Here is a 113,105-nt window from a genome sequence, read left to right on the forward strand (position 1 = left end):
GTTACCTGGAGGAAGAGGGCGCCAACGTGGATTCCAACACAGAGACCTTTGTCGCCTTGCGCGTCGATATCGACAACTGGCGCTGGGCCGGGGTGCCTTTCTATCTGCGCAGCGGTAAACGTATGCCGTTCAAGAGTTCTGAAATTGTCATCTATTTCAAGAATCCACCCCATAACCTGTATCGTTCAAGCCATCGTAATCTGCCGCCCAATAAGCTGACCATTCGTCTGCAACCACATGAAGGGGTGGAGATCCAGATGATGAACAAGGTGCCCGGGCTTGAGCAGAAACAGCGATTGCAAACCACCAAGCTGGATTTGAGCTTCTCCGACACCTTCAAGAACGAACGTATCGCCGATGCTTATGAACGTTTGTTGCTCGAAGCTATGCTGGGTAATCAGGCATTGTTTGTGCGCCGCGACGAAGTGGAGCAGGCTTGGACCTGGGTAGATGGCATTATTCAATCCTGGGAGATGAGCAACGAAAAGCCCAAGCCTTATCCTGCCGGCACCTGGGGGCCTGTGGCCTCAGTGGCCTTGATCACCAAAGACGGCCGCTCCTGGGATGAATAAGGAGACAGCATGATTAAAGAAACCGTATTCAAATCGTTCGATAACCCAACTGCGTTGGAAGCTCAGTTGGCCGAGCGTATTGCCGGCGCGCTGCAAAACGCGATAGATAGCCGCGGCAAGGCTAGCCTGGTGGTTTCCGGTGGTTCGACGCCACTGAAACTGTTTGCCGAGCTCAGCCACAAGATGATCGACTGGAGTGATGTTTACATTACGCTCGCCGACGAGCGCTGGGTGGATGCCGAAGACAAGGACTCCAACGAGCGCCTGGTGCGCGAGCATCTACTGCAAAATCGCGCCGCCAGCGCCAAGTTTCGTGGCCTGAAGAATATGTTTGCCAGCCCGGAAGCGGGTTTGAGTATGGCCACAGAGCAGTTGGCCAACTTCCCGCGGCCTTTTGATGTGGTCGTGCTGGGAATGGGCAATGATGGTCATACCTGCTCCTGGTTTCCCTGCGCCCCCGAAGCGCAACTGACCGAGGCGCTGGAAACCGATGCACTGCTGTGCGCCGTGCATCCGGGCAATGCGCCTCACGCCAGGATCAGCCTTAGCCGTAAAGCCGTGCTCGGCAGCCGCCAGATCTATCTGCATCTGGTCGGTGAAACCAAACTTTCCGTATATCACCAAGCTCTCGAGAGTGACGATCCCAGGGAAATGCCGATCCGCGCCGTGTTGGCGCAGCGCAAGACCCCGGTCGATGTGTTCTGGAGCGCTTAAGGAGGCAAGATGCACCCAAGAGTTCAAGCCGTAACAGACAGGATTATTGCCCGCAGCCAAGAGCACAGGGGCAAGTACCTGGCGGCATTGGCCGAAGCCAGGGCCAAGGGCGTGCACCGCAGCAGCTTGAGCTGCGGCAATCTGGCCCATGGGTTTGCCGCTTGTCAGCCGGCCGATAAAGACAGCCTGCGCCAGCTGACCAAGGCTAACATAGGCATAGTAACAGCATTCAATGACATGCTTTCGGCGCACCAACCCTATGAACACTATCCTGAATTGCTGAAACAGGCCTGCAATGAAGTGGGCAGTGTTGCTCAGGTGGCAGGCGGTGTACCGGCCATGTGTGACGGTGTTACCCAGGGCCAACCCGGAATGGAGCTCAGCCTGTTGAGCCGTGAAGTGATTGCCATGGCTACCGCTGTTGGCCTGTCCCACAATATGTTTGATGGTGCCTTACTGCTGGGTATTTGTGACAAGATAGTCCCTGGGCTACTGATTGGCGCCCTGAGTTTTGGTCATCTGCCCATGCTGTTTGTGCCGGCGGGACCGATGAAGTCCGGGATCCCCAACAAGGAAAAAGCCCGTATTCGCCAACAGTTTGCTGAAGGCAAGGTCGATAGAGCCGCCTTGCTCGAAGCCGAGTCCAAGTCCTATCACAGCGCGGGAACCTGTACCTTCTACGGTACGGCCAACAGCAACCAGTTGATGCTGGAAGTCATGGGGCTGCAGTTACCCGGCTCCTCATTTGTTAATCCGGACGACCCTTTGCGTGAGGCGCTCAATAAAGCGGCCGCCAAACAGGTGTGCCGTCTGACCGAACTTGGCAACCAATATAGCCCCATAGGCGAGCTGGTGTGTGAAAAGTCGATAGTCAACGGCATAGTGGCTCTGCTGGCCACCGGCGGTTCGACCAATCTCACCATGCACATAGTGGCGGCGGCCCGTGCGGCCGGCATCATAGTCAACTGGGACGATTTCTCCGAACTGTCGGATGTAGTGCCGCTGCTGGCCAGGGTTTATCCCAACGGCCATGCCGACATCAACCATTTTCATGCTGCCGGTGGGATGGCTTATCTGGTGCGGCAGTTGCTGGATGCCGGTTTACTGCATCAAGACGTCAACACAGTGGCCGGCTTTGGTCTTGAGCGTTACACCAAGGAGCCCAAGTTGCTCAATGGCGAGCTCAGCTGGGTGGATGGCCCGACCGAAAGTCTGGACAGCGAAGTGCTGACTTCAGCGGCCAAGCCATTTCAGAGCAACGGTGGTCTTAAGCTGCTCAAGGGCAATCTGGGCCGGGCGGTTATCAAGGTTTCTGCGGTGCAGGAGCAACACAGAGTGGTGGAAGCACCTGCTGTGGTTATCGACGATCAGAACCAACTCAATGAGCTCTTTACCAGTGGTCAACTGGATAAGGACTGTGTGGTGGTGGTCAAGGGGCAAGGCCCCAAGGCCAACGGCATGCCTGAGCTGCATAAGCTGACGCCTATTCTCGGGACTTTGCAGGACAGGGGCTTTAAAGTTGCCCTGGTGACCGATGGCCGTATGTCAGGAGCCTCAGGCAAGGTGCCCGCAGCCATTCACCTGACGCCGGAAGCGCTCGATGGCGGTATGATAGCCAAGGTGCACAGCGGTGATTCGGTGCGGGTCGATGCCGAAAAGGGCGAACTCAGTCTGCTGGTCGATGAGCAGCAACTGGCCGCAAGAAGTGCCGATAAAGTGGAATTGAGAAGTGTGCGTTACGGCATGGGCCGTGAGCTGTTCAGTGCGCTGCGCGCCAATCTCAGCAGCCCTGAAACCGGTGCTCGCAGTACCAGTGCCATAGATGACTATTACTAATCATTAAGGAATAAAGTACATGCTTGAGAATAACTGGTCCTTGCAACCTCAGGACATATTTAAACTGAGCCCGATCATTCCGGTAATGGTTATCAACAAGATTGAACATGCGGTGCCCCTGGCCAAGGCCCTGGTTGCCGGTGGCATTCGGGTACTGGAAGTGACGCTGCGTACCGATTGTGCCCTCGAGGCCATAGGGCGGATAGCTGCCGAGGTACCGGAAGCCTTGGTCGGTGCCGGCACCATACTGAATGAAGCGCAATTGGCGCAGGCGGCAGAGGCCGGCGCTCAGTTTGCCATCACCCCGGGGGCGACTGTGGAACTGCTTAAAGCGGGTAAAGCCGGTAAGATCCCGCTTATTCCGGGGGTGGCCAGTATCTCCGAAGTCATGGTGGGACTGGGTCTGGGCTATACCCACTTCAAGTTCTTCCCGGCAGAGGCTTCAGGCGGGGTCAATGCGCTCAAGGCTTTCAGTGGTCCACTGGCCGATGTCCGTTTCTGCCCAACCGGCGGGATCACCCCGAGCAGCTACAAAGACTACCTGGCGCTGGGGAATGTCGATTGTATCGGTGGCAGCTGGATTGCCCCGGTGGAAGCGATGGAGCAAGGTGACTGGGCCAGGATCACCAGGCTATGCCAGGAAGCCATCGCGGCGTTGTGAGCATCTGGCAGTGAATGAATAAGGCTACCCGAGGTAGCCTTTTCTTTGCTCCGGTGTTTTTATAGGCAACAAAATCAACAATTTTAGTCCTTTAGGCTGGCTTGCACTGTTATTGGCTTTAGGGTAGCTTGATTTGAAAAGGGTAGGCTATTGGTTTTTATTGGTCATTTCTGTTGCTGCAACGACTGCCGATAAATAAGCCGTATGACTCAGGGAGGAGCCTTTGTGAGACTTGAGCGCATCATCAAGCATTACAACGCCTGTCATTGTCAGGCATGTTCGTTTCAGCCCCAAACCGACCATATCACTGAAGCCAAGATCATTTCTCATTTTGCCGGCAACTGGTTAGCAGTACCAGTTGGACTCTGCATCATGGTTTTACTTGGATTTCAGCCGTTACCCATTAAAATGTCTTGCCCTGTCTGTGGAAACACCTTTTTCGCCAGCGGCTTTCGTCACTAATCGTTTCAGGATCTGATTAAAAGGAGTTTTGTCATGTACGACTCAGCGGTAATTCCTTCATCTGTTTACTCATCTAAAGCCAGCAAACTGAGCGGGCTATGTTCCGGTCTCAGATATATGATGGTTTTGGCTTTTGCCTGGCTCCTTGGTGGTTGCGGCCAGCCCTTGCCGCTGGACAAGGCCGAGTATGCCGGAGAGTGGCAGAGTGCTGACATGTATCTGCTTATTCAGCACGATGGCTCTGTGGAGTATCAGCGTTATGATGGCAACAGCCGCACCTCGATAAGTGGTGGTATCCAGAAGTTTGATGGTAACGACTTTGAAGTGGGGATCGGTTTTATCTCCAGTCGTTTTGAAGTGTCAGAGCCGCCACACAGGGTCGGAAGCGACTGGCAGATGGTGGTTGATGGTGTCCGGTTGACCCGGGTTTCCGATGTGCAGTTTTATTGAGCCTAAGCCCTGTTCAAGTCTAGGTTTAAGTAGAGATGGAAAAGGCGCCAATGGCGCCTTTTTTGTGTCAGTCTTTGTTTTTGTCCTGATGTTTTCCATCAGCCTGGGAGCTCGGGGCTTTATCCGTGTTGCCAGCGGCTTCACCCTTACGCTTTATCTGCTTGTCTTTACTGTGCTGGCCAAATTGCGGCATTTTGAACTTGGCACTGTACTTGAGCACTGCCAGGTTGCTGGCAATAACGCCTATCACCAAAATGATGATCAACCAGACTTCCAAAGATGACATTTCCATCTCTTGCTACCTGCTTCAGTCTACGGCCAGGCGCTGTTCACAGCGGCGGATATCTTCAGGTGTATCTACCTCTGGCGAGTCAAATGCGCTGATGGCGACCTTGATCTTGTGACCATATTCCAGGGCTCGCAGTTGCTCCAGTTTTTCCAGATCTTCCAGTCTGCCCAAAGGCAGCTTGGCAAAGGTTTCGACAAAACGACGGGTGTAGGCATAAACCCCAAGATGCTTATAGACAGGGTAGTCGCTGACATCACGGCCGAATGGGATCCGGGCGCGGGAGAAATAAAGCGCATAGAATTCGTTGTCGAACACCATCTTCACATGCTTGGGATCGTCCAGCTCTTCCTCTTCGGTGATCTGATAGCCGAGGGTGGCCATTTCAAACTCACCGGGATGACGCTGGAACAGACTGATGATCTGCTCTATGGAGATGGGATCGATCAGGGGTTGATCCCCTTGCAGGTTGATCACCAGATCGTCATCCGCCAACCCCAATTGGGTAATGGCATCGTTAATCCTGTCGGTGCCGGAGGCCGCTTCGGCGCCGGTCATCACAACATTGCCGCCAAAGGCCTCTACAGCGTCCTTGATGCGTACATCATCGGTTGCCACATAGATGTTATCCAACCCTTTGGCCAGTCCGGCGCGCTCATAAACGTGCTGGATCATAGGTTTACCGTTAATCGGTGCCAGAGGTTTGCCGGGAAAGCGGCTGGAACCATAGCGTGCAGGGATCAACAGGGTGACTTTCATTCAATTTTCCTAGTATTCAAGAAGAAAGGGCTCATAAAGAGCCCTAATCATAGCAGTCATTTACCGGCTTAGATACGACGGAACAGCTTGGTCAGCATCTCATCGGTGACTTTTTCCTGCCAGCTGTCACCATAGACGTTGGCCCACAGAGGCCCCATGCTCTTGGTGACTTTAACCATGGCGGCAATGGTTTCGTCCGGCAGATCTTTACAGATGTTTTTAGGCAACTGGATGTTGTGCTTCTTCATCATGGCGCGAAACTCTTCAACCCCTTCAGGGTAGAATTCTTCCAGTACGTCGAAGGCGATACAGTTACCAATACCGTGGTGATAACCCAGGATATAAGACAGACCATAAGAAACCGCATGACAGGCACCTACCTGGCTATAGGCGATACTCATACCGCCCATGAAAGAGGCCATCATCAGCTTGTCGTCTTTCTCAGGGTGATCGCCCAGGAAGACTTCACGGCACATATCCATGGACTTCTCGGCGTAGGCGCGTGAGAACTCGTTCAGGAAGGTACCTTGCAGAGACTCAACACAGTGGATATAGCAGTCCATACCTGTGTAGAACCATTGGTCTGTGGGTACGCCGGCAATCAGCTCGGAGTCCATGATGATCTGATCGAATACTGTGTAGTCAGAGTTCAGACCCAGTTTACGCTCAGGGCCACACAGCACCGCAGTACGTGAAGCTTCGGCACCTGTGCCGGAAATGGTAGGGATACCGATATGGTGAATCGCAGGGTTCTTGATCAGATCCCAGCCTTGATACTTGGCAGAACCGCCTGGGTTGGTCAGCATCAAAGATACGGCTTTGGCCAGATCCATGGTGGCGCCGCCGCCAAGACCGACTACGCTCACAGGCAGTTTGCTGTTGAATGCCTGAACCTGTTCAGTAAGGCTGTCAACCTGCTCTGTGGTTGGCTCATCATCGACATTGACCCACAGCAAGAAATCTTGCTCTTTCAAAGGCAAACGGCCTTCCAGTGGCTTGCCCTTGTGAACGTCATCCACTACGAAAACCACGAAATCGTTGGCTTCTTTGCGCTCGGCGGCCAGCACTTCGTCCAGTTGGACAAAAGAACCGCGACCAAAGATCATTTTGGGGACGACTTTAAAATTCTTGAAACTCATAGCAACCAGCTCCCTTTAGGTTATTGGGCAAATGCTTTCTTGATGTTGGCAATGCGCTCGGCAATCTGTTCTTCAGTCCAGGACAGCTTGATCAGCATGGAAATGGTCCGGCTCATGATAGCGTCAGATTTGGGCACAGAAACCTTAGTATAATCCGGACGATCTTCGATTAATGTGATCGGCAGGGCAGCAGGGCTCTTGAGCTGCTGAATGTGATGCCAGTTCTTCAGGTAGTGCCAGTTGTTGACATACCAGTAGAAGCAACCATCTACACCGTTGGCGGAGAGCGCCTTGCTGACTTCCTGAGTGCGCTGCTCGGTTGGCAGCATAAAGCTGAGGAAACCGGCGCTGTCGCCTTCAGGATCCGGAATTTCGCGGAAAGTAACTTCTTCAATATCGGCCATGGCGTCTTTGATAAGCTTTTTGTTGCGACGCTGGATCTCCACTATGGTGTCCAGTTTGCGCAGCTGAGCCAGACCCAGGGCGGCGTTCATCTCGCTGATACGGAAGTTGAGACCCATGATAGGGTGAGACTCGGCGCCGCGGTCATTACCTATATGATCATGGCCGTGGTCAGAGAACATGTGGGCGTGGTTGTAGATGGTTTCATCATTGGTGATCACAGCGCCACCTTCACCACAGGTGATGGTTTTAACCGAGTCGAAAGAGAAACAACCTACAGCACCTATGGTACCCAGTGCCTGACCTTTGTAGCTGCCGCCGATAGCCTGACAGGCATCTTCCAGCAGTACCAGATTGTGTTTTTCACAGATGGCTTTGATTTCGTCCATCTTGGCCATGGAACCGCACATGTGTACCAGGTTTACTGCCTTGGTGCGAGGGGTTATAGCGGCTTCAATTCCTTCTGGTGACAGACACAGAGTCTCATCGATTTCGGCAAATACCGGAATGGCGCCGGCCATGAATACTGCCTCAACAGAAGCGACAAAGGTGAAAGGAGGAACAATCACTTCATCCCCGGCGCCGATACCGGCGGCGGCCAGCGCGGTTTGCAGGGCGGCAGTACCGCTGGAGAGCAGGTGAGCATGCTTGACATTCATCTTGTCACATAAGAGCTGCTCCATATCGCGGGTTTTCCAGCGATCATTACGCATGGCATCAAAGTTGTAACGGAAGGTGAATCCGTTCTCCATGACGTCTGCTACTTCCTGTTTTTCTTCAGGACCAAACAATTCAAAACCGGGCATGGAAGGTGTCTCCTTAGATAGTGTTGTGCTCTGGGAGGGTCACGCCAGAAAATGCCTTATTGCCATAAGGCTGTCACGCGAAATGCGCCGGGTGACCGGATGACTGAGCACCCGTGTTAACTGCAGAATTATAACGGGGTGGCCAACATACTGCGATGCTTTCTTTCGGAAAAAATCCAACTGCGTAAAATTTCACCGATAAAGCAAGGGGCGCTGCTGCGCCCCTTGTCTGTTTGGATCATTCCACCCTTTGATGTCCGCCATCCACTGTGACGTCAAGATCGGTCAAAAGCCCATTGTCTATTCCATATATCCAGCCGTGTATCGACAGATTTTGTCCCTTGTCCCAGGCTTCCTGGACTATGTTGCTGCTGGTGACATTGGCGACCTGCTCAATCACATTGAGCTCACAGAGGCGGTCAAACTTCTGCTTGTCATTGAGGTGTTCAAGCTCCTGATGGTGCAGGCGGTAGATATCCCTGAGATGCCCCAGCCAGTTGTCGATAAGCCCGAGTCTGTCGGTACCCATGGCGGCCCTGACGCCGCCGCAGCCGTAGTGGCCCACCACCATGATATGTTTCACCTTGAGGACATCGACCGCATATTGCAGAACAGACAAACAGTTGAGATCTGTGTGGATCACCATGTTGGCGATATTGCGATGTACAAATACTTCCCCCGGCATCAGATCTATGATCTGGTTAGAGGGTACCCGGCTGTCGGAACAACCTATCCAGAGATATTCGGGGTTTTGCTGTTTGGCCAGTTGCTCGAAAAACTGTGGGTTTTCTGTGCTTATTCTGGCTGCCCAGCGGCGGTTGTTTTCAAAAAGCGGTTTCAGTATTTTCATTCAGGCTCACAAAATAGCTTATGGGAACACCACAGTGTCCGGTTTATTTCCGGCAGTGTATCAGAAAATAAAGCCGCGCTGGTCTATCCATCGCGGCCGGATTTCAGTGATGCTTTTCAAGAAACGTCAGCAGGGCTTGGTTGATAAAATCGCCCTGTTCCAACACAGAAATATGGCCGGCTGCCGGTATCTGCACCATCTCGGCGCCGTCTATGGCATCGACCATCAAAAAGGATTCCAGCACAGTGCGCGCCGTGTCTTCTACTCCTGACATGATTAAACAGGGCAGGGTCAAGTTATCGGCATCTTCCATAGCGTCGCGGCGATTGAAAATCAGTTTGCCCATGGCGACGGTATCAGGGATCCGCTCTGGTGAAATACTTTGCAGGGCGCTGGCGAAATCACTCAGCAGTTGCGGCCGTAGACTTGCTGTGGTTACGGCAAAAAACATAGGTGCTATCTGCTCGGCCATGGGCGCAGGAATTTGCCCCAATTGGCTGATGCCATCCAACATGGCCATATATTTGTTGCGGGTAACTTCGGGCTCAAAGCCGAGGAAGCTGCCCATCATCACCAACGCCTTGACTCTTGCAGGCGCCTTCAGAACCAGCTCGGCCCCCCACATGGCACCGACCGACAAGCCGATGACAGTGAATTCATCGACGCTGAGTTTATCCATCAAGGTCAACATATCAGTGGCGATATCCGCCAGGCTCTCGGTATGCGCTGGAATCGCGCCTGACTGCCCATGGCCCCAGAGATCCGGCACTATGCAGCGGTAGTGCTTCGCCAGTACAGGCAGTTGCTGTTGCCACATGGTGGCGTCCCAAAGGTAGCTGTGGCCGAGTAGCAGCACAGGGCCCTGGCCTATATCCAAATAGCTGAGGGGTTCGCCTCTGAGTTCGATTTGCTGCCGATATTGATTGAAGTCAGTCATTGTTGAAAGGTATCCCGGATTTATTGTTTGGGACACAGGATACCCCAAGTTTGCCGGCTTAGGATCTGAGCGCGAAATCGCATGATGTTTATTTAAACTCGCTTTTTCAAACGTACTTCAAAGGTATTTATTTGAATCCAACCGGATAGGGGGCAACGTGCCTGACATAAGTCTCGACCAGTTCCGGCAAACGCCGAAGCAAACCTTGCTTGAGTGTTACTTCACTATGGTCGAGTATTTGCCGCAGACGATCGCGATCAAACTGCTCGAGAAACCCTTTGGCCTTTGGCAGGAAACTCAAGTGCCAACGCTCCGGGCTGACGCCACTGAGGCCTGCCTGAAAAGGGCGGTAGAAGCCAAAATCCGGGGCGCGTTCGTCCAGCCACAGGTCCAATTTATAGCAAGGGCCCTGGGGTTCATACTCGGCGTTAACCAACTTGAGTTCATGCTTGCTGATTTGGGCGCTGTCGAATAGATCCACGTCCGTCCCCCAGTGGTGGCGAGAGGCGCCAGGCAGCGCCGACCAAAGCAAAATAAGCGCCACTAACTCATCATCACTGAGCGCGCCGATGTCACCCACTGGGAGTGAGTCTTTATTCAGTAGAGTGCGCTTCCCTGAGGCTTTGGCATTCCAAATCGCGAGTTGACGCTCAAAGCTGCGATAACCCGAGCAGATGGCCAGGGCGATGCCATCTTGCTCGGCGGCGGCCTGCATCTCAAGAAAGGCCTTGGCCGTCTCGGCTTCCAGCCAAACTTCAGCGCCTGAACCGCTTTCACTGCCGCTTAGACTAACCAGTGTCCTTTGCGGCTCTGCTTCAGTCTCAAGGCCGTAGAGAAAATCGCCCCTTGCCATCACTTACTCCAACAACAGTTTTTCCAGGATACGCTGATAACACTGGGCCAACAGCTCGAGATCCGCGACTTTAACGCACTCATTAACCTTATGAATGGTGGCATTCACCGGCCCCAGCTCTATTACCTGAGCACCGGTAGGGGCAATAAAGCGCCCATCTGAAGTGCCGCCCGAGGTTTGCGGGTCGGTCTCTGAGCCTGTTACCTCTTTAATCGCTTGGCGGGTCGCTTCAAGCAGTGGGCCATCGCCGGTCAAAAATGGCAGGCCATTAAAGATCCAGCCAAGCTCATAATTCAGTCCATGGGCATCGAGGATATTCTCGACCCGCTTAATCAGCTCTTCGGCGGTGACTTCGGTGGAGTAACGGAAGTTGAACATTACCTTGAGCTCTCCCGGGATCACGTTGGACGCCCCTGTGCCGCCATTGATATTGGCTATTTGAAAACTGGTCGGCGGGAAAAACTCATTGCCTTTGTCCCACTGCATGGCGGCAAGTTCGGCCAACGCCGGCGCAGCCTTGTGCACTGGGTTATCCGCCAGGTGAGGGTAGGCCACATGTCCTTGAATACCCTTGACGACGAGATTGCCGGTGAGGCTGCCGCGGCGGCCATTTTTGACCACATCGCCCAGTTTGAGGGTACTGGATGGCTCACCCACCAAGGCCCAGGTGATCTTTTCATTGCGCGCTTCCAGGGTGTCTATCACCCGGGTGGTGCCGTTGATAAAGGGGCCCTCTTCATCGCTGGTGATCAGAAAAGCGATAGAACCTTGATGGTGCGGATGGGCGGTCACAAAACGCTCGGTGGCCACCACCATGGCCGCCAGCGAGCCTTTCATATCTGCGGCGCCGCGGCCGTGAAGATAGTCGTCGATGACCACTGGCTCGAAGGGCGGAGTATGCCAATTGGCCAAGTCCCCCGGCGGTACCACATCTGTATGGCCGGCAAAACAAAATACCGGTCCTTCAGTACCGCGGCGAGACCAGAGATTGGTGGTATCTTCAAATACCATGGACTCGTTGGCAAAGCCCAGTTTGGCGAGTCGCTCGGCCATCAATGCCTGACAGCCTTCATCCAGAGGGGTAACAGATGCCCTGGAGATCAACTCCTTGGCAAGTTCAAGCACCTGCTGACTCATAGTCCGAACCACGCTTGATAGTCGGCTTCTTTAAAACCGGTCATCACATCTTGACCTCGGGTCAATACAGGGCGTTTGATAAGGGTTGGATTGGCCAGCATCAGGGATATCGCCTTGGCACTATCAATATCCTGCTTATCGGCGTCATCCAGCGCACGGAAACTGGTGGAGCGTTTGTTCAGCACCGCCTCCCAGCCGATGCGCTCGACCCAGGCCTTGAGTGTGTCTTGTGAAAGTTCCTGCTCACGAAAATCTACAAAAGTCACTTGCTGGCCCTTGGCCTCCAACCATTTTCGTGCTTTTTTTACCGTGTCGCAGTTTTTAATCCCATAGAGTCTATCTGTCATGACGAGTCCGTTTCTCTGTATTGCTTATAGTTCGTGATTGTCAGCGAGTATAACAAAGGCAAAACCGATGAAAAGGGCTATCTTGATGGGGCAATTCATACGTCTCGCCGGCGCTTTGTGTGACCAAGGCATAGTGACCCCGGGGTCAGTGGAAGAGGTTTGGCTTTCCACAAAAGAGAAAAACCAACCTGATGTCTGTCACCAATGAGCTGATTAGGCTGTCGTAGAAGCACCACTTGAAGCGGGCAGTTTAGGGTGAGAACCCTTCAGATAAGGAACGTATCTATACAACTTATTCTTTTAAATTTTGCTTTAAATTCAATCAGTTTTGGGTCAATGGTAAACCAGATAAGTTATATCGCCAGTTGTAAACTCGCTACGAATCAGGACATTTCCCATTCTATAGACCAATCGGAAGCTTTCTTATGTTTAACGTATTGCATTTCCTTAACGCTATTAAGCTTATCTATTATTGATTTGTGAAAGAAAACAACAATAGCGCCCAAAGAAGGTTTAAAGGCTAACCTTTTCTCTAACGGTATATTGGATAACTTGCTAAAATCGAAGCCTATACATTCTTCTTCTATATTTATGATGTTGTAACAGTGAAGGTATATATAGTCTTTGTTAATAATTTTAGCGGGAATGAGAGAGGTCTGATATAGTTCCAACCCAGATAAAGTGGAAAGAAAGTCCAAGTCAAATAATATTTCTGTATTGATAGATACATCAAATGGAGCCGCAATGCTTTCAAAACTCTTTAAACTAATGCATTCAAAGTTCACTGGGGTAGATGTTGATATTTTCTTGTTCAGCAACAAGCTAAACTCTCGATCATCTTCCATATTGACAACGAAGTTCACCTTTGAATAGTTATTTGATAAAACATAGTATTCTTCACTGATTGGTGTCATGTTCAAGTCCTAAACTGTCAATTTTACAGATAGTTGGTGGCCAAGTTTTGTACTGGCCATTGTGCTGAGTTTGCAGGTGAGCCCGCAAATTTACGGTATATGGGATTCTAATATGGGGGAGACAGGCTGCAATTCACTCGATAGCTGAAATTGACTAGTCAACTCAGTACGTTATGGAATAATGCATTCAGTTCACCCATGGCCTGTTCACCTTTTTCTGTACTATTTGAGAAAGACTCCAATCGTTTCAGCTCAAGTTCAATAAATTCATTTATCTCTGGTATAGGTGGTGCGAACTCCTTCTCTAAACTTCTCTTCTTTCTTTCAAGTAAGTGTGATATCTGGCTATTTAACTCAGTTCTGTCACTGACTATTTGTCGAAGTTTTTCAAATTCAATAGGCGCCGGATTTTGGTACCTTTCCAGCCACATAATCGAAAGCAATGGCCTCAATACATAGAAGTACTTTTTAATTGGCACCATTTCATCACGGAGATAACCTCGGTAATTCGCCTTAGCCATGCTCCGGTAATGGTATATCCCCTTATCAATAGAATAGACCTTTGAAAGCAGTGCTCGAGCTTCTTGAGCAAATGCACCTCGTTCGATATATACGATGGGGGATTGCAGCCACTCCACAAATGCTGGATTAGATTTAGAAAAAAGTTTCAATGCCTTTCTTAGATCCCAGCCATTGATATCAATTTCATCGACAATGGGATATTCAATAACATCTCTCTTATCTTCCAAGTCAACAGCTAGGTACCAATCTTTAGGATGGACGTATATGAAACGCACATCATAATCACTGTTGGGGGACTCGAATCCCCAAGCTCGACTACCAGATTCAATGGCGTAAAGTACCCGAACCCCGTGTTCTTTTTCAGCCCTTTTTATCCTGGAAAGGATTTCTTCTCTAACAGTTTTGTCAATCATGGTATTTTCTATGTCAATGCTCATATAGTCTGGAGAAAAGTGCTATGTCTAAATCGGCAACGAAGAGGTATAAAAAGCGCGTCCAGCCCCTTGTATGAATCCACTATTTAACACGTTTTGTCACAGGAAAGGCTACGTACCAACATGGCTAACGTTCGGATGCAAAACTTCTTAAGCAATTCAAAACAGCATCAGCTCAAGCGTCCACCTTTGAATTTGTTATGTCTAACATGCTGATTTTTATAGACAATAAATAGCATTTTCGGGTTAATCCATCACTAAAAGGTGAGATAAGCGGAAAGATGATGCAATGTTGAGCCTTCAGGATTGGTTCGAATAAGTCTCATGGCTGCTCTACCATGGCTTGCAGACTTGGTTATCAGTACTGGAAGGGGTAGATGCGCTTTTGTGGCCTTGGAGAAGCTCAAATGCACTCGGACAAATAATGCACTTGAGCGTTATCCGTTTGCCAGCCATCTAAACCTGAACCGTAAATATCACATCTTTGCCGGCGCTGACGCTACCCTGGCGTTTTTCCAGGTACTTAACGTCTTCCATATTAGCCAGCACCACAGGGGTGAGCAGGCTGTTGACCTGATCTTTGAGAAAATCGAGGTCAAACTCCAGTATAGGTTCGCCGGCTTTAACGTCCTGGCCTTCCTGGGCCAGGCGTTTGAAGCCTTTTCCTCTAAGTTCTATGGTACCAACGCCAAAGTGAACAAACAGTTCCAACCCTTGGGGCGACTCTATGCTGAAGGCGTGGTTGGTCTCAAAAATTTTGCCTATAGTGCCGTCAATCGGCGCCAGCATAAATTGGCCTTTGGGCTCTATGGCAATGCCATCGCCGACAATCTTTTCGGCGAAGACCACATCCGGGACTTTTTCAATGGCAACAATATCGCCACTGATAGGGGCATAAACTTTTATGCCGCCTTCTATGTTGGGCTGCCCCGATACCATGCGGCGGATCCGGCTTAAAAATCCCATGGGTTGTTTTGTCCTTTTTGTTTTTGGTTTCCGGATGACTTCTGGTTTCCGGTTAAACAGTCCCTCGACAACGTTCAGGTTGGGGAAGGGGATTTTTGCTTAGCATACTGAATTAACAGCCTTAATGACAGAGGGAGATCAAGGATGTCAATTCAGACAATCGAGTGCAGGCGAGTGCTTTTTTGGCCTGGTCTGCAAATTGACTGAAGTTACCCTCGCACAGCGCCGCTTTGACTTCCAGCACAGAGCCAGGGTTGACCGATAACTCGTCCAGCCCCATGCCCATCAGTATTGGCGCAATGCGCGGATCGCCTGCCAGCTCTCCGCACAAAGACACCCTGATGTCGGCCGCTTTGGCGTCTGCTATTGTCATGGCAATCAGCCTGAGGATCGCCGGTGAAAATGAGGGATAATCCCGGGTTAATTCAGGGTTGGTCCTGTCCGCCGCCATGGCATATTGCGTCAAGTCATTAGTACCTATGCTGATAAAGTCCAGCTTTGGCAGCAGCGTTGGCAGGTTCATAACCGCGGCAGGGGTTTCCACCACTATGCCAAGGGTGATTTCTCCATAGCCTTTCTCGGCCTCGCTGAGCTGCTGTTTGCAGTGCTCCAGCATATCCAGTACGGCGTCCAACTCTTCAACCTGATTAACCATGGGCAGCATCAACCGAACCGGACCATGATTGGCGGCGCGCAATACGGCCCGTAGTTGTGTCTGCAGAATTTCAGGATGTTTAAGGGTGTAGCGCACGCCGCGCATGCCAAGTGCAGGATTGTCTTCTATTGCCTGATCCAGGCAAGGCAGTTCCTTGTCTGCACCTATATCCAGAGTGCGTATGGTGAAGGGCTGGCCGTTGAGCAGCTGCAGGGCATCGCAATAAAGGTTGTACTGAGCCTTTTCATCTGGAATGCAACTGACATCCATCAGCATGAATTCGGTACGAAACAGACCTATTCCTTCTGCGCCGACCTGGGGCAGACGGGAGATCTCATTGAGGTTACCCACGTTGGCCATTAGGCTGATACGTTTGCCGTCCTGGGTCTGGGTCTGCCTGTCCCGGTATTGCTCCAGTGCGCTGCGTCTTGCCTGCTCGCGCTCAAATCTCTGCTTAAGCTCTGTGACTTCGGTTTGCTCCGGGCGAACAAATAAGGCACCTTGGTTGGCATCCAGAATGAGCGGATCGCCGGCATTGATATTGCCTGTTTGATAGTTGCAGGAAAGCAGGGCGGGGATGCCGGCGGCACGGGCCAGGATAGCCGTGTGGCTGGTGAGGCCACCTGTCTTCAGTATGATGCCTTTGATATGTTCAAGGGGCAGCAGGGCAAATTCCGCCGGTGTCAGATCCTGGGCCAACAAGATGGAGTCATGTTTGAGTTTATCCAGGCCATCGGCATCGGCGCCGTTGATACTACTGATAAGTCGTCTGCCGAGGCAACGTACGTCCTGGGCCCGGTTTGCTAGATAAGGGTCTTCCAACGCTTCAAGTTCACTGGCCTGGTGGGCAAAGACCCGCTCTACCGCTGCTGTGGCTGAAAACTGCAGCCCACTGATGGACTCGCGAATTTGTTGAATAAGTTCAGTATCTTCCAGTAGCAGCAGATCGGCTTCCACCAATTGGAAGTTGTCTGAATCTTCGGTCAGTTTATCCAGGCTGGTCTGTAACTGCTGGCACAAGCGCTGCAGTGCCTGGGTGAGCTTATTCAGCTCTTGAGGGATTTTGGCAAGTGGCAGCAGGCGGTAATCCATGCTGTTGTCAAAGGGGTTGTAAACTACCGCTTCTCCGAAGGCGATACCCGATGAGACTGCAATTCCGGCGAGGCGCATCTGTGTTCCTCTCAACTTAAGGTGATCAACAGTTCCGACACCCGTTCAACGGCTTCGCGAGCTTGTTCACCTTCGGCAAATACTCTGACAGACACGCCTTGATAGAGCCCCAGTGTCTGCAACTTGAACAGACTCTTGGCACTGGCTTGTTTGCCCTGGCACTCAACCATCACATCACAATCGTACTGTTTCGCCTCTTTTACCAGCAGTGCGGCAGGGCGGGTATGGATCCCGTGTTTGGCGGTAATAGTGACGGTTTTTTCGTACATAGACTTCTTTGACTCATGTAATTAACTGAATAATATCCGGTAACGGCTGACGTTTTGCAATACTCCGGCGACCAAGCCGTCAATTGCCATATTCAATAACCTGATATTGCTGCTTTCTGAGGGCGCGAATGGCGGTATCCAACTTATCTTTCTTCAGCAGTATATAGTCGGTATCGAAGGTTGAAACAGTAAAAATACTCACATGGGCATCGGCGAGAGTCGCCGAGACTCTGGCCATGATACCCGTCATGGAAAAGCCGAGCGGCCCTAAAAGCTCAAGACAACGCCAGTCTTCTTCCTGCTCCAGGCTATCGAGCTCCAGTTTACAATCGACGACAACCGAGAGTTCCTCGCGGGTTTTGGCGATAAAAAACAGCGGCTGGCTGAGTACCTCGGCCGGAACCTGAGTATCTGAGCTGAAACTGTGGATAGTGAATAGCTGCGGATAGACCGCCAATGTCATGCGCAAAGCCAATACCTCTTTTCTCGCCCGGGCGACCTAATGGCCGCCGCTGCGGTGTCATCCTACCGCCATGGCAAACTCAGTATTAGCTTATCACAATAAGAAAGGGGCAGAATACGTTCTGCCCCTCGAGATGTTAGATCTTGAATTGTCCCAGAGTGCGGCGCATGTTCTGGCTGATCTGCTCAAGCGACATCGCCGCGCTTTGGTTGCTGGCATTGGCTTGCACTGAAACTTGAGTCAGCTCAGAAATGGTGCTGACATTGCGATTGATCTCTTCGGTCACCAAAGATTGCTCTTCGGTAGCGCTGGCAAGTTGGGTATTCATATCGCTTATCTGCGCGACCAGGGAAAGGATTTGATCCATGGCAGAGCCTGCCGCTTCGGCCTGTTTTTGCAGCTCGGAGGATTGGCTCTGTGTTTGGCTGTTACTCTCCATAACGGCGCTGACACCGGATTGAATTTCACTGATCAGCTTGTGTATTTCGTTGGTGGAGTCCTGAGTGCGGTTGGCAAGGGCGCGCACTTCATCGGCCACTACCGCAAAGCCGCGGCCGTGAGTACCTGCGCGGGCGGCTTCGATGGCGGCGTTGAGTGCCAAAAGGTTGGTTTGTTCGGCAATGGTGCGGATAACGTCGAGAATGCCGCCAATTCTGCCTGAAGCCTGACCCAGGGTTTCGGTAAGATTTTCTGCAGCCTGCAGTTCGCGCACCAGCTCCTGGCAGTTTGCCAGTGTTGCATCCATGGTCTCTTTACCGCTGAGGGCTTGTTGTTTGACGCTGGAAGCGGCATCGGCAGCCTGCTGGGTATTGTTGGCCATCTCCTGTGTGGTTGCCAGCATCTGATTCACGGCGGTAGCCACGCTGGCGGTTTCTCTGTGGATGTTATCGGCGCTGTGGTTGGACTCTTTGACTGCAACTGTCAGGTGCTCGGCGTCCTCGCCCAGCGATGCACCAAGTGGCTGCAGTTCGCTGACGGTTCTACCTATCTTCTCTACAAAACTGTTAAAGGCACGGGCGAGTGCAGCCACTTCATCACGGCCTTGACCCTCGAGCCTTTTACTGAGGTCGCCTTCACCTTGGGCAATATCCTCCATTGCGGCGATGGCGGTCTTGAGCGGTGCGGTAATGGATTGATTGAGCACCAGGAAGAAGATGAAAATCGGCGCTGAAATCAACATCATAATGATCAAATAATCGATTGAGACTGACTTCATGGTGGCGTTGACATCGCTGATATATGTGCCGGTCAGCAGGGTCCAGCCCCAATCTTTGTCATATCTGGATTCGGTGAGCTTTTCTTCGCTATTGCCACTGGCCGGGTTGCGGATCTCATAGCTGAGTTTGCCTGTGCCATTGGCCTTGGCTTGTTGTTGTAGCTGGGCCAGCGGATTGCTGCCGTCTTTGATGCGATAACCGGCAATGGCTTGACCCACCAGCGAAGGCTCGGCGCCGTGAGCGATGATCTTGCCCTGATCCGACAACAGAATAAAGTAGCCTTCACGGCCATAACGCATCTGACCGATCAAGGCGGCCGACTCCTGTTGCGCCTCTTCGAGAGTCAGTTTACCCGCCTGTGCCTGAGTGCGATGTGCGGCAACTACAGACAGGGCCGTGTTCAACTGGGCATCATTTTGCAGCCATTTCTGGGTTATCAGATTGTCATACTGTTCTTTGATGGAAAAACTGGCGAAACACAGGGTGCCTATCGCGGCCAGAACCAACATAAGGATAAGGCGCTGAAGAATGGTGAGCTTCCTGAGTAATGCCATTTTGTACTCCTTTGTTATTTCTTATTAGGTAGTTGGCAGCGACTATAACGCGATGGAAAAACCAAGTGAAACCTTTTTACCTTGTGTGTATTGCTTTGTTGATCGCGCTCATTGTTCGCGTTAAATCTTGCCAACAGAGGGGAAAACAGGCCTCATGCCTTCGAGGCTGCATTCTGGATATCGGCTCTAATATCAAAAGCTTAAGATGTGTTGGATCACACATGTCATAAGTAAAGGGCTAATTTGTTGTTTTCACTTTGATTTTTAAACAAAATCGGCTCAGAATTAACCTTATGTCTATTATTGGTCTCTCTTCATGAATACACCTCAAGTCATTAGCTCGGACGATATTTTGCTGAAACTCTGTCACTCTGTGACCCATGTCTTGTCGGCTACCACCGCCAGCACTCTGTCCCACGCAGGTATAGTGCAAAAGATAACCCGTACCCGACTCAAGCCGGACGTTGGGTGTTTCTCTATTTTTGATGGTGGCTTCTCAGGCCTGGTGGTGATCAACTTTTCAGCGGCCGCCGCGTTGGAAATCTATCGCCGCTACATGCTGCATATGGGCATGCCGGAGGAGGAGTTGGCTTTCTCTCATACCTCAGACGAGGTGGGCAATGTGATGGGCGAATTGATGAATCAGATGCTGGGGGACTTTATCGGTAAGGTGTCCAAGGAGCTGCAAACGTCCATCAGTCAGAGCCAGCCAAAGATGTTGACCATCAACAAGGAGCTGACTATCTCTATCGATGCCAACCTGGATGATCCTATAGCCCGCCGGGTGTCGTTCAAGACAGAAAACAACCATATCTTCTATCTTGAGTTTGCCATGGACAAGACAGAGTTTATCCGCCTGGCCGAGTTTGAAACCGATGAAGAGTTTGATCCGGATTTGTTGTTGGCCCGCCACGGCAATCAACAGGCGCAGGGCAAAGCGCCGGAATCGCCCTGGGTTAAGGCCGCCAATGCCGATGATGACACTGACGATCTGTTCAAAGAGCTGGGCATCTGACCATTTTCAGGCGTGATGTTATCAATCCTTTTGTCAGCGGGCGGCGTTAGCTTGTCCGCGGCCCTGCTTTTGAACAGTGCAATAACGACTGCTCTCCACACACTGTAAGGCGCTCAGTCAAGGGCGCTTTCATTCTCGCTTTCCAGGTCAGTATTTCTCTATTAACTTTGTCCCTATAGCTACTCAATCCTTTGAGTTACTTATCATTTAAGCCATCAGGCGAATAGCGGAGCAGCCTGTCTTTGTGGGTGACGTTGCAATCACTAGCACAGACGTGGCACAAGCAGGGCTGCTATTCAGCAACACTGAGCCCTGCCGTTTACGACAATACAACAGATGTTGCACTCAAACTTGCCGCGGTTAACTTCAACCACTTTTATTGTTTTTATGACAGGACATGTCCTGATTGATTTAGTGTATCTATATGAATTGATGGGTTTTTTATAAAAAATTCGACTTGTTAAAAATTGCTGAGTAGATCACGAAGTTGTAATTAGGGGTTAAATTCCGCTTGCCAGCCTCGGACATAGTGTTTATTGTGCAAACAAAAGTTTGTCACAAGAACAAATGTTTGCACAGGAAAGCGCCAATGACAGAACGTGAACTCGAAATTCTGGCCCTTATTAAAGCTGACCCTTTGATACCGCAGCAAAAACTTGCTGATCAGCTGGGCATAACCCGCTCTGCAGTCGCAGGTCATATCATGAACTTGACTCACAAAGGCGTGATCCGTGGCAAGGGGTATATCTTGGCGGAGAATCCCTTTGCGGTCGTGATAGGCGGCGCCAATATGGATATTCTTGGCCGGCCGGCTTCCAAGCTCAGGGTAGGGGATTCCAATCCCGGCAGCGTCAGTTGTTCACCCGGCGGTGTTGGGCGCAACATCGCTGAAAACCTGGCTCGTCTGGGTTCAGATACCCGACTGGTGACGGCGGTAGGCAAAGACGCCTATGGTGAAATGATCACCGCCCAGTGTCGTCAGGCCGGAGTCGATATGGGCAACAGTTTGCAGTTCGAAGACGCGGTGACCTCCACCTATCTTTCGGTACTGGATGGCGACGCCGATATGCATGTAGCCATCAACGACATGGCCATTTTGGAAAGATTGGGCCCTGAAGTGCTCAAGGGGCTGGAAGATATGCTGCGCCGCGCTGAACTGCTGGTGTTGGATACCAACCTTTCCGAAGCCGCTTTATCCTATCTGCTGAGCAACTTCCCTCGAGTTCCGGTATTTATTGACACGGTTTCCTGTGTCAAGGCGATGAAAATCAAGCCTTACCTCAACGCCATCCACACCCTCAAACCCAACCTCAAAGAAGCCGAGCACCTCTCCGGCATCGAAATGCGCAGCAAAGAAGACTTAAGCGCTATCGCTAACTGGTTCCATGACCAGGGCGTCAAGCGGATCTTCCTCAGTATGGGCAGTGAAGGTGTATTTGTCAGCGATGGCGGTGAGTCACAGATGGTGAGCGCCAAGCAGGTGGAAATGGTCAACGCCAATGGCGCCGGAGATGCCTTCCTGGCCGGATTGGCTCACGGTTGGCTCAAGCAGTGGCCATTGCTGGAAACCACAGAATTTGCGATGGCCGCGGCCCGGTTGGCGCTGTCTCATATCGCAACTATCAACCCCAATATGTCTGAAATCTCCGTAAACCGTATTATCAAGGAGTCGTTATGCTGAAGCAGTATCTGGATATTCATCCTGAAGTTCAAGCAGCCCTGGAACAAGGCAAGCCGGTGGTCGCGCTGGAATCGACCATTATTTCCCATGGTATGCCGTATCCGCAGAACGTTGAGACAGCGCTCAAGGTGGAGCAGATCATCCGTGATAACGGCGCTGTACCCGCAACCATCGCCATTCTCAAGGGCCGCCTCAAAGTGGGCATGAGCCAGGAAGAGATCAATTACTTGGGCAAGGCCGGTGAAGCCGTTATCAAAACCAGTCGCCGTGACATTCCCTTTATTGTTGCCAAAGGTGCAGACGGTGCCACCACAGTTGCTTCTACCATGATCCTGGCGGCAATGGCCGGTATTAAGGTGTTTGCTACCGGTGGTATCGGCGGTGTGCACCGCGGCGCTCAGCAAACTTTCGATATCTCTGCCGATTTGCAGGAGCTGGCCAACACAGATGTGGCCGTGGTTTGCGCCGGTGCCAAGTCTATTCTGGATCTGGGCCTGACCCGTGAATATCTGGAAACGCAAGGCGTGCCTGTCGTTGGTTTCCAAACTGATAAACTGCCGGCTTTCTATACCCGCGAGAGTGACTTCGGTGTCGACTATCGCTTGGAGCAGCCGGTAGAAGTGGCTGCCGCCATGAAAGCCAAGTGGGACATGGGGCTCAAGGGCGGTATGGTGATTGCCAACCCAATTCCTCACGAGCATGCTTTGGATAAAGCACTGATCGATGGCGCCATCGCCCGCGCAGTGGCTGAAATGGATGAGAAAGGCATAGGCGGTAAGGCTTCAACACCGTTCCTGTTGGCCAAAGTTGCCGAAATTACCGAAGGTCACAGCCTGACTGCCAACATAGAGCTGGTTTACAACAATGCCAAGCTGGCGGCTGAGATTGCCCGCGAATACGTGGCCCGCTAATCAGCTGTTTTTGAACATAAGCTATCTCAAGAAACCCGACCCTCGTCGGGTTTCTTTTTGGAACTGAGACACGGGAGCCATGGTATAGCGTGACGTCCAGGCTGAGTATCTTCCCTTGTCTTCGGGTTACGTTCAAATTCAGTCATCAAACAGCGCTAAACTGATGTGAATCAATTTCAATAAAAAATCAGTTATCTGTGTGAGATTTGCGGTTTTAACATTTAAAAACATGTGGATAGTGAGCATTTTTAGATCAAATAATTTGATCCCATTGTTTGAAATGCTAGGTAACGAAAGCCTCAGGCTGACTCAGGTATGCTGGTTCCAAACCATTTCAGTTGTGCTTCTTTCCTTGGCTATCCCCTACTACTCTGCAATTGTCCCGGCCCTTAGACTATCCATATAATTCAAAGCCAGCTCAATCGCCATCTCCTCATAGGGCAATAGTTTCCCGCTTTTTTTCAATCCATTGTCTATGCTTATCCTAAATAGCTTGCAGTTGTCGCACGCCATAGTCTTTAAGGTCATTTTACCTTCAAGACTTTGCAATAGCGGCAATAGTGAGGGCTATTCAAAGCAAAAGGGGATGTTCTGCTTCTGGCTCAATGCCCAAGGGATGGCTATGGCTGACTTCAAGGATGATCCGCTCAGTAGTTTCTGCCGGGTTTTGTATTTGTACCAGGCTTATTGGTTATTACCTATTTCCAGGAACAGCGGGAGATGGGCGTGAGTCTGTTCAAACGGCAACTGCTGGCCGCGCTGCTGGCTTGTTTGGCTATGGCCGTAATTTTAATCCTCTACCAAAATGGGCAGCAGGAACGCCATCATTCCAATCAGTTTCAACAGCTCAAGCAGCAAACCTCTGCCACTGAATTGGAACTTGAATTATTGTTGGGGCGCGCCGCCTTAACTGCCCAAAGCCAGGCTGTGCAGTTATCGAGTTACTTAAACCATCCAGAAGCTGAAGAGAAAAAGCTGCCCCAATATCTCGACGAACAACTGCTGCTAACACCGGCCTTTACCCGTTTGGTGCTCCTGTCGGAACAAGGGCAAATATTTGCCCGTACCAGCATAGATAACCAGGGATACGCATTGTCATCCCAAGCGCTTTCAACTCCCATTTTGGCTTCCGCCAATAGGCAAACCGGCCAGGAACATGAAAATGCCCCTCCAGTCCTGAGGCAACTTCAGCGCGAACTGCAGCTACAGGCCGAACCTGTGTTGTCGTTACTGCCTCAGGTGGCACTGCTGGCTCAGGACACGGTATTGGGCAGACAAGTATCCTTCCTTGCCCGGATTTCAGGCGATGGCTTGCGACTCAAAGAGCAGGAAGGCAATGCTCCAGCAGCCAAGGAAGCCGGTAACTATTACTGGCTGGCGACGCTGGATTACAAAGTTTTCGAGTCCCTGCTGGATACTACAGCCATGCGTTTACAAACAGCCGGTTTTACCCGGGTTGAAGTGATGCTTACGGACGCTCAAGGGAAGAGGCTTGCTCAGGTGGGCGAGGAAGCAGGCAACCAACCGGCCAGAGGGTATGAAACGCTAAAAACCTTGCAGTTAAGCCGTGCGGTCAATGCTACGGGTCTTCATGGTCAGGACTGGCAACTGAGTATTGTGGCCACGCCGCCTCCTAGTGCCAATCCAGTGCTTTTGCCCGCCGCGCTGCTGACAACACTATTATTGCTCGCCCTTGTCTGGCTTTATATCGACCTTGTGAGACCGCTGGAAAAGCTGGCAAGAACACTGACTGCCCTTGGGCGCGAACAGGGAATGGAAAGCTTCAATCTTGTCGCTGTTTCATTGTCAGGCATGCGCCGCGAAATTAGCGAACTTCGTGAATATCTGGGTAATCGTTTGCAGCATTGGATGGTGATTGAGCGGCAAAATCAACAGTTGCAATTATGGCAATCCAGTCTTGAACAATTGCCAAGAACGCTTGTTATTACGGAACTGGACGATGTGGGTACCATTATTTATGCCAGTAAAAACCTGGCAGAAATCTGTGATTTTGACTCTGCGGAAACCAGGCTCACGATGGCTGCTGTTCTCGACAGGGCCGACAGCCCCGGCGGTTTTATGTCGCTGCCAAAATGGAGTCGGGGCGCGACTGTGGTACGAATGCCGGGGAGCCATGGCCGTTTTACAAGGGTTTGCAGTTATCCCATTAAGAATGACGCTGGGGAAGTGCGATTTCGCCTATTGGAACTTGAAGCGATAACAGTTACGGGTGCCTTGGCGCCAAGGGTGTCATTGGACTCGGACAGTGGTTGCTTCGTCGACAATATCCCAGGCATCAATGGCGTGGATACCGGCAATAATATAGAGCCTTACTCAGGGCTTTTCCTGTTACTCAAAGACGACCATCATATTCTTGAGGTGAGCCAGGCGTTTGCCGGGCTACTGGGCTATAGCCCTGAGGAATTGCTGCAACTGGGTTTTGGCTCTATCTCTCCGTTTTGGACTCCAGGACAACATTTGCCACAGCTTTTGATCCTCAAGCATCAAGATGGCCGCTTACTGGAGTTTCATCTGCAATGGCGTGCCAGCCATGGCCTGACGCCAAAGCTCTACTGGCTCTGGCCCAGTCCGTTAATCCAGCGGCCAGAGCATCGCACCTTGCAGGCACAGGAGCTGGGTTATAGGGCGGCCTTTTTGCAGGCTTCAGTGGGTTTTGCCCGCATAGGTATGAGTGGCGAGTGGCTTGAGGTCAACGACAAGTTCTGTGACATCTCAGGCTGTGACCGTGAGCAGATAGCGCGTATGGATCCCGAAGTGGCGCTCAATCTCAAGCAGTTTGATGGATGGCTGCGCTTCAGTGAAAAAATGCTCAACAATGAACTTAAGTTTCACGGCGATGAAAAACGCTATTTGCGCCTTGATGACAGTGTCCTTTGGTTGAATGTTTCCGTGTGCCTCATCCGCGACAGCCACGAGCAGCCCAGATATTTTTTAATGGCGTTTGAGGATATCAGTCAGCGCAAGCAGTTTGAAATCGGTCTGATGGAGGCCAAGCAACAAAGGGAGGAGTTGCTTAAGGGGCGGGATCTGGCTTCCGAGGCAGGTGGAATAGGTAACTGGTCCTGGGACATAGAGTCCGGAGAGCTTATCTGGGATAACAGGATGCGCAGCATCTATGGCCTGAATTCAGAGAAACTGACCTTCAGAGATTGGCGTGCCCGGGTACATCCCGAAGATATCGCCGACGCCGAGGCGAATGTCAACGCCTGCATCAATCACAAGGTGCCGTTTCGGGCCGAGTTTCGGGTTATCAATCAGCGCACCGGGGCGACCCATTGGGTTAAGGCTGCCGGTGACACCATACGTCGCAACGGTGTGGCGGTGAAACTCTTCGGTATTAATCAGGACATTAGCGATGAAAAAGCGCTGCAGCAGTCACTGGCGAGAGAGAGCGCCGAAGCTAATCAGGCGAGCCAGGCCAAGTCCCGCTTTCTGGCGGTGATGAGCCATGAGATCCGCACTCCCATGAATGGTGTCGTGGGCATGATAGATTTGCTGCGCGATACCGGTCTCAGTGCCGAGCAGCAGCGGATGATAGGCACCATCCGGGATTCGGCTTTCTCGCTGCTGGAGATCATCAACGACATTCTCGACTTCTCCAAGATAGAAGCCGGCAAGATGGAACTGGAGATAGAATCTGTCTCCTTGCTGTCTATTCTGGAGAAGACCATAGAAGTGCTCTGGTTCAATGCCGCCAGCAAGAACGTGTTTCTCAATATTCTGCCGGATCTGAATCTTCCGGTGCTTATCCGCCTGGATCCTGTGCGTATCCGCCAGATAGTGCTCAATTTGGTGGGCAACGCCATCAAGTTTACCCACAGCAATCGCCAGCAGGGACTGGTTATGTTGCGAACTGAGTGTCGTCAAAGCCATGACAACCACAGTGAGATGATCCTCGAGGTGATAGACAATGGGGTTGGAATGACCAAGGCCCAGCTCAGACAATTATTTGAGCCCTTTACCCAAGCAGATTCTTCAACCACCCGTAAATATGGCGGAACGGGACTTGGGCTCAGTATCACCAAGTCTTTTGTCGATTTGATGGGCGGCAAAATAGAGGTGGAAAGCCAACCGGATGTCGGCAGTACCTTCAGGCTCCGTCTTCCCTGTGAAGCGGCCGATGAATACCGGGAAACCGAGCTGCAGCGCTACAGCGAGCTTAATATCAAACTGCTTATCTGTATCGACAACAAACAACATCTGGTGGCCGTGTTGCACCTTGTTGAACAACTCGAACTGGAGTATCAGTGCCTCGATTCCGGGCAACTGGAAGGCAGCCTATTTGAACAAGCCTGCTTGGCAGAATCCGAGCTGCTTATCAGCGACAGTTACCAAGCTTACAAACAGTATCGCAATCGGGGGGAAAAGGGGCTGCCATGTGCCTTGTTATTACTCGATGAAGACTCGATTACCTCTAAGGTTGAAGCGGATATGCGGGTCTGTATGCTTTCTTGTCATCCGCTCAAACCCACGGCTGTGCTTGCGGCTCTGGCGATGCTGAGCGGGCAGAATCCAGCGTTATGGCAAATGTTTGCTCCCGGTGAAACCACGCGGATTGGCCGTAGCGTCTCAGAGACAGATATTGCGACCGACGCCGGTTTTACCATCTTGGTGGCCGAAGATCATCAGACCAACAGAGAAGTGATCTCATTACAGTTGAAGAAGCTGGGCTGCCGTTTTGAATTGGCGGAAGATGGCCTCGAAGCACTGAAGATGTGGCAGAGTGGCGGCTTTAGTGTGCTGCTTACCGATTGCCATATGCCTGGAATGGACGGCTTTGAACTGACAGCCGAAATTCGCCGCCTTGAACAAGAGCAGGACTTGCCTCATACCCTGATCATCGCCGTCACTGCAGATGCCATGTCCGGCGAACTGCAAAATTGCCTGTCGGCTGGCATGGATGATTATCTGGCCAAGCCGGTGGAATTCAAGTCCCTCAAAAGCAAACTACTGGCCTGGCATGGCCAAAATCAGTTCCGCCAGAATGAAATGATCGGCGAGTCTCCCTCGGCTCATACCGAGGCGCCTTTGGATCTCAACAAGTTAGCTGAGATCTTGGGGACAGAGGATGACGAGATAATCCAATCCATAGTGCAGTACTTTCTTACTTCACTTGAGCGGGAACTGCCGCCGCTGTTTGAGGCGCTGGAGAGCCTGGAAGCCCAGGAGCTGAGACGCCGGGCTCACGCGCTCAAGGGCGCCGCCAACTCATCCGGCGCAGTGCGTCTTGGCAAACTGTTTGCCGAGTTGGAGCAACAGGCCGCCGAAGGGCAATTGACATCTTCAACACAATATCGCCAGCAGATTGAGCACGAGGCGGCGTTGGTCAAGCGGGCCATGCCGCAATCACAAGCTACCCAGGCCTGAATGCCTGTATGTCGGGAGAACAAGGATGAGAGACAGCGTAACTAGCCTGATATTGTTTTTTGATGATCAGGATCTGGTCGAGCCCGTGGAAGCCATAGTCAATGTCTACTTCGAGCGGGTTCTCAGAGTGGATATCCGGGTGGAGAACAAGGAACTGGCGAGCCTTTCAAAAGAGAAACATACCCGAATGCTATTGGTCTATTGTTTTCAGGATGTGGCCCATGCCGAGAGTCTGAAGCGCTTTCTTCAGGGCAATGAACACTTCAATGCCCTGAGAACAGTGCCACAGGCGAGTATGTTGTTGTGTGAAAAAAGTTGTCGGGCTCAGGCGTTTGAACTGTGTCGCCGCGAAGCTTTTGACAGTTACGACACCATTCGGCCCATCTATGACAATAATAAAATCATCCTCACCTTATACAAGTTGCTTGAGATCATAGCGCTTAAATCCGAGCTCAAGCGTTTCGATCAACAGGATCTGGATATGCAGTATGAGCTGCAAAACACTGCCGATTGCCTGGAAGGACTCAACGAGTCAGTCAAAGTGGCCAGCAAGCAACAGTCGTCGCTGATCACCAGCATAATGCAAGATGTTGACGGAATACTCAGTTCCATCTCTGAAAGTGCTTTCATGCAGGCTTTCAGGCGGGTATTTCACTCGCTGCCGGATGAAGAGATCAACAAGTTTATTGAGGAGCTGAAACGTTACTCCATCAACCCGCAACTCAATCGCCTCAAGGAAAAGAGCGAGTCATTGTTCAACGAGCTCTCAAACCAGATGCTGCAGCAAAAGGCGGCATTGGAGAAAAAAGACAGCGGCAAGAAGGCTACCATAGTGGTGGCCGACGATCAGGATGTGGTGTTGAAAATCATAGTTACTATCCTGGAACAGCATGGTTATCGGGCTGAGAGGGCCACCAATGGGGTAGAAGTGCTGTTAAAGGCCAAGATCCTCAAGCCGGATCTCATCTTATTGGACATAGACATGCCGATACTTGACGGCATTGAAACCCTCAAAGTCTGCAAGAAAACCCCCATGCTGCAGGAAATCCCGCTGATCATGCTCACCAGCTATGCCGATGTGGATCATTTCCAAAACTCCCTATTGTTGGGCGCAGAGGATTACATTATCAAACCCACCAATGCCGACACCTTGCTGAAGAAAATTCGCAGCGTGCTTAATTGAGCTGGCTTTTTTACCTCGCCCTAGGGGAGCGCTACAGACGGTGCGCAAATACAGCAAACTTTCAGTTAAAAACCGATTAATCCCGCCAAAGCCACTCAAGCCCCTTGCAGAGCTGGGGGCGAACTCCTATGATCCAGCGGTTTTCCATCCCGAGGCCCAAATATGCTTAACTCCCCGCTTAGCGAACATGCCAGTGAGCTGGTCATTGCGATTCTCAATCAGGTACTGACCCAAGGTGCGCCGCTGGATCGCGCCTACTCAAAGCAGTTTGCACCTGAGCGCCTCAAGCCTTGGGAGCAAGCCAGAATTGCTCTGGTCACCGGTGATATTTTGCGCCGTTTAAGTTATTACAGCTTTCTGGCCGATGTTGCAGCGGATCAAATTGAGCGTGAAGGCACGAGACTCATCAACGCCTGGCATATGGCCAATGGCCTTGAGCTGCCGAAAATGCGCTACGCGCTGCAGATGGACAGTGAGCTGCTTGAGCAGCGGATGGCTGAGGCCCAGGCTATGCCTGCGCTGCTCGATGGTTGCCCACAGTGGCTCGAAGCGCTAGGGAGTGAACAACTGGGCGATAACTGGCCGGCCGAGCGCCATGCCTTGACTCAGGCCCCCAAACGTTATCTACGCACCAATTTGCTTAAGTGCAGCCGGGAAGAACTCAAGGCTCGTCTTGCCAAGGAAGGGGTCGAGACTTGTGAAGTCCCCGAGGTTGCCAGCGCTCTTGAAGTGATTTCAGATTCAGCGCTGTTTCGCACCGAATGCTTCAAGTCGGGCTGGTTCGAGCAGCAGGATGCCGGCTCGCAACATGTCGCCGAAGCTCTTGGGGTTGAACCAGGGATGCGGGTCATTGATGCTTGCGCCGGTGCCGGCGGCAAGACGCTGCACCTGGCCGCCAAAATGCAGGGCAAGGGACGACTGCTGGCGATGGATGTTGAGCAGTGGAAGCTGGATAACCTCAAACAGCGGGCTCGCCGCGCCGGCGCCCACAATGTGGAAACCCGGCTGATTGCATCCAGCAAGACCATCAAACGTTTGAAACTCAGCGCCGACAGGGTACTTTTGGATGTGCCTTGCTCAGGGCTTGGGGTGCTGAAACGCAACCCGGACACCAAATGGCGTGATACTCCGGAGCGCTTGCCGGTGCTGATGGAACTGCAGGAGCATATTCTCGGCAGTTACAGCCGCATGGTGAAGGTGGGCGGGATCCTGGTTTACGCCACTTGCTCGATTATGCCGCAGGAAAACGAGCAGCAGGTAGCGCGTTTTCTGAAGCAGCAAAGCCATTTCCGCTTACTCGATGAGGAAACCATCAGCCCGGCCAAAACCGGTTTCGATGGTTTCTATCTGGCAAGAATTGAGCGGATAGCCGAGTAACAATCAGGCCTGTTTGAGTCATATTGACTTAAACAGGCGGTTTCACTCCCGCTTCAAAAAGCATCTCAACAAAAGCATCTCAACAAAAACTGTGCCGCTCACTCTTACCGGTTTGCCAAGTATTGCCGCTTTATTCCCCCTGCAGGGTCAACAGCAGGCGGCGCCGACCGCCATTGTCTCTGTGCTCGCCAAGATAGATCCCTTGCCATGTGCCCAGTGCCAGCTGTCCGGCGCTGACAGGCAGCAGCAAACTGGTGCCAAGCAGGCTGGATTTAATATGGGCCGGCATATCATCGGCGCCCTCATAGGTGTGGCGAAAGTAAGGGGTATCTTCGGCCACTGCGCGATTGAACCAGGCCTCAAAATCCTGCCGCACTGTGGGATCGGCGTTTTCGTTGAGCGTCAGCGAGGCAGAGGTGTGCAGTAGTTGCAGGTGCAACAGGCCGCAACTGACGTAAGGCATATCATCAAGAGCCCTGGCAATATCATCGCTTATTAAATGAAAACCGCGCCGCTTGGCGTTCAAGGTCAGTTGGTGCTGATGCCACGTAGATATTCCTTAATGTGGGTGAGACTGGCCGCCATCTGAAAGCTTGCCATTAAATCACCGCGAATTTAAAAGCCGGGCCTCTGATTTTTAGGTGAGCGCCCGGCGAAACATTCTATCGTCTTTATGGGGGCTCCCCAAGATGCAAGGCGGTACTTACCCAGCGGACAGCCCATCATTAGCTGAAGAGATAGTGGGCGATTCAATTATCAAGTTTGATGATAAAGCCTGCATCGGCGCCATGACCATCTCATTAGTGAGAGTGATGAAAGAGGGGGATTAGAGAGAGTGATTGCAGATAAAACACAGATTGTTTGCTAAAATACCGCCGCGAATTTACCCCTATAGACCCAGGAGAAACACCCCATGGCCAGAGCTTGCGCCAGACACATTTTGGTTAAAACCCGTGAAGAGGCGGAAAAACTCAAGGCCCGTATCGCCAAAGGGGAAGATTTTGGCAAGCTGGCGAAACAATACTCTCAGTGTCCTTCAAAAAAACGCGGCGGCGATCTCGGGGAGTTTGGCCCAGGGCAGATGGTTAAGGCGTTCGATCAAGTGGTGTTCAAAAAGCCGGTGCTCGAAGTGCATGGCCCGGTCAAAACCCAGTTTGGTTTTCATCTGATCCAGACTATTTATCGTAATTGAGCTAAAGCCTGCTGCGGTTTTCTGGCAAAGGCTCGATAGCATTGAGCCGGATCGCCGGCCAAAGTTCTACAGGCCGTGACTTCATCCTCCAGGTCGACAAAGTCTTCCAGCAGCTCCTGCAACTGCATGGGTGTGTGGTAACACATAGGAGTACCCAGCCCTGAGGTGAAACGTTTCGTCATGGGGGCGCAAAACTCACTCAGGTGGAACAAGCCTCCAGGCTTAAGCACGCGTTTAAGCTCCAATATGGCGGCTTTTTGCGCCATTTCAGATGGCATGCAGGTTAAAACGGCGCAGCTCAGCACCACATCGAATGTTTCATCGGCAAAAGGCAATGGAAGTTGTGGCAGCTGAATTAAATCGATGTCCGGGTACAGACTGAGGCCGCGCTTTATCATGGCGGCTGAGGGATCGACCCCCAGCACCTCAGGATAGCCTAACTGTTTCAGCTGCTTGGTTATCCGGCCATAACCGCATCCAAAGTCCAGTATTCTGGCATCGGGTTTTACCAAGTGGCAGAAGCGCTGCACATCGATTTCCAGATTGAAATTGACCTGGTTGGCAACCTTATCCCAAAGCTGCACCGTCATTGCTTATCCTCATCAATAATGGAAACTTTATTGTTGAGGAACAAAGAGTTGGGCACCAGATGTGTCACGCCTTCATCCTTTACCGTGATATAACGCAGGTTGAGATCCACCACTGTCCCCTTGGAGCCGGTAATATCGATTTTATTGCCCAGCTTTATTGGTTTATAGAGCACTATCATAATGCCGGCAATCAGGTTGGATATGGCGTCTTTGAGGGCAAAACCCAGAGCAAAGCCGGTGAGCCCGAGTCCGGCAACCAAGGCGCCAACATCAAAGCCCAACTTGGATAAAGCCAAGACGGCACCAATAAATATCAGTACCACGCGCTGGGAGTTGGAGATCAAGCGAAACGATTCGCTGGCCGCCGAGTCAAAGCGGGCGGCCACTTGTTTCAGGAAACGGTCGATAATCAGGCTGACTACCACAAATGCGGCAAACACCAGGATTGCCTGAATGACATTTTCATTCATTTTCTGCTCCGAATAATAAAGTCTTAGTCGCTGAAATGTTCGGCTTGGCGCACAAAGGCATGCCAAACTCAAAGGCGCCCAAGTTAACCAAAGGTTGAGATAGAGACAAGAGTCAATCAATAAATTTCAGTGGCTTACCTAAATTGCCCAAGGCCGTTTTTGCCTACTCAGGCTGCAAAAGGTTTTGCCGTAGAATAGGGTATTTGCTGCCTGTGTCATTGTATCTGGCGCTCTGGCTGGGTATAAGGGAAGTGACATTCTACAAGGACGATAATCATGAAGGCTGTATCCGAGAACAAACGGGTTTTGCTGCTGTTGCTGTTACCTATAGTTCTCTTGCTGTTGTCATCGGAGTTATTGCTAAGGCCAGTGACCTCAGTAATAGTCAAAAATCAGTTCAAACTCATGGAAGAGTATCTTAGCCAGAGACAGCGTTCCATCAATGACATTATTCTCCATCAAGTACCTGAGTTTCATTTTGATTGTGGCCCGCAAGACGCAAAATTATTGCGGGCACCTGAAAACTATAATCGCTATTTTCGGGTGATGGGGATAAAAACCAAAACCGGCATGGGCTGCAGTTCGCTTGGCTCGGATTTACTATTGCCGGATCTTCCCAGTGACACCCCCATAGGGCAGGGCTTTGGCCTAACCACTACAGGTGCCATGCATGACACCGAGCAGGAACTCTTGGTTTATTTCAGAAGTAATGGCAATACCGCTTACTGGATTTTGGACAGCAGTTGGATCCGTGAAATTATCAATCTTCCCTGCCGCGATTGTTTTTACATAGAGTTTCTGCATCATGCTCCAGGCTCCGAAGGGCTGGTATTTGAGCGCGGCAATCCCTCGGTACCCAAAGAATCCCATGTGCATTTTCTCAGTGTGATGGACACGCAGCATCAGGTGGAGCAAAAACTCTGGTTTGGAAAGAAACTCGATGATTACGCCAGAGAAAAGATCTTTGTTTACGGTTTACCCTTGAGCATTTTGCTCGGAGTGCTGCTGGCCGGGGTTTATTGGCTTTATCTGAGTTACCACAGTTCCCTCAAGAGTATGATTCAAAGGGGAATTGCCCGGCAGGAGTTTATCCCTTTCTATCAACCCATAGTCGATATTAATCAGGGCAAAATTGTCGGTTATGAAGTCCTGGTGCGCTGGAAGAAGGGCAAGGAGTTTATCCCCCCGGCCGCCTTTGTAGAGCATGCCGAAGCCTGTGGCCTGATCATTCCCATTACCGAATCTTTGCTGCAGCAGGTACTGCAACAACTGCCGGAGCTTGAGAGCGGCACTTGGGTAAGTATCAACCTGGTGGCAGAACATCTGGAGCAGGCTCATGTCAGTCGTGTGCTGCAACAGCATAATTGGCCGGAGCCGGACAGACTTAAATTTGAGATCACCGAACGCTTGCCCATTGCCGACATTGACGCCGCCAAGCAGGAAATCGCCAGGCTGACAGAGAGGGGATACAGCTTTAAAATTGATGACTTCGGCACCGGATATGGCGGCTTTAAGTATATTCAAGCCTTGGGGATCGACAGCATCAAGATAGATAAGATGTTTACCGATACCATAGGCACCAATGATCTCAAGCGTGGTGTGCTGGATGCCATTATCGCCTTTGGTATGGAGTCAGAGCTTGAGATGATAGTCGAAGGCGTGGAGACGGCGGAGCAGGTGGAGTACCTCAAAAAGCGCGGTATATTCCTGCTGCAGGGATACTATTTCGCCAGCCCCATGCCGATTGAACAACTGAAAACCGTGAAATCAGACGAAGCTCCCTAATGGCAGAAACCTTAGCGGCAAAAACCTTAGTGAAACCGGCCACTCTTGAACTTGCAAGCGATTATTACCTGAGCAATTTTGAACTCTTGCTGGAGGGTAGCCGCCGCTATCTGGATATTTTGCCAAGCGAGCTTGCCAGGTTACGCGCGGCGTACCTTGCCTGCACCAAGCCTTCGCGGATGTTGCTGGTGCGTCTCTTATCCCGCAAGGGCGAGTGGTTTCGCACCGATAAGCTTAACTACCCGGAAATAGGGGCCCTTGAACCTGCGATAAAGGGGCTTGAGCAAGCGGAGCTCATCAGCACTTCATCATTGCCAAACACTGAAACCTGGCTCAAAGGGGTCACCCTCACAGAGCTGCGCCGGGCGCTTCTCAAACTGCAACAGAGTCGAGCCTCGGAGGGCGAGAATAGTCTTGGGGGGCTGGTCGATATTGTGCTGCATCTAGGTAAAAGCGTAAATGGTGCCTCAAAGGAGACACTGAAACGTACCATGCTGGCGCTCGGGCCCCAAGACTCACAGTTATTGATTGGCGAACTGAACTCTGAGCTGGGCATAGAATGGATTGAGCTTAAATGCCAGCGGCTTCTCGATGGCCTATTGCTGCTCTATTTTGGCAACCGTTATCAGGATCTGAGCCAGTTTGTGCTCAGCGATCTGGGCTTGCAGCGCTTTGAAGTCACTGTGCTGGACAAGGCCCACCGCGCCTATGACAGCCCAGAGCAGCTTAACGTCGCGTTGGCATTTGGCCATATGAGTCAGCAGATAGAAGAGGCGATACTAGCCAAACAGCTGCTGGATATTCCATTGCTGCTTGAACAGCTTAATGCCATTTCAGCGATGCCCGAGGCTAACCCCTTACTCGAGCGGCGCCGGCAAAAACTACTGACTCTGATAGGCCGCGAAGCCGAAAGGCAAGGGCAAACTACTCTTGCCATCAGTGTCTATTCGCAGTGCGAACATTGGCTAGCAAGGGAACGCCTGTGCCGCTGCCTGGAAAAACAGGCTCAGTGGCGGGCTCTGACTCATGCGCTGCTGCACCTTTGCGACCTTGCCGGTAATGAGAGTCAGTGGCAAATCATAGAACGTATTGGCAAACGCCTGCTTAAAAAATTGCCAAATGGCAAAGACAGCAAGTTTGCCTCACCATCAGGCCATAGTGAAGCGCCTGATTCCTTGGCGCTTGATTCTTTGATGTTAAGACTGCAAGCGCTGAATGAAAATGTGCCGGGTAGACTGGGTGCGCCGCCAGCGATAGCTCTGCAACTCACACCCAATGGTGAACGAGTTGAATTGCGTGTCGCTGCGCACTTTGAAGCGCTCGGTTACCGGGCGTTTTTTCTCGAGAATGCCTTGCTTTGTGGCCTCTTTGGACTCGCCTTTTGGGACATTATTTTTGCCCCCGTTAAGGCGGTATTCGATAATCCATTTCAGCGCAGCCCACGGGATATGTTCACCGAGGAGTTTGTTAGTCGGCGTCAAGAGGCCATCACGGCGCGTCTTGATGAAATCGCTCGGGAGCCTGGCGCTGTTATTTGGCGCCATTTTCAGCAAAAGCAAGGACTGGCAAATGATTGGGTTTACTGGGAAAACCTGCCGCAACAGGCGCTGGAACTGACGCTGGCGGCACTTTCCGGCGCCAGGCTCGCTCAGGTATTTGAACGTATGCTTGGCGATCTCAAGCATTACCGCAGTGGCCATCCGGATCTTGTGTTATTTGACGCCGAAGGGCGCATTAGTTGGCTTGAAGTGAAAGGCCCGGGCGATAAGCTGGCCGATCATCAAATATACTGGCTCAACTTCCTCAGTGACTTGGGAGAGGCACGGGTTTGCTATGTCGACTGGGCAACGGCCGGCGAGTGTAAATAAGGTAAATAGCATTAAGGCAAGAATGATTGTTATTTAGTATTGGCCAATAACAGTCAATTAACAGGCAGCCCACTGGCGGCCTGCGCTATGTGGAAACCTTAATTGAAGTTCAGAGTCAGCAAGTCATCGCTCCATTTCGCCCGCGTCGTTCATATCTATGTTTCCATGGCACTGCTGCTGTTGATGCTGTTCTTTGCCTTTACCGGTATTACTCTCAATCATCCGGATTGGTTTATCCGCCAGGGCGGAGAAAGCCTGGCATCGGAAGAAGCCCTGCCGGGATTTTTGTTGCCGGTGAATAGTGAAGACCCGGATTGGCGCGAAGCCACTGCGCATTGGCTCAGTAGCCACTGGGGAGTGGATGGTCAGAGTGCCGAGTTCAGTGAAGATGAAGTGGCGCTGGTGCACAAGGGGCCGGGGCGCTATCAGAGCATTACCCTGGATCTGCTGGACGGGAAAGCCTATGTCGAGCAGATAGATTATGGTCTTATCGCAGTACTCAATGATCTGCATAAGGGGCGTAACAGTGGCACCCTGTGGGTCTGGATGCTGGATCTTTGTTCAATTCTCATCATCCTGTTTTCCCTGACCGGTGCTTTCCTGCTGTTGCCTCAGAGCCGTAGATTGAAAAAATCCTTACTGGCCATGGTCGGTGTCAGCAGTGCCTGTGCCCTTATCTATCTGCTGTTTGTTCCCTGAGTTCAAAGTGACAGACGGCAAAGCATGAACTAGTACCCCCTACCTTTGGTGTGTTGTGAATGGAGAATGTATGAGTGGCAAACCTTTGAAAACCAGATTGTCTCTGTCCTTGGCGGTATTACTGAGTAGCAGCTTAACCCTGGGGCAGGCCCAAGCCGATTCGCTGGAGATTAATCTGACACTGCCGGAAATCACCACGGGCCAATACCACAGGCCTTACACAGCCGTGTGGGTGGAAGATGCCAAAGGGCAGAGCGTGCGAACTTTGAGCCTTTGGGTTATGCAGGAAGGCGAGGGGTACAAGTGGCTGAAAGACATTCGTCGCTGGTGGCGCAAGGCCGGGCGGGATGACATGAACTTTGTCGATGCCATTGCGTCGGCAACACGGCCTGCGGGCAAGTATCCCATCAGCTGGGACCTCAAAGATGACCAAGGGGGCCAGGTTGCCAACGGCAAATATACCTTGCTGGTGGAAGTGGTACGAGAGCACGGTGGCCGGGATTTGGTACGACACAAATTTCAGCTCGACGGCAAGCCTTTCAAAGCTGAAATAGCGCCCACCATAGAAACCGGCACGATTAGCCTTCAATACCTAGTGGAGTAAAAGATGATGAAAACAAGCAAACTCTTGTTGGCCCTGGGGGCCTGTCTGTTGGCACAAACGGCGCAGGCCCATGACAGATTTATACTGCCCAGCCAGTTTAATGTCTCTGCCGATCCCGGCAAAGGTGTGTGGATCACTTCAGATGTCAGCGCCAGTAACGAAGTCTTCCTGTTTGACAAACCTTTTGGCTCTGAAGATGTGCAAATCGTTACTCCGTCCGGCACCAAGGAGCGACCATCCTCGAGCTATCGCGGCAGCCGTAAGTCTGTGTTTGACTATCGCCTGACCGAAGACGGCACCTACAGATTCGAGAAAGAGACCCAGCCAAGATATATGTCGCGCTATAAGCTCAAGGGCCAGCAAGACAGCGTCCGTAGCCGTACTGACAAGCAAACCACCAAGGCGATGATGCCAAAAGGGGCGTACGATCTCGAAGGGGCGCTGTATTTCTCACGGGTCGAGTCCTATGTCACCCTCAACAAGCCAAGTGACAAGGCTTTTGAAGTGAAAGGGGAATACCTGGAACTCAAACCCTTGACCCATCCGGCTGACATAGTCGAGCAGGAACCCACTGAGCTGCAATTCTATTTCCAGGGTAAAGTGATTGCCGGTGTGGAAGTTGCGATTGTGAAGGAAGGCACGCTTTACCGTAACCAGAAACAGGAATTGACGCTGACCTCAGACAAAGAAGGCAAGGTGAGTTTTGAACTGCCCAGCGCCGGCCGCTATATGTTGCATGCATCATTCGAGCAACCTAACGCCGACACTCGTCTTGCGGATAAGACAGTCAGTGAAATTTTCCTCACTTTCGAGGCCGGTCTGCAATAACCTAAATAGTTCGAAGCAGGCACTTTCAAGTCCTATCACCTTGTGAGTGCCTGTCAGCACGGGGAGTTAAGCGCAAGCGTGCGCCGCTTGCCCGGGTTCGCATTTTGCTTGAATGCCAGGTGCAGGCCATTGCTTTTCATCGAATCATCCCCTAGGCTGCCAGCTTTCGATCATCAGGATAAGGAAACAGGGATGGCAGTCAAAACCTTTGTTTATGCTTCTGCGTTGTTAATGGCCAGCACCTGCGCCTATGCCAGTCAAGATGGCATGACCAAGCAAGAGAGCAGGCTTATGGCCGGTGTATGGCAGGGCACTTTGGGAAAGACGCAGATCCGCGCCTGCATTAACGAATATGGCGATTCAGGTAGCTATTATTATTTGAAATACTTGATGCCTATCAGCCTGGAATTCAAAGACAACCATTTCCAGGAGCAAGATGACAGCGGTCGTTGGCGACTCTCTCTTCAAGATGATCAGTTACAGGGCACTTGGTATCTGGCGCAAAGGGATAAAACCTTACCTATCAGCCTCAGCCGAGTCACTGCCGCCGATGGCGCAACAGACTGCAGCAGCGAAGCCTATAATCAGGCCTTGGAAACCCGGCCCCAAATAAAGCGCGGTGCCTGGCAAAGTTTCAACAACGCCTTGGAATTTCGTGAGCTTACCTACGGTGGTGAGATGGGGCTTGAACTTCGGGGCGCGCAAGCCGGGCTGAATAAAATCAATCATTGGCTTAAACAACGCCTTACCAGCGTTGAGTTGCTTGAACTCTATTACGAAACTCGCAGAGACTTTCTCGGGCGCATGGGCACAGCTTTCAGCGACGAAACCGCTGTAGAGCTGAGTTTTGCTAACGACACCTGGCTCAGTGTCAGATTCTACCGTTGGGCCGCAGGGCATGGCGCCAGCGGAATATCGATTAACTATACCAATTTTGATCTTAATACAGGTGAGCGTTTTCACCCTTGGCAATGGTTTTACGATACTGACCCCGATAAGCAGACACATCAGTTGCCATCTGGGCTGCAGGCCAAATGGTTCCCAACTGGTGAACAAGAGGAAGATCCCGAGTTCGATTGTGGTAGTACAGAATATGGTGCAAAGGGCTATTACCACTTAACTCTGGAAACCCAGGATGGGCTGGATGGGCTCAGATTCTGGGAATATCCTCGCGGTAACGGCTGCGAAAATGAATTCTTTTTACCTTTGAGTGACGTGGCGCCTTATCTCAATCAAACTGGTCGCCAGCAACTGGGATTGAAGTAACTGCGTGAGTCAAAGCGTAATTTCTCTGATGTTTTTTCAGGTATTGTTCAGACCAGCTTTTCCATAGGCGGGCAAACTGTGCTGAGGTTTAACGTCGTCACTCACCTTGACTCTCACCATAGGGATAGATAAAAAATAGTAAAGGTTTACGGGTAGGGAAGCCATTTCATCGAAAACAAGGAGAGTGTGATGCAAGGATTAAAGGGATTTTTATTATCTTCTCTGTTGGCATTGCTGGTGGGTTGCAGTTGGGCTGCCTTGGCGGGCATTGTTGGATTACTCCTGTTGCCTTCCATGTTTCCATCCAAGAGTTGGTTGGATCTGACCTATATGGTGGTGGGGACTATTTTAATGCTACAAGCACTGATAGCCGGTTGCTGGGCAGGTTGGCTGAGGGGGAGTGGTGTACTGATTAGGCACACTCTTGCCAAAGATTCGTTCTGGAAAACCAATCTATTTAGTGCCGGAGCGATATTATTGTTGTTCCTGGTGTTGCTTTAGAAGAGGTTAGAATCTCAGCAGCAATAGGTTGGCTTGATAGGATAGCTAGTAAGCACAACCTTTGACTTGATTTTACTGTTACGGCCAAAGAAACCTGAAGGCAGGGTCATTGCCAGACGCAAGTATCGTCCAACTGGGATTCAGGGTCCATGTTGAATTCATAAACCTTATTTTTATTTTTCGGTTTATATTCAAAACGGTAAAAATTTGCCCCTTGAACAACAATGGTATAGTTTCCAGATGTCATTCCATCGACCTTTTCCAGGTATTTATAGGTATATTCGTAGGGTCTCCCTTCGGTGATTTCTATGCCTTCAAGACTCGTTTGCTCAAGCTTGATGACATCTGAGCCATTTTTATACCAAACCAGGGACTCTTTGCTCTCTTCATTGCCAAAGGAAAAAGCCAAGTATATTGGATGGGCTTCATCTTGAGACACGAAGCAATACCAATCAGTGGCATGTGCTTTGGTACAGGGAGTCGATATAAGGAGCATAAAAGGAACTAGCAGCTTCAGACCTTTGGGGAAGCCATTGCACTTGCTCGCTGGAGCTCTATACTTGTTGTTCATGTTGAGTTCGTTTCCAAGATAGATCTAATTGAGCCAAATAGACAATGGCTCTCTGCTTACTGATATGAGCGCTTCTTTGACAATTGTCTAATGAGAAAATATTTGCGCCGCAGCCGGCATGTTCAAATCGATGAATATAGCTTGCATCTGCTCAAAATCTATATCCAGGTTACTGTTTTTTATATCATCAAGAGCTGCAAGGTAGAGGCTTTCATAGTCTTCATCTTCCAGGTAGTTTTCAGAGATATATTCCCAATACTCTTGATCATAAAGAATTGCTATATCAAAATCATCAGTGTAGAAGTATTTAGCTGCAGGAGGAACATTTTCGAAGCACTCTTGATATAACCAATCATGGTCGGACGTTCCTGGTAGCTTGCAATTTACATTCAACATTTCTAGCAGGTACTTTATCAAGTAAATTTGAGTTGCATCTGTGCTGGATTCACCAAAATAATCTGAGTTTATGATCTGATCTAGCGCTTGCTCCAAGATCTCATCAGTTACATTAAAATGCTGAGTGATAAATTCTAGATACTCTTTCTGATTATTTCGGCAGCCCATAAGTAGGAATATGTTGTGATCTAGTGGAAATTTATTCTCAACGAGTTTTTTGAAAACATAAAAACTGTTCTCATACTGTGTTATTGTGAGTATCCCTTCAGGGAAATCAACTTTGAGCTGTTCAGGGGGGAAATGATTCAGGAATACTCCAATGCAGTCTTCCTTTAAATAATGTTCTATATCACTCATCAATAGTTGAAGAAAGATAACCTTCTTTTCTTCATTGTTTTTAAACGGGTAGTTGTTTAGTAAATGCTCAAAGCCAGCTGGTATTTGCGTGGAAATAACATCGTACCACATGTCATCATAGCTATAGCACTTTAATTTATCAGCTTCTTTATTTCTTATAGCGTTAATTAATTGTTCGTTATTCATGGTTTTTATTTATGAGATATGGATAGTGAAATATAGCAGCGTCTTTAACTTGGCAACTATTGGTGGCAATGCTAAATTATTCTAACTTTGGATTTCAATGATACAGTCATCTGTGCTTCTGCAAGCGCCTCGGGGCTCAAGGCTCAAGCTTCATTCGCAGTAGGTACACTGACAACAAGCACAGGCTGTTAATAAGGTGTCCTCAATGTATCTCAATGAGAACACCTTAATTACTTTCAGTGCGGGTAGCTGGGCTGTTAACCGACTTGTGTCAAGAGTCAAATAAAGCCAGAGCTACCTATTACCACACTTCAATTCTAGTTGATATCCCGGCTTCGCCATCAGCTACAATGTCGATACTTTCCGGTATAAAACTATCTGCTTGATAATTCGGTGAGGCCGAGTAGTTACTTATGTTTCCTTGCTGGGCCAGCTCCATGACCTGTTGATCGAACACTTTTTTGCTCAGTGAGGCCGTCTTTGGTAGATAGACCACATTCATTGGATCGTCCTGACCACCAAACTTCAATGGGAAGAGATAGGTTTTTCGTAACATACCTTGAGCTGCGAGCTCTTCTGCCTGTTCTCGATTGTCGATGTCCGAGTAGTTAATGGAAGCGGGATTTAACACCGAAGGTCTGTTAATGACACTGACTTGCTTATCGTTCGATGCAAGGAGTTTGGCTAACAGCTTGTCTCGACCGTTTTTCATTGACCAGGCCATCTCATCGTCAGTAATCACAGTCGCTATCAGTAGTTGGCCTTCACCATTAGGTAATGTGAAGCTACCTGGCAGCGGACTGTGTGCCTGGGTAATAAGTACATTGACGTAATCGCCGTCTCCCACCACAACATCTTCAATAGTTAGGCCGTTGTACTTTTTGACTCTTCCCAAAAGGTCTGCATCGTTAAGCATTTCCGCATTGACGGCCCATTGCAACAAACCTAGTGGCCAATCTGCCTCACCTTGGGTAAGTACTATAATTTCGTATCCATAACCCGGCCGCTCAGGATAGACAGGAACTGTTTCTTTCTTTGTCAGAGTCAGCTCAATGTTACCATCTGTTTGATTAATGTTTTGGGGCAAGTACTGGGTTGGCATATCCGGATTGGTTAAACCAAAAGTGGTGTAAAGCCATAGGTCGTCACCCAATTCGCTGGCTTTAGACTTAAACAAGCCACCACCTGGCCATACACCTGTCATATGACCCAGTTTAAGGATTTCATCTGGGAACAGGCCAAATTTCTTTTCGAATACAGCCGTTCTAGCATCATATACGTTATCCCATAATATCTCTTGGTTTACTTCTGTCACTATATTACTTCCTTTTAATAAATTTGGACTTGATTCGCTATCGAAAATATCAGTCCAAAAAATGTATCTTATTATCTTTTACTATTAGATTTTCAAATGGTTGTTTATATCTAACCTGCCATCTGAATTTGAACATCGATTTTCAATCGATTACTATCCAAAATGGTTCAATCGGGTTGTGGGGGGTGAAGGTTCATCTCTTAGATGCAATACTAAACTTAGCAGAAATATATTGCTTTTTGTTTTCAATGCTCTCGCTTGCGGCCTCATATAGGGCAATCTAAACACAGTATTCCAGATGAAAGTTGCCCTCGTTGTCGGCTAATTCATTGATTTTATCTGCCTCAGAATCTGAAGATTGTAGTATAGCGCTCCGTATCTGCTGTCCTACTATTTGAATAAACTGAACTTACCGGTAAACTCTTTAAGCACTGTCGTATCGCCGAACATACAAATACCAAAGTATTCCAGATCTTGCTCGGATGTCTCAGCCGTTGCTTTTACCTGCTCGGCGGATGTTCCTACTATCATGGTGTTTGTAAAGTCAGTGAATGGGATATTTCGTTGCAGGAGTTCTTCACGGACTTTTCTGATCTTGTTCGAATTGTCAGCCTTAAGAACGATAAATGGATAATGGGATATTGATGGATGAATACCTTCTTCCTTATCCCGATATTGCAGAAAACAGAGTCTGTCTAAGTCATTTACTTCAGCGACCAGTCCGGCCGTCATATGACCCAGGGCATTGTACAGGCGCCCCATATCAACTTTCTTATTTAGTACGGCGACAAATCGTTTTGTGTTTTCATCTGGTAGAGAGGTGAAATCTATCATGGAATTTCCTGGTTTTTAAGGGCGGTATCTAGCTTGTTATCCGGAAATGGTTTTAAATATTGGGAAAGGTCATCTGCCTCTGCCTTTATACGAAAATCTGCAAAGTAAACAACCATTGGATGAGGGTCCTTTAGCATTTCATTGACCTTAGCCTTACCTAGTTTACGATGAAGAACACCTATGACACGTAATAGCGGATGTTCAGATTTAATACAATCATGAGCGGATAGGCTCAATGACTCGAAACATATAATTTTGAAGTCATAACTGCTGAACTCACCTGCTTCATATAAACTCCCCATAGTTCTTTCTAAGCCATCTACTGATTTATGTTTCAGGCAATCTGTTGGGGTTAACTCATGAAAATATGCCCCTTGTTCCGACCAAGACTCATAATCAGTAAGACTTATGCCTTGCTTGCCATCAATGACAACCCAACTTCGAGCAATTTCACCTTGTCGTCGATAAGAAGTTGTAAATATTTCAATTCTGCCTTTGATGGATTCAGCAAAATTTTCTTCAACTCGCTTTTTAAGTTTAGACCATTGCATAATTTCTACTTTTGGCAGTTGAAAGGTGTATACGCGCTTTAAATATATTGCTTGCTAATTCAGTAAATAACGGTTTTAAGGTGTCGACTATATACTCAAAACTTTCCTTAATAGCAATAAATATAATGATTCCCTATGAAAGCAAGTGTCGGTTGCCGTGTTTCTCACGGATGAGTTAAGCCAGAGCCCCGCTGTTTGTTGTGTATTGGTCAAGTTAAATTGGCCAACACAGGATGAGTTTAATCGCGTAGATTAAGGGAGTCGTGTCTGCGCTTAAAATAATTATCCGCCATAAAGTATCCGCCATAGCTACCGCACGGGCACGAAACTGACTTCGTCCCTGAATTTGCCTGAAGGCGAAATGATGCCAGCCATCCCTGTATTGGCTGTTTTTATAACTAATTGAATTATCGTTAGAATAACCAAGTTGGCTTGGCGAAACAAGCCGCAAGCGCAGCCATGGTTTAGAAATGAGACTCTAAAGGCTTTTACTGACGGTAAGACAGTAATGGGGGAAGGAGTGATGAAAAGGCCAAAGATATATGGCCAAAGGCATTACCGAACGCGATAGCCTTTGGCCTTAAGTTTTACAGCGTGTAGCTCAACACAGATAGTGGTGCCGCTTTGTCTGGGCAGGCTTAATCTGTGATTAACTCGAGTTGCATCAATAGCATATCTTCACCGTCTATGACCCGGGTATCCTGGCTGTGGCAGTGAGGGCAGATGACGGTACGTTCCTCTGGGGTACTTTGCTGCTGGCACTGATTGCAGGAGAGCGTCAGCGGCGCTATGTCGATATCGAGCACGGCATCGTGGCAGACGCTGTGCTCACGAAAGGTGTTGAAGGCGGTGCGAACCAACTCAGGCTCGACGCCACTCATGGCGCCTATCTTGATGGCGACCCGGGCAATGCCCTTGGCGCCGTGCTCGGCGGCGAGTTGCTGGCACTGCTCCATCAGGGCGCTGACGATAGAATACTCGTGCATCAACAGATCCTCGGCAACAGCTCGCCCTGTGGCAGATCCAAATAACGGCGACTGCCCCAGGCCGATTCAAGCACCACTTTACCAGGATGTTGTTCGCCTACTTCGCCTATGATGCAGGCCTGGTCGCAATGACCGAAGCGGCGCATGATTTCGACCGCGCCTTCGGCGAGTTCGCGGGGCAGGGCGATGACAAAGCTGCCTTCGTTGGCGAGATCCCAGGGCTCAAAACCGTAGAGTTCACAGACGCCGCGTACCTCATCACAGACGGGAATGGCGGTTTCTCTGAGGGTAATGCCCTTACTCGAGGCCTTGGCCCACTCGTTGAGCACGGCCGACAAGCCGCCGCGGGTGGCGTCACGCATGGCGTGGATCTCCAGATTGGCGGCGATCAGTTGCTCCACCACATTCCAGAGCACGGCGCAGTCGGAGCTGAGTTCAGACTCCAGCTCCAGCCCTTCACGGGCACTCAGGATGGCGGCGCCGTGACGCCCTATGTCCCGCGAAAGCAAGATGGCATCGCCACTTTTGAGCGCATGAGCCGAAATGCCCGGCTTGAGAATGCGGCCTACCCCCGAGGTATTGATGAAAATGCCGTCGGCGCAGCCTTTGGGCACTACCTTGGTATCGCCGCAGACGATGCGGGCTCCGCATTGAGACAGGGCATCGGCCATGCTGGCGACTATCTGTTTCAGGCGGCTGATTTCAAAGCCTTCTTCTATGATAAAACCGCAGCTTAAATATTGCGGCTCGGCGCCCATCATAGCTAAGTCGTTGACTGTGCCAGCAATGGCCAGCTTGCCGATGTCGCCGCCTTTGAAGAACAGTGGCGCCACGGTAAATGAGTCTGTGGTAAAGGCGCAATCGCCGCCAAGATGCAAACAGGCGGCGTCTTCTTCGCGTCTGAGAATGGGGTTGTCGAAGGCATCGAAAAACAGCTTGTTGATCAGCTCAGCCATTTCCCGGCCACCGCCGCCATGGCTCAGTTGTACTCGTTTATCGGACATCAGTTTACTCCGGCATATCTGTAATAGGCATTGCAGGCGCCTTCAGAGCTGACCATGCAACTGCCGAGCGGTGTTTGCGGGGTGCAGCCGCGGCCAAATACTTTGCAATCCTTGGGATTGGCCATGCCGCGCAGAATATCGCCGCATTGGCAGGCTTTGTGATCGTCTATCTGTTTCACCGGCAAGCGCTCGGCAAAGCGGCGTTCGGCATCCCTGTGACTGTATTCGGGTTTCAGCATCAGTGCCGAGTCGGCAATGGGGCCAAGGCCGCGCCAACGAAAACTGGGGCGTACCTTAAAGAACTGCTCTACCTTTTGCTGCGCCAATAGATTGCCCTGTTCGCTGACGGCGCGTTGATACTGGTTTTCCAGTTCACAGCGGCCGCTGACTTTCTGTTTGACCAGCGCGAGAATGGATTGCATGACATCCACCGGCTCGAAGCCCGAGACCACCACAGGGGTGTGATAACGTTCCACCGCCGGACGATAGATGCGGGCGCCGCTGATAACGCTGACGTGGGCCGGGCCGATAAAGGCGTTGACCTTGGTCTCGGGGTGGCTCATTACCGCATCTATTGCCGGTGGTACCAGCACATGGTTGATATGAAACAAGAGGTTACTAAGGCCCTTGGCTTCGGCTTGCTCCAGCAGTATCGCCGTCATCGGCGTGGAGGTTTCAAAGCCGATGGCAAAATAGACTATGGTCTTGTCCGGGTTTTCTGCGGCGATTTTCAGCGCATCGAGCGGGGCATAGACGGCGCGGATATCATGGCCTTCGGCGCGCACAGAGGCGAGTGAACCCTTGGAGCCGGGAACCCGGATCATATCGCCCAGGGTCACCAAGATCACATCATCGAGGCGGGCGAGGGCGGCGGCCTGATCTATCCGCTCCTTGGGCATGACACATACCGGGCAACCCGGGCCATGAATGAAATGGATATTTTCCGGCAGCAGCTGCAGCAGGCCATATTTCATTATGGTGTGGGTGTGGCCGCCGCAGACCTCCATGATATTGAGTGGCTCGGCCAGCTTGGGAGCCAGTGCGGTGATTTCCTCGGCCAGATTACGGATCGTGGCCGGGCAGCGAAAGCCGTCGTACAGTTGCCTGAGTTCAAGCTCTGCCATCTTCCGCCTCCAGTTTGGCCGCTATCTCACGGTACAGCGCCAGGCTCTCGGCGGCAGATTCGGCATCTATCTTGTTCATCACAAAGCCGATATGGATAAGCACATAGTCACCAATGGCAAGCGGTTCATCCAACAGATGACAGCTCACAGTGCGTTTAACCCCCAGAGTTTCCACGGTAACGCTCTGGCTTTCGGGGTGCAGCTCCACTACCTGGGATGGGATAGACAAACACATCAGCAGGCCTCCGAAGTGCGCTCGGCAAAGGCGGCGAGCTGCTTATCCAGCCACAGGGCGACCCGGGTCAAACTGGCGGGATCTTTGGTAGAGACTTCCAATACCTCGGCCTTGGGGTTGAGTTTACTCACCTGGGCGCGGGCCTCGGCGACATCAAAGTCAAAGTAGGGCAGCAGATCGCACTTGGTCAGCAGCACCAGATCGGCGCGGTGGAACATCACAGGATATTTTTCAATCTTGTCGTCGCCCTCGGGGATGGAAACCAGCACAATATTCATGTGGGTGCCCACATCATAACTGGCCGGGCACACCAGGTTGCCGACGTTCTCGACAAAGCAGATATCCATGTTGTCGAGCGCTTGCTGGTGCAGGGCACCGTGCACCATAAAGGCATCCAGGTGGCAGGCGCTGCCGGTTTGGATCTGAATCGCTTCTATGCCCTTGGCCTTGAGGCGGTCGGCATCCCGCGAGGTTTCCAGATCGCCCTCAATGACGCAGTATTTTTTGTCTGTATAGGCACCAAAATGCTCCAGCAGGCTGGTTTTGCCACTGCCGGGGCTACTCATGATATTGAAGGCCATCACCTTGTGGGATTCGAAGTGTTCACGGTTGTGCTGAGCTTCGATGTCGTTTTTGTCGAGGATCTTGTGGATCACCGACAGTGTCTTGCTGTCGTTCAGCTGTGGGTTGGTGTGTGCTGTGCCTTGGCTGTGAGAATGGCTGTGAGAGTGCTCATGGGAATGGCCATGAGAGTGACTGTGACCGTGCTTGTGATCGTGTCCGTGAGAATGACCATGCTCGTGAGAATGATGCCCGCCGTTGCCCCTGGGCAGTGAACATCCGCAATCTTTACACATAATGAACTCCCTTTGGTTCCTTAATCTGAGCATGCGCCGCTTTGGCGGCAGATGCCTTGATATCAATCAGTAATTTCAACGTTCGACCAAGCTCTGTGTGAGCCCGGGTTGATGTAATCCATACCAGAGCTGCCCGAGGGCGATACCGCCATCATTGACCGGCACCAGGCCGGGTTTCAAGCGGTGAAATTCAAGCCGGGCGAGTTCCCGGTGGCAGTATTCACTGAGAAGCCTACTTTGAAACACGCCGCCGCTCAGTACCAGCGGCAGCTCGTCTATTCCTTCGGCCTTGAGCCAGTTACGGGCCTTGAGCGCCGCGGTAATAATCCCTTTGCCTATGGCCTGAATAAAGGCCAGCGCCAGCAGTTCACTGTCCGGCTCGGTGCGCCAGGCTAGCAGCAGCGCCGAAAATAACGGCGCGCTTTGCCACTGCCCAAGCACCAGTTCGGCGCGAGTGTTAGTCGGCTCGAGCTCATGTTCAAGCTTCAGCTCTAAGCCAAGCTTCTCAACCCTTTGCTGTTTCCCGGCGGCAATGGCCCTGCGGGCAAGGGTTTCCAGGATAATCCCGGCTTGGCCTTCATATTGGCTGAGTCTCAAGTTCGCCAGCAGCGCGGCGGCGGCATCGAATAAACGGCCGATGGAATGGCTCTTGGGACCTATGCCACTGTTGGCGAGCTTGCCAAGGTTTGTCAGCTTGGCTGCAGGCTCGGCGGCAAAGACCGCCAATTGCTGCAACTCTTCAATGCCATGGTTTTGCAACAGCAGGCTATAGAGCAGGCGCCAAGGCTCGCGAATGGCCTGCTCGCCACCGAGCAGTGTCATCGGGCTCAGGGTTGCCAGGCGCTGAAAGCCCTGACAGTCGGCCAGTAGCAGTTCGCCGCCCCAGAGCTGGTTGTCATCTCCAAGCCCTGTGCCATCAAAGCTGAAGCCCAGCACCTTGCCGCTGTAATCATTGGCTGCCATCACCGCCAGCAGATGGGCGAAGTGATGCTGCACCTCAAGCTGCCGACCCCCTTGACGCTCGGCCCAGCGGCTGGACGCATAGTCGGGGTGTTTATCGCGGATGATGGCCTCGGGCTCAAAGTGGTACAGGCGATGGAAATTCTGCAAAGTGCGCTCAAAATAGCCCTCGGCCTCAACACTGAAAAGATCGCCGATATGGGGGCTGAGATAGAGCTGATTACCGATATTGAGCGCCAGGGTGTTTTTCTGTTGTGGGCCCACGGCCAATAGCGACGGCAGCTTGTTGGAGCAGTTGTCTTCTGTACTCCTATTCGCCAAGCTTTTGCTTACTATGTTCATGCTCGCCAAGCTCTTGCTTGGCAGGCTCAGCGGTGCATAACCGCGGGCGAGACGCAGTACTTGCAGTTCATCATCCAGCATCTGCACCACAGAGTCGTCACAGCCGTTGATGATGGGGCGGTTATGATCCAATACTGCATCGACCACAGCCAGAGGTGGTTTGCCGAGTTGCTGCAGCACTTCGTCGCCGTCTGTGATAATCGGCTCGCCGGAGCGGTTGGCACTGGTGGCCACCAGCGGCCGCTGCAGGCCGTCGAGCAGCAGGGTATGCAGCGGCGTATAGGGCAGGAACAAACCCAGCCGATCGATATCCGGCGCTATGGCGCTGCTGAGTGCCGGAGCGTCAGCCTGGTGTTGCTTCTTGGCCATAAGCACTATCGGCCGCTCCTGACTACTGAGCAGTTGCCACTCGGCGCTCGAGCCTTCGGCATACTGTTTGGCGAACTCGATTGAGGGCATCATCAGTGCCAGCGGCTTGGCCGGGCGGCACTTGCGGCGCCTAAGTTCAGTGACTGCGTCATGATTACCGGCATCGCAGATCAGATGAAAGCCCCCTAGGCCCTTGATGGCGAGGATTTTGCCCTGTTCGATAAGGGCAATGGTTTGCGCCAGCGCTTGCTCTCTCTTGGCGAGGATTTCGCCGCCTGCGCCACGCAGTGTCAGCTCGGGGCCACATTTGGGGCAACTGACCGGCTGGGCGTGATAGCGCCTGTCCATAGGGTCTTCATAGGCTTGGCGGCAGGCATCACAAAGGGCAAAGCCCGCCATGGCGGTATTGTGTCTGTCGTAGGGCAGGTTGCGGATAATGGTGTATCTGGGGCCGCAGTGGGTGCAGTTGGTGAAGGGGTAACCGAAGTGGCGATTGTTGGGATCGCGAATCTCGGCCAAGCAGGCATCGCAGCTGCTCTTGTCGCTGCCCACAGTGACTATGGCCGCCGCTTGCCCCGCACTGCTGTGCGCTATGGTGAAATCTTGCAAGTCCTGCACTTGGGCATGGCTGACGGTGAGCTCATCAATGCGGCACAGCGGCGGGCGCTCGGTATCGAGCGCGGCTCGAAATCCTGCCAGCGCCATCTCCGGACCTTGCACCAATATGCTGACGCCCTGGCCATCGTTGAGCACATGGCCCGTGAGCTGAAAGCGTTTTGCCAACTGGAAAATCCAGGGGCGAAAACCCACCCCCTGGACTATGCCTTTGATATTGAAGCTTTGGGCAACAAGCGCTGTCATCAGCGCCTCCTTTGCCTGAGCCAAAGTGCGCCGGCGGCGAGCAGGGCGCCATCGAGATCGAGCAGTTGACTGGCCGCCAGCGGGAAGTTTTTGCCGATGCGGATGGCGATTCTCTTGCTCAGAACCGGGTTGGCCATGGCGCTGCCGGCCAGAAACACACAATCTATACCAACGCTGAGATCCAGATGCTCGACCCAGTTGGCCAGATAGTCAGCCAGAGAGTCCTGGGCGGCGAAGCAGAGCTTGGCGGCATCTGTGTCACCGGCGAGGCGGAAACTCATGACAGTGCCCAGCGTTTTGCACCAGTTAAGGCCGCGCACCGCTTCGCCCTTGGCCAAGGGGTAATCGATTCGCGGTGCGTTGGCGCCCTTGTAACTCATGGCGGCGGCGATAAAGGCATCTTTAAGCTCAGTGGCCGACTGACCCTGCTGACCAAGCCCACTGATGATGGCGATAACGGCCCATAGCGCATCCAACCCGGGGAAGGCGGATGGCTGCTGACTGCCAAAATCCAGCAGGCGGTTATAACACTCGGGGAATTGGCTTTTGAATTTTTGCACCACAGTGCGCTGCGGGCTTTGCTCCAGTGCATGCACTATCTCATAGCCACTGGCGGGCAGTTGAGTCAGCTCAAAGAAGCACTCTTGTTTGCCGTCCTTATCCAGATAGCGTATCTGAGATGGATTCGAGCCACTGAAATAGAGCAGTGCGGCTTTTTTTATACCTGAGAATTCGGCCAGCAGCGCGTTGAAGGCGCATTCGGCGCCGTGAACGGTGGCCACTTGCCAGATATTCGCGTCATTCTCCGTGGCCGCTCTCAATACAATTTGCGGCTCTTTTGGAATGCCCAGGCTTTGAACGGTCGCCACTGATTTGCCGAACCTTGCCTCATCGTGCAGGGTTTCCGGCAAGGCATGGCCTGAGCTTGCCTTACTCAGCCGCGCCTGGTGAGCATAGAGCGGCAGATAGTGACCGGCTATCCAGCATAGCTCCACACGGGATGGCTGGGATAACTCGACCGCAAACAGATAATCGCAGCCCTTGATACGCAAATACTCGCAGATGATCAGCAGCAGTCTGCTATCGGCAAACGCCACTGAGTACAAGGGTTGTGTGAGCCTGGGGTGCTGCGAGCAGGGTCTTAATTGCAGCGCAGGTTTTTCCATCGAAGAAAGCGCCAGCACTTCGGCATCGGTCAGCAGGAAGTGGGCGTTGAGGCTATTGGGATTGCAGCAGATAAGTGTTTGGCCGCTGGGTATGCCCTGAGGCATATCATCTTGTTTGCGACTCAGTTTTAGGCGCCGATTGCCGCTGTCGGTGAGCGTGAGCGATTTGCCCTCAAGCAGTTGCTCGGCCATGGCGCGGATATCGCTTGGTTGCAGGGCGCAGAGTTCCGGCTCAGCCAATACCGCCTCTTCGCCAAGGCAGTGGGGGCAGGGCAAACGGATATTGGCAAAATCAGGGTGTTGGTTATCGCCCAAACGAGGCTGGCAGTACTGACAAAACGCCAGGCTCGGCCGAGCGGCTACATTGGGAAGAACGTCGGCTAAAGCCAGTGGCGTGGCGGCGCCGAGTCTTTCCTCTGCCAGTAAAATACGTGAGTCCAGCAAGCTGGTGCTCAAGAGAAAATCACCCGCAATTTCATCGGCGAGCTGCTCAAGCTCACTCTGGCTCCCCTCGGCTTCGAGAATATATCGCCAGAGGATCCTGGGCGCCTGATGATTCTGCTCCAGGGCGGCAGCAGTGCTTTGCTTGGCCGCGGATTTCAACGGCAACAGGGCGACAGTGATATTCAGCTTATCGTAATTAAGATATTGGTTACATAAATACCCATACCAAGGCTGCTGCGAGGCGCAGTCAAATTCGAATCTAACGAGTTTCATGGGATGTTTCCGGCAGTTTGTCTTCTTCATCGACCTTTGCTGCTACAGATAGCTTTGGGCGATAGGAGTGGGGAATAAGGGCTTCTATGTCAGTGTTACCGGTTTTTTGGCATTGCCAGCCAAGGTGCTGCAGATAGTTGATAAGCGTGGTTTCCATCAAGGGCACGGCGGCGGCAATTTGCGGTGTGAGCCCAAGGGTCATGGGTTCAATCACGGTTGGGGTGATCCCAAGCACCATGGTGTGGGGCCTGTCGCCAAGCATCTCCATCATGATCAGGGTTTGCAGCATTTCCACTTCGTGGGCGCTGCCTTGCCAGTCGATTTCAGGCGGAGCCTTATCGAAGTCGAAGAAATAGACTTCGCCGGGTTTGGCGCCTGCTGCATTGACTGTATCGACCAAGAGCAAAGCGTCGTACTTGGCGATGATAGGGGTAAGCCCCTGTGCCAGGGTACCGCCGTCGAGGAGATCGAGCTGATCGCTTGGGTGAGTAAATTGATAGTTTTCATTGAGGTAATTGACAAAATGTACGCCGATACCTTCATCGGCGTACAGGACATTGCCAATACCCAGCAGCAATATCTTCATCTGACCTCTAGTGCTTGTCCGGGTGATAGTCATAACCTGAGACGATAGAGTCCACTGAGTTATGTTTGAAGCGGATACCTGTCCAGACTGCCATATAAACGTGGATAACCACGAAGATGACAAAGGCCCAGGTCAGATAATGGTGCCAGATCCTGACCATGGCCAGGCCACCCATCTGCGCCGTGATCCAGCCGGAGATATCCCACAGCCAGCCGCCCATACCTTGATGGTAGACGTTGGCATAGAGTACCAGCCCGGTAATACAGATCACCGCAGCCATTACAGACACAGCCAGATAGGTCATAAATTGCAGTGGGCCATAGACACCGGCCTTGTTCAGCTTACCCATCCACAGATAGGACTTGAGCTGAACTATCCAACTCTTCACGCTCATCACATCCCGAAACGAGCGCCGCTCAATATCGCTCTTGCTGAAGAAGAACAGATAAGCGCGGGCCAGGGTAATGGCACAGAGGATAAAGCCGAAGATCAGGTGGGCAAAGCGGATCCAGCCTTGCACCAACACATCACTGGACTCAGGCGCTACCAGAAACGGCCAGGCGATATAAAAGCCTGTCATCACAAGTACCAAAATCGCCAGCGCTCTGAGCCAGTGAAATATCCGGATCGCGGCGCTGAATACTATCTCCTGTTTATAGGAAACACTCGATGTAGCCATGACGCTTCCTCCTTAGCGGGCATTGGGATCGATACGGAATTCGCCCAAGGATTGCCCCTTGTAATCCATCACGTGTACGGCGCAGGCCATACAGGGATCGAAAGAGTGAATAATGCGGATCACTTCCAGCGGCTTGGCGGGATCTTCAAGTTTCAAGCCTATCAGTGATGCCTCATAAGGCCCCATCTGTCCCTTGGCATCCACAGGCCCTGCGTTCCAGGTGGTGGGCACCACGGCCTGATAGTTTTCCACCAGTCCCCCCTTGATGCGGATCCAGTGACTGAGCATACCGCGGGGCGCTTCAATCATGGCATGGCCGACATACTCTTTGTTGCTGTCGAGCTCAGGCTTGATATAAGTGCTGTCGTCACTCTGGATATTGGTCAGCAGGGCGTCGAAGGTGCGCAATCCCTCTTTGGCCACAATCGAGGTTTGCAACATACGCGCCGCGGTGCGGCCAAGGGTGGTGAACAGGGCTTCAATCGGCAAGCCGGTACGTTGCAGCAAACCATTGACGGCATCGACTACCACTTGATTACCTCTGGCATAGTTCACCAGCAGGCAGGCGAGTGGGCCCACTTCCACAGGTTCACCTTGGTAACGGGGGGATTTCACCCAGCTGTATTTGTTGTCACCATCCAGGGTCGGCAGTTTGCCGTAAACCGTGTCGCGCTCTACAAAGCCGGTGTAATCCGGAATTGTGGTGCCATCGTAAGGGTGTTGCGGCTTGTCGGCCTTGTACCAGGCGTGGGTGACATCTTCAGCAATCAGATCCGGGTTGATATCGGTGACACCGGCCAGGTCGCCCTTGAGGATAACCCCTTGTTCAAACAGATACTCACCATCGGCTGTGACAAAGTCATTGGTAGCCATAAAGCTCTTGATGTTAACGCCGCCCAGTACCGAGGCTTCGCCGCCGAAGGCTTCGGCCGCCATCACGATATCGGCCTTGTAACCACGCTCGATAAAGTCAGCCACAATGGCATGTTTTTGTTTCCACTCCTGTAATCTTGCCGGGCTCAGCATGTCACGCACCGAGGTAACACCGCCGACCACCAGAGACTGAGGGTGAGGCTGCTTGCCGCCGAAAATCGCCATCATCTCTGCCGCAACCCGCTGTACTTCCAGTGCCTTGAGATAGTGCGACAGGGCAATCAGGTTCTGCTCTGGGGTGAATTTATAGGTACCGTTACCCCAATAAGCGTTGGCGAAAGGCCCAAGTTTGCCGGTTTCGACAAAGCCTTTGACTCTCTCCTGAACGGCCCTGAGTTCACCTTCACCGGCGGCAATCGGCTTGTCTGTGTACTTGAGTGCTACTTGAGCCGCCTTGGCGGGATCGGCACTGAGAGCGGAAACCACATCCACCCAGTCCAGACCATGCAGATGATAGAAATGCACTATATGGTCGTGCATAAACAGTGAAGTGTGCATCAAGGAGCGCAGATAGCGGGCGTTGAGCGGAATTTTCATCCCGAGGGCATTTTCCACCGCTTCGGTGCCGCAGCGATAATGGGAATAGGTACACACACCGCAGATCCGCTGCACGATAAGGCCCACATCCATAGGCGTACGGCCCTTGAGGATCACCTCAATACCGCGCCACAGGGTGGAGGAAGACCAGGCTTTTTGCACCACATTGTTTTCATCGACTTCCACCTCAACACGCAGGTGGCCTTCGATACGGGTAATGGGATCTATGACTACACGTTGGTTCATTGATTAATCCTCCTTCGAACCGGCAAACAGACTGGCAACCGCATGGGCGCCGATACCCACCACAGTGGCACCGAGAATGACAGCGCCTATGGTATCGGCGGTGGCATCCAGGCCATGCAGCAGTTGTCTGCCAAGAGGTTTTTCAAAGTCAGCCATGTCATCCCAGAAGTTGGGCTCGGAGCAGCCCATGCAGCCATGACCGGCCAGCACAGGCCAACTGGTATGGTGATTGAAGCGCTCGGTCGGGCAGTTGTTGTAGGTGTAAGGGCCCTTACAGCCTACCTTGTAGAGGCAATAGCCCTCTTTGGCACCGGTATCGCCGAATTCCTCGACAAATTCACCGGCGTCGAAACGGCCACGGCGCTCGCAATTGTCGTGCACCCTGGCACCATAGGCCCACTTGGGCCGATTGAACATGTCCAGGGCAGGGAGCTTGCCAAACATGATGAAGTACATCAGGGTGCCGACAATATTCTTTTCACTCGGTGGGCAGCCACCCAGGTTGATGACCGTCTTGTTGACCACTTCATGGACGCCCTTGGCACCGGTTGGGTTGGGCGCTGCCGCCTGAACCCCGCCGAAGGAGGCACAGGTACCCACAGAAATTATCGCGGCAGCGCCTTCGGCGGCGTGCTTGATGATTTCAAGCCCGGTGTGGCCCTTACAGCCGACCGTTAAGAAGGCGCCGTTGTTGGCCGTTGGCACAGCCCCTTCAACCGCCAGCAGGTAGTTGCCTTTGTAGGCTTCAAGGGCGTGCTCCAGATTCTCTTCTGCTTGCCAGCCGGCGGCAGCCATCAGGGTCTCGTGGTATTCCAGCGAGATATGATCGAAGATCAACGAATCCAGATTCGGCGTGTCGGCACGCACCAGAGATTCGGAGCAACCTGTGCACTCGGCCAGGTGCAACCAAATCAGAGGTACCCGATCGGCCAGTTCGGCAGCTTCGGCCACCAGGTTGGAGAAGGGCAAGGGCAACGCCAGCATGGCGGTAACCGATGCACTCCACTTCATAAAGTCACGGCGGGTCAGGCCGTGATCCAGCATACGTTCCTGTAAAGATTTGTCCTGGCGGGCGGGCAGCTGACGCAATTTCTCCAGCCGTTGCCGTCCTTGCTCGTAAAGGGCTGCATGTGTGTCCATGGTTGAACCTTTTATTTATAAGAATGTAATAGCTTTTAACTCACACAAATCACGCCTATGAGTGTAGGTCGCAACTGACTCATTAAAGTTGATATGCATCAAGATTTCTGTCTGGGTGTGATTTTTGATATGTTTACTTTTTCATTACATGATCGGGATCAAAATGGCTATTGTTAATAGTGGACAAATTGTCCAACTATCTCTTTTTGGGCATTTAAGATTTGCTGATTGGCAAACTTAAAATCCTTATCTATCCGTTTTATGGCTGTTTTTTTAAAGTAGCAGCCACAGACTGCAAGTTTACGTCGAGGAACCAACTGATGAAGGCCAAAAAATTGTCGCAACTGTCATTTGTGATACTCATGTTGCTTATTTGTGGTTTGGGACAGGCGGAAACGCTGCAGTCCCCATTGGCGCTGGCGTTAAGCCGTGATGATGGAACTCAAGTCAGCCTCAATGACTACAAGGGTAAGGTGATTTATTTGGACTTCTGGGCCTCGTGGTGTGCGCCATGTCGCAAATCGTTCCCCTGGATGCAGCAGATGCATCACAAATACCGAGAGACGGACCTCGCCATAATCGCGGTGAATCTGGACACTGACTCCCAATTAGGTAGAGAGTTTCTCCAGCAACTGGATGCCGACTTTGATGTGCTTTATGACCCTGAAGGGCGACTGGCGCGCAGACTGGATTTACAGGGGATGCCCTCAAGTTTTCTATTTGACCGGGATGGAAAACTGCTCGGTAGCCATGTTGGTTTTTTCACCGAGCGACAAAGCCAGTATGAGGCTGAACTCAAGCGTGCGTTAAAGGAGTAACAGATGCGTAGGATGCGTTTATTGGGCTTATCGCTTATTGCCACTCTTGGGTTGACAGCTTGTGCTCAACTCGGGGTTGAACCTTGGGAGAGGGATCAGTTGGCGAGAGAGGATATGTCGCTGGCACACGAAAGGCTGGACTTGGCGCTGGACGATCATATCTACTTCAGTAAAGAGGGAGCCAGTGGCGGCCGCGCATTCGCCGGAGGAGGCTGCGGATGCAATTGAAGCGGCAAAATGGTGAAACCAATATTGCCGCAGCGCTGACACTGGCCAGCAGCTCACTGCTTGCCAGTGGTGCGGCGTATGCCGCAGACAATAACCTCAGCTTCCCGGATAAAAGTGCTGACAAGGCTACCGATTGGCAGTTGGAAGCCGCGTTGATGTTTTACGGCGAGCAGGACAGGGTGACGACTCTTGAAGGGGTACTGCTGGCCAAAGGCGAATTTGATGATAGCAGCGGCCTGGATATCAAATTGGTGTTCGACAGCCTGAGCGGCGCATCAGCCACGGGCGCCGTAATGCAGCAACAGAGCCAAACTCTGACCCGGCCTTCCGGTAACGGCGAATATCAGATAGCCGCCGGTGAGCAGGTGTTGGATGACAGCTTTGATGATAAGCGGCTGCAACTGAGTGCCGATTGGTACAAGCTCTTCGAAAATAGCTGGCAGCTGGCCGGCGGCGTTTATGGCTCACGGGAATATGATTACACTTCGCTCGGCGTCAATGGCGCCCTGGAGCATAGCTTCAACAAGAACAACAGTACCGCTTCCCTGGCGTTGGCTTATGGCCTGGATACCATAGATCCGGTCGGCGGCCGACCTTTGCCGCTTGCAACCATGGCAAGAAGAGTGGACTACGACTCGGAAACGGCCTTCAGACAAGCCTTTGAGGCCAGTAGAGAAGGCGGATCGGATCATAAGCAAACCCTGGATCTGCTGCTGGGTTTTACCCAGGTGCTCAACCGTCGCTGGCTACTGCAGGGCAACTATGGTTTTTCCCTGGTTAAGGGGTACCAGACTGACCCCTACAAGGTGCTGAGCCTGGTGGACAATCTGGGTGTCACCCAGAGTTACCTTTATGAATCCAGGCCGGACTCACGGCAAAAGCAGAGCCTGTTTTTGCTGCTCAAGGGAGCGCTCGATAGGGGCGTGCTGGACCTTTCCTGGCGCTACACTTTTGATGATTGGCAGCTGGATTCCCACACGCTGGAAAGTCACTTCAGGCATTATTTTTCTGATGGCTTCTATGGTCAATTGCATCTGCGCTATTACCGCCAGAGTGCGGCATCCTTTTATCGGCCCTTGTTGCTCCGGAATGAGGGCTCAATCCCCGGCTATTCAGCTGAATTCGCCAGCGCAGACCACCGCCTTGGTGAGCTGCAAGCCTATACGGTCGGAGTTAAGCTTGGGCATAAGCTCGGCGAGGGTCGCGAGCTCAGCTACCGCCTGGAATATTATCAGCAGCAGAGTGAAAACAACGGCACCTTATTGCCCGGTGAGCTTGGCAATATGCAGCTGTTTCCAAGACTCAGGGCGGTGATTGCCCAGCTCAGCTACCGCTTTTAATCAACAGAAAGTGGAGGGAAGCAGCCTTTGACCAAGAGCCACACCTCAGCGCCAGAGATGAGCCTTAGCCGTACCGACTTTGGTTTCCGTGGCCGTTTTCGCGCCATGGCCAGCCCCTGCGAGCTATTGATTGCAAGCGGTGACGAGCGTTTGGCGCTCAGCCTCACTCAAGCCGCTATCAAGGAATGCCAAAGGCTTGAGCAGAAGTACAGCCGTTTTTTAGCGGGCAACTGGCTATGGCGGCTCAATCATTCAGCCGGAGCGCCTTTTATGCTGGACCGCGAGGCGACGGCGTTGCTGCAGTTTGCCAAACGCTGCTGGCAACTGAGTGAGGGCTTATTTGATATCACCGCCGGCCCCCTGCTCGCGCTCTGGTGTTTTGAAAAGGGAAATAGGTCAGAAACTTTGTTGCCGAGCTCGACTGATATCAAAAATGCCTTGTCCCGGGTGGGCTTTCAACACCTCAAGTTCAGTCCCCATTTTGATGACAAGGTCGAAGACAAAAGCGTCCAAGAAATAACAGAGCCGCCCTGGGTTATGCTGCCAGAGGCCATGGCGTTGGACTTCGGCGGCCTGGTAAAAGAATATGCCGCCGATAGGGTTGCCGGGCTGTGTATGACCAGGGCCGCAACCACCGAGGTGCTGGTCAATCTCGGTGGCGATATCGCCGTCAGTGGTAACAGATGTTGGCAGGTGGGGATTGAAGACCCTGCCAATCTTGACCGGGCAGCGGAGCTGATATCGCTCAACATGGGCGCATTGGCCACCAGTGGTGACAGTCGCCGCTTTATTGAACATCAGGGGCGCCGCTATGGTCATATCCTGGATCCCCGCAGCGGTTACCCTGTGCAGGGCGCGCCCCGTAGTGTGACGGTTCAGGCCGCGAGCTGCATCACGGCAGGCATGTTGGCGACCCTTGCCATGTTAAAGGGCGCGGCGGCAGAAGATTTTCTCAAGGCGCAGCAACTGGAGTACAGCGTCATCAGATAACCGCTTAAATGAGGCGCGATTGCCGAAATCAGCAGCCTCCTCTTTGACTATTTGTAACTATGCTGCCATTTGGGCTTTTTCGGGCCGCTTGATTCTTGCCTTCAGCTTGACAGAGGCGCGCCGCTGCTGCGAAATAGGGGCAACCTAAACCGGATGTTATACCCATGAGAATATTGCTGATAGAAGACAATGAGTTGTTGGCTCAGGGGATATTGCTTAGCCTTGCCAAGTTGGATATGCAGGTGGATCACGTCACCAGTATCAAACAAGCCGAGGCGGCTGTGATTAATGAAACCTTCAGTGCCATAGTACTGGATTTGGGCTTGCCTGATGGCAATGGCCGCCAACTACTGACCCAATGGCGCCGCCGTGGCATAGATACCCCGACCATAGTGTTGACCGCCAACACCGACTTTGATACCAAGCTTGCCTGCTTGGATCTCGGCGCCGATGACTATCTGGCCAAACCCTTCGATGTGCGGGAGCTGGTGGCCAGAATCAAGGCGATTGTCAGGCGGCAACATGGTCTGAATCAAAACCGTTTGGAAGTGGGGGCACTGGTTATCGATATGGATGCTCATCAGGTGCTGTTTCGCGGCCATCATATCCAGGTGTCGCGGCGCGAATATCAATTACTGCTTGAACTGGCCCAGTCCAGTGGCAGGGTGCTCAGCCGCAATCAGCTTGAGCAGCTGACCTATGGTTGGGACGAGGTCGGCAGTAATTCCATCGAGGTGCATATTCATCACCTGCGTAAAAAAACCGCCAATGAGCTTATCAAGACAGTGCGCGGCATAGGCTATACCTTGGTGGCAGTAGAATGAGCCGGGTATCCCTGCGTCTGGTGATGATGGCATTGATGCTGCTTGGCATCTGCCTTTCGGTAGGCATCAGCAGTTACCTCAACACCCAGGACTCTCGCCGCCAAATAGAAGAGCTGTTCGATGCCCAGATGCTGCAAAGTGCCAAGATGCTGGAGATGTTCTATGGTGCCCAGGGGCGGGATCATCGCCTGGATATGTTGGAAAACCCACTGATCCTGAGTGTAAACCCGGGCAAGGTTAATACCTTTACCGAGCAGGCCGATGCCACCGAGCTGAGTTATGAGCTGAAACTCGCCTATCAGATGTGGACCCCGGCCAAACAACTGATGGCAAGGTCGGATAACAGCGACATTGAGCCCATGGCGCCATTCGAGCGCGGTTACCACAAGCGTTATTACCAGGGTGAGCTTTGGCATCTGCTCAGTTATTTCTCCGATGATCTGGGCGTATGGATCATTACCGGCCAAAGAGACGATGTACGCGGTGAGCTGGTGGAGCAGATCATGGGCAACAGTTTTATCGGCCCGGCGTTGGTGGTGCCGGCAGTGGCGTTGCTGATGGTGTTTCTCTCCTATTGGTTGCTGCAACCGCTGGAGAGCCTGGCGGCCAGGCTCAAACTCCGAAGCCCTGCGGATATGCGGCCGCTGGCGTTGCAACTGCCCAAAGAGTTGGTACCTGTGCAGGACGCGCTCAATACCTATATCACCCGTATCAGCGATAATCTGGCGCGGGAGCGGCGTTTCAGCGCCGATGCGGCGCATGAACTCAAAACCCCGTTGGCGGTTATTAAACTGCACCGTCAGGGCTGGCAACAGGCCAAGACCGAGGCCGAGCAGCAGCTGCACCTCAATGCCATAGACACAGGCATTGGTCAGATGACCCATATGGTAGAGCAGTTGCTGTTGCTGTCTCGGGTGGAATCCCTGTCCGAGCTGGAAGTGGCGCAAACGCCGGTGGCGGTAATGGTGCAGGAAGTGCTGGATCAACTGCTGCCGCTGATTGCCGATTACAGTTGGCAGCTGGAATTGCCGGAAGAGGTGAGTGTCAGTGTCGATCCCTTCTATATGAAACTGGTGCTGAAAAACCTGCTGGAAAATGCCTGTAAGTATTCGGGCAAAGATCAGCCAATCAAAGTCAGTTGCTGGCAAGAGGGGCGCCAAGAGAGCAAACAAGTGGTTATCCAGGTGCTGGACTCAGGACCAGGCCTGCCATTGAAGCAGTGTCGGCAGTTGACTGAGCGCTTTTTCCGGATTGCCGATGAGTCAGTTCCCGGCGCCGGTCTTGGCCTGTCTATCAGTGCTCAAATTGTCGAGTTGCATAAGGGTAAGTTGAGTATTCAACCGGGCATCGAACGTGGCTTGGATGTGCGGATCATTTTGCCTGGCTAAGAGTTAGTCGAGCAAAAATAAGTAATAAGCCGAGCAGAAAGAAAAAGCCGCAGCCTCCAACGGGGCTGCGGCTCGCTTTTAAAGAAGGCAACACATCAGAACAGATAACGGTAGATTAGCTGCGCCGTACGCGGTGCGCCCAGAGTGGGGATAGGGTACTCGGCCTTGTGCCCATGTTTGAAAATAGCGCTGGTGTTGTCCTCATCAAACAGGTTATCTATCCGCAGTGTTAACTGCTGGTTTTGGCTGGCGGTCAACCACCAGTCGGCGCCTATGCCTGTCAGCAGATAGTCGCCGGCCTTGAGGCCATAATCGGTAAACTCGCCGACATAACGTCCCTGCAGATAAAGATTCAGTGAATCAGTGGCATCCCAACTGAGGCGGGCAAAGCCCATGTATTGCGGGATCCGCTCTATCTGCTGATCCTTGCCGCGCTCGCGGGCACGGTTATAACTGCCGGATAACTCAAGTTGCCAGCCCTGTGCCGGGTTCATGATGTATTGAATATCCACCCCCTGACCCCGAACCTTGCCATCCAGGTTGGCGTACTGCCAGACATTGGTGGCGATTTCCCGTTTATCCACCAGGTTGTCGGTTTCGCGCCAGTAAGCCTCGACACTGAAAGTAAAGTCGCCTTGATAGACCAAGGTCAGATTGGTGTTGATACTCTCTTCACTCTCAAGTTCAGGGTTGCCCAGAGTACCGACCTTGGCCCAGAGCTCAGATGAAGTGGGTTGCCGAAAACCATTGCCCACGGCGGCTTTCAGTTGCCAATTTTGTCCAAGCTCTTGTTCAAGTCCCAGTGAAGCCACCCATTTATCTTCATTGTTGGCCAGGCGGTTATACCTGAGCCCCAACGCCAGCACTGTGCCGGGCAGGGCGGAAAAATGCGGCTTGTATTGCAAAAAGGCGGCCTTGGTATCGTCGGTGGGCGCTTGCAGCTCCATCACTTCATCGGCGCCATAATAGCTTTGCCACTCGATGCCGCCGAGCCAGCTGTCCCCCGAATCTGCCTGATAACGACCGCTGACCTTGGCGCCCTTGTCGGTAAAGCCCCAGTAGGCATCCCGGTAGGGGATAGTCATGCTGCCATCCGGCTCCAGAGTGATTTCAGAGTAATAGGAGTCCCAGTTTTGATAGTGAAGCCGGGTCTCCAGGCTCAGCTTATCAGTTGCCTGATATTGCCAACCGAGCCAGGCCAGTGTCTGTTTGCGCTCGTTCTCCGAGACGATGGCACTGTAGGCCAAAGGCCGCTCCAGCACGCCATTATTGTATTGGCCGAACAGGGTGATTTTGTGCTGGGCAGAAGGTTGCCAATTGAGCTTGCCGCCTATATTCATCATGCGATAACCCCGGTCTTTATCCTCTGCGGCTACCGGCGAGTACTCGTCATCTTCCCAGAATGCGTAACCGTCCGATTGACTGGAGCTGCCGCTGAGGCTGTAGCTTAGAGTATCGCTGCCGCCACTGACATAAGCGCCGAGATCATAGCTGGTGAGGGTATCGGCGCTCAAGTTGACTTCGCCACCTTGCTCGCCATGACTGTCGCGGGTGATGATGTTGACCACTCCGGCGATGGCATCCGAGCCGTAGATCAAACCCTGAGCGCCTTTGATCACCTCAATACGTTCTATCATCATGGGGTTAATGCTGTCGGTATAGGTGGAGCCATAGAGGCGGTTATTGAGGCGGTTGCCGTCCAATAGCCAGAGTATATCCACAGGGCGACTGCCCTGAAGCGAGTAGTCGGTATCGGTGTGGCGGCCATTGCGACCGTTGGCAAAGAGCCCTGGCACAAACTGGTTGAGGATTTCGTTGATGTCCACCGCACCGGCCGACACTATCATGTCGCGGCTGATAACCGTCAGACTCTGGCCTGTATGGCTGAGGGCCAACACAGAATCATCCTGATAGCGGGTGCCGTTGACGGCGATGATCTCCATGGCTTCATCGGCCTGGCCAACCGGCACCAGCAGTGTATTGGCGGCAATAATACCAAAGGGCAACCAAGGCAGTGCCCGCTTAAAAGAGTAACTTATAAACATCTCAATAGTCCCTAAAAAGACTGAGTGAAGATTTGGCAACAGTTAACAGGGTTAACTTTCCATTGCCGCGCATTCAAAAAGGTGTGATTTGTATGAGTGCGCTAAGTTACATCACTTATTAATACGGCGATGATTATAGAAACTCAGCCAAGGGATTTGTTGAGGCAGATCAAATTCTCAATAATGAGTATGAAAAATTTTATATTCGTAATACTCAGACCTTGCCGTCAGCGTTGCAAGATTCGGTTGCAAGTTGCTGCCATGTCAGGCTTATGGTTTAACGGCTGGAAAGGGTTGGGTTTTCAGTGTCGCTGACGTTTCTGCCGGGCATGAAGTTTTGCCCGGCGTTAGGGAAAAGTGTCTGGAGAGGGTCCAAGAGCTGAAACTAGATGATACCCGCGCGGCTCAAACGGGCAAGGTTAACGCCTTTCAGGGCGGCGATTTGGTTGACCAGTTTATTCACCTCAGAGGCTTGCCCTTTGAGGATAATGGTTTCCAAACATCTGTGGTGATCTATATGGACATGGGTGCTGCAGAGCACATGCACCAGATGGTGGTGTTGGATCTCAATCAGTTTTTCAGTCAGGCCTCTTTGGTGATGGTCAAACACCAGAGTCAGTACGCCGACAACGTCTTCCACGCTGTTGTTCCACTGCTTATCGACTATCCTGTCGCGAAACAGATCGCGGATATACTCGGAGCGGGATTGATAGCCACGCTCGCGGCTGTCAGTTTCTATCTCTTCAAATAACGACTGGGGGAGGGAAACGGTAAAGCGTTGGGTTTCATCTGTCATGGCTGTCTCTTTGAAAAACACCTTTAATCAATAGAGCTTACACAAGCTTTGCCACAAAATGTCTTTTTCCTTCTCGGCGGGTGTGATCTGAAGCAAACTTTTTGCTTTTGGCGTTTTTTTATGCTGTTGCACCGGGGGGAATGGGAGTAGTGTTACGAAAAAATTATTCGTAATATTTGGCCGGATCCAGACCGTAATCTCCAGATCCTGATAGCCAAAAGCCCATGGTACCCGGAGTTGAAGTTGCACATAACCCGCACAGTCACCGGCTGTCTTGAATGTGAGCAAACCTTCTTGATAAAGAGACTCTAATAAAAAGGTACTTTTGAGCAAGGTCATCGCAGCTTATCCAACTTACGGTCGTGCAAATTCGGCTTGGGCCGTGTCCAGGCTGCCAGCCTTAACCTTTGTTACACCTATATGATTGAGTAACAACAAGCCGGTTTTACCGGGTTGGGTGATAACAACAAACCAAGGCTCCAGCCAATCAACAAGCGTCACTGGCAGGGTTTCACCATTTTCGGGGAGTCTCAGGTGTTGTTTTCATCTCTTTCAAGCAATTCCCAACGCGAGCAAGGCAAGCCTCCTCTATGGCACGGGCAGCCATTCTCAAAGCCTGGTCGTTTACTTGGTTTGGGCGCTTTATTGTGCACTTCGCTGCTTGCTGTATTGCCTTCCTCTGTAGATGCTTCCAATAGCCCAAAGCCTTTGGTTATGGTGCTGGGCGCCGAGCCCGATGGTGGCTTTGACCCCATCCTTGGCTGGGGGCGTTACAATAATCCGCTTATTCAATCTGCCTTGCTGCGCCGCGCCGGCGGTGGTGAGTTTATCGGCGATCTCGCCAGTGATTGGACCCTGAGCCCGGACAGGCTCAAATGGACAGTGACGCTGAGGCCCAATCTGGTGTTCAGTGACGGCAGTCCGCTTAATGCAGAGGATGTCGCCTTTACCTTTGAGCTCGCCAGAAAAGGGGCCGGCATGCAGGACTTGTCCAATCTTGCCTGGGTGGAGCAAAAGTCTGAACTGCAAGTCGAATTCACCCTCAAGCAGGCAGATATTGGCTTTATCGATACCTTGGCAGAGTTGGCGATAGTGCCAAGCGACAGTTACGGCCCGGATTATGGTCAGCATCCCATAGGCTCGGGGCCCTATAAAATGCGCCGCTGGGATAAGGGGCAGCAGCTGATCCTGGAAGCCAACCCCAGATATCAGAGTGCCGATCCCGACAACCCGTTGCTGAAAAAGCCCTTTTTCGACAAATTGGTCATCGTCTTTGCCGACGAAGACAGCCGCTTTGCCATGCTCAGAACCGGGCAGTTGCAACTCTCGGCACTGGCACCCAGATATGCCGATGCCCTGATGGAGCAGGGCAATTATCGCCTGTGGTCACAAACCAGCGTCGATAACCGCGGCATTGCCTGGCCGATGCGAGCAGAAGATAACCCTGTCACCAGTGAATTGGCGGTGCGCCAAGCCTTCGATATGGTGATCGACCGCCAGCAACTTGTCGATGGCTTGCTGGGAGGGTATGCAAGACCTGCCTGGTCAATCGCCGATGACTTGCCATGGGGCAGCGCGGTTCCAGGTTGGGCCGACTGGGATTTGAAGCAGCGTTTACTCAAAGCGTCTGAACTCTTGGCCAATGCCGGTTGGTTACCGGGAGCAGACGGCATTCGCGAAAAGAATGGGCGACGGCTGACATTCCCGCTCTACTATCTGGCCGGTGACAGCATTCGCGAGCAGTTGGCGCTGGCCAGTGCCCAGATGGCCAGAATGGCCGGGTTCGAGGTGGAGCCCAAGGCGGACAGCTGGGAAAACATCTATCGAGTGATGCATCAGGCGCCGGTACTCTTTGGCTTTGGTAGCCTTTCTGCCAATGAGATGGCGCTTATCTACGACAGTCGCAATGCCGGCAAAGGCTATTTCAATTCAGGCTACTATCAAAATCCGCTGGTGGATAAGGCGCTGGAAAAGGCTCGCGAGGCAGATTCTGTTGATAGCGCAATTGCATTCTGGCAGCAGGCGCAGCAGCAGATAAGCCGGGATGTGCCCTGGAGCTGGTTGGTGAATCTGCAGCATCTGTATGCCGCCAATCCGTGTTTGTACCTGGGGCAGCCCTTGGTTGAGCCCCATGGCCATGGCTGGCCGATCACCAATAATATCAACCAGTGGCGCTGGCAATGTCCGTGAAATCACCAGCGTCAGCCTGCAAGCCGATAGCGCCTCAAAAGTGGTCGTCAGTCTGCTGGCGTAGCGCCTTGCTGCGTTCAATACGGCTTGCGCTGCTGTTACTGTTTGCTTGTTTGTTGGCGTTTGTGCTCTTGTCATTATCGCCTCTCGATCCCTTAATCCACTACCTTGGCGGTAACCTGCTGGCGGTATCCGATGCCCAGCGCACCCAGATGATCCGCGAGCTGGGGTTGGACACCGGACTCTGGCAGCAGATCACCAGCTACTTTTCCGCGCTGCTGAGTGGCGATATGGGCCAGAGCCTGGTGTTTCGCCAGAGCGTTTCTGAGGTGATTGCCGAGCGCTTGCCGCTGTCCCTGCTGTTGATGGCGCTTTCCTGGGGATTGGCTCTGCTGCTCGGTTATGGCTTGGGGCTGCTGTGTGCAATCACCGAAGGGAGTCTCTGCGATCGCTGGCTGAGACGCTTTGCCTGGCTGCTTTCGAGCATTCCGTCATTTTGGTTGGCGATGATAATGATAAGCCTGTTCTCTGTCACTCTGGCTTGGACACCCGTGTGCTGCGCCGCGCCGCTTGGGCTGAGCTTTACCGAGCAGAGCCTTGGCAGCATGTTGTTGCATCTTGCTTTGCCGTTGACTGTCCTGACGCTGAGCCAGCTATCGCCCTTGGTGCTGCACACCCGGGAAAAGGTACTGGATCTTTACCACAGCGAATATGTGGGATATGCCCAAAGTCACGGTAAAGGTCGTCTTGCTATATTCAAGAAGCATATCTTTGCCAATAGTTTGAAACCTGCGATAGTGCTGCACTTTGCCTCTTTTGCCGAGCTTTTCGGCGGCTCTATTCTCGCCGAAACCGTGTTCAACTTCCCCGGACTGGGTAGCGCCTTGGTCAAGGCCGGACTCGGCAACGATGCGCCCTTGCTGATGGGGATTACCCTGTTTTCGGCGCTGTTTGTGTTTTGCGGTAACCTGGCCGCCGAGCTTATCAGCGCCAGATTGCAGCGCGGCAGGCTCAGTGGGGGTTCGACTCATGCTGCTGGGGTGCAGGCATGATGGGCGGATTAACGCTTTGCTTGAAAAGCCTTCTGGTCAAGGATGGCCGCCGCGGAGTTGTCATTTGGTTTTGGCCGGTGTGCGGACTTCTGTTGCTGACGACACTATGCCTGCTATTTGGCAATCATGCCAGTGAGCTTAACCTGCTGGCCAAGAGTCAGGGGCCATCCTGGGCTCATCCCATGGGAACGGATTGGCTTGGGCGTGATATGGCCGAGCGCAGCGGCGCGGCCATGCTCAAAAGTCTGTGGATAGGCGCGCTGGCGGTATTGCTCAGCAGCTCGCTGGCACTGCTGCTGGCCTTGCTGGCGCAAACCGGATCCAGATGGCGCCAGGCTGTATTGCTCAGCTGCGATCTCTGTATGTCGCTGCCACATCTGTTGCTGCTTATCTTACTGGCGCTGGCCTTCGGCGGCCAGGAATATGGGGTGATTGCGGCTCTGGCTTTGAGCCACTGGCCGAGACTGACACGTTTACTCTTGCTGGAAATGGATGAAATCCTGGCTCAGCCCTATGTCAGTCTGGCGCTGGGTTTCGGCGGCTCCAGGTTCAGCACCCGCATGCGCCACTTATGGCCTCACATTATGCCACAGTGGCTGATTGGCGGGCTCAACTTGTTTCCGCATGCCTTGCTCCATGTCGCGGCGCTGAGCTTTCTTGGCTTTGGCCTCGACAGCAACGCGCCCTCCATGGGCGAACTGCTGGCTGAGGCCAATCGCTATCTGTTGCTTGGCCAATGGTGGCTGGCGCTGTTCCCCGGGCTCTTGCTGCTGAGCTTTATTCTGCTGCTGTCTAAGCTTGCCGAAAATCTGATCCAGTTTGCCAGAGACGGTATGGCCGCGCCTAAGTTGCCGGGCACCAATGCCCTGGAGTCTAAAAGCGATTTATTTTCCTCAAACTATGTTAAACCAGCCGCCGCTATTCATACCCAAGTGACAGATTTAACCCTGAAGGATAGCAATGGCAGAACCTTGCTGGATGGCCTCAATATTGAGGTGGTTCCAGGACAGGTTACCGCAGTGCTGGGGGAGAGCGGTGCCGGTAAGAGCTTGCTGGCGCTGGCTATCATGGGCAGTTTGCCAAAGGGGATAGTCATGCAATGTGCTGGCTTGATGCGGCCACAGAAGACGGCGCTTTGCGCTCAAAGCACCCAGGTGCTGGACGCCAACATTAAGATAAGCGAATTGCTCGACTGGTACTGTGATGATGCCATGCGTCCTTATCGACAGGCTCTGTACGGTGAGCTGGGTATCACAGCTGAGATCCTGGCGGCTTATCCTCCCATGCTCTCCGGCGGTATGGCCCGGCGGGTGTTGCTGGCGCAGGCCCTGCTGCAGGCGCCGGATCTACTGCTGGCCGATGAGCCTTGTTGCGGCCTGGATGAGCTTGCTGCCACCGAGCTTTACGCCTTGCTCAATGACGTTGCCAGTGGCGCCTTGCAGCTACGACTGGGTTTAGACGCCGGCCCCAAGGCGGTGCTGGTTATCAGTCATAACCTCAGGGCCGTGCTGGCCTTGGATGCCGGGCTGTATCTGCTGCGCCGCGGCCGGCTCGCCGAGGTGACGGATAGTGCCAGTCTGCGGGTGAGTCTTGCCGGGCATAAGTTGGGAGATAAGTGTGAGCGCGAAGGCTGCTACAGCCAAACCTTGCTGGCGGCATTGCCGGAAAACTGGCCTGCCGGCAGCTGTCGCTTGGCTGATGCTGAATCTACTGGCGAGCCCAAGAGTCAACTCAATAGCCAACTCTATAACCAAGCTGCTAGTCAAGCCGCTAGTCAACAAAAGTCTCATGGTGACAGCCTTGAGAGTTTCAGAAACTCGCCTTGTCGGAGGCGCGCATGAGTCTAAATTCTTTGCAAACAAAACCGGCTCAATCCGGCTCTGCTTTGGAGCTTGAAAGCGCACCTTTGCCTTCTGCATCCTTATCGCCGCTGCTTTCACTCAGTGATGGCTTGGCTTACCGGGGCAGTAAGGTGATTGAGCTGCCTGAGATAGCCATTAATCGCGCCGAAATTCTCGGGATCTGGGGTGACAGTGGCTGCGGCAAGTCTACCATGGCGGCGATACTCACAGGCTTGATGCCGCTTGCGGCGGGAAAGCTTGAATGCTGTCGGCAGCTCAGGCAGGTTCGCGGTCGCCCTTCACCCATTCAGTGGGTTATCCAGCAGCCGGAGCAGGCGTTCAACCCCAGATTGACCCTGGCGCAATCCTTGAATGAGAGTTGGCAGGGGCGTGATTATGCTCATCTCTTGCCCATGCTCGGCGTGGCCGAGTCTGAACTCAGACGCTGGTTGGCATCTCGCCCCGGCGGCCTTTCCGGCGGTGAGCTGCAAAGGCTCAATATTTTAAGGGCACTGGTGCCGGAAACCAGGCTGCTTATCTGTGATGAAATCACGGCCCAGCTCGATATGGTGAGTCAGCAAAGGCTTTGGCAGCAACTATTGCAGATAGCCCATGATAGGCAATTGACCTTGCTGGTGATCTCTCACGACAAACCTTTGCTCGGCGCGGTTTGCGACAGAGTGCAGCCCTTTAAGCCGGCGTAAAAATCTGTAGCTAAACCGATATTCAGCCAATAAAAAACGCGCCCTGAAGCGCGTTTTTTGGATAAGAACTCGTTAGAAGTTGGCGCTTCTTGGGGCGCGAGGGAAGGGGATCACATCGCGGATGTTGGAAACACCGGTAACGTAAGACACCAGACGCTCGAAGCCCAGACCGAAACCTGAGTGAGGCACAGTGCCATAACGGCGCAGATCTCTATACCACCAGTAGTCTTCCTTGTTGAGGTCCATCTCGGCCAGGCGCATATCCAGTACATCCAGACGCTCTTCACGCTGGGAACCACCGATAATTTCACCTATGCCGGGAGCCAATACGTCCATCGCCGCCACTGTCTTGCCATCTTCGTTGAGGCGCATGTAGAAGGCCTTGATATCTTTTGGATAGTTCTTCACTACCACAGGAGCCTTGAAGTGCTCTTCGGCCAGATAACGCTCGTGTTCGGATTGCAGATCTATGCCCCACTCGACATCATACTCAAACTGCTTGCCGCAGTTTTTGAGGATCTCAACGGCATCTGTGTAATCCACCTGGGCAAAGTCACTGCTAACAAAGTTCTCCAGACGCTCAATCACGCCTTTATCGACGCGCTGGGCAAAGAACTGCAGGTCGTCCATCCGCTCTTCCAGCACCGCCTTGAACGCGTACTTGAGCATGGCTTCGGCCAGACCGGCAATGTCGTTCAGATCGGCAAAGGCCACTTCCGGCTCAACCATCCAGAACTCGGCCAGGTGACGGCTGGTGTTGGAGTTTTCGGCGCGGAAAGTAGGGCCAAAGGTGTAAATCTTCGATAGGGCACAGGCGTAGGTTTCGCCGTTGAGCTGGCCGGATACGGTCAGAAACGCCTCTTTGCCGAAGAAGTCTTCGTCATAGTTCACCTTGCCATCGGCAGTGCGTGGCAGGTTTTCCATGTCCAGCGTCGATACCCGGAACATTTCACCGGCGCCTTCACAGTCTGAGGCGGTGATCAGTGGGGTAGAGACCCAGATAAAGCCATTTTCGTGATAGAAACGGTGAATCGCCTGTGACAGGCAGTTACGTACCCGGGCAACTGCGCCAATGATGTTGGTACGTGGACGCAGATGCGCCAGTTCCCTCAGGTGTTCAACCGAGTGACGCTTGGCGGCCATAGGGTAGGTATCAGGATCTTCAACCCAGCCAGTGACTTCCACTTGGGTCACTTGCAGTTCAAAGTCCTGGCCTGAGCCTGGGCTTTCAACCACTTCACCTGTGACAATCACGGAGCAGCCGGCAGTGAGCTTCAGCACTTCGTCATTGTAATTGGGTAAGCTATTTGGCACCACGCCCTGGATAGGATCGAAACAGGAACCATCATAGACGGCAAGAAACGAGATGCCGGCCTTGGAATCACGACGGGTTCTAACCCAGCCACGTACAGTGACCTGTGAACCGACCGCATGCTCACCTTTAAATACAGATGCGACAGATGCAATGCTCATTATTGCTTAGTTCTCCAATGAAACGTTTTATGCTTCAACTCGGCCCCGAAAATAGTTCGAGAGCAGAAATCAGGCAAATCCCTGACTATATTGATGACACAGGAAAAAATTTGGAGGTTTATATTACCTTGCTGGTGGCTTTTCTCAAGCTGAAAAAGGTATTCTGGGGGTAATATCCCCTTCAGACGGAAGGAGTTCGGATGAAGAAGGTGAAAATCTTTCAATATTTGTTGGCAAGCCTATCGATTATAGGCTGGTCACTGGCAATTTATGCCCTGCTGGTATTTGATAAGGCGAGGCCGGACAGGGCCGTAGGTTACTTCTTCAGCAAAGGGGCGCCGGTGCGTTTGTACTGGGACCCTCAGCAAACCATGCTATTGGAATACATCATCTGGGCTTGCGCCGCCATCAGTTTCCTCAGTCTGGCTTTTAACTGGTATGTGGCCCATCACAGCCGTTTGGGTTACTGGTTCAATATTCCACTGTTATTGCTCTCATCCACCGCCGCCGGCTTGTATCTGCGTTTCTTTATCTAAGCCTTCATGTTGTGCTGTCAGCGCAGTTGCCGACAGAGCATATCGATAATCGCCGCGGTGGCGCCCCAGATAAAGTGCCTGCGATAGGGAATAAAGGTGACTGGATAGAAGTGGCCGCGGCGCTCGAACATTGCCGTGTGACGATTTTCCTCTTCGAGTAAAAACGCCAGCGGCACCCGAAACAGCTCCTGCACTTCGCCCGGGTCAATTTTGGCCTCAAAGGGCGATTTTACCCAGCCAAGTACAGGGGTGATCTCAAAGCCGGTAAAGGTGGGGTGATTGGGAAGTTGACCTATGATTTCGACATTGTCCGGTGCCAAACCTATCTCTTCTTCGGCCTCTCTGAGGGCGGTCATGATAAGGTTCTGATCTTCGGCTTCCGGTTTGCCGCCTGGAAAGCTCACCTGACCGGGATGAGCCTTAAGATGCTTCGGCCTCTGGGTCAGGATAAGCTCCGGTCCTTGTAAACCCGGCTCCAACGCGATAAGTACCGCCGCGGCTCTGAGTTTGGCCGGGGTCAAAGGGCTAGAATGGTATCGACTCAGGGCTCTGAGTTGAAAACGGGTTAACAGCTCGTCTTTATCCATAGCGTCCTTGAAGTCGATTGAACTAATCAATAACCCAAGCCATTATTGTCCTGTCTTCGCAAAGCACTCTCAACCAGCTTGAATGCAGGTATCAGGCTAAGGCGAGTCTGGCTCCGGGGCTAATAGCGGCAGTATTCGACTCACTTTATCATAGGTTTCCTGGTATTCGGCATCCACGTCTGAGTCGGCCACTATGCCGCCGCCAGCCCAGCAATAGAGCTGCCCGGAATCGGCAACCAGGGTTCGAATGGTGATGCTGCTGTCCATTTTGCCATCCTGACTCAGATACCCGATGGCGCCGCAGTAGAGTGAGCGGCGACTGGGTTCCAGCTCTTCGATAATTTCCATGGCGCGGATCTTGGGCGCGCCCGTGATAGAGCCGCCGGGGAAGGCGGCCCGCAGCAAGTCTGTGGCCTGATAACCCGGTGCCAGTACGGCGGTTACTGTGCTGACCAGATGGTGCACCGCCGGAAAGCTTTCTATGGCAAACAGATGCGGCACGGCCACACTGCCGGGGCTGGCAACCTTACCAATATCGTTGCGCAGCAGATCCACTATCATCAGGTTTTCGGCTCTGTCTTTTTCCGACCCCGCCAGCTGTTTGGCAAGTTCCCTGTCTTGCTGCTCATCGGCACTTCGGGGCAGGGTGCCCTTGATGGGCTTGGTTTCAATATGGCGATTGGAACCCAGGGCAATAAAACGCTCGGGTGAGATGGACAGGATACAGTTGTGCTCCAGGCGAATAAAGGCAGAAAAGGGCGCGCCGTTGGCTTGTCTGAGCTTACGATAGGCTTGCCACTCATCACCTTGATAGTCGGCCTGGAATCTTTGGGTCAGATTGATCTGATAACAATCGCCGCTGTGAAGATATTGCTGCACTTTGGCAAACTTGTCGCCATATTGCTCGCGGCTGAGCTGCGAGCGCCACTCACCGCTGAGTCGGAACGCTTTCTGGTCAAGGTGCTTATTGGGGCTGTTTGTGACTTTGGACGTCAGCCACGACAGGGTTGCTGTCAGCGCCTTTTCGCCGCGGTAGTGCACCAATTGCCAGCACTCTAATTGCTTATCGCGAATAAGAGCCCAGTCATAAAGACCGACATTCATCTCCGGCAGAGCGATATCGGCTGCGGCCAGTTTTGGCAGTTTTTCAAGTCTGCGGCCAAGATCGTAGCTGAAGGCGCCCACCGCGCCGCCGCTGAAAGGCAGATTGACCTGCATGGCATTGGGAAAATACTGTTGCAGCAGTTGTTGCAGCAAGGCAAAAGGATCGTCACTTGAGCATCGTACGCCGCTCGCCTCAGAGATTTGGGTGGTTTCAGCCATGGTCACCAGTCTGGCTATTGGCTCGGCAACTATGATGTCGTATCTGGCGTCATTGTGCTGGGCATCGGCCGAATCCAGCAGCATGGCCCAAGGCTCACCGCTGAAGTGGGAAAACAGCTCTAAGGTTGAGAGTTGCCAGTCAAGAACGCGAATGGCGGGAGGGCAAATAGCCTGCTGGTACATCGAACGACCCTATCTGAAAATGTGATGTAGCCCAAAAAGGAACGAAAGAGTATCATAACGGCCACAAAAAACTAATAAAACCACCCCTGGCCCTTGGTGAAAACGCGTTGTATCACGGCTTTGCTGTCGTTTTGAGCATTTTTGTGTCGCAAAACCGACAAGCGGAGCCTGAAATTCAAGGCTTTGGCTTGAATCTCTGTTGAGCGTTGATCCTGAGCTGAAGGGGCGGATCCTTAGGCTAATGGAGCGCCAAACATGTCTGTAATCAAGCAAGCTGACTTTATCGACAGCATCAGTGATGCCCTACAATATATCTCCTATTACCATCCCAAAGATTTTATCGACGCCATGGCCGCCGCCTATGAGCGTGAGCAGAGCCAGGCTGCCAAGGATGCAATTGCCCAGATTTTGATCAACTCGCGTATGTCTGCCGAAGGACACAGACCCCTGTGTCAGGATACCGGCATTGTGACCTGTTATGTCTATCTGGGGATGGGCGTGCAGTGGGACAAGACTGATATGACAGTGCAGCAGATGGTGGATGAAGGCGTGCGCCGCGCTTATACCAATCCTGATAACCCGCTGCGTGCCTCAATAGTGGCCGACCCGGCTGGCAGCCGCAAGAATACCCGCGATAACACACCTTCCGTGGTGCATATTCAGATGGTTCCCGGCGATCATATCGAAGTGGCCATTGCCGCCAAGGGCGGCGGCAGTGAAAACAAGGCCAAGATGGTGATGCTCAATCCATCTGACGATATCGCCGCCTGGGTTGAGAAGACACTGCCAACCATGGGCGCCGGCTGGTGTCCTCCGGGTATGCTGGGAATAGGTATTGGCGGCACCGCCGAGAAAGCCGCTGTGCTTGCCAAGGAAGCCTTGATGGAGAGCGTGGATATTCACGAGTTGATGGAACGCGGCGCCGAAACCACGGAAGAGAAGCTGCGTTTGGATATCTTCGAGCGCGCCAACAACTTAGGCATTGGTGCCCAGGGCCTGGGCGGTTTGACTACTGTACTGGACGTTAAAATCAAGACAGCGCCAACCCACGCTGCCTCCAAGCCTGTGGTGATGATCCCCAACTGCGCCGCCACCCGCCATGTGCATTTCCATCTTGATGGCAGCGGCCCAGCCGAGTTGACTCCGCCAAGCCTTGATGACTGGCCGGAAATCACCTGGGAAGTGGGTGAGAGCGTGCGCAGGGTCAATCTCGATACCGTTACCCAGGAAGAGATTGAAAGCTGGAACAGCGGCGATACTCTGCTGCTCTCGGGTAAGATGCTCACCGGCCGTGACGCGGCTCACAAACGGATCCAGAGCCTGATTGAAAGCGGTGAAGGCTTGCCAGAAGGAGTTGATTTCACTGGTAAATTCATCTATTACGTCGGTCCAGTCGACCCGGTAGGTGATGAAGTGGTTGGCCCGGCCGGCCCGACAACCGCTACCCGTATGGATAAGTTTACCGATCTTATGCTGGATAAGACGGGTCTGATGGGCATGATAGGCAAGGCCGAACGTGGTCCGGCCACAGTTGAATCTATCCGCAAGCACAAGGCGGTATACTTGATGGCCGTCGGCGGCGCAGCTTATCTGGTGTCCAAGGCGATTAAACAATCTCGCGTGGTGGCGTTTGAAGATCTCGGGATGGAAGCCATCTATGAGTTTGACGTCAAGGATATGCCTGTTACTGTAGCGGTTGACTCCAACGGGGTGAATGCGCACGAAACCGGCCCGGCGATCTGGAAGGTGAATATCCAGAACGCCAAGGCTTAAGCTGAACCTTGAGGGGCCTGTTGGCCCCTTTTGCATTGCAATCAACAACCAATAAGAAGATTTATAATGAAAACCAACCCACTATTGATGGCGCTGCTCGCCGCAGGTCTGGCTCTGCCGGCGCTGGCTGCCGATAAGGCACCTTTTACTGTCCAGGATCTGGTCAAGCTCAACAAACTCCATTCTGCCGCTGTATCCAATGACGGCACCAAGCTTATCTACGGCCTGAAGAAGGTCACCGACGATGGCAGCAGCTCAGATCTTTATCTTTTGGATCTCAGTGACAAGAACGCGGCTCCCAAGCAGCTGACTTCTGCACCAGGTACCGAGCATGATGTGGCCTTCAGCAGCGACGACAAGCAAGTCTATTTTATCGCCGCCCGTGATGGCAGCAGCCAACTGTATCGCTTGCCACTGGATGGTGGTGAAGCCCAGGCCGTATCTGATTTGCCTCTGGGTATCGACGGCTACAAATTATCGGCCGATGGCAAGCAGGTGGTGATGAGCATTCGTGTTTTTCCCGAGTGCGACACCCTGGAATGTTCAAAAGCCAAGTTTGATAAAGAAGCCGAGCGCAAGAGTACAGGTCGTGAATACGATCAGTTGATGGTGCGTCACTGGGACACCTGGTCTGACCATGCCCGTAATCACCTGTTTGTGGCGCAGCTTGAAAACGGCAAGCTGGGTAAGCCGGTGGATGTGACCAAGGGCCTGGATACCGAAACCCCACCCAAGCCATTTTCCGGCATGGAAGAGGTGACATTCAGCCCGGATGGCAAATATATTGTCTACAGTGCCAAGGCACCGAGTAAAGATCAGGCCTGGACCACCAACTACGATCTCTGGCAGGTGCCGGTCACAGGTGGCAAGGCCAAGAATCTCACCGAAGATAACCAGGCCTGGGATGCTCAGCCGGTGTTTTCCGCCGATGGCCGCTACCTGGCCTATCTGGCGATGAAAAAGCCCGGATTCGAGGCCGACAGATACCGCATCATGCTCAGAGACACAGTCACGGGTCAGAGCAAGGAAGTGGCGCCCATGTGGGACAGAAGCCCGGCCTCGCTGAGCTTTGGTAAAGATAACAACACCCTGTATGTGACCGCTCAGGATCTGGGGCAGGTGTCTGTATTTGCCATCAACACCCAGTTTGGTGATGTGCGTGCCATCTATAACGATGGCAGCAACAGCCTGGTGGGTCTGGCGGGCGATCGTTTGATCATCAATCATAAGTCTTTGGTGGAACCGGGCGATCTCTACTCCATCAACATGGAAGGGCAAAACCTGACCCGTTTGACTGAAGTCAACAAGGCCAAGCTGGACAAGGTCAAGTTCGGTGAGTTCGAGCAGTTTAGCTTCAAGGGCTGGAACAACGAAGAGGTGTATGGTTACTGGCTCAAGCCTGCTAACTTCAAGAAAGGCAAGCAGTATCCGGTGGCCTTCTTGGTACACGGCGGCCCACAAGGTTCATTCGGCAACAGTTTCAGCTTCCGCTGGAATCCTCAGCTGTGGGCCGGTGCCGGATATGCTGTGGTGATGGTGGATTTCCACGGCTCTACCGGCTATGGTCAGGCCTTTACCGATTCCATCAGCCTGGATTGGGGCGGTAAGCCTTTGGAAGATTTGCAAAAAGGTCTGGTTGCGGTTGCCAAGCAGCAGAAGTGGATCGATGCCGATAACGCCTGTGCCCTCGGTGGCTCCTACGGCGGTTACATGATGAACTGGATCCAGGGCAACTGGAACGACGGTTTCAAGTGCCTGGTTAACCATGCCGGCTTGTTTGATATGCGCTCCATGTACCATGTGACCGAGGAACTCTGGTTCCCTGAGCATGAGTTTGGCGGCAGCTACGAGCAGGCCAAGGATCTTTATGAGAAGTTCAATCCGGCCAACTATGTTGAGAACTGGAAGACTCCTATGCTGGTGATCCACGGTGAGAAAGACTTCCGGGTACCTTACGGTCAGGGTTTGGCGGCGTTCAGCTATATGCAGCGCAATAATATCCCTTCGGAGTTGCTGATCTATCCGGACGAAAACCACTGGATCCTCAACCCTAATAACCTTGAGCAGTGGTACGCCAAGGTACTGGGCTGGATGGACCGCTGGACCAAATAAAGGCGGCGAGAGCGTTTAGTCAACAAAACCGGCCTGATGGCCGGTTTTTTCATGGCTTGAATAAAGGTGTTTTGCAGCCGAAGAGTCCCACTCGTTAATGGGCTGGCGGTAGGCGTTTTTTGTGGTCGCTGTCTTGCTAATTCTACCTTTGGCGCATTGTATTGCGGTGACATCTGGGTTAGATTGAAACAAGTGTTTAAATCTAACGTTTAAAGAGTCTGCTGATGAATCCCTACCAAGCTCCGTTAACCGATATGCGCTTTTTGCTTGAGCACGTCTTTGATGCCGAACAAACCTGGTCTTCATTGCCTGCGATGGCCGATGCGGTCGATCTCGATACTGCCGCTGCCATCCTCGAAGAAGGCGCCAAACTGTGTCGCGACCTTATCCATCCTATAAACCGCAATGGTGATGAACAAGGAGTAAGTTTCGAGGCTGCCAAGGTGATCACACCCGATGGCTATAAAGAGGCCTATGCCGAGTTTGCCGCCGGTGGTTGGGTAGGGCTGTGCGGCGATCCTGAGCTGGGAGGAATGGGGATGCCGAAAATGCTCGGTGTCATGGTCGATGAAATGGGTTATAGCGCCTGTAACGCTTTTACACTTTACAGCGCACTGACCGCAGGTGCTGCACTGTGTATTCATGCTCACGGCAGTGAGGAGCTCAAGGCCAAATATTTGCCAAAACTCTACTCAGGCGAATGGGCCGGCGCCATGGATATGACAGAGCCTCAGGCAGGTTCGGACCTGCGTAATATCCGCACCCGCGCCGAACCGACCGACAGCGGCAGTTTCCTTATCAGTGGTTCAAAAATTTTCATCACAGGTGGCGATCAGGACTTGACCGAGAACCTGGTTCACCTGGTGCTGGCCAAAATCAGCGGCAGCAAAGGCATCTCGCTGTTCCTGGTACCTAAGTTCAAGGTGGCCGATGACTGCAGTTTGGGCGAAGCCAACGGTGTAACCGTCGGTGCCATAGAGCACAAGATGGGCCTCAAGGGCTCGGCGACTTGTGTGATGAATTTTGATGATGCCGAGGGTTACCTTATCGGCGAGCCCAACCGTGGCCTGGTGTGCATGTTCACCATGATGAATTATGAACGTCTGTCCATAGGTATTCAGGGGCTTGGCAGTGCTCAGGGCGCATATCAAATGGCGGCCGACTATGCCAAAGAGCGCCTCCAGGGCGTTGCTGCCGGCGGCTCACCAACCGGTAGCGATTCCGATCCTATATTGGTACACGGCGACGTGCGCCGCATGCTGCTGAATATCCGCGCCATGACAGAAGCGGGAAGGGCCTTGGCCATGCTCACAGGTAAACAGCTGGATCTGGCCAAGTTTGCCGAAGATGAAGCGGTTAAAGCCAAAGCCAGTCGTTACGTGGGCCTCCTGACTCCTGTCGCCAAGGCGTTTCTGACCGATCGCGGTCTGGACGCCACCATAATGGCGCAGCAGGTATTCGGTGGTCACGGCTATATTCGTGAGACAGGCATAGAACAGTTGGTGCGTGATACCCGTATCGCCCAGATTTATGAGGGCACCAATGGTATTCAGGCCATCGACTTTTTGGGGCGTAAGCTCACAGGTGACCGTCTGGCGACCCTGAATGAATTTATCGCCGATATCAAGGCCGATATGGTGACTTTTGGACAAGTATCAAATGAGCAGAAACAGCGCGTTGAAAGCCTTTTCGACCAGTTTGCCAGTGTGATTGCCGCCATTAACGAGCAAAAAGGCGATAAGCCTGCGCTCATTAACGCCTTGGCGGTTGAAGCCTTGGATGCCTTTGGTTACATACTCTACGGTTACCTGTGGCTGTTGATGGCAGATAAGGCACTTGCTGTAACCGATACGCTCGAGCCGGGCTTTGCCGAGGTCAAGAACCAACTGAAGGAGTTCTACTTTGCCAAGTTGTTGGCCAAAGCCGATTTCCACTTGAGTCAGCTGGTCAGTGGTGATGACAGTGTGATGGCCCTTGCGCCCGAGCTGTTCTGAGAACGCAGAAGTATTCAAGCTGAATCGAAAGAGCCGCGATAAGCGGCTCTTTTCTTATGGCTTTATTGTTGTTTTATGGAGGTAAGAGCTTTGAAGGCGTTTCACTAACGGGCGCTGACATTAAGCTCTGTCTGTGCTTTTTCCTGCGGTGTTGGTTTGGGCTTGTCTTGCTCTTTTGCCGCCAGTTGGCCTTCTGTGCGGCTGTTTGCACGGTAATCTGTCAGCCCCTGCAGCAAAAGTGTGGCAAAGGGCGCGGCTTCAAGCTCCTTACTCTGGGGGCTCAAACCATTTTCCAGTATCACAAACAGGTATCTGGGCACTTGCTTGTCACTGTCATCGGTAACATAACCGGCCAGATTCACCACACCCTGCATACTGCCTGTCTTGGCCCAGACTCTGCCCTTGAGCGGTTTGTTGGCGTAGCGCTTGCGGTACTTCAAGGTGCCGCTGTGGCCGGAAACCGGCAGCTTGTGCATCAACCACTGGTAATCCGGGGTATCGGCAATCAATCGCAGCAACTGCGCCAACTGCCTGGCATTCAGTAGGTTGTAGCGTGACAGCCCAGAGCCGTCTATCAGTTGGGCTCTTTCCAACACTACGCCCTTTTCCGCCAGCACTTCCCTGATGGCCTTGGCACCGGCACTGAAACTGGCGCCATCACCATAATAGTGTTTACCCAGCTGTTTAAGCAGGCTGTCGGCAATCAGGTTGTCAGATTCCAGCAGCATGGTTTCCAAAAGCTCGGGCAGCGCATCCGAGGCATGACTGGCCACCACCCTTGAGCTGGCCGGTAGCTGATTGGAGGTCAGTATCTTGCCTTTGATACTGAGTTTGCCCTTGATAATGCCGGCGACGCTGTCGATGGCATATTGGCCGGGGTCGTTGACCGCCAGCGCCAACGGCAATACCTGGGATCCCGGGAAACAGCCACTGAAATGAAAGTGGTTGCCGGGTAATCGGTCGAGTTGCAGTTCGCAAAAGTCCTGCTTGTGGCCCTTGTCGAAGATGGCGTTGGTGGTCAGTTTGACTGGCAGATAAAACGGCGCGGAAATTTTGGCTTTGTCCGAGGCGAGTGTGGGCTCGAGTTTGCCATGGACACAGTTTTGGTTGATCACATAGCTGGAGACGGGCGCCGCGTAGCAGATCCCCAAATCATCCCATACCCAACCGGGCGCCCTTAGCTGCTCATGGGTTTCTCCTATCAAGATAAGATTGCCCTGCACCTGGCTAATACCGGCTTCGGTGACACGCTTGAACAGCTCAGTCAGATCCCGGCGCGTTAAGGTAGGATCGCCACTGAACAGCAAATAGAGATCGCCTTTAAGCACGCCGCTTTTTGGTGAGCCGGTACTGAGAATACTGGTGTGATAGCGAAACTCTTCTCCCAGCAGCTCGGTGGCTGTTACCGCGGTCAGCAGTTTTTGGGTACTGGCCGGGATCATCAGGGTTTCACTGTTGTGGCTCAGCAGTTGCTCGCCGCTTCGCAAATCTTCTATCCAGACGGCAGTTTGCGATGAGGCCGGGGTAATCAGATTTAAAAGATCATTGAGAGAGGTATTATCGGCCTTCAAAGGGGAAGACAGCGCCATGGCGCTCAATAATAACAGTGGACGTGCCAAGCCCTGCAAGGACAGCTGTGGCATGGAAAAGCCTCCGGTTCCGTGAATGCTTTTGAGAGTATAACCTGCAGGGCCTTAGCTGTCGTCCTTGTCCATCAGCGAATAAAGTTTCAATGTGACTATCAACACCAGACCGATAAACAGTGGCAGTACCAAAGGGCCGAGATAGGTTTTGAAGTGAAACAGGGCCCAGGCCGCGAGCAGGGTGCCAATAAGAGTGAACCAGAATTGTTTGTTCATTGTCGTCCAGTTTGAGTTCAGTAAGTGAGAGGCTCAAGGGCATATTAGTGTATAAGGCTAATGCGCTGATAACAGGGCTGCCATCACAAAAGCGTGATCTGGGTCGGCTTAAGAGTGCAAGCCGCATTATAGAGAGCGCTTTTTGGGTTAAATAGCGCCGAAATCGTGAACCAATAGCGACTGTTGGCGAGAAAAGGCTTGCCCGGGCCGGGACAAGTGGGTAATTTCTATTGCCTTATTCGCCCCGCAGCGGATCTTTGTCGATCTCGCCATACAGGGGAAGGACATTCTTGCCGGGAAACACAGGGAGCGAGTGGATTGCCGGAACATACAGTGACAGGAGGATACCTTGCTGGATAAGCTGGGTGGAATTGCCATAGCGCCGGATGCATTGCACTGGTTGCTGACCCCAAGTAACTTCAAACAGACCTTGATTGAGCGGATCCGTTGCGCCAAAGAGGCTATCTATATTGCGGCACTCTATCTGGAAGACGATGAGGCCGGACGCGAAATACTTGCCGAACTGCTGGCGGCCAAGGCAGCCAGACCCGAACTCGAAATCAAGGTGTTGGTGGATTTTCACCGTGCCCGTCGCGGCCTTATTGGCCATAAGGGCGATGGCGGCAACAACCTGATGTACCGTCAGGTGATGGCGCAAGCGCAGCAGCGCTTCAACATTTATGGTGTGCCGGTGAAATCCCGCGAGTTTATGGGAGTACTGCACCTTAAGGGCTTTATTGTCGATGATGCCGTGATATACAGCGGCGCCAGCCTCAATAATATCTATCTGCAGCAGAAAGACAGATATCGTTTCGATCGCTACCATGTGCTGGAGTCGGCCGAGCTGGCTGCCAGCATGCGAGAGATGATTGACAGTGCGATTTTGAGCGACAAAGCGGTCAGTTGCCTGAGCTGTCCGGAAGAAGAGGAAGTACTGCCGGAAAAAATTGATGTCAGAAGCTTTAAACAGCGACTGTCGGCGGCAACCTATCAATTCAAGGGCGTTGAAGAGGGATTGCGGGTCACGCCGCTTTTGGGCCTTGGACGCAAGCGCAATCCGCTCAACAAGGCGGTACTCGCCATGGTGGAGGAGTCCAAGGAATCGCTTTTTATTTGCACGCCCTATTTTAACCCGCCCTATGCTTTGGTGCGGGTGCTGGTTAAACACCTGCGCAACGGAAAGCGCCTGGATATTCTGGTGGGTGACAAGACGGCCAATGACTTTTATATCCCACCGGAGCAGGATTTTTCCACCATAGGTGCCTTGCCGTATCTCTATGAGCAGTCGCTGCGCAAGTTTGTCAAACGCCAGCAGTGGGCGGTGGATCAGGGGCTACTCAATATCCATCTGTGGAAGCATGACAACAACAGTTATCACCTCAAAGGGGTGAGCATGGATGGTCGCAAACACCTGCTCACCGGCAGCAATCTCAATCCGCGGGCCTGGGCCCTGGATCTGGAAAATGGTTTGCTGCTGCATGATGACAAACAAGAGCTGGCCGAGTCTTTTGTCAAAGAGCAGCAACATCTGCTGCTGCACAGCCAGCGTTTGTATCATTACAGCCAGATAGATACCTTGCAGAGTTACCCCAAGCCGGTAAAGAAAATCATGAACCGCATTCGCAGGCTCAAGGCCGACTTTCTGCTGCGGCGTATTCTCTGATAGCGCTTTCCCCAAGCGCTTGGCCGAATGAGAGCATGATTGCAGAACTTCATTCAGTTATGGTTTAACCTTGGCTTATTCAGTCAAGGTTAAATCCAGCCAAGGTTAAACATAGCCAGAATGAGTGATATCGTCCGCTTATCCCGCATCAATTTCCGTCATCTTCTGGTGCTCAGGCAACTGCTGGAAGAGCAAAGCGTCACCCAGGCGGCCACGCGTCTGTGTTTGAGCCCTTCGGCGGTCAGCAAAATACTCTCCCAGCTCAGGGATTGCCTCGACGATGAGCTCTTCTACCGCCAGGGTAACCAGCTGTTGCCGACAGCAAAGGCCAAACGACTCGGGCCGGTTATCAGCGCCATGCTCAGAGAGATGGACAACCTGTTTACCGAAGAGGGCTTTCGCCCTGAAAGATTTCAAGGGCGGATGAATTTGGCGCTGAGGGAAAGCAGCTTCGAACTGCTTGCGAGCGCTATCGCCAGCGTGCAGCAGCAGGCGCCGGGAATGACACTGGCGGTGCATGCCAAAGAGAGCACGGGGTTTCAATCCCTGTGTGAAGGACGGGTGGACTTGCTGGTTCTGCCTCACGATTTGGGACAGCCGCCAACCGGTCGCAACGAACTGATTTGGGAGCGATTGGCAGAGGACAAGATGTGTTGTCTGATGCGAGCCGAGCACCCGCTGGCAGCAAAAGAGCTGACGCTGGATGCCTATCTGAGCTTCGCCCATGTGGGCATTTTGGATGCCGATCTGCAGCAACCCTTTTTCGAGCAATCATTGGCACAGTTGAGCCGCAGGCGGAATCTGGCGATGGAAGTCGCCGACTTCGGCGCCGCCGCCAGTATCTGTCGTCACTCGGACTTGCTGTTTACCTGCTCGGCGCTGTGGGCTTCAATGGCGGCGCAGGCAAGCGGCATGGTGGTTAAGCCATTGCCCTTTGCCTATGGCAAGGTGGGTTATAGCATGGTGCATCATCAAAGTGGCAGCCGGGATCCGGCGCTGCAATGGCTAAAAGCGACCCTGCTCAGTGGCTTTAAGCAGTCCATCAGCCAAGGTTAACCGGTGGCAGACTGATATTGGCTATGCCGGCACGGCTGAGCGCCTTGGCCAGATCATTAATCTGCTGTTGGCTCGCCTTGGGCCAGCTCAAGGCCTCGCCTTTGACACCATGATGATTGTAACCGTTTAGGCGTAGCCGCATCGGCTCACCCTTCAGCGCTTGCCAGCGTTGCAAGTCCAGCAAAAACGACGCCAGGGCGTCAAAGTGCTTCCAATAATCACTCTTTCCGGGTACTTCCAGTAGCCTGACTTCCGCCAGTTTCCCTGCTTCGGCCAGCAGTTGCAGGCTCTGCTTGACCTTGATGTTGCCACGGCCTGTCAGTCGTCGGTGAGCCGGCTCATCCCAGGCTTTCAGGTCAACCATGGCGCCATCAAGCCAAGGGAGCAGACGTTGCCAACCACTTGCTCCCAGGCTGCCATTGGTATCCAAAAGGCAAGTCAGGTGTTTGAGCTCTGGGCTTTGTTTAATGGCCTTGAACAGGGTACTGACGAAGTTCAGCTGCAAGCTGGCTTCTCCGCCACTCAAGGTGATACCGCGGATAAAGGCTTGCTGCCTTTTAATCAGCGCCAACGCTTTTCCGACTGACAGGCGTTGGGTCTTGGGCTGGCTGCTCGAAGGGCAAACATCGAGACAGGTGTCGCAGCCGATGCAGCTTGTACTATCCCAGGCAAGCCTGAGAGATGCCTTGCTATTGGGAACTGCTTGAGTGTCAGTCGCAGTTGATTTAAGGCTCAAGGCGCCTGCCGGGCAGTGCGCAATACACTCTCGGCAGGCGTCACACAGAGTGATGGTTTCCGGATTATGGCAACCCGGGCAGCGAAAATTGCAACCCTGAAGGAAAAACACCATGCGATTGCCCGGGCCATCTACGGTCGAGAAGGGCAGCACCCTGGCGACTTCGGCACTGGTAACCTCGGAGCCCATAGCCAATGCCGAAGCATCGGTATCGCCGCTACTTAACTCACGGCTATTCGACTCACACCCACTCAGCTTATAGCGATTAAGCTCAGAATGATTGAACGGGTTATCAAACACTCCCGGGGCTGCACTCTTCATAAGTTACGCCCTTACACCGGGGACTTGCCGGCGGCATGGAACTCGGCGCTCACTACCCGCGGTGCCCTTTGGGTCACGGCCGTGGTTTCACTGGCCTCTGTGCCCAGGAAGGTGGTGTTGGTACGTGAGCCTTGTTGCCGGTAACTGGCGATCTGCGACTTTTTCACCATATAACCTGTGATGCGCACCAGATCGGTATCGGCGGTGTTGGCGGTAAATTCACGAAAGCCGGCATCCAGCGCGCCGATACACAGCTCAAGCAGGGCTTCAGGATTGGCCTTGATGGTTTCATCCAGAGTCAGGATCTCGCTGATCCCGGAAGGATAGAAAGCGTGTTGCGGCGCCAGCGCCAACACATGAGTGACAGGATCCGGCTCGTGGCCGTAGGCGATTCTGACGCCCGGAGTGATGCCTTTGTCGATGGAAAGCCCCCCCTGGGCATGAAGTAAGGCGCGGCCATTAAAGCCGAAACTGACTTGGGTCGTGGTCACTCTATCACTGAGCGCGCGGCTAATGGCTAAACCGAGCGCATTGGCCTGCTCACTGTGACCATATTCGCCACTCATACCTGCCAACTGCTGCAGATGATTGACGGCTTCGGCCATGGCATAAACGCCGAACATGGGGGCAAAGCGGGATTCGTCAATGAGGCCTTCTTTTACCAGGAAAGAGTCGAAGAAATGGGACCGGCGGTGTAAAAACTCACAGCGTAGCTCAATCAGTTCATACATAAGGTTGCAGTAATGGGGCAGGGTGCGCTCGAGCATTTCCTCCAGGGTACCGGCTTCTTCGGCGACGGCTTTGAGGTTAAGTCTGACCAGCGTATTGGCCCCGCCTCGGGTGGGGAGCGCGTTATAACAGCTGACAATGCCGAACGTTTGATTTGGCGCCTCACCGGGAGCACAGGCAAAGGTTTGGGCATGTATCGGCCAGTTGCCGATGTGAGGTTTACTGCAGGCAATGATATTGTCTGTCGCCAGTCGCAGCAGCGCTTTGGGGGTGCGCTTGGGGTCATACATAAAGGTTAGATTGGGGGCCACCTGCTTGAGCTCGGCATCAATGCGCAAAATAGTGCGGCAGACACGGTTGTCCTCTGGGCCTATGTTGGCATGCATAAAGGCGTCCGGCAGGGTGCGATCCAACTGGATCCAGAAGCGTTTCAGTTTCTGATACAAGGCGTCATCACTGACGTTCTGGCAGTAAGGCAACAATAAACTATCGAGATAGCCAAGAAACACCGGGATATTGGTGACTGACGGCACATGGTGATACAGCACCATCAGCTTCATCAGGGCATCATCCAGATCTTCGGCCGGTGTCAACTCCAGGTACTCGGAGCCTTGCTCGAGAAAACGTTGGTAATCGGGCAAAACATATCTGGGTTTGAACGGGGCATGACCCTCAAACATATCGCAGATAATGCCTTTATCCATGGCTTGGGTCAGTGCTTCACTGCGAGGCAGATAGGGAATACTGGCATCGGCGGCACCGGCCAGCGCCAGGGTCTTTTGCTTGGGGTCAAGAAGGGGATCGGTAATAAGACTGAGAAATTGATTGTCCATAGTGAGACTCCGCTAAAGGCAAGGCGCTAACCGGCGCAATGGCCGAATTGGCTTTCAAACACAATAATTGAAACGGCTTTTAACCTGAGTCTAAGTAGGGGATTTATTTTCCGGAAGTGAAATGTGCTTGATGATGCTTGTCGAAAATGGAAATCCGCTGCTTTGCATCAAGTATTGCATGGGCAATGGAGAAGCTGGGAGATATCGAGTGAACGCAGACGGATAAAAACGGGCTATGGTCGCTTGAGAAAGACCTCGGCCTTGGCAAGACAGCGTAACTGGCATAAAAAACGCCTGCACTTGGCAGGCGTTTGGCTTTGAACTCGGATTACTTGGCTGTCATCAAGGCAACGGCGTTGTCCAGCATACGGTTGCTGAAACCCCACTCGTTGTCGTACCAGGCCATGACTTTCACCAGACGTCCCTTGACGCGAGTCTGGGTGGCGTCGAAGTTGGACGAGAAGGCGTTGTGGTTGAAGTCGATGGAAACCAGAGGCTCCTTGTTTACCGCCAGCACTTCGTTCATGGGGGAAGTCTTGGCTGCCGCTTCTATGATGGCGTTAACTTCTTCCACTGTGGTGTCGCGGGAAGCGATAAAGGACAGGTCAACCAGAGACACGTTGACAGTCGGAACCCGAACCGCCAGGCCGTCGAATTTGCCCTGAAGCTCAGGTACAACCAAACCAACAGCCGCCGCTGCACCTGTTTTGGTTGGGATCATCGACAGAGCCGCCGCGCGGGCACGACGCATATCGCTGTGATACACATCAGACAGACGCTGGTCATTGGTGTAGGCGTGAATGGTGGTCATCAGGCCGGATTCAATGCCGATGGCATCGTTCAATGGCTTGGCCACAGGCGCCAGACAGTTAGTGGTACAGGAAGCATTGGAGATAACAGTCATCTCTTTGGTGATTTCCTGATTGTTAACCCCGTATACCACAGTGGCATCCACATTCTTGCCGGGAGCTGAGATGATAACCTTCTTGGCGCCGGCATCCAGGTGTGGTTGTACCGCTTCTTTGGAAGTGAAGATACCGGTACATTCGAAGACTACGTCTACCTGCAGCTCAGCCCATGGCAGCTTGGATGGATCGCGCTCCTGGAAGGTTGGGATCTTGTCGCCGTTGACATAAATAGCTTCGTCGTCGTGTTCTACTTTGGCGTTGAAGCGGCCGTGAACAGAGTCATACTTGGTCAGGTGAGCGTTGATGGAAGCGTCTCCGAGATCGTTGATGGCAACGATTTGAATTGGATAGTCTTTCTCGCTCTCGTATAGAGCACGCAGAACATTGCGTCCGATACGGCCATAACCGTTAATTGCTACGCGGATAGTCATCTCATATCCCTCTGGTGAATGTAAAAACAGTAATTAGTAGTAAAATTACAAAAATGACGCGGGTCGTCAAGTTAAATCACGCTGTAACTGGCTATTCCGTTAACAAATTAGGTGTTTTTATTACAGCGATCGCGAAACAATGCTTTTATTGTGCGACCGGCAGGCGTAAATTACAAACTGGCAAGTAATTTGCCGCCCGGAGAATACATCATCAGTTTTGTTTGGCCCCTTCGGTGCTTTTCTCGAGCTTGCTGTCGCTATCAATGGGTTTGCTATCAGCGGCTTGCTTTGTTACCGGCTCAGTCTCAGCTTGTTTCCCATCATCTTTCCCCTCATTGCCTTGCAGGCGTTTTGGCCAATCACTCTCAAGGTAATCACCGCCTTTCAGAGCGTCCGCCAGACTACTTGCCTGTTGATCCAAATGAGTACTCAACTGACTATTGTTGCCTATCATGGCTTTCAGTTGAACCTCATCGACCGGGTTGTCGGTCAAAAGCAGATTGGTTCTCGAGAGCAGATAGGCCTGCTCCATATCCTGCAACTGCCTGGAAGCACTTGCCAGCCCCAACAACCAATCGGGGTCGAAGTTCTCTTTGGTGCTCTTTGCCAACACCTTAAGATAGAGTTGTTTCGCTTTGATGGCATCAAACTTGAGATAATAGCCCGCGAGTCCGGCAAGGATCTCGGGCGAATCTATCTGTTGCTGTTTCTCTGCCTCCAGTAATACCTTGAGTGCTGCATCGTCACCCAAATGTGCCCAGTGATAGAAGGCAATATAGATGTCATTGCTGCCCTTGGTAGAGGCTTGCAGCTCAGACAAGCTTTGCGCGCTCAAACCATAGGCTCTGGCTCTGTCATTGGTGCGTTCAGGATTGAGAATATGCTGTACTCCGGCGGCAAGCCCCACACAGCGATTGTAGTTTTCCAGATTAACGAGCAAGCGATAGACTTGTTCGCCTGAGGGCTCCGGCGTGGTTTTGACCTGATAGCGCTGAATTATCAGGCTGGCCTTTTCCCGTCTGCACCAGCTGTCCTTATGCAAATCGTCACAAAGTTCAGGATTATTCTTACAAATAGTGGCGGGGTTACCGCCATTATCACAGCCACTAACCCCGGCTAAAAGGACAAATGATGTAATTATTACTAGATTACGCGCCAAAATACGCTCCAATTGACTAAATCTGTAATTTAATTAGAGATTTAGCGAAAATCTCCTACTAGCCTGACGCAGCAGTTTTCATTACAATAGCGCCGACCAAAAGGGGCAGGTTTAGCTGTCATAAATATGATTATTGGTCTTTTCTTTTTGTTACTCAAACCTTTCCCGACAATAAAGTGGAAAAGTGAGATAAAGGATCTGTAAATGAGCGCTGATAAACACCTACAAAGTTGGCAAGAACGCTTCGAACTTGCGGAGGCTATGCAGCCCCTGTTGGGCAAGTTGTATCGCAATCAGGGCGTAGAAGTGGTGGTTTATGGTAAACCCCTGCTGATCGCCTCCACCATCGATATTATCAAGGCCCATCGTCTGGTTCGTCGCCATGTGGGCGATAAGCTGCGCCTGCGTGAGAGCTTCCCCTTCGTAGAAGCCCTGAGCAAACTGGATGTCAAACAGTGCAAAGTGGATATAGGTAAACTGGCGGTTAAGTACTGGCGTAACCACACCGACGGTAGCGAAATCGAAGCTTATATGAGCCGCGAGCTGGCCAGTGCCATTGAAAGCAAAGATGAAGTTGAGCCACGTAACGTTGTACTCTACGGTTTTGGCCGCATCGGTCGTCTGCTGGCCCGTTTGTTGATTGAAAAAACCGGCCGCAGCAACAAGCTGCGCCTGCGCGCTATCGTTCTGCGCGGTGGCCGTAAGGGCGATCTGGAAAAGCGTGCCAGTCTGCTGCGCCGTGATTCAGTACACGGACCTTTCAACGGCTCTGTCGAGGTGGATGAAGAGAACAACGCCATCATCGCCAACGGTACTTATATTCAGGTGATTTACGCCAACTCACCCGATGAAGTGGATTACACCAAGTACGGTATTACCGATGCCTTGGTGGTCGACAACACAGGCATCTGGAAAGACGAAGACGGTTTGGGTCTGCACCTCAAGAGCCCAGGTGCGTCCAAGGTTCTGCTGACTGCCCCTGCCAAGGGCAGCATCAAGAACATAGTCTATGGTGTTAACGACAGCGATATTCTGCCGGAAGATGTTATTGTTTCTGCCGCCAGCTGTACCACCAACGCCATTACGCCTGTACTGAAGGCCGTTAATGACAAGTACGGTATCGAAAATGGTCACGTGGAAACCATCCACTCTTATACCAATGACCAGAACCTGATCGACAACTACCACAAAGCAGACCGTCGCGGTCGCAGTGCACCACTGAACATGGTGATCACTGAAACCGGCGCCGCCAAAGCGGTTGCCAAGGCGTTGCCGGTACTTTCCGGTAAGCTGACAGGTAATGCGATTCGGGTGCCAACTCCGAACGTGTCCATGGCCATTATCAGCCTGAACCTGAACGCCGAAACCAGCAAAGAAGATATGAACGCTTATCTGCGTGATATCGCGCTGCACTCTGAGCTGCAAAACCAGGTAGACTTCACCGAGTCTACTGAAATTGTGTCCTGTGACCTGGTGGGCTCACGCTACGCCGGTGTGGTTGATTCTCAAGCCACTATCGCCGACGGCAAGCGCGCCATCCTCTACGTGTGGTACGACAACGAGTTTGGTTACAGCTGTCAGGTGGTTGGCGTGATGCAGAAGATGCTGGGGCTTAACTACCTGTCTCTGCCTCTGTCTGAAGAGTAATTTTGACTCTTGCTATCAAGGCCCGGTCTGAGTATCGGGCCTTGTTGTATTCAAGCATTGTGTAGCTAAGGAAGGTGCTAACAAGTCCCATGCGTGCTCTGCGTCAGCTTACGGGCATGGATGCAAGGCGTGGTTCGCAGCAAATGGCCTTAGTCCTTTGTAAGATTCCCTAAGCCTCAATACGCTCATTTTACTGGAATCCTTATCAAATATTTTGATAAGGGCCTTGATAAGGGTGTTTTACAACGGCTTTTGTGATGGTATTCGGTGGGAGAGGGCGCTGACAAGCTACTGAATCGGATTGTATTTTGATCATGATAATGAAAATTTGACCCGCTTTGAGCAAATTGCCAGCATCCGAGTGATTTTGGCATAAAAATGCCAATTTGCCGATTGACTCCCTGCCTCAAATCGGTAGAATGCCAATCCGCAGTCAGGGGATAACACTCTGGCTTCCGCTTCAATAGCGGAACAGGTATGCGACACTAGCTCAGTTGATAAAACAGAAGGTTGGTACCTTTGTTGATTGTCAACTCGGAAGATGAAGCAAACAAGTGATGCGACATTAGCTCAGTTGGTAGAGCGGTACCTTGCCAAGGTACAGGTCATCGGTTCGAACCCGATATGTCGCTCCAATCCCAGCCTTATGGCTCGGGGCGCGATGGCAGAATGGCTATGCTGCGGATTGCAAATCCGTCGATCTCGGTTCGACTCCGGGTCGCGCCTCCACTCTTTCAGTGACAATGGGTAATATCTCCTTGTTACACAGTTTGCCCGAGTGGTGGAATCGGTAGACACAAGGGATTTAAAATCCCTCGCTGGTAACAGCGTGACGGTTCAAGTCCGTCCTCGGGTACCATTCTAAATGGTGCAAAAAAGGCTCCCTCGAGGAGCCTTTTTTGTGTCCAAACCCAGATGCTTTCTCTTGCTACATTTCCATAGCGTTGCCATTCTGCCGTTTGCTATTTATCTCTGAGTCGTTCCAAAAACGATATAGCCAATGATTTCAAGCATGATGGGACATTTATGTTCCTCGGGTATACACTCGTTTTGTTTGAAATCGATTGGGAGCCAAGAGTTTTGCTGACAAGCCGCCACTATTTGCGCGAAGGACCGGATTATCGTTTCGACGAGCAGGTCAGTTTTCTCGATATCAAGCAACAGTTCGGCTTTGCCAATGTGCGGGTAGGCAAGTGGGTCAGCGCTGAAGAATCGCGGCTGGCTTCCAATCTGATATTTGATTCTCTGGCGGACCTGGCTTTTATACTCAAGTTGCCGCCGGACGCCATTGGACTTAGACAAACCCTGAATCTGGACTTTGGTCTCGGCGGTCAGAAAGGTGTCCAGGCGCACTACGCCCCCCATGAAAGGATATTGGCGCTGGCGAAAAATGCCGGTGCCGGCGCCTTGGCCCATGAGTTTTGGCACGCCTTTGATCACTATATTGCCAAAGCAGCCTTTGGCATTCATTCAAGTGTCGACCAGCTAGCCTGCTGCAACGATTCCGGTTTGGCGTATAGTGTTGGCACTGCTATTGGTTTTGGCAGTGACCTCTATCTTAAAGATGTTGAGCTTAGACCCCATCCACTCAACCGCCATTTGGCATTCCTTTATCAAACCGTGCTTATAAGCCCGGATGGCCTTGAGCCGAGTGACTATGTGCGCCGGGCCATTGCCTTGGATAAACATTATGGCAGGTGCTATTTTTCGCTCCCTACGGAGTTGATGGCCCGGGCCTTTGAAGCCGCTATCGAGTCTTTTACCGATATACGGAACCAATATCTGGTGTCGGGTACGACTTTCTCACAGCTCAATGATTCAGGGGCCTATCCTGATGAGGCTCATAGAAAAGCGATTCTCAACGCGCTGACAAGTTACTTTGGCATGCTCGGTGAAGCGCTTATCCGCCAGAGTCATCGCGAAAGTAACAAGAAGCCAAACGGAAGTTAACTGGCTTATGATAAGCTCGATCGTGCGTCATTTAGCTAATGAGTGACGACAACCTAAGCCCGAAATTCTCAAGTAAAAGGAGATTAACCCTATGCCACAACTATTGATAACCGGTGCCAACCGCGGCATAGGATTGGCGTTGACCCAAGTCTATCTTGCCGCCGGTTGGGACGTATTGGCCTGTTGTCGCGATCCGGAAACGGCCGACGAACTGCTGGATCTGGTCAACGAATTTCAGGGGCTGGAGGTGTTTGCTCTGGATGTGACCGACTATGAGGCGGTGGCTGATCTGGCTGCAGAGCTTGAGGGACGGGGCCTGGATCTGCTGCTCAACAATGCAGGCTATTATGGCCCCAAAGGCTTGCAGTTAGGACAATTGCCTGTGGATGAATGGCGCACAGTGTTTGAAGTAAACAGCATAGCGCCTTGTAAGCTTGCTGAAGCGTTCCTGCCTCATCTTATCCAAGCAAAAGGCATCATAGCCAATATCTCATCCAAGGTCGGTAGTATGGCCGACAACCAGAGTGGTGGTGGTTATCTGTATCGTTCATCCAAGGCCGCGCTCAACTCGATCACCAAGAGTCTTGCCTTAGATTTGGCCGATGTCGGTGTCAAAGCGGTAGCCTTGCATCCCGGTTGGGTGCAAACCAGCATGGGCGGCCCCAATGCGCTTATTGATGTAGATACCTCGGCGGCCGGTATGAAACAACTGCTGGATAACCTCAGCCAGGCACAAAGTGGCGGATTTTATGATTACTGCGGCAACAGTATACCCTGGTAACCAGATCCTTTTTATCTATGGCGCTTATTTTGCGCTTGGCCGGTAATTTGCTGAAAGGCAAGAGGAAAAAGGGCGAGAAGCTAAGCCTGAGTTTAAATAGCTGTTCCAAATAGTAGATCACAGGAAGGGAACTCAGTCCTGTTTGAGCGATCAGATCTATCGCCAAACAAACCCACCACTCGCCCAAGGACTGAGAATGGCTATCTTAGCACCACTATGCCGCGCTGAGCGCAAGCGCATGCAAAAATTGATTCAAAAAACCAACGATAAGCACTTTGCCAGGCGTCTTATTGCGATGTTGATGTTGCATCAAGGGCTGCCGGTTACCCAAGTTCAGCACATCACCGGCGCAGCCCGCTCCAGCATAGGCCGATGGTTGGGCTGGTACACCCAATGTGGCATCGATGGACTGAAATCAGAGAAGCCGGGGCGGCCAACCGTCTTGCCTATTAACCCGATATTGCTCTGCCTGTCACTGCTTATCCAGCTTTGTCCGGAAGACTTTGGTTACCAGCGTAGCCGCTGGAGCAGCGAACTGCTTGCCAAGGTGATTAATGCACAGCTTAAGCTATGCGTCGCCGCATCAACCATTCGCCGCCTGTTACCCGAAGCAGGCATAGTCTGGCGCCGCTCAGCCCCGACGTTGCGCATTAAAGACCCATACAAAGCGGAGAAAATGGCCGCTATAAATCAGGCACTTGAGCAGTGCAGTGCTGAGCACCCGGTATTCTATGAAGATGAAGTAGATATCGACCTCAACCCCAAAATCGGGGCGGACTGGATGCCCAAAGGGCAACAAAAACGCGTGGTCACCCCGGGTAACAACCGCAAGCACTACTTGGCAGGAGCGCTACATACCAAGACAGGAAAAGTGCTTTATGTGAGCAGCGCCAGCAAGGCATCGGAGCTGTTTATTGCGGTGCTGGAAAAGCTCAAACGACATTACCGCAAAGCCAAAACTATCACGCTAATTCTGGATAATTACATCATTCACAAGAGCCGTAAAACCCTGGCTTGGCTCAAGAGCAACCCCAAGTTCAGGTTGTTGTTTCAACCGGTATACTCACCTTGGGTCAACAAGATAGAGCGCTTATGGTTGGCACTACATGAAACGGTAACCCGTAATCACAGTTGCCGAAACATGCGGGAACTTCTTGGCAAGGTATGGCATTTTATGGAAACCGTTTCGCCTTTTCCCGGCAACGGACATGGCATCGCGAAAATGTAGCAGTATTCGGATCAGCTATTTAAAATCATACTTTGGGTTGATAGCTTGCAATTCATCCGGCCCAAAAGTGTTAGTGCTGGGTGGGTTGCTGGTCAAGCAATAGAATAAAATAATTGATTTTATTAGTATAACTGGTTCATTTGTCGATACGGGCCCCCGTTTTGTATCGGTTATACTCTTGGCGGATCTTTCTGCTACTTTAGGCGGGGTAATGTAACGTTGTTGTTACATTTGCAATATCGGTTTCCGGCACAGTGCAACGCTGCAATTTAGATGCTGCTTAAAAAATGTCCTAGGTTAAAACGGCCCTCGAGGCAAAATCATAATAACCAAGGAAATCATTATGCAAAGGAAACATTTCATTGCGATTGCAGTTGCTGCAGCCCTGAGCAGCCCGCTCGTTCTGGCACAGGACTATCAAGCCCAGTTACATGCGGTCAATCCTGCCAAAGCCATCAAAGATCAGTACATAGTGGTGTTCAATACCCCGGCGGTTATCAACCTTAATGACCCGAATGGTGTCAGCGCCTACGCCAGCAGTATGGGCGCAAGGCTCGCCAACGAACACGGCATTGAAGTCAGACAAAACTTTGGCAACAGCCTCAACGGGGTATTGGTCAAGGCCAATGCGGCTCAGATCCAGAGTCTGCTTAAAGATCCCAACATCAAATATGTTGAGCAGGATCAAAGGGTGTCTATTGAACCCATGGTGGAAGCCGCCGGCGATCAAGGCGGAGCTACCTGGGGGCTTGACCGGATAGATCAGCGGGATCTGCCGCTCAACAGTAACTACCATTACGACTATGACGGCTCCGGCGTCACCGCCTTTGTCATAGACACAGGTGTACGTAACACTCACAATGAGTTTGGCGGCCGTGCCAGCAGTGGCTATGACTTTATCGATAACGATAACGACAGCAGTGACTGTAACGGTCATGGTACCCATGTTGCCGGGACTATAGGCGGCAGCACTTACGGAGTTGCCAAGAATGTCAATATTGTTGGGGTCAGGGTACTTAACTGCTCGGGCTCAGGTACCAACTCCGGAGTGATTTCCGGGATCAACTGGGTGAAAAACAACGCCCAAGGGCCTTCGGTTGCCAACATGAGTTTGGGCGGCGGCGCCTCCCAGGCGCTGGATGATGCGGTAAATGCGGCCGTAGCGGCCGGGATAAGCTTTGTTGTGGCAGCAGGCAATGACAACAGTAATGCCTGTAACTATTCACCGGCGCGGGCCGCCAATGCGGTGACTGTGGGTTCTACCACCAGCACCGACAGTCGCTCAAGTTTCTCCAACTACGGCACCTGTCTGGACATCTATGCTCCGGGTTCGTCAATCACCTCTGCCTGGTACAACTCCAACAGCGCAACTAATACCATTAGTGGTACTTCCATGGCATCCCCCCATGTTGCCGGGGTGGCGGCACTTTATCTGGCGGAAAACCCAGCCTTGAGCCCGACTCAGCTGACTAACTTGCTGGTAAGCCGCGCCTCATCCGGCAAAGTGGGCGATGCCAAGACAGGTTCACCCAACAAGCTGCTCTATTCTCTGGCAGGCGATGACGGCGGTTGTGGCAATGATTGTCCATCGGATGATACTCCATTGGATAACGGCGTGGGGATCAGTGTCAGCGGTGTCCAGGGTTCATCCAACTATTTCTATATCGATGTCCCTGCGGGCGCTGCCGACTTGAACATAGATCTGGCTGGCGGCAGTGGTGATGCCGACCTCTATGTCAGCCAAGGTAGCAAACCCACGTTAAACAGCTACCAATGCCGCCCCTACAAGAGTGGCAACAATGAGAGCTGCAGCTTCAGCTCGCCGGCAGAAGGGCGCTGGTACGTGATGCTGCAGGGCTACAGTGCCTACAGCGGCGCCACATTAACGGCAACACACAACGCCGGCGGTGGTTGTGGCAGCGATTGTCTGGAAAATGGCGTGCCGAAGAGCAACTTGAGTGGCAGTGCGGGTTCAGAGCAGCATTTCACTATCCAGGTTCCGGCGGGTGTTAGCCTGAATATTGCTACCAGCGGCGGCAGTGGTGACGCCGATCTTTATGTTCGCGCCGGGGCTGCACCTTCTACGTCTGTGTATGATTGCCGTCCGTACAAGAATGGCAACAGTGAAAGCTGCAGCTTTCAAGTCACCCAGGCGGCGACCTATCATGTGATGATCCGCGGATACTCCGCCTTCTCGGGCATGCAACTCTTGGCAAGCTTCTGACTATAAAAGGATAAAAAGCCGCCTTCAGGCGGCTTTTTTACTGACTCTATGGTACTCATTCACATATAGAGAACATCCACTTAAAAGATCATCCACTTCAGAGACTGGATTTGCATACCAGGATTAATCGCTCGGCAGTGAAGAAGGCCTCCCCAGAGTTCGCGGAAATGCAGCCGAGACACAGGGAATAACCTCAAAACGATAGCCATAAAGCTCGCCGGCGTCGGGCAAGATCTGCAACAGCTCGTAATCATTGAGTTCAACGCCGGTCGCATTGGCAGACATCTGGCAACGACTGCGGCCATCGGCTTCCATGCCAAAAGCGAAGTCGGCCACAAGCTGCCTGACTTTGTGCCTGTAGGCGGCGGTGAAACGGGCGTATACCAAAGCATCATCTTCCGCTTTTGTTGCGTTATTTTCCGTTTCTTGCGCTTGTGATTTCTGTCCTGCTGGAGCCTGGCGTTCAGTATTCAGCTTGTTTGTCTCTTGCTCAGCGCTTAAGACATCTTTTCCTTGGGCGGTGTCCGGGACATGCAAAGGGGGGAGGTTTGCATTTGCTTTATCCTCATTTGGCTTAAACTGACCATTAAAGGAGAAGCTGACGCCCTTGTCATCGACTCTGAAGCGGCTCTCCATGAAACGCTCCATATCGACCAGCAGCATCAGATGATGCAGGATTAAAAACGATAACATGAGCCTGAGAAAGGTTGTGCTCACAGGATAGGCGTACTTGGGCTGCCACTTGAAGCCGATAAGCCCCACCAGCTTGAGCAGCAGCAGTCCTACCAGGTAGATGGGCAGTAACATCTGCAGCAGCAACAGGGCAATACTGCTGGTGATCACCATCCAAACCGGAAGCTCCAGTAACAGGGCGAAGTTATGGGTATAGTTGAAATGCGCTGCCGAGACGCCGGTGACTTCATTGACTATGGCACCGCTACTGGCCAGCGAAAAGTTGGCTATGGTGGCATAAAACAGCAAAATGACCGCCTTGCCTGCCAAAGAGTGCCACAGTTTGTTGAATAACGGCCAGAACTCAATAACCAACGCGCTGACTGTGAGCAGGGTTGTCAACGAAGGGTGTTGTTCATAAAACGGCAGACTGAATAGCGCCAACAGGTAGAGCTTTTGGGCCGTGCTCAGCTTGGCGAGCCGTTGACTTATACCTGTGCGAAACCTCTGAAGAGAGGTTGAGATCTTATGATACGGCTGCAGGATTGCCTGCCGGATGAGTTCGGCTGTTCCCATTGAAACCCGATGAATTATTGATTTGAAATATGAGCTTATTGTCACCAAAAGATAACCTGCTGGCAACATGCTTATCCATTGATATACAAGGGCTGAGTCGGTAAATAGTGGCAGAAGACAATAGGGGAGCAAGCTGCCAGAGCCTGCGGCATCACAATGGATTATGCTCCAGGTGCAGTTCCGCTACAGGAGTCGCGTAGCTTTTGCCACCAATTCACGTGGCGTTTGAGTTCCTTGTCGAGCCGGATATTTAAGCTGTCTTTGTTAGCGGTTTCGGCAAAGAAGTACGCAACACGACTCTCCACCGCGGTTCCCTGATAGAGTTGCTGCAGCAAATCGCCCAAACGGCGTTGAATGTGGCGACTCTGGCTAAGTTGCCGTTGTATTTGCCCGATGAAGTTTTTTACCAATATTCGCTGCAATATCTCCTGACGCTGATTGTTATGGCCTGGGCGGCACAGCAGGCCATCGAGCCGAGGCTCCAACCAATCGTTGAGGCTCGAAAGCCAGAGCAGGCTGACCGCCTGACTGCGCATATTGCGGGCAATAATCCGACTGCGCGCCAATTCAGCCAGTGCCGCATCCAGAGTCTGGGTGTCCAGTGCTTGCCAGGAAAGTTGCCCAACTTGTGCTTTCATTATGTCCGTTTTGAGTTTCACCAGGGCGGCCAGTGCTAATTCTGTTTCGATTAGACCGGCAAGCGGGGATTCGCTGGACAGAGACTCAGTGCCGATAAACAGCAGTTTGTCCAGTGCCCTGTCTTGCAGAAGCATCCAATCGAACCAGTCCAGCGCATCTTGTTGCTTTTGCAATAGGGCTTCTGTCAGCAACTGTTTGGTCTGACTTTCTAGCCTGGCGTCTATAAGACAAATCGGCGCGGCTTGAATAAAGGCAAGCTGATACTTAAGCAGCTCGCTGGGCTCTGCGACTCTGCCAAGGCTGGAGTTATGTGTGGCAATTAACTCCCCGAGCCTGCAATGCATTAAGCCAAGGCTTTCCAGCAGTGGCAGTCTGGCTTCCAAAGCTTCAGGTCTATTTGCTGCATTCAGGTTTTGGTCGACTTCAGGTCGATAGTCCGGAGCGATAAAGTTTTGTGCTGTGACTCTCTCAAGCCTTGCGCTGTAATCTTGCCATAGCGATTCGGTATTATCCCGACATGCGGGTAGGGTGAGCAGTATAAGCACTGCAGCAAGGCTGCGATAGACTGTTGAAGGAAAAGGTGTCATGGCAAGCCTTATTGGGAAAAGGGATTGAGCCGGGCGCAAGTAATGTTCTCATACAGTTACTCGACCATAAGTTTTATAAATTGTGATCCAAGAGGCTAAGCCCTGCCAAGCTGTCGTAACTAATACAACGTAGCGTTACGCAGAGTCGTGCAGAGTTGCGCTTGCTGCTATCAGTTATTTTTGAGAGCCGTTTAACCTTGTATAAAGCCTCGCTGGCTTTTTCACCAAGATCTTTCTGTGCAAATTTGCTACAATGATTGCTCGCTTTTTTATTGACCTTCCCCCGGAAATTTTTTGCCCGGGGATGATCTGCTTACCCAGACACGACTGCATAGCTACCGCCAATCTGCCGCGGCCGGGGAACTTTTCCCTCAGCAAAAGGCTTTTGAGTAAGACGGTACTCTACAGTCTGACCTTCTGTACTTGCTTGCGGCAAGAGGTTAATCAAGAAGGCGAAGCTACTGCCCGGGCTGCCACGGGCAAGGTCGGGCCCGTCAGGACCTTGGATTCATAGTCAGAAGCGACCCATCGGAGGTAAATGCATTATGACAATAGCTGACGTATTGACAGAGAAACACTCACCACTTTATCACACCGAAGACAAGACAGTTGTCTCCCACACCCAGCGGGATGAAGGCGACTGGATCCAACATACTCTGATGCTGGAAAATTGTGATGCGCCTTTTCGCTTCAAACGCCCTAAAAAATACCGTTCATTGAAAGGTTCCCGAGTGTCGGTCGACTATTACCCGCAAACAACCATAGTAGCCGGTTTTGAAATGGAAACCATGAAGGTGGTGCGGATCCGTCGCTGCTGAAAAAAAACTGCTGGAAGTTCTCTACAAATGTTAATATTTGGTGTGTTTCCGGTGGATGTTCTCTGAACCCGGGGCTATAACCCGGGTAGAACCCACCCAAATCATGCCTTGTAAGGATATTCCGGCCACATGAAGCTCGCTGCAACAGCCTACGTTAACTCCTTGCTCCAGCTGTCGTTGACCACCCTCTGCCGACTATTTGTCATTTTACCCCTGTTCCTGCTGACAACGGGCCAAAGCCAGGCCGCTGAAGATACGCACTTGGATACCGCTCAGCAACCCGCAAGAGAACTGGTTATTGCCAACTCCAATTCCTGGAAACCCTTTTCATATTTGAATGATGCCGGTGAACCGGCCGGGATCCTGGTGGATATCTGGCAAGAATATGCCAAGGCCAATAAGGTCGAAGTCCGCTTTATATTGACAGATTGGCAAGGTTCGCTGGATCTGGTTCGCAGTGGTCAGGCCGATATCCACGCCGGGCTGCTTTGGTCTCAGGACAGGGAACATTACCTGGATTATGCTCAGGGTTTGCTGGGGATCGAGAGTCAACTGTTTTTCAGTCAAGGGTTACTCGGTACCGAGCCGGACGGCTACCTGATCAACGGCGGTGAAGTCGGCGTTGTCCGTGGCGGCTATGAAGAGACGTTTGTGCGTCAGAAATACCCGAAGGCCAGCGTGCTGACTTATGCCAGCAACGATCTAATGTTAAAGGCCGCCTTTGCCGGCAGGTTAAAGGCATTTGTTGCCGATCTGCAGGTCGCCAACTTCTATCTCTATACCTCACGCGAGCCGGCGCGTTTTATTCCAGTCCGCCATCTTTACAGTGCCCAAATTCGTCCGGCTGTCAAAGAGGGGCAGAGCGCCTTGCTGGAAGAGATCCGCCAGGGACTGGCCCGGATCCCAGATTCCGAATATCAAAGGATCCTCAATCGCTGGATGTATGTGGAAACTGTCTATCCACGCTATCTGCTGCAAGGCTTGCTTGGGATACTTCTGCTCGGGATCCTGGTGTATGTGTTTATGCTGCGCCGTACCGTGGCGGCGCGCACCGCCGAGCTTGAGGCTGCCAATGCCGAGCTGGCTCACCTGGCGGCTACAGATGGCCTTACCGGTATCGCCAATCGGCGGGCATTTATGGATGCGCTCGAACAAGCCTGTGATGGCCGCGGTTATGACAGTCTGACCTTATTGCTGTTTGATATAGATGATTTCAAGCGGATTAATGACAGTTATGGTCATCATGTGGGTGATGAGGTCATTTGCCAATTGACGCAAATGGTAGTGGCCATCTTGCCGGAGGGAAGCGTATTTGGCCGCATAGGCGGAGAGGAGTTTTGTATTCTGCAACTGGGCATGACAGAAGCCGAGGCCAAGACCCTGGCCACCCGGCTGCTTTTGTCGGTAGACAGAGAGCCATTTGCCACCAAGGCCGGCAAATTGCCCCTCAGTATTAGCATAGGTGCCGTGTATGCCAAGCCCGGTGCCCGGGATGCCCAGTCTGTGCTGGCCGACGCCGACCGCTTGATGTATCAGGTCAAGGCGTCCGGGCGTAACGATCTCCTGTTTAGGCGGATCTGATAGTAATGGCATTCCAGGCTCGTATCCCGAGCCTGGGTTAGTAAACAACTCTCTTTAAGAGTCAGTCAAGTACCATAAGTAGTCTGTACTCATCCAAAGCGTATTGGTCTGTCATGCCGCTGATATAATCCTGCAGCAAACGACACCTGTGGTAAAACTCAGGATACTGATTGGCTTCAATGGCTCTTTTATAGGTGGCCAGGTGCTTGCCAGGCAGCTTATGGAACAGCCGGGTTTCGATAAGAGCTGTCTTGGGCAGGCCTTGTACCAGTTTGCTAAACTCATCTTCGCTCAATGCCAGCAGGGAGCGATAGTTATCCAGTAAGCCGGTGATGATCCTGTATCCCTGCAGCTCAAGTTTCTCCACTTCCCGATGGCAAAATACCTGCTTGATAGCAACTTGCTTGAGGGTTTCTGTAATGGCGTGTTCGTAGCCGCCATCTTCAAGCAGCGACTTGTTCAAGTTGCCGTGGTACACAGCCTCAATATTGTCGATAAAACGCTTGGCGGCGTGATTGACCAAAGGGTGGATCAGTCGAACCCGGAGGAAGGTGAAAAACTGGCTCTGTTGGTTGATTGCCAGATGGCGGGCGCTGCTGTCTGCCGCCTCAATCGATTTGCTCATAAAGTCTTTGTGTCCGAGAGCGCCTTGCTTGACCCCAATTTGCCGTTGGTACTCGGCTATCAGACTCTGTTTTAGGGTATCCAGCTCTATGATGCCTTTTTCCACTGCGTCTTCAATATCGGCCAGGCAATATGAGATGTCATCGGCGGCTTCCATGATGTAACTCACCGGGTGGCGACAACCGGGTGCCATCTCCATGGCTTGAGTCAGTTCGGCAACAAACCTGGACTCACTGGCGTAATAACCAACTTTTTTCATCAGATAGCTTTGCTCAGGATTGGCTTTATCTTTCACAAGCGTACCCGGACGGGTGTATTTCAAAATGCCGGCCAGTTGACTGTAGGTGAGATTGAGCCCGAGCAAGGTGTGGATCAAACGAATGCCTTGGGCATTACCTTCGAAATGGGATAAGTCTTGGATCAACTCAGGATACCCGGAATCGAAACCCGAAGGCGCCAGAGAAACAAGGTTGCGCTTGAACCAATCACTGATCGCGGCCTCACCGAAGTGACCAAAGGGTGGATTGCCCACATCGTGCATCAGGCAGCTCATCTCCACCAGGGTTTCCAATTGCCGTTCCAGATATTGCAGGCCCCAGCGTTCGGCGTCTTGCCCCAAGAGCTTGAATATCTTCTGTGCAATAAAGCGGCCTACCTGCTGAACTTCCATCGAGTGTGTCAAACGGCTTCGCACCGCGGCATTGCGTTCAAGTGGAAACACCTGGGTCTTTTGCTGCAGACGGCGGATGGCGGCCGAGTTAATGATGCGGCCACGATCGCTTTCCAGCGCCAGCTGCAATTTTTCTGGATTGTCTACCCGAGTGTCTTCCGGTTTACCAAAGGGACGCTGCGCAGTAATTTTGCGGCGAAAATCTATCTCAGAATGCATGTCAGACACCGAGAGAACCTCCAACAAGTGGTTGCCTAAGCAAGAAAATGACTTGGAATCCGTATGTTACTCCAATGTGCCACAGTTTATCCCATGGGGCCAATTTGTGACACTCAATGTAAATTTGCGATGAGTACGATAGCGTCTTCAGTCATCGCAGAGTACTATCCTGAAAAATCCTTTCTCAGAGATGTGTTAATGCTCAAGTCCTTAAGTGTGATGTTGCTGCTTATTTTGGCGGCAACGCTCGGTTTTCTGATGTTCCATGGCGATGATGCCATGCCGGACAGGCTCAAAGGGGAGTGGACCACAGGTTGTCTCAGTGACGGTAAACTGGGTAAAGAGTTTGTCATGCGCTTTGAGGAAAACCGCTACCACAGTGTCGCCAATCTTTATGACAACAACCAATGTACAGGGGCGCCGCTGAGCCAAATCAAGGGCAGTGCCTATATCGAGTCCATAGGCGGCAAAGTCACCACTTGTGAAGGCCAGGAAGCGGATGAGGCGATGCTGTATTGGGATGAACTCGGTGATGCCAAAGCTTTTGTCTATTACATCAATGAGCAAGGTGAGCTGTTAACCGGCCGACCCAACGAAGACAAGAGTGCTAAGGCTCACTGGTGTCTCGATAAGGACGCCAAGTTTCACCGCCGTTGATAGCAGATTTAGGGGGCGAGTATTTGGAAGCGCCCCCAATGATTTGAGCTTCATTGGCTTTACACCATTCTCGATAACAACCCTTTTCAGCCATCCGTCAGGCTATGCCGATGTTGGGCAATATCTAGCTCCCATTAACCAATTCATTCACTGCCGCACGGTTAGTGCACCCTAGTGGGCCAAACTTGGGGCTATACTGCTCTATCAGAGACTTCAGGCCCATTCAACTTAGAGTGACGTTTTCCGCCTCTGCCAGAGTAAATCTCTGGCAGAGGCGGCTATCTTTGCTTAATCGTATGACGATAGCTGTAATAAGTCCGCATGATTCATCATAGGTACCATTACGCCTTTAATATTGACGCGAACCCGGCGTTGATAGGCGTCTTCAAACTCATGATTATAGAGCTTGGTCTTTCTTACACAGTTACCTTGCCGTATGACGCGGGCACCCTTTTGGTAGTTGGCTATACCACCAGGATTACCCGTTACCCGGCCAACAGCTTTGCGCGCCTGTTTAGGGTTTTCGCCCTCTGTGTCGGTCCACAAATGTAGCATTTCGGAGTTGCGGGCTGATTTATCTTTACGCACCGCTCTGTTGAAAACCAAATACCGTACCTGAAACAGTTCCATAGAGGCGCTGAGTTTCAGCCATTCATCGGAAAAGCTGTCAGCGATTGCCTTGGTGAGGGGATCTATATCAGCCACTTGAGTGCAGCGATGGGCGATAACATCCAGGTCGACATTGTTGCAAACAACCCCCAAGCGTTCTTGCCAGGCTCGCTCAAAGGTCATTCTGTCTACCAGTGTCATTTTGACCAAAGTGGCCTTGAGTTCGTTGTAGCAGCTATCGGAAAAATCGAGCTTCACTTGCGTCTTAACATCTTCCCATGGCTGCGCACTATCTTTCCAAAGGGAATAATGTTGTTTTTGGAACTTATTCAGTTGCTTGACTTCGATTTCTGTCAGCGGCTCGGGCAGCCAAAGTTGTAAATAATGCTCGTTTAGTTCGTCGTATTGATCGTCCACCAAACAGCGTATTCCCTGTTGCTTTAACAATTCCAGTACGTATTGATGGACAGCATTAAACTTCAGATTCATATTGAATTACGTCCTATGTAATTTGGCCGCACACGCTAGCGAGTTTTTCGATGAAAATCAAGTGGTCATGCCTATTTGAACCTTCTGCAATACCATGCACCCGGCCTTCCAAAAATCATAATTGAGCAGGGGTTATCGTTCTGCCTTCTCAACAAAAGCCGTATTTTATCTGGCCATGGGAGCTATCAAGCGAACATGGAGTATTTAACCAGAGGCTTAAAACGGGCTGCAAACTGTAACAAAGCATGTCTCTTTAGCAACAATTGCTGAAAAGTCGTCGCGTCCATGATTTACTTGCGCACTATGCACCCGAAAAAACCGATAAGAATTCAAATTTCCAACAAACGGGTGCCGGGAAGGAAAATAATATGAAAAAACTCACCCTTTGCCTGGCGGTGTCATTGGCGCTGACAGGGCTGTCTGCATGCCAAACCCAAGGCTCTCCCGAGGCGATGGCGTCCAAAGTCTCTGCTGCTGTAAAACAAGATCAGAACCAAGCGTTCAGTGCGTTCAGTCAAAGCTTTATCGATTCGCTATGGCAGGTTGCGCCGACCTGGGCACTCTATAACGGCTTTCATCAATACGATGCCAAACTCCTGGTACCGGATGCGAACAGCCGCACCGCGACGTTGAACTTTATTCAGCAACAGCGCGCCAAGATGGCGAGCTTTGATTTTGCGGCGCTGACAGCGGCCAACCTGATTGACTATCGTTTGATTGAAAATGTCCTCGGCAGCATGGAGTGGGAAATCAAGCGCTTCAAGTCCTGGCAGTGGGACCCATCCAGTTACAATGTGGCCGGTGGTTTTGCGCAAATCATCAGTGAGGACTTTGCACCTTTGGATCAAAGGTTGCGCTCTGCATTGGGCCGATTGGAAGATGTGCCGGCCTATTACCTGGCGGCGCAGCAAAACATAGATAATCCTACTCTGGAGCATACAGAGTTGGCCATAATGCAAAATCAGGGTGCCTTTACCGTATTGTCCGATGAGCTGCTCGCCAAGGTGAACGCCTCGGGCCTGAACGCTGATGAAAAGGCGTTATTCAAGCAAAGAATGGATAAAGCCGTAGCGGCCATCGAAGGGCATATCCAATTTCTAAAACAGCTGGAGCAGCAGCTCAAGCGCGAAGGCAGCCGTAGTTTCCGGATAGGTGAAGCGCTTTATGAGGAGAAGTTTGCCTTCGATATTCAGGCTGGTATGAGCGCCAAGGCCCTCTATGAAAAAGCGCTGGCCGATAAGGCCAGGGTTCAGGGCGAAATGGCGAAAATTACCGATAAGCTCTGGAGCAAGTATTTCCAGGAGCCCAAGCCGCAAGACGAGAAGAAGGCTATCAGGCAGTTGATCGACAAGCTTTCGGCCCGGCATGTAAAGCGGGAAGATTTTGTGGCCGAGGTGAGGGCGCAGATCCCCGAGCTGGTGAAGTTTGTCAATCAACACGACTTGGTGACTCTGGATCCGAAAAAGCCTTTGGTGGTCAGGGAAACACCTGAATATATGCGGGGTTTTGCCGGAGCCTCCATCAGTGCTCCCGGTCCTTATGAGAAGGGCGGCAACACCTATTACAACGTGACTCCCCTCGATGACATGACCGACGAGCAGGCCGAAAGTTACTTGCGCGAATATAACCACTGGATATTGCAGGTACTGAACATACATGAGGCGATCCCCGGCCATTACACCCAGCTGGTGTATTCCAATGAGTCACCGAGCCTGGTCAAGAGCCTGTTTGGCAACGGTGCCATGGTGGAAGGTTGGGCCGTTTATGCCGAGCGTATGATGCTGGAACAGGGCTATGGCAACTTTGAGCCGGAAATGTGGCTGATGTACTACAAGTGGAACCTCAGGGTGATTTGCAACACCATTCTGGACTACAGCATTCAGGTCAAGGGGATGACTGAAGAGCAGGCCATCAAGCTGATGACGGAAGAAGCCTTCCAGCAGCAAGCCGAGGCGGAAGGTAAATGGCGCCGGGCAACACTGAGCCAGGTACAGTTGACCAGCTATTACGCCGGATATCGTGAAATTTACGACTTAAGGGAAGAGCTCAAACAGCAGCAAGGCAAGGCGTTTGATCTCAAGAGGTTCCACGAAAGCTTCCTCAGCTATGGCAGTGCCCCGGTCAAGTACATCAGCCAATTGATGCAAGACAAGTAGCAAAGGCCGGCGTAAGCCTTGTACTGCATGGCTTACGTCAGAAGAGAGGGCCTGATCGCCGCTTGCCCAATTGCCTATAGGGACAGTTTGACCATCTGTCCCTTTTTCATTATTCCTTCTGTGTGATCCTGCGCACTTTAGCCAGTACTAAAGGAGGATTTTGCTAGCTCGGTTAGGTTAACTATGTTAACGTAAATGGTAATGGTTCTTATTTGAGAATTGTGTTGACGGAAATGACGAAAATTTTATTAGTGGATGATGACCTGGAGTTCAGGGACTTGCTCAAAGAAGCACTGGAGGGCGAGGGGCACGATGTTGTTTGTGCCGCTGATGGTTTGGATGCGCTGATGAGACTCGACACTTTTACTCCGGATGTTATCTTGCTCGACTTAATGATGCCCAAACTCAATGGCTTTGAGATGTTGCTTGCCCGTAAGGACAACACTCCTGTCATAGTGATCTCGGCTATCGACAGTGAAGAAGAAAGGATCAAAGGTTATGAACTGGGGGCAGACGATTTTCTGAGCAAGCCATTTAGTGTCAAAGAACTGCTGGTGCGGATTCAGGCGCTCATAAGAAGGATCAATATCAGTAAAGGGCAGGACACCGCCGATCTTACGCTCAACAAACATATTCAGTTTGACGAGACTGATTACACTGTGGCCATTGCCGATCAGCAGCTATCCTTGACCCAGACAGAATTTCGCCTGTTTAAGTACCTGTTTGAACGCAAGGGACAAGTGGTTACCAAGCAGGAGCTGCAGCGACGAGTGCTGAAAAAAGAACTGGGGCGGTTTGACCGTAATCTGGATATGCATATCTCCAATACCCGGCGAAAACTGGAACAGACCCGTTTGCCAAGAAGCCTTATCAATACGGTGCGTGGCCAGGGATACAGCTTCAGCCTTTGGTAAGATGCTTTAAACCCCACTGATTTCCCCCTCGAATACCAGAGCCTGTTTCGGCCGCGTTTTCAAGCGCGGCCGATTTGGTTTATCCTATAGCCCACTTGCGTGAGCCTTCCCAGGCTCCACACCCTATAAAAGCAATGAAGGAAAACATCATGCGGATCAGCGCGAATTTTGATGGTGGCAATATTCAGGTCATCAGTCTTGATAACAAGGACGACATCAGACTGGCGATCCGCCCGGATCAGGGCGGAGAGTTCTACCAGTGGTTCAATTTCCGTTTTGAAGGCCAGGTAGGAAACAGTTACACCCTCAATATCATCAATGCCGGCAGCGCTTCCTATCCCAAAGGTTGGGAGAACTATCAGGCCGTTGCCAGCTATGATCGCCAGCACTGGTTCCGTCTGCCGACCAAGTATGATGACGGCAAATTGAGTATCAATGTGGAATTGGACGCCGATGCGATTCAGATAGCCTATTTTGCACCTTACAGTTATGAACGCCACCTGGACCTGCTCAGTGCAGTACAGGTGCATCCTGAAGTGAGCCTGGAGCACCTGGGTCTGACCCTGGATGGTCGCGATCTGACGCTGGTCAAGGTGGGTGACGGCGATAACAGCAAGCGCAATATCTGGATCACAGCCCGTCAGCACCCAGGGGAAACCATGGCCGAATGGCTGGTGGAAGGTTTGCTGTACCGTTTGCTGGACTCGGATGACCCTGTCTCCAAACAGTTGCTGGATAAGGCCAACTTCTATGTTGTACCCAACATGAATCCGGACGGCAGCGTCAGAGGCCATCTGCGTACCAATGCCGCCGGTGTAAACCTAAATCGTGAGTGGCAAACGCCAAGCCTTGAGAAGAGCCCCGAGGTGTACCATGTGGTACAAAAGATGAAAGAAACCGGCGTGGACCTCTTCTATGACGTCCACGGTGATGAAGGTCTGCCTTATGTGTTCCTGGCAGGCTGTGAAGGCATTCCTTGTTGGGATGAGCGCTTGACTCAGCTGCAGCAGGAATTTGCTTCGGCGCTCTTGCTGGTTAGCCCGGATTTCCAGAGCGAACATGGTTATGAAAAGGACGAGCCAGGCAAGGCCAACCTGACCATAGGCTCCAACTGGGTCGGCGAAACCTTCAACTGCCTGTCAAATACTCTGGAAATGCCATTTAAAGATAATGATAATCTGGCCGATCCGCTGGTGGGCTGGTCCCCCGAGCGTTGCCTATACCTGGGTGAAGCCTCATTGACCGCCATGCTGGCCGTCGTGGACAAACTCAGGTAAGGAGCAGCTATGGCACTGGTTGAATGCCCTTTATGCCACAAGCGGATCTCCAGTAAGGCACCCAGTTGCCCACACTGCAGTTCCAAACTGGGACCCAACACCGAGTCGCTGTCGAGGATCAGCCATATTCAGCAGTCGACCAAACTGATGAACCAGAGCTTTTTGGCCTTGACCCTGTTTATCGCCGGGGTGGTCATCTGGTTTTGGGGGGGAGAAGTCGCCGAAGGCAATCGAGCTATCGCCGGTGCCGTCTGCTTTACGCTCGGTTTTGTGGGTTACCTGATAACCCGGGTACGTATTATTTTGCACAAGCGGAAAAGTGTATGACAGATATCAACAAAGTGATTGAAGAGATGCCGGTTGAAGTCTATGAAAGACTGCGCAGCGCCGCCGAGATAGGTAAGTGGGAAGATGGTACTGTGCTGACCGAGGAGCAGCGGGAAAACACGCTGCAACTGGTGATGCTCTACCAAGCCAGGCGTTTGGATCAAACCGAGCACTTCACCATAGGCGCCGGTGGGCAGATCAACGAACTGTCCAAGGCGCAGCTGAAAAAGCAGTTTCGCGGTGAGAGTATTGCTGAATTCAAAGAATCTGATCTGTAATTAATTACTAGGATTCTATTTATAAAAAAGCCCTGTATATACACAACGTAGATCAGATAAGGATCGGTTGACCGATCCTTCTGATGAGAGACAATCGGAAACCTGTTTGTAGGTTTCCGATTTTTTATGTCTATTCAAAACTGCTTTGCCGACTTTCTTGAAGAGAGTCCTGTTGATGTCGCTCAGCTAACCACTTTCTCCGAGCATATTCCTGACGAGTGGATTGCTAAAGCGGCAACACTTTCCGATAAAGCGACGATTCGTCGACGTCGTTTACCGAGTGATATGGTTCTTTGGCTTATTGTTGGAATGGCGTTTTTCCGCAACGAACCGATTGCCGAAGTCGCACGGCGAATGAATGTCTGTGCCGAGGGGTTAGCTAATGAGGAGCTGTTAGCAAAAAGTGCTTTAACGCAAGCAAGGCAACGCCTCGGCAAAGCAGCCCCAGAATGGTTGTTTAGGCAATGCAGCCATAGGTGGGGGTTAGAGCGTTACCCTGAGGATACTTGGCAAGGTTTGCAAGTCTTTGCTGTGGATGGCGCGCTTTTTAGAACCGCTGACACACCGGAGTTAAGAGACCATTTTGGGTCGGGTAATACATCCAG

General features: G+C 52.1%; 101 protein-coding genes and 3 tRNA genes (1 of these 104 cut by a window edge). 53 read left to right on the forward strand and 51 right to left on the reverse strand.

Annotation, left to right across the window (positions count from 1 at the left end; all coding sequences use genetic code 11):
* The 6 genes from zwf to ACF8D4_RS13535 all read left to right on the forward strand — a co-directional run.
* Positions 1–572 carry the 3' end of a glucose-6-phosphate dehydrogenase gene (gene zwf / locus ACF8D4_RS13510; protein ID WP_025010246.1) on the forward strand. The gene continues 901 nt to the left of window position 1, outside the view, so only the last 572 of its 1,473 coding nucleotides appear in the window; the start codon falls outside the window, past its left edge; it ends in the stop codon at positions 570–572.
* 9 nt (positions 573–581) lie between these two features.
* Entirely contained in the window at positions 582–1,286 is a 705-nt protein-coding gene (pgl, locus tag ACF8D4_RS13515; RefSeq protein ID WP_044734564.1) for a 6-phosphogluconolactonase, read from the forward strand.
* Positions 1,287–1,295: 9 nt separating this feature from the next.
* Positions 1,296–3,122 carry a phosphogluconate dehydratase gene (gene edd / locus ACF8D4_RS13520; RefSeq protein ID WP_392465263.1) on the forward strand — a complete coding sequence of 609 codons (1,827 nt, stop codon included), beginning with the start codon at positions 1,296–1,298 and terminating at the stop codon, positions 3,120–3,122.
* 19 nt (positions 3,123–3,141) lie between these two features.
* Positions 3,142–3,783 carry a bifunctional 4-hydroxy-2-oxoglutarate aldolase/2-dehydro-3-deoxy-phosphogluconate aldolase gene (locus ACF8D4_RS13525; RefSeq protein ID WP_096141904.1) on the forward strand — a complete coding sequence of 214 codons (642 nt, stop codon included), beginning with the start codon at positions 3,142–3,144 and terminating at the stop codon, positions 3,781–3,783.
* A 225-nt stretch (positions 3,784–4,008) separates the two neighbouring features.
* Positions 4,009–4,245, forward strand: coding sequence for a hypothetical protein (locus tag ACF8D4_RS13530; protein ID WP_139190686.1), 237 nt, complete (start codon positions 4,009–4,011; stop codon positions 4,243–4,245).
* 117 nt (positions 4,246–4,362) lie between these two features.
* The gene (locus tag ACF8D4_RS13535) at positions 4,363–4,695 is read left to right on the forward strand and encodes a hypothetical protein (RefSeq protein ID WP_146507639.1); all 333 of its coding nucleotides are present in this window, start codon (positions 4,363–4,365) and stop codon (positions 4,693–4,695) included.
* Positions 4,696–4,762: 67 nt separating this feature from the next.
* Here ACF8D4_RS13535 and ACF8D4_RS13540 read toward each other — a convergent pair whose 3' ends face one another.
* The 16 genes from ACF8D4_RS13540 to ACF8D4_RS13615 form a co-directional block, all read right to left on the reverse strand.
* Positions 4,763–4,981 (reverse strand): DUF2897 family protein, encoded by a 219-nt coding sequence (locus ACF8D4_RS13540; protein ID WP_025010250.1) that lies wholly within the window; start codon positions 4,979–4,981, stop codon positions 4,763–4,765.
* A gap of 21 nt (positions 4,982–5,002) precedes the next feature.
* Entirely contained in the window at positions 5,003–5,740 is a 738-nt protein-coding gene (kdsB, locus tag ACF8D4_RS13545) for an 8-amino-3,8-dideoxy-manno-octulosonate cytidylyltransferase KdsB (RefSeq protein WP_025010251.1), read from the reverse strand.
* A gap of 68 nt (positions 5,741–5,808) precedes the next feature.
* Entirely contained in the window at positions 5,809–6,879 is a 1,071-nt protein-coding gene (gene kdnB, locus ACF8D4_RS13550; RefSeq protein ID WP_025890026.1) for a 3-deoxy-alpha-D-manno-octulosonate 8-oxidase KdnB, read from the reverse strand.
* 20 nt (positions 6,880–6,899) lie between these two features.
* Positions 6,900–8,087: an 8-amino-3,8-dideoxy-alpha-D-manno-octulosonate transaminase KdnA gene (kdnA, locus tag ACF8D4_RS13555; RefSeq protein WP_025890027.1), complete on the reverse strand. Its 1,188-nt coding sequence runs from the start codon at positions 8,085–8,087 to the stop codon at positions 6,900–6,902.
* A gap of 238 nt (positions 8,088–8,325) precedes the next feature.
* Complete coding sequence (can, locus tag ACF8D4_RS13560) at positions 8,326–8,937, reverse strand: carbonate dehydratase (protein WP_392465267.1); 612 nt, start codon at positions 8,935–8,937, stop codon at positions 8,326–8,328.
* A 103-nt stretch (positions 8,938–9,040) separates the two neighbouring features.
* Positions 9,041–9,874, reverse strand: a complete 834-nt coding sequence (locus tag ACF8D4_RS13565) for an alpha/beta fold hydrolase (RefSeq protein ID WP_115390307.1) — start codon at positions 9,872–9,874, stop codon at positions 9,041–9,043.
* Positions 9,875–10,001: 127 nt separating this feature from the next.
* Positions 10,002–10,727, reverse strand: a complete 726-nt coding sequence (locus tag ACF8D4_RS13570; RefSeq protein ID WP_392465269.1) for a M15 family metallopeptidase — start codon at positions 10,725–10,727, stop codon at positions 10,002–10,004.
* A 3-nt stretch (positions 10,728–10,730) separates the two neighbouring features.
* The gene (gene dapE, locus ACF8D4_RS13575) at positions 10,731–11,864 is read right to left on the reverse strand and encodes a succinyl-diaminopimelate desuccinylase (RefSeq protein ID WP_144131105.1); all 1,134 of its coding nucleotides are present in this window, start codon (positions 11,862–11,864) and stop codon (positions 10,731–10,733) included.
* Positions 11,861–12,211, reverse strand: a complete 351-nt coding sequence (locus ACF8D4_RS13580) for an ArsC family reductase (RefSeq protein WP_025010255.1) — start codon at positions 12,209–12,211, stop codon at positions 11,861–11,863. The genes dapE and ACF8D4_RS13580 overlap by 4 nt, the downstream gene beginning before the upstream one ends.
* 383 nt (positions 12,212–12,594) lie before the next feature.
* Complete coding sequence (locus ACF8D4_RS13585) at positions 12,595–13,125, reverse strand: hypothetical protein (RefSeq protein WP_345857651.1); 531 nt, start codon at positions 13,123–13,125, stop codon at positions 12,595–12,597.
* Between the two features lie 158 nt (positions 13,126–13,283).
* Positions 13,284–14,060, reverse strand: a complete 777-nt coding sequence (locus ACF8D4_RS13590) for a DNA polymerase beta superfamily protein (RefSeq protein ID WP_392468775.1) — start codon at positions 14,058–14,060, stop codon at positions 13,284–13,286.
* Positions 14,061–14,537: 477 nt separating this feature from the next.
* Positions 14,538–15,047, reverse strand: a complete 510-nt coding sequence (gene crr, locus ACF8D4_RS13595) for a PTS glucose transporter subunit IIA (RefSeq protein WP_025010257.1) — start codon at positions 15,045–15,047, stop codon at positions 14,538–14,540.
* 121 nt (positions 15,048–15,168) lie between these two features.
* On the reverse strand, positions 15,169–16,872 hold the full coding sequence (gene ptsP / locus ACF8D4_RS13600) for a phosphoenolpyruvate--protein phosphotransferase (RefSeq protein WP_392465273.1): 1,704 nt from the start codon (positions 16,870–16,872) through the stop codon (positions 15,169–15,171).
* A gap of 11 nt (positions 16,873–16,883) precedes the next feature.
* Positions 16,884–17,141, reverse strand: a complete 258-nt coding sequence (locus ACF8D4_RS13605) for an HPr family phosphocarrier protein (protein ID WP_028779985.1) — start codon at positions 17,139–17,141, stop codon at positions 16,884–16,886.
* A gap of 79 nt (positions 17,142–17,220) precedes the next feature.
* Positions 17,221–17,610, reverse strand: a complete 390-nt coding sequence (locus ACF8D4_RS13610) for an ACT domain-containing protein (RefSeq protein WP_025010258.1) — start codon at positions 17,608–17,610, stop codon at positions 17,221–17,223.
* A gap of 130 nt (positions 17,611–17,740) precedes the next feature.
* On the reverse strand, positions 17,741–19,375 hold the full coding sequence (locus ACF8D4_RS13615; RefSeq protein ID WP_037474479.1) for a methyl-accepting chemotaxis protein: 1,635 nt from the start codon (positions 19,373–19,375) through the stop codon (positions 17,741–17,743).
* A gap of 316 nt (positions 19,376–19,691) precedes the next feature.
* Here ACF8D4_RS13615 and ACF8D4_RS13620 point away from each other — a divergent pair, with 316 nt between their 5' ends.
* From ACF8D4_RS13620 to ACF8D4_RS13645, 6 genes are all read left to right on the forward strand, one after another.
* Positions 19,692–20,390: a DUF3334 family protein gene (locus ACF8D4_RS13620; RefSeq protein WP_025010259.1), complete on the forward strand. Its 699-nt coding sequence runs from the start codon at positions 19,692–19,694 to the stop codon at positions 20,388–20,390.
* A gap of 589 nt (positions 20,391–20,979) precedes the next feature.
* Positions 20,980–22,071, forward strand: coding sequence for a PfkB family carbohydrate kinase (locus ACF8D4_RS13625; protein ID WP_392468778.1), 1,092 nt, complete (start codon positions 20,980–20,982; stop codon positions 22,069–22,071).
* The gene (locus tag ACF8D4_RS13630; RefSeq protein WP_025010261.1) at positions 22,065–22,982 is read left to right on the forward strand and encodes a pseudouridine-5'-phosphate glycosidase; all 918 of its coding nucleotides are present in this window, start codon (positions 22,065–22,067) and stop codon (positions 22,980–22,982) included. Before ACF8D4_RS13625 ends, ACF8D4_RS13630 begins: the two co-directional genes overlap by 7 nt.
* A gap of 726 nt (positions 22,983–23,708) precedes the next feature.
* On the forward strand, positions 23,709–28,370 hold the full coding sequence (locus ACF8D4_RS13635) for an ATP-binding protein (RefSeq protein WP_345844908.1): 4,662 nt from the start codon (positions 23,709–23,711) through the stop codon (positions 28,368–28,370).
* A gap of 25 nt (positions 28,371–28,395) precedes the next feature.
* Entirely contained in the window at positions 28,396–29,553 is a 1,158-nt protein-coding gene (locus tag ACF8D4_RS13640; RefSeq protein WP_051472708.1) for a PleD family two-component system response regulator, read from the forward strand.
* A gap of 162 nt (positions 29,554–29,715) precedes the next feature.
* Complete coding sequence (locus ACF8D4_RS13645; protein ID WP_107004873.1) at positions 29,716–30,930, forward strand: RsmB/NOP family class I SAM-dependent RNA methyltransferase; 1,215 nt, start codon at positions 29,716–29,718, stop codon at positions 30,928–30,930.
* A gap of 130 nt (positions 30,931–31,060) precedes the next feature.
* On the opposite strand, the gene ACF8D4_RS13650 is transcribed toward ACF8D4_RS13645, so the two are convergent.
* Positions 31,061–31,486 carry a secondary thiamine-phosphate synthase enzyme YjbQ gene (locus ACF8D4_RS13650; protein ID WP_392465317.1) on the reverse strand — a complete coding sequence of 142 codons (426 nt, stop codon included), beginning with the start codon at positions 31,484–31,486 and terminating at the stop codon, positions 31,061–31,063.
* Positions 31,487–31,843: 357 nt separating this feature from the next.
* Here ACF8D4_RS13650 and ACF8D4_RS13655 point away from each other — a divergent pair, with 357 nt between their 5' ends.
* Entirely contained in the window at positions 31,844–32,122 is a 279-nt protein-coding gene (locus ACF8D4_RS13655) for a peptidylprolyl isomerase (RefSeq protein ID WP_025010268.1), read from the forward strand.
* Here the strand turns inward: ACF8D4_RS13655 and ACF8D4_RS13660 are convergent.
* Both ACF8D4_RS13660 and ACF8D4_RS13665 read right to left on the reverse strand, forming a co-directional pair.
* Positions 32,110–32,712, reverse strand: a complete 603-nt coding sequence (locus ACF8D4_RS13660) for a class I SAM-dependent methyltransferase (RefSeq protein ID WP_208124771.1) — start codon at positions 32,710–32,712, stop codon at positions 32,110–32,112. The two genes, ACF8D4_RS13655 and ACF8D4_RS13660, sit on opposite strands and share 13 nt — an antisense overlap.
* A complete protein-coding gene (locus ACF8D4_RS13665) occupies positions 32,709–33,182 on the reverse strand; it encodes a mechanosensitive ion channel family protein (RefSeq protein ID WP_025887287.1) in 474 nt (157 codons plus the stop codon). Before ACF8D4_RS13665 ends, ACF8D4_RS13660 begins: the two co-directional genes overlap by 4 nt.
* Positions 33,183–33,458: 276 nt before the next feature.
* On the opposite strand from ACF8D4_RS13665, the gene ACF8D4_RS13670 reads away from it, so the two are divergent.
* From ACF8D4_RS13670 to ACF8D4_RS13700, 7 genes are all read left to right on the forward strand, one after another.
* The gene (locus tag ACF8D4_RS13670; protein WP_392465276.1) at positions 33,459–34,967 is read left to right on the forward strand and encodes an EAL domain-containing protein; all 1,509 of its coding nucleotides are present in this window, start codon (positions 33,459–33,461) and stop codon (positions 34,965–34,967) included.
* Entirely contained in the window at positions 34,967–36,835 is a 1,869-nt protein-coding gene (locus tag ACF8D4_RS13675; protein WP_392465277.1) for a VRR-NUC domain-containing protein, read from the forward strand. Before ACF8D4_RS13670 ends, ACF8D4_RS13675 begins: the two co-directional genes overlap by 1 nt.
* 165 nt (positions 36,836–37,000) lie before the next feature.
* Complete coding sequence (locus ACF8D4_RS13680) at positions 37,001–37,534, forward strand: PepSY-associated TM helix domain-containing protein (RefSeq protein ID WP_392465319.1); 534 nt, start codon at positions 37,001–37,003, stop codon at positions 37,532–37,534.
* Positions 37,535–37,604: 70 nt separating this feature from the next.
* Positions 37,605–38,138, forward strand: a complete 534-nt coding sequence (locus tag ACF8D4_RS13685) for a DUF2271 domain-containing protein (RefSeq protein WP_025010275.1) — start codon at positions 37,605–37,607, stop codon at positions 38,136–38,138.
* 3 nt (positions 38,139–38,141) lie between these two features.
* Positions 38,142–38,966, forward strand: coding sequence for a DUF4198 domain-containing protein (locus tag ACF8D4_RS13690; protein WP_243882086.1), 825 nt, complete (start codon positions 38,142–38,144; stop codon positions 38,964–38,966).
* A 192-nt stretch (positions 38,967–39,158) separates the two neighbouring features.
* Positions 39,159–40,232, forward strand: a complete 1,074-nt coding sequence (locus tag ACF8D4_RS13695) for a hypothetical protein (RefSeq protein WP_392465279.1) — start codon at positions 39,159–39,161, stop codon at positions 40,230–40,232.
* A gap of 189 nt (positions 40,233–40,421) precedes the next feature.
* Positions 40,422–40,733, forward strand: a complete 312-nt coding sequence (locus ACF8D4_RS13700; RefSeq protein WP_392465281.1) for a hypothetical protein — start codon at positions 40,422–40,424, stop codon at positions 40,731–40,733.
* A 106-nt stretch (positions 40,734–40,839) separates the two neighbouring features.
* Here the strand turns inward: ACF8D4_RS13700 and ACF8D4_RS13705 are convergent, their stop codons facing one another.
* From ACF8D4_RS13705 to hyaA, 16 genes are all read right to left on the reverse strand, one after another.
* Positions 40,840–41,304: a hypothetical protein gene (locus ACF8D4_RS13705; protein WP_025010279.1), complete on the reverse strand. Its 465-nt coding sequence runs from the start codon at positions 41,302–41,304 to the stop codon at positions 40,840–40,842.
* A gap of 87 nt (positions 41,305–41,391) precedes the next feature.
* Positions 41,392–42,243 (reverse strand): hypothetical protein, encoded by an 852-nt coding sequence (locus ACF8D4_RS13710; RefSeq protein WP_392465282.1) that lies wholly within the window; start codon positions 42,241–42,243, stop codon positions 41,392–41,394.
* 301 nt (positions 42,244–42,544) lie between these two features.
* Positions 42,545–43,558 (reverse strand): suppressor of fused domain protein, encoded by a 1,014-nt coding sequence (locus tag ACF8D4_RS13715; RefSeq protein ID WP_392465283.1) that lies wholly within the window; start codon positions 43,556–43,558, stop codon positions 42,545–42,547.
* Positions 43,559–43,948: 390 nt separating this feature from the next.
* On the reverse strand, positions 43,949–44,392 hold the full coding sequence (locus tag ACF8D4_RS13720) for a DUF2000 domain-containing protein (RefSeq protein WP_044734545.1): 444 nt from the start codon (positions 44,390–44,392) through the stop codon (positions 43,949–43,951).
* Complete coding sequence (locus ACF8D4_RS13725) at positions 44,389–44,943, reverse strand: hypothetical protein (protein WP_025887308.1); 555 nt, start codon at positions 44,941–44,943, stop codon at positions 44,389–44,391. The genes ACF8D4_RS13720 and ACF8D4_RS13725 overlap by 4 nt, the downstream gene beginning before the upstream one ends.
* Positions 44,944–45,581: 638 nt before the next feature.
* Positions 45,582–45,929, reverse strand: a complete 348-nt coding sequence (gene hypA, locus ACF8D4_RS13730; RefSeq protein ID WP_025887310.1) for a hydrogenase/urease nickel incorporation protein HypA — start codon at positions 45,927–45,929, stop codon at positions 45,582–45,584.
* Positions 45,929–46,933, reverse strand: a complete 1,005-nt coding sequence (gene hypE, locus ACF8D4_RS13735; protein ID WP_107352072.1) for a hydrogenase expression/formation protein HypE — start codon at positions 46,931–46,933, stop codon at positions 45,929–45,931. The genes hypA and hypE overlap by 1 nt, the downstream gene beginning before the upstream one ends.
* Positions 46,933–48,057: a hydrogenase formation protein HypD gene (gene hypD, locus ACF8D4_RS13740; RefSeq protein ID WP_025887312.1), complete on the reverse strand. Its 1,125-nt coding sequence runs from the start codon at positions 48,055–48,057 to the stop codon at positions 46,933–46,935. Before hypD ends, hypE begins: the two co-directional genes overlap by 1 nt.
* Positions 48,044–48,292, reverse strand: a complete 249-nt coding sequence (locus tag ACF8D4_RS13745; RefSeq protein ID WP_025010286.1) for a HypC/HybG/HupF family hydrogenase formation chaperone — start codon at positions 48,290–48,292, stop codon at positions 48,044–48,046. The genes hypD and ACF8D4_RS13745 overlap by 14 nt, the downstream gene beginning before the upstream one ends.
* On the reverse strand, positions 48,292–49,149 hold the full coding sequence (hypB, locus tag ACF8D4_RS13750; protein ID WP_345854844.1) for a hydrogenase nickel incorporation protein HypB: 858 nt from the start codon (positions 49,147–49,149) through the stop codon (positions 48,292–48,294). Before hypB ends, ACF8D4_RS13745 begins: the two co-directional genes overlap by 1 nt.
* 75 nt (positions 49,150–49,224) lie before the next feature.
* Positions 49,225–51,681: a carbamoyltransferase HypF gene (hypF, locus tag ACF8D4_RS13755; RefSeq protein ID WP_208134522.1), complete on the reverse strand. Its 2,457-nt coding sequence runs from the start codon at positions 51,679–51,681 to the stop codon at positions 49,225–49,227.
* Entirely contained in the window at positions 51,681–53,564 is a 1,884-nt protein-coding gene (locus ACF8D4_RS13760) for a NiFe hydrogenase (RefSeq protein WP_392465285.1), read from the reverse strand. Before ACF8D4_RS13760 ends, hypF begins: the two co-directional genes overlap by 1 nt.
* Positions 53,551–54,150, reverse strand: coding sequence for a HyaD/HybD family hydrogenase maturation endopeptidase (locus ACF8D4_RS13765; protein WP_025887315.1), 600 nt, complete (start codon positions 54,148–54,150; stop codon positions 53,551–53,553). Before ACF8D4_RS13765 ends, ACF8D4_RS13760 begins: the two co-directional genes overlap by 14 nt.
* Before the next feature lie 7 nt (positions 54,151–54,157).
* Complete coding sequence (gene cybH / locus ACF8D4_RS13770; protein ID WP_025887317.1) at positions 54,158–54,829, reverse strand: Ni/Fe-hydrogenase, b-type cytochrome subunit; 672 nt, start codon at positions 54,827–54,829, stop codon at positions 54,158–54,160.
* Positions 54,830–54,841: 12 nt separating this feature from the next.
* Entirely contained in the window at positions 54,842–56,545 is a 1,704-nt protein-coding gene (gene hyaB, locus ACF8D4_RS13775) for a nickel-dependent hydrogenase large subunit (protein WP_208162255.1), read from the reverse strand.
* 3 nt (positions 56,546–56,548) lie between these two features.
* On the reverse strand, positions 56,549–57,685 hold the full coding sequence (gene hyaA / locus ACF8D4_RS13780) for a nickel-dependent hydrogenase small subunit (protein WP_062793451.1): 1,137 nt from the start codon (positions 57,683–57,685) through the stop codon (positions 56,549–56,551).
* Between the two features lie 320 nt (positions 57,686–58,005).
* Here hyaA and ACF8D4_RS13785 point away from each other — a divergent pair, with 320 nt between their 5' ends.
* The 6 genes from ACF8D4_RS13785 to ACF8D4_RS13810 all read left to right on the forward strand — a co-directional run bounded on the left by ACF8D4_RS13785 (position 58,006) and on the right by ACF8D4_RS13810 (position 63,273).
* Positions 58,006–58,503, forward strand: coding sequence for a TlpA disulfide reductase family protein (locus ACF8D4_RS13785; protein WP_238336452.1), 498 nt, complete (start codon positions 58,006–58,008; stop codon positions 58,501–58,503).
* 3 nt (positions 58,504–58,506) lie between these two features.
* On the forward strand, positions 58,507–58,731 hold the full coding sequence (locus tag ACF8D4_RS13790) for a DUF4266 domain-containing protein (RefSeq protein WP_037436894.1): 225 nt from the start codon (positions 58,507–58,509) through the stop codon (positions 58,729–58,731).
* Positions 58,722–60,071 carry a DUF3570 domain-containing protein gene (locus tag ACF8D4_RS13795; protein ID WP_392465288.1) on the forward strand — a complete coding sequence of 450 codons (1,350 nt, stop codon included), beginning with the start codon at positions 58,722–58,724 and terminating at the stop codon, positions 60,069–60,071. Before ACF8D4_RS13790 ends, ACF8D4_RS13795 begins: the two co-directional genes overlap by 10 nt.
* Positions 60,072–60,128: 57 nt before the next feature.
* The gene (locus ACF8D4_RS13800) at positions 60,129–61,061 is read left to right on the forward strand and encodes an FAD:protein FMN transferase (protein WP_392465321.1); all 933 of its coding nucleotides are present in this window, start codon (positions 60,129–60,131) and stop codon (positions 61,059–61,061) included.
* A gap of 164 nt (positions 61,062–61,225) precedes the next feature.
* Positions 61,226–61,885: a response regulator gene (locus ACF8D4_RS13805; protein ID WP_025887320.1), complete on the forward strand. Its 660-nt coding sequence runs from the start codon at positions 61,226–61,228 to the stop codon at positions 61,883–61,885.
* Positions 61,882–63,273: an ATP-binding protein gene (locus tag ACF8D4_RS13810; RefSeq protein WP_392465290.1), complete on the forward strand. Its 1,392-nt coding sequence runs from the start codon at positions 61,882–61,884 to the stop codon at positions 63,271–63,273. Before ACF8D4_RS13805 ends, ACF8D4_RS13810 begins: the two co-directional genes overlap by 4 nt.
* A 95-nt stretch (positions 63,274–63,368) precedes the next feature.
* On the opposite strand, the gene ACF8D4_RS13815 is transcribed toward ACF8D4_RS13810, so the two are convergent.
* The 3 genes from ACF8D4_RS13815 to ACF8D4_RS13825 all read right to left on the reverse strand — a co-directional run bounded on the left by ACF8D4_RS13815 (position 63,369) and on the right by ACF8D4_RS13825 (position 66,453).
* The gene (locus ACF8D4_RS13815) at positions 63,369–65,318 is read right to left on the reverse strand and encodes a TonB-dependent siderophore receptor (RefSeq protein ID WP_081737113.1); all 1,950 of its coding nucleotides are present in this window, start codon (positions 65,316–65,318) and stop codon (positions 63,369–63,371) included.
* A gap of 385 nt (positions 65,319–65,703) precedes the next feature.
* On the reverse strand, positions 65,704–66,114 hold the full coding sequence (gene nikR, locus ACF8D4_RS13820; protein ID WP_025010297.1) for a nickel-responsive transcriptional regulator NikR: 411 nt from the start codon (positions 66,112–66,114) through the stop codon (positions 65,704–65,706).
* Positions 66,115–66,141: 27 nt separating this feature from the next.
* Positions 66,142–66,453, reverse strand: a complete 312-nt coding sequence (locus tag ACF8D4_RS13825; RefSeq protein ID WP_101058742.1) for a hypothetical protein — start codon at positions 66,451–66,453, stop codon at positions 66,142–66,144.
* 306 nt (positions 66,454–66,759) lie between these two features.
* Here ACF8D4_RS13825 and ACF8D4_RS13830 point away from each other — a divergent pair, with 306 nt between their 5' ends.
* The 4 genes from ACF8D4_RS13830 (at position 66,760) to ACF8D4_RS13845 (ending at position 71,901) form a co-directional block, all read left to right on the forward strand.
* Positions 66,760–68,304: an ABC transporter substrate-binding protein gene (locus tag ACF8D4_RS13830; protein WP_257574405.1), complete on the forward strand. Its 1,545-nt coding sequence runs from the start codon at positions 66,760–66,762 to the stop codon at positions 68,302–68,304.
* Positions 68,295–69,356 carry an ABC transporter permease gene (locus tag ACF8D4_RS13835; protein WP_345847239.1) on the forward strand — a complete coding sequence of 354 codons (1,062 nt, stop codon included), beginning with the start codon at positions 68,295–68,297 and terminating at the stop codon, positions 69,354–69,356. The genes ACF8D4_RS13830 and ACF8D4_RS13835 overlap by 10 nt, the downstream gene beginning before the upstream one ends.
* A gap of 92 nt (positions 69,357–69,448) precedes the next feature.
* On the forward strand, positions 69,449–71,197 hold the full coding sequence (locus ACF8D4_RS13840; protein ID WP_392465293.1) for an ATP-binding cassette domain-containing protein: 1,749 nt from the start codon (positions 69,449–69,451) through the stop codon (positions 71,195–71,197).
* The gene (locus ACF8D4_RS13845) at positions 71,194–71,901 is read left to right on the forward strand and encodes an ATP-binding cassette domain-containing protein (protein ID WP_236574409.1); all 708 of its coding nucleotides are present in this window, start codon (positions 71,194–71,196) and stop codon (positions 71,899–71,901) included. The genes ACF8D4_RS13840 and ACF8D4_RS13845 overlap by 4 nt, the downstream gene beginning before the upstream one ends.
* A 72-nt stretch (positions 71,902–71,973) precedes the next feature.
* Here ACF8D4_RS13845 and asnS read toward each other — a convergent pair whose 3' ends face one another.
* Positions 71,974–73,374, reverse strand: a complete 1,401-nt coding sequence (gene asnS, locus ACF8D4_RS13850) for an asparagine--tRNA ligase (protein ID WP_044734530.1) — start codon at positions 73,372–73,374, stop codon at positions 71,974–71,976.
* A gap of 200 nt (positions 73,375–73,574) precedes the next feature.
* Here asnS and ACF8D4_RS13855 point away from each other — a divergent pair, with 200 nt between their 5' ends.
* Entirely contained in the window at positions 73,575–73,910 is a 336-nt protein-coding gene (locus ACF8D4_RS13855; RefSeq protein ID WP_025010305.1) for a hypothetical protein, read from the forward strand.
* A gap of 17 nt (positions 73,911–73,927) precedes the next feature.
* Here ACF8D4_RS13855 and ACF8D4_RS13860 read toward each other — a convergent pair whose 3' ends face one another.
* Both ACF8D4_RS13860 and pabB read right to left on the reverse strand, forming a co-directional pair.
* Positions 73,928–74,497, reverse strand: coding sequence for a CoA pyrophosphatase (locus ACF8D4_RS13860; RefSeq protein ID WP_096141932.1), 570 nt, complete (start codon positions 74,495–74,497; stop codon positions 73,928–73,930).
* 96 nt (positions 74,498–74,593) lie between these two features.
* The gene (pabB, locus tag ACF8D4_RS13865; RefSeq protein WP_144216156.1) at positions 74,594–76,003 is read right to left on the reverse strand and encodes an aminodeoxychorismate synthase component 1; all 1,410 of its coding nucleotides are present in this window, start codon (positions 76,001–76,003) and stop codon (positions 74,594–74,596) included.
* A gap of 255 nt (positions 76,004–76,258) precedes the next feature.
* Here pabB and ACF8D4_RS13870 point away from each other — a divergent pair, with 255 nt between their 5' ends.
* The 3 genes from ACF8D4_RS13870 (at position 76,259) to ACF8D4_RS13880 (ending at position 81,882) form a co-directional block, all read left to right on the forward strand.
* Entirely contained in the window at positions 76,259–77,776 is a 1,518-nt protein-coding gene (locus ACF8D4_RS13870) for a fumarate hydratase (protein ID WP_025887332.1), read from the forward strand.
* Between the two features lie 66 nt (positions 77,777–77,842).
* Positions 77,843–79,888 carry a S9 family peptidase gene (locus tag ACF8D4_RS13875; RefSeq protein ID WP_144133621.1) on the forward strand — a complete coding sequence of 682 codons (2,046 nt, stop codon included), beginning with the start codon at positions 77,843–77,845 and terminating at the stop codon, positions 79,886–79,888.
* Between the two features lie 224 nt (positions 79,889–80,112).
* Positions 80,113–81,882, forward strand: coding sequence for an acyl-CoA dehydrogenase (locus tag ACF8D4_RS13880; protein WP_144133620.1), 1,770 nt, complete (start codon positions 80,113–80,115; stop codon positions 81,880–81,882).
* A 104-nt stretch (positions 81,883–81,986) separates the two neighbouring features.
* Here the strand turns inward: ACF8D4_RS13880 and dacB are convergent, their stop codons facing one another.
* Together dacB and ACF8D4_RS13890 are read right to left on the reverse strand one after the other, a co-directional pair.
* Complete coding sequence (gene dacB / locus ACF8D4_RS13885) at positions 81,987–83,525, reverse strand: D-alanyl-D-alanine carboxypeptidase/D-alanyl-D-alanine-endopeptidase (RefSeq protein ID WP_392465297.1); 1,539 nt, start codon at positions 83,523–83,525, stop codon at positions 81,987–81,989.
* A 51-nt stretch (positions 83,526–83,576) separates the two neighbouring features.
* The gene (locus ACF8D4_RS13890) at positions 83,577–83,741 is read right to left on the reverse strand and encodes a hypothetical protein (protein WP_093982798.1); all 165 of its coding nucleotides are present in this window, start codon (positions 83,739–83,741) and stop codon (positions 83,577–83,579) included.
* A 349-nt stretch (positions 83,742–84,090) separates the two neighbouring features.
* Here ACF8D4_RS13890 and pssA point away from each other — a divergent pair, with 349 nt between their 5' ends.
* A complete protein-coding gene (gene pssA / locus ACF8D4_RS13895) occupies positions 84,091–85,404 on the forward strand; it encodes a CDP-diacylglycerol--serine O-phosphatidyltransferase (protein WP_392465299.1) in 1,314 nt (437 codons plus the stop codon).
* Positions 85,405–85,524: 120 nt separating this feature from the next.
* Complete coding sequence (locus tag ACF8D4_RS13900; RefSeq protein ID WP_221058808.1) at positions 85,525–86,460, forward strand: LysR family transcriptional regulator; 936 nt, start codon at positions 85,525–85,527, stop codon at positions 86,458–86,460.
* Here ACF8D4_RS13900 and ACF8D4_RS13905 read toward each other — a convergent pair.
* From ACF8D4_RS13905 to ACF8D4_RS13920, 4 genes are all read right to left on the reverse strand, one after another.
* Positions 86,447–87,517, reverse strand: coding sequence for a YjjW family glycine radical enzyme activase (locus ACF8D4_RS13905; protein ID WP_311044944.1), 1,071 nt, complete (start codon positions 87,515–87,517; stop codon positions 86,447–86,449). The genes ACF8D4_RS13900 and ACF8D4_RS13905 overlap by 14 nt on opposite strands.
* 11 nt (positions 87,518–87,528) lie before the next feature.
* A complete protein-coding gene (locus ACF8D4_RS13910) occupies positions 87,529–89,079 on the reverse strand; it encodes a YjjI family glycine radical enzyme (protein ID WP_221058807.1) in 1,551 nt (516 codons plus the stop codon).
* A 328-nt stretch (positions 89,080–89,407) separates the two neighbouring features.
* Positions 89,408–90,418: a type I glyceraldehyde-3-phosphate dehydrogenase gene (gene gap, locus ACF8D4_RS13915; RefSeq protein WP_025010313.1), complete on the reverse strand. Its 1,011-nt coding sequence runs from the start codon at positions 90,416–90,418 to the stop codon at positions 89,408–89,410.
* Between the two features lie 211 nt (positions 90,419–90,629).
* Positions 90,630–91,589 carry a DUF2989 domain-containing protein gene (locus ACF8D4_RS13920; RefSeq protein WP_306295296.1) on the reverse strand — a complete coding sequence of 320 codons (960 nt, stop codon included), beginning with the start codon at positions 91,587–91,589 and terminating at the stop codon, positions 90,630–90,632.
* Between the two features lie 192 nt (positions 91,590–91,781).
* Between ACF8D4_RS13920 and ACF8D4_RS13925 the strand changes: the two genes are divergently transcribed.
* From ACF8D4_RS13925 to ACF8D4_RS13960, 8 genes are all read left to right on the forward strand, one after another.
* Positions 91,782–93,224, forward strand: coding sequence for a glyceraldehyde-3-phosphate dehydrogenase (locus tag ACF8D4_RS13925; RefSeq protein ID WP_028779943.1), 1,443 nt, complete (start codon positions 91,782–91,784; stop codon positions 93,222–93,224).
* A gap of 559 nt (positions 93,225–93,783) precedes the next feature.
* Positions 93,784–93,859 (forward strand) — tRNA-Gly (locus tag ACF8D4_RS13930).
* Positions 93,860–93,879: 20 nt separating this feature from the next.
* Positions 93,880–93,953, forward strand: a tRNA-Cys gene (locus tag ACF8D4_RS13935).
* 43 nt (positions 93,954–93,996) lie between these two features.
* A tRNA-Leu gene (locus ACF8D4_RS13940) sits at positions 93,997–94,083 on the forward strand.
* 221 nt (positions 94,084–94,304) lie between these two features.
* Positions 94,305–95,174 (forward strand): CLCA_X family protein, encoded by an 870-nt coding sequence (locus ACF8D4_RS13945; RefSeq protein ID WP_221058806.1) that lies wholly within the window; start codon positions 94,305–94,307, stop codon positions 95,172–95,174.
* Positions 95,175–95,265: 91 nt separating this feature from the next.
* On the forward strand, positions 95,266–95,955 hold the full coding sequence (locus ACF8D4_RS13950; protein WP_109248160.1) for an SDR family oxidoreductase: 690 nt from the start codon (positions 95,266–95,268) through the stop codon (positions 95,953–95,955).
* A gap of 196 nt (positions 95,956–96,151) precedes the next feature.
* Complete coding sequence (locus ACF8D4_RS13955; RefSeq protein WP_208170875.1) at positions 96,152–97,183, forward strand: IS630-like element ISSen5 family transposase; 1,032 nt, start codon at positions 96,152–96,154, stop codon at positions 97,181–97,183.
* A 343-nt stretch (positions 97,184–97,526) separates the two neighbouring features.
* Entirely contained in the window at positions 97,527–99,407 is a 1,881-nt protein-coding gene (locus tag ACF8D4_RS13960) for a S8 family peptidase (protein WP_107111618.1), read from the forward strand.
* Between the two features lie 123 nt (positions 99,408–99,530).
* Here ACF8D4_RS13960 and ACF8D4_RS13965 read toward each other — a convergent pair whose 3' ends face one another.
* Both ACF8D4_RS13965 and ACF8D4_RS13970 read right to left on the reverse strand, forming a co-directional pair.
* Complete coding sequence (locus ACF8D4_RS13965; protein WP_144190608.1) at positions 99,531–100,655, reverse strand: hypothetical protein; 1,125 nt, start codon at positions 100,653–100,655, stop codon at positions 99,531–99,533.
* Between the two features lie 161 nt (positions 100,656–100,816).
* The gene (locus ACF8D4_RS13970) at positions 100,817–101,881 is read right to left on the reverse strand and encodes a DUF3080 family protein (protein ID WP_083390296.1); all 1,065 of its coding nucleotides are present in this window, start codon (positions 101,879–101,881) and stop codon (positions 100,817–100,819) included.
* Positions 101,882–102,426: 545 nt separating this feature from the next.
* On the opposite strand from ACF8D4_RS13970, the gene ACF8D4_RS13975 reads away from it, so the two are divergent.
* Positions 102,427–102,699, forward strand: coding sequence for a hypothetical protein (locus ACF8D4_RS13975; protein WP_044734518.1), 273 nt, complete (start codon positions 102,427–102,429; stop codon positions 102,697–102,699).
* Positions 102,700–102,828: 129 nt separating this feature from the next.
* Complete coding sequence (locus ACF8D4_RS13980; RefSeq protein ID WP_208242347.1) at positions 102,829–104,280, forward strand: diguanylate cyclase domain-containing protein; 1,452 nt, start codon at positions 102,829–102,831, stop codon at positions 104,278–104,280.
* 61 nt (positions 104,281–104,341) lie between these two features.
* On the opposite strand, the gene dgt is transcribed toward ACF8D4_RS13980, so the two are convergent.
* Entirely contained in the window at positions 104,342–105,793 is a 1,452-nt protein-coding gene (gene dgt, locus ACF8D4_RS13985; RefSeq protein ID WP_392468786.1) for a dGTPase, read from the reverse strand.
* A 198-nt stretch (positions 105,794–105,991) separates the two neighbouring features.
* Here dgt and ACF8D4_RS13990 point away from each other — a divergent pair, with 198 nt between their 5' ends.
* Entirely contained in the window at positions 105,992–106,450 is a 459-nt protein-coding gene (locus ACF8D4_RS13990; protein WP_096141944.1) for a hypothetical protein, read from the forward strand.
* 288 nt (positions 106,451–106,738) lie between these two features.
* Here ACF8D4_RS13990 and ACF8D4_RS13995 read toward each other — a convergent pair whose 3' ends face one another.
* Positions 106,739–107,548 carry a hypothetical protein gene (locus ACF8D4_RS13995; RefSeq protein ID WP_335902543.1) on the reverse strand — a complete coding sequence of 270 codons (810 nt, stop codon included), beginning with the start codon at positions 107,546–107,548 and terminating at the stop codon, positions 106,739–106,741.
* Between the two features lie 368 nt (positions 107,549–107,916).
* Between ACF8D4_RS13995 and ACF8D4_RS14000 the strand changes: the two genes are divergently transcribed.
* The 6 genes from ACF8D4_RS14000 to ACF8D4_RS14025 form a co-directional block, all read left to right on the forward strand.
* Positions 107,917–109,704, forward strand: coding sequence for a DUF885 domain-containing protein (locus ACF8D4_RS14000; RefSeq protein WP_335902542.1), 1,788 nt, complete (start codon positions 107,917–107,919; stop codon positions 109,702–109,704).
* A gap of 233 nt (positions 109,705–109,937) precedes the next feature.
* Positions 109,938–110,618 (forward strand): response regulator transcription factor, encoded by a 681-nt coding sequence (locus ACF8D4_RS14005; RefSeq protein WP_025010433.1) that lies wholly within the window; start codon positions 109,938–109,940, stop codon positions 110,616–110,618.
* A 149-nt stretch (positions 110,619–110,767) separates the two neighbouring features.
* Positions 110,768–111,895 (forward strand): M14-type cytosolic carboxypeptidase, encoded by a 1,128-nt coding sequence (locus ACF8D4_RS14010; RefSeq protein ID WP_025887359.1) that lies wholly within the window; start codon positions 110,768–110,770, stop codon positions 111,893–111,895.
* 9 nt (positions 111,896–111,904) lie between these two features.
* Positions 111,905–112,222 carry a hypothetical protein gene (locus tag ACF8D4_RS14015; RefSeq protein WP_025887361.1) on the forward strand — a complete coding sequence of 106 codons (318 nt, stop codon included), beginning with the start codon at positions 111,905–111,907 and terminating at the stop codon, positions 112,220–112,222.
* Positions 112,219–112,500, forward strand: coding sequence for a YeaC family protein (locus ACF8D4_RS14020; protein WP_025887363.1), 282 nt, complete (start codon positions 112,219–112,221; stop codon positions 112,498–112,500). The genes ACF8D4_RS14015 and ACF8D4_RS14020 overlap by 4 nt, the downstream gene beginning before the upstream one ends.
* 126 nt (positions 112,501–112,626) lie before the next feature.
* On the forward strand, positions 112,627–113,105 hold a 479-nt coding region (locus ACF8D4_RS14025), incomplete at its 3' end, for a transposase domain-containing protein (protein ID WP_219001833.1).

It is taken from the genome of Shewanella sp. YQ_9, assembly GCF_043103185.1.
GTDB lineage: Bacteria > Pseudomonadota > Gammaproteobacteria > Enterobacterales > Shewanellaceae > Shewanella > Shewanella algae.

Coding starts and splice junctions, on each gene's coding strand:
- pgl (WP_044734564.1), top strand. CDS start 582: ATGATTAAAGAAACCGTATTCAAATCGTTCGATAACCCAACTGCGTTG.
- edd (WP_392465263.1), top strand. CDS start 1,296: ATGCACCCAAGAGTTCAAGCCGTAACAGACAGGATTATTGCCCGCAGC.
- ACF8D4_RS13525 (WP_096141904.1), top strand. CDS start 3,142: ATGCTTGAGAATAACTGGTCCTTGCAACCTCAGGACATATTTAAACTG.
- ACF8D4_RS13535 (WP_146507639.1), top strand. CDS start 4,363: ATGATGGTTTTGGCTTTTGCCTGGCTCCTTGGTGGTTGCGGCCAGCCC.
- ACF8D4_RS13540 (WP_025010250.1), bottom strand. CDS start 4,981: ATGTCATCTTTGGAAGTCTGGTTGATCATCATTTTGGTGATAGGCGTT.
- kdsB (WP_025010251.1), bottom strand. CDS start 5,740: ATGAAAGTCACCCTGTTGATCCCTGCACGCTATGGTTCCAGCCGCTTT.
- kdnB (WP_025890026.1), bottom strand. CDS start 6,879: ATGAGTTTCAAGAATTTTAAAGTCGTCCCCAAAATGATCTTTGGTCGC.
- kdnA (WP_025890027.1), bottom strand. CDS start 8,087: ATGCCCGGTTTTGAATTGTTTGGTCCTGAAGAAAAACAGGAAGTAGCA.
- can (WP_392465267.1), bottom strand. CDS start 8,937: ATGAAAATACTGAAACCGCTTTTTGAAAACAACCGCCGCTGGGCAGCC.
- ACF8D4_RS13565 (WP_115390307.1), bottom strand. CDS start 9,874: ATGACTGACTTCAATCAATATCGGCAGCAAATCGAACTCAGAGGCGAA.
- ACF8D4_RS13570 (WP_392465269.1), bottom strand. CDS start 10,727: ATGGCAAGGGGCGATTTTCTCTACGGCCTTGAGACTGAAGCAGAGCCG.
- dapE (WP_144131105.1), bottom strand. CDS start 11,864: ATGAGTCAGCAGGTGCTTGAACTTGCCAAGGAGTTGATCTCCAGGGCA.
- ACF8D4_RS13580 (WP_025010255.1), bottom strand. CDS start 12,211: ATGACAGATAGACTCTATGGGATTAAAAACTGCGACACGGTAAAAAAA.
- ACF8D4_RS13585 (WP_345857651.1), bottom strand. CDS start 13,125: ATGACACCAATCAGTGAAGAATACTATGTTTTATCAAATAACTATTCA.
- ACF8D4_RS13590 (WP_392468775.1), bottom strand. CDS start 14,060: ATGATTGACAAAACTGTTAGAGAAGAAATCCTTTCCAGGATAAAAAGG.
- crr (WP_025010257.1), bottom strand. CDS start 15,047: ATGGGATTTTTAAGCCGGATCCGCCGCATGGTATCGGGGCAGCCCAAC.
- ptsP (WP_392465273.1), bottom strand. CDS start 16,872: ATGCGCCTCGCCGGAATTGCAGTCTCATCGGGTATCGCCTTCGGAGAA.
- ACF8D4_RS13605 (WP_028779985.1), bottom strand. CDS start 17,141: ATGTACGAAAAAACCGTCACTATTACCGCCAAACACGGGATCCATACC.
- ACF8D4_RS13615 (WP_037474479.1), bottom strand. CDS start 19,375: ATGGCATTACTCAGGAAGCTCACCATTCTTCAGCGCCTTATCCTTATG.
- ACF8D4_RS13620 (WP_025010259.1), top strand. CDS start 19,692: ATGAATACACCTCAAGTCATTAGCTCGGACGATATTTTGCTGAAACTC.
- ACF8D4_RS13625 (WP_392468778.1), top strand. CDS start 20,980: ATGACAGAACGTGAACTCGAAATTCTGGCCCTTATTAAAGCTGACCCT.
- ACF8D4_RS13630 (WP_025010261.1), top strand. CDS start 22,065: ATGCTGAAGCAGTATCTGGATATTCATCCTGAAGTTCAAGCAGCCCTG.
- ACF8D4_RS13640 (WP_051472708.1), top strand. CDS start 28,396: ATGAGAGACAGCGTAACTAGCCTGATATTGTTTTTTGATGATCAGGAT.
- ACF8D4_RS13645 (WP_107004873.1), top strand. CDS start 29,716: ATGCTTAACTCCCCGCTTAGCGAACATGCCAGTGAGCTGGTCATTGCG.
- ACF8D4_RS13655 (WP_025010268.1), top strand. CDS start 31,844: ATGGCCAGAGCTTGCGCCAGACACATTTTGGTTAAAACCCGTGAAGAG.
- ACF8D4_RS13660 (WP_208124771.1), bottom strand. CDS start 32,712: ATGACGGTGCAGCTTTGGGATAAGGTTGCCAACCAGGTCAATTTCAAT.
- ACF8D4_RS13665 (WP_025887287.1), bottom strand. CDS start 33,182: ATGAATGAAAATGTCATTCAGGCAATCCTGGTGTTTGCCGCATTTGTG.
- ACF8D4_RS13670 (WP_392465276.1), top strand. CDS start 33,459: ATGAAGGCTGTATCCGAGAACAAACGGGTTTTGCTGCTGTTGCTGTTA.
- ACF8D4_RS13675 (WP_392465277.1), top strand. CDS start 34,967: ATGGCAGAAACCTTAGCGGCAAAAACCTTAGTGAAACCGGCCACTCTT.
- ACF8D4_RS13680 (WP_392465319.1), top strand. CDS start 37,001: ATGGCACTGCTGCTGTTGATGCTGTTCTTTGCCTTTACCGGTATTACT.
- ACF8D4_RS13685 (WP_025010275.1), top strand. CDS start 37,605: ATGAGTGGCAAACCTTTGAAAACCAGATTGTCTCTGTCCTTGGCGGTA.
- ACF8D4_RS13690 (WP_243882086.1), top strand. CDS start 38,142: ATGATGAAAACAAGCAAACTCTTGTTGGCCCTGGGGGCCTGTCTGTTG.
- ACF8D4_RS13695 (WP_392465279.1), top strand. CDS start 39,159: ATGGCAGTCAAAACCTTTGTTTATGCTTCTGCGTTGTTAATGGCCAGC.
- ACF8D4_RS13700 (WP_392465281.1), top strand. CDS start 40,422: ATGCAAGGATTAAAGGGATTTTTATTATCTTCTCTGTTGGCATTGCTG.
- ACF8D4_RS13705 (WP_025010279.1), bottom strand. CDS start 41,304: ATGAACAACAAGTATAGAGCTCCAGCGAGCAAGTGCAATGGCTTCCCC.
- ACF8D4_RS13710 (WP_392465282.1), bottom strand. CDS start 42,243: ATGAATAACGAACAATTAATTAACGCTATAAGAAATAAAGAAGCTGAT.
- ACF8D4_RS13720 (WP_044734545.1), bottom strand. CDS start 44,392: ATGATAGATTTCACCTCTCTACCAGATGAAAACACAAAACGATTTGTC.
- ACF8D4_RS13725 (WP_025887308.1), bottom strand. CDS start 44,943: ATGCAATGGTCTAAACTTAAAAAGCGAGTTGAAGAAAATTTTGCTGAA.
- hypA (WP_025887310.1), bottom strand. CDS start 45,929: ATGCACGAGTATTCTATCGTCAGCGCCCTGATGGAGCAGTGCCAGCAA.
- hypE (WP_107352072.1), bottom strand. CDS start 46,933: ATGTCCGATAAACGAGTACAACTGAGCCATGGCGGCGGTGGCCGGGAA.
- hypD (WP_025887312.1), bottom strand. CDS start 48,057: ATGGCAGAGCTTGAACTCAGGCAACTGTACGACGGCTTTCGCTGCCCG.
- ACF8D4_RS13745 (WP_025010286.1), bottom strand. CDS start 48,292: ATGTGTTTGTCTATCCCATCCCAGGTAGTGGAGCTGCACCCCGAAAGC.
- hypB (WP_345854844.1), bottom strand. CDS start 49,149: ATGTGTAAAGATTGCGGATGTTCACTGCCCAGGGGCAACGGCGGGCAT.
- hypF (WP_208134522.1), bottom strand. CDS start 51,681: ATGACAGCGCTTGTTGCCCAAAGCTTCAATATCAAAGGCATAGTCCAG.
- ACF8D4_RS13760 (WP_392465285.1), bottom strand. CDS start 53,564: ATGAAACTCGTTAGATTCGAATTTGACTGCGCCTCGCAGCAGCCTTGG.
- ACF8D4_RS13765 (WP_025887315.1), bottom strand. CDS start 54,150: ATGAAGATATTGCTGCTGGGTATTGGCAATGTCCTGTACGCCGATGAA.
- cybH (WP_025887317.1), bottom strand. CDS start 54,829: ATGGCTACATCGAGTGTTTCCTATAAACAGGAGATAGTATTCAGCGCC.
- hyaB (WP_208162255.1), bottom strand. CDS start 56,545: ATGAACCAACGTGTAGTCATAGATCCCATTACCCGTATCGAAGGCCAC.
- hyaA (WP_062793451.1), bottom strand. CDS start 57,685: ATGGACACACATGCAGCCCTTTACGAGCAAGGACGGCAACGGCTGGAG.
- ACF8D4_RS13785 (WP_238336452.1), top strand. CDS start 58,006: ATGAAGGCCAAAAAATTGTCGCAACTGTCATTTGTGATACTCATGTTG.
- ACF8D4_RS13790 (WP_037436894.1), top strand. CDS start 58,507: ATGCGTAGGATGCGTTTATTGGGCTTATCGCTTATTGCCACTCTTGGG.
- ACF8D4_RS13795 (WP_392465288.1), top strand. CDS start 58,722: ATGCAATTGAAGCGGCAAAATGGTGAAACCAATATTGCCGCAGCGCTG.
- ACF8D4_RS13800 (WP_392465321.1), top strand. CDS start 60,129: ATGAGCCTTAGCCGTACCGACTTTGGTTTCCGTGGCCGTTTTCGCGCC.
- ACF8D4_RS13805 (WP_025887320.1), top strand. CDS start 61,226: ATGAGAATATTGCTGATAGAAGACAATGAGTTGTTGGCTCAGGGGATA.
- ACF8D4_RS13810 (WP_392465290.1), top strand. CDS start 61,882: ATGAGCCGGGTATCCCTGCGTCTGGTGATGATGGCATTGATGCTGCTT.
- ACF8D4_RS13815 (WP_081737113.1), bottom strand. CDS start 65,318: ATGTTTATAAGTTACTCTTTTAAGCGGGCACTGCCTTGGTTGCCCTTT.
- nikR (WP_025010297.1), bottom strand. CDS start 66,114: ATGACAGATGAAACCCAACGCTTTACCGTTTCCCTCCCCCAGTCGTTA.
- ACF8D4_RS13825 (WP_101058742.1), bottom strand. CDS start 66,453: ATGACCTTGCTCAAAAGTACCTTTTTATTAGAGTCTCTTTATCAAGAA.
- ACF8D4_RS13835 (WP_345847239.1), top strand. CDS start 68,295: ATGTCCGTGAAATCACCAGCGTCAGCCTGCAAGCCGATAGCGCCTCAA.
- ACF8D4_RS13845 (WP_236574409.1), top strand. CDS start 71,194: ATGAGTCTAAATTCTTTGCAAACAAAACCGGCTCAATCCGGCTCTGCT.
- asnS (WP_044734530.1), bottom strand. CDS start 73,374: ATGAGCATTGCATCTGTCGCATCTGTATTTAAAGGTGAGCATGCGGTC.
- ACF8D4_RS13855 (WP_025010305.1), top strand. CDS start 73,575: ATGAAGAAGGTGAAAATCTTTCAATATTTGTTGGCAAGCCTATCGATT.
- ACF8D4_RS13860 (WP_096141932.1), bottom strand. CDS start 74,497: ATGGATAAAGACGAGCTGTTAACCCGTTTTCAACTCAGAGCCCTGAGT.
- pabB (WP_144216156.1), bottom strand. CDS start 76,003: ATGTACCAGCAGGCTATTTGCCCTCCCGCCATTCGCGTTCTTGACTGG.
- ACF8D4_RS13870 (WP_025887332.1), top strand. CDS start 76,259: ATGTCTGTAATCAAGCAAGCTGACTTTATCGACAGCATCAGTGATGCC.
- ACF8D4_RS13875 (WP_144133621.1), top strand. CDS start 77,843: ATGAAAACCAACCCACTATTGATGGCGCTGCTCGCCGCAGGTCTGGCT.
- ACF8D4_RS13880 (WP_144133620.1), top strand. CDS start 80,113: ATGAATCCCTACCAAGCTCCGTTAACCGATATGCGCTTTTTGCTTGAG.
- dacB (WP_392465297.1), bottom strand. CDS start 83,525: ATGCCACAGCTGTCCTTGCAGGGCTTGGCACGTCCACTGTTATTATTG.
- ACF8D4_RS13890 (WP_093982798.1), bottom strand. CDS start 83,741: ATGAACAAACAATTCTGGTTCACTCTTATTGGCACCCTGCTCGCGGCC.
- ACF8D4_RS13900 (WP_221058808.1), top strand. CDS start 85,525: ATGAGTGATATCGTCCGCTTATCCCGCATCAATTTCCGTCATCTTCTG.
- ACF8D4_RS13905 (WP_311044944.1), bottom strand. CDS start 87,517: ATGAAGAGTGCAGCCCCGGGAGTGTTTGATAACCCGTTCAATCATTCT.
- ACF8D4_RS13910 (WP_221058807.1), bottom strand. CDS start 89,079: ATGGACAATCAATTTCTCAGTCTTATTACCGATCCCCTTCTTGACCCC.
- gap (WP_025010313.1), bottom strand. CDS start 90,418: ATGACTATCCGCGTAGCAATTAACGGTTATGGCCGTATCGGACGCAAT.
- ACF8D4_RS13925 (WP_028779943.1), top strand. CDS start 91,782: ATGAGCGCTGATAAACACCTACAAAGTTGGCAAGAACGCTTCGAACTT.
- ACF8D4_RS13950 (WP_109248160.1), top strand. CDS start 95,266: ATGCCACAACTATTGATAACCGGTGCCAACCGCGGCATAGGATTGGCG.
- ACF8D4_RS13955 (WP_208170875.1), top strand. CDS start 96,152: ATGGCTATCTTAGCACCACTATGCCGCGCTGAGCGCAAGCGCATGCAA.
- ACF8D4_RS13960 (WP_107111618.1), top strand. CDS start 97,527: ATGCAAAGGAAACATTTCATTGCGATTGCAGTTGCTGCAGCCCTGAGC.
- ACF8D4_RS13965 (WP_144190608.1), bottom strand. CDS start 100,655: ATGGGAACAGCCGAACTCATCCGGCAGGCAATCCTGCAGCCGTATCAT.
- ACF8D4_RS13970 (WP_083390296.1), bottom strand. CDS start 101,881: ATGACACCTTTTCCTTCAACAGTCTATCGCAGCCTTGCTGCAGTGCTT.
- ACF8D4_RS13975 (WP_044734518.1), top strand. CDS start 102,427: ATGACAATAGCTGACGTATTGACAGAGAAACACTCACCACTTTATCAC.
- ACF8D4_RS13980 (WP_208242347.1), top strand. CDS start 102,829: ATGAAGCTCGCTGCAACAGCCTACGTTAACTCCTTGCTCCAGCTGTCG.
- dgt (WP_392468786.1), bottom strand. CDS start 105,793: ATGCATTCTGAGATAGATTTTCGCCGCAAAATTACTGCGCAGCGTCCC.
- ACF8D4_RS13990 (WP_096141944.1), top strand. CDS start 105,992: ATGCTCAAGTCCTTAAGTGTGATGTTGCTGCTTATTTTGGCGGCAACG.
- ACF8D4_RS13995 (WP_335902543.1), bottom strand. CDS start 107,548: ATGAATCTGAAGTTTAATGCTGTCCATCAATACGTACTGGAATTGTTA.
- ACF8D4_RS14000 (WP_335902542.1), top strand. CDS start 107,917: ATGAAAAAACTCACCCTTTGCCTGGCGGTGTCATTGGCGCTGACAGGG.
- ACF8D4_RS14005 (WP_025010433.1), top strand. CDS start 109,938: ATGACGAAAATTTTATTAGTGGATGATGACCTGGAGTTCAGGGACTTG.
- ACF8D4_RS14010 (WP_025887359.1), top strand. CDS start 110,768: ATGCGGATCAGCGCGAATTTTGATGGTGGCAATATTCAGGTCATCAGT.
- ACF8D4_RS14015 (WP_025887361.1), top strand. CDS start 111,905: ATGGCACTGGTTGAATGCCCTTTATGCCACAAGCGGATCTCCAGTAAG.
- ACF8D4_RS14020 (WP_025887363.1), top strand. CDS start 112,219: ATGACAGATATCAACAAAGTGATTGAAGAGATGCCGGTTGAAGTCTAT.